126 protein-coding genes, 2 pseudogenes and 2 CRISPR repeat arrays (1 of these 130 running past the window's edge) are annotated in these 115,343 nt (G+C 31.3%); of the genes and pseudogenes, 15 read left to right on the top strand and 113 right to left on the bottom strand.

The window, feature by feature from the left end:
* The 38 genes from EDD60_RS01760 to EDD60_RS01580 form a co-directional block, all read right to left on the bottom strand.
* A protein-coding gene (locus EDD60_RS01760) for a phage tail protein (protein ID WP_132226171.1) crosses the window boundary here: on the bottom strand, window positions 1-933 show its 5' portion. The gene continues 759 nt to the left of window position 1, outside the view; 933 of the gene's 1,692 nt are visible here — the first part of the coding sequence; its start codon is at window positions 931-933; its stop codon lies beyond the left edge, outside the window.
* A complete protein-coding gene (locus tag EDD60_RS01755; protein WP_132226170.1) occupies window positions 930-1,580 on the bottom strand; it encodes a hypothetical protein in 651 nt (216 codons plus the stop codon). The genes EDD60_RS01760 and EDD60_RS01755 overlap by 4 nt, the downstream gene beginning before the upstream one ends.
* On the bottom strand, window positions 1,577-4,762 hold the full coding sequence (locus EDD60_RS01750; protein ID WP_132226169.1) for a phage tail tape measure protein: 3,186 nt from the start codon (window positions 4,760-4,762) through the stop codon (window positions 1,577-1,579). The genes EDD60_RS01755 and EDD60_RS01750 overlap by 4 nt, the downstream gene beginning before the upstream one ends.
* 104 nt (window positions 4,763-4,866) lie before the next feature.
* Window positions 4,867-5,505: a hypothetical protein gene (locus tag EDD60_RS01745; RefSeq protein WP_132226168.1), complete on the bottom strand. Its 639-nt coding sequence runs from the start codon at window positions 5,503-5,505 to the stop codon at window positions 4,867-4,869.
* Between the two features lie 242 nt (window positions 5,506-5,747).
* Window positions 5,748-6,122 carry a hypothetical protein gene (locus EDD60_RS01740; RefSeq protein WP_132226167.1) on the bottom strand — a complete coding sequence of 125 codons (375 nt, stop codon included), beginning with the start codon at window positions 6,120-6,122 and terminating at the stop codon, window positions 5,748-5,750.
* The gene (locus tag EDD60_RS01735; protein WP_132226166.1) at window positions 6,115-6,729 is read right to left on the bottom strand and encodes a major tail protein; all 615 of its coding nucleotides are present in this window, start codon (window positions 6,727-6,729) and stop codon (window positions 6,115-6,117) included. The genes EDD60_RS01740 and EDD60_RS01735 overlap by 8 nt, the downstream gene beginning before the upstream one ends.
* A gap of 5 nt (window positions 6,730-6,734) precedes the next feature.
* Window positions 6,735-7,052, bottom strand: coding sequence for a hypothetical protein (locus EDD60_RS01730; protein WP_132226165.1), 318 nt, complete (start codon window positions 7,050-7,052; stop codon window positions 6,735-6,737).
* Entirely contained in the window at window positions 7,052-7,429 is a 378-nt protein-coding gene (locus EDD60_RS01725; RefSeq protein WP_207905274.1) for an HK97 gp10 family phage protein, read from the bottom strand. Before EDD60_RS01725 ends, EDD60_RS01730 begins: the two co-directional genes overlap by 1 nt.
* Window positions 7,419-7,760, bottom strand: a complete 342-nt coding sequence (locus EDD60_RS01720; protein ID WP_132226163.1) for a phage head closure protein — start codon at window positions 7,758-7,760, stop codon at window positions 7,419-7,421. The genes EDD60_RS01725 and EDD60_RS01720 overlap by 11 nt, the downstream gene beginning before the upstream one ends.
* Window positions 7,760-8,032: a head-tail connector protein gene (locus EDD60_RS01715; protein ID WP_132226190.1), complete on the bottom strand. Its 273-nt coding sequence runs from the start codon at window positions 8,030-8,032 to the stop codon at window positions 7,760-7,762. Before EDD60_RS01715 ends, EDD60_RS01720 begins: the two co-directional genes overlap by 1 nt.
* A 63-nt stretch (window positions 8,033-8,095) precedes the next feature.
* A complete protein-coding gene (locus EDD60_RS01710; protein WP_132226162.1) occupies window positions 8,096-9,268 on the bottom strand; it encodes a phage major capsid protein in 1,173 nt (390 codons plus the stop codon).
* 14 nt (window positions 9,269-9,282) lie between these two features.
* Window positions 9,283-10,074, bottom strand: coding sequence for a head maturation protease, ClpP-related (locus EDD60_RS01705; RefSeq protein ID WP_207905273.1), 792 nt, complete (start codon window positions 10,072-10,074; stop codon window positions 9,283-9,285).
* Window positions 9,992-11,335, bottom strand: coding sequence for a phage portal protein (locus EDD60_RS01700; protein WP_132226160.1), 1,344 nt, complete (start codon window positions 11,333-11,335; stop codon window positions 9,992-9,994). Before EDD60_RS01700 ends, EDD60_RS01705 begins: the two co-directional genes overlap by 83 nt.
* Before the next feature lie 32 nt (window positions 11,336-11,367).
* The gene (locus tag EDD60_RS01695; RefSeq protein WP_243646603.1) at window positions 11,368-13,002 is read right to left on the bottom strand and encodes a terminase large subunit; all 1,635 of its coding nucleotides are present in this window, start codon (window positions 13,000-13,002) and stop codon (window positions 11,368-11,370) included.
* A 78-nt stretch (window positions 13,003-13,080) separates the two neighbouring features.
* Window positions 13,081-13,323, bottom strand: coding sequence for a DUF7678 domain-containing protein (locus EDD60_RS01690; protein WP_132226159.1), 243 nt, complete (start codon window positions 13,321-13,323; stop codon window positions 13,081-13,083).
* Window positions 13,324-13,326: 3 nt separating this feature from the next.
* On the bottom strand, window positions 13,327-13,704 hold the full coding sequence (locus EDD60_RS01685; protein ID WP_132226158.1) for a DUF7698 family protein: 378 nt from the start codon (window positions 13,702-13,704) through the stop codon (window positions 13,327-13,329).
* 99 nt (window positions 13,705-13,803) lie between these two features.
* Window positions 13,804-13,980, bottom strand: coding sequence for a DUF5049 domain-containing protein (locus EDD60_RS01680; RefSeq protein WP_132226157.1), 177 nt, complete (start codon window positions 13,978-13,980; stop codon window positions 13,804-13,806).
* Window positions 13,981-13,984: 4 nt separating this feature from the next.
* Window positions 13,985-14,209: a DUF4314 domain-containing protein gene (locus EDD60_RS01675; protein WP_132226156.1), complete on the bottom strand. Its 225-nt coding sequence runs from the start codon at window positions 14,207-14,209 to the stop codon at window positions 13,985-13,987.
* A complete protein-coding gene (locus tag EDD60_RS01670) occupies window positions 14,193-14,882 on the bottom strand; it encodes a virulence protein (protein ID WP_132226155.1) in 690 nt (229 codons plus the stop codon). The genes EDD60_RS01675 and EDD60_RS01670 overlap by 17 nt, the downstream gene beginning before the upstream one ends.
* A complete protein-coding gene (locus EDD60_RS01665) occupies window positions 14,872-15,099 on the bottom strand; it encodes a hypothetical protein (protein ID WP_132226154.1) in 228 nt (75 codons plus the stop codon). The genes EDD60_RS01670 and EDD60_RS01665 overlap by 11 nt, the downstream gene beginning before the upstream one ends.
* A 101-nt stretch (window positions 15,100-15,200) precedes the next feature.
* Window positions 15,201-16,784, bottom strand: coding sequence for a DNA cytosine methyltransferase (locus EDD60_RS01660; RefSeq protein ID WP_132226153.1), 1,584 nt, complete (start codon window positions 16,782-16,784; stop codon window positions 15,201-15,203).
* Window positions 16,777-18,054 carry a site-specific DNA-methyltransferase gene (locus EDD60_RS01655; protein WP_132226152.1) on the bottom strand — a complete coding sequence of 426 codons (1,278 nt, stop codon included), beginning with the start codon at window positions 18,052-18,054 and terminating at the stop codon, window positions 16,777-16,779. The genes EDD60_RS01660 and EDD60_RS01655 overlap by 8 nt, the downstream gene beginning before the upstream one ends.
* An 11-nt stretch (window positions 18,055-18,065) precedes the next feature.
* A complete protein-coding gene (locus EDD60_RS01650; RefSeq protein WP_132226151.1) occupies window positions 18,066-18,848 on the bottom strand; it encodes an S-adenosylmethionine synthetase N-terminal domain-containing protein in 783 nt (260 codons plus the stop codon).
* Between the two features lie 2 nt (window positions 18,849-18,850).
* A complete protein-coding gene (locus tag EDD60_RS01645) occupies window positions 18,851-19,402 on the bottom strand; it encodes a P27 family phage terminase small subunit (protein ID WP_132226150.1) in 552 nt (183 codons plus the stop codon).
* A 103-nt stretch (window positions 19,403-19,505) separates the two neighbouring features.
* Window positions 19,506-19,898 carry an HNH endonuclease gene (locus EDD60_RS01640; RefSeq protein WP_132226149.1) on the bottom strand — a complete coding sequence of 131 codons (393 nt, stop codon included), beginning with the start codon at window positions 19,896-19,898 and terminating at the stop codon, window positions 19,506-19,508.
* A 132-nt stretch (window positions 19,899-20,030) separates the two neighbouring features.
* Window positions 20,031-20,444, bottom strand: a complete 414-nt coding sequence (locus tag EDD60_RS01635; protein WP_207905271.1) for an RNA polymerase sigma factor — start codon at window positions 20,442-20,444, stop codon at window positions 20,031-20,033.
* Between the two features lie 56 nt (window positions 20,445-20,500).
* Entirely contained in the window at window positions 20,501-21,859 is a 1,359-nt protein-coding gene (locus EDD60_RS01630; protein WP_132226148.1) for a DEAD/DEAH box helicase, read from the bottom strand.
* Window positions 21,840-22,121 (bottom strand): VRR-NUC domain-containing protein, encoded by a 282-nt coding sequence (locus EDD60_RS01625; protein WP_132226147.1) that lies wholly within the window; start codon window positions 22,119-22,121, stop codon window positions 21,840-21,842. The genes EDD60_RS01630 and EDD60_RS01625 overlap by 20 nt, the downstream gene beginning before the upstream one ends.
* Before the next feature lie 129 nt (window positions 22,122-22,250).
* The gene (locus tag EDD60_RS01620) at window positions 22,251-24,491 is read right to left on the bottom strand and encodes a phage/plasmid primase, P4 family (RefSeq protein ID WP_132226146.1); all 2,241 of its coding nucleotides are present in this window, start codon (window positions 24,489-24,491) and stop codon (window positions 22,251-22,253) included.
* A complete protein-coding gene (locus EDD60_RS01615) occupies window positions 24,491-24,835 on the bottom strand; it encodes a DUF7768 domain-containing protein (protein ID WP_132226145.1) in 345 nt (114 codons plus the stop codon). Before EDD60_RS01615 ends, EDD60_RS01620 begins: the two co-directional genes overlap by 1 nt.
* Window positions 24,828-25,637 (bottom strand): phage antirepressor, encoded by an 810-nt coding sequence (locus EDD60_RS01610; protein ID WP_132226144.1) that lies wholly within the window; start codon window positions 25,635-25,637, stop codon window positions 24,828-24,830. The genes EDD60_RS01615 and EDD60_RS01610 overlap by 8 nt, the downstream gene beginning before the upstream one ends.
* A gap of 91 nt (window positions 25,638-25,728) precedes the next feature.
* Entirely contained in the window at window positions 25,729-27,711 is a 1,983-nt protein-coding gene (locus EDD60_RS01605; protein ID WP_132226143.1) for a DNA polymerase, read from the bottom strand.
* A gap of 58 nt (window positions 27,712-27,769) precedes the next feature.
* Entirely contained in the window at window positions 27,770-27,931 is a 162-nt protein-coding gene (locus EDD60_RS16025; RefSeq protein WP_165973115.1) for a hypothetical protein, read from the bottom strand.
* Window positions 27,932-27,952: 21 nt separating this feature from the next.
* Window positions 27,953-28,516: a DUF2815 family protein gene (locus tag EDD60_RS01600; protein WP_132226142.1), complete on the bottom strand. Its 564-nt coding sequence runs from the start codon at window positions 28,514-28,516 to the stop codon at window positions 27,953-27,955.
* Window positions 28,517-28,531: 15 nt separating this feature from the next.
* Window positions 28,532-29,662: a DUF2800 domain-containing protein gene (locus EDD60_RS01595; RefSeq protein ID WP_132226141.1), complete on the bottom strand. Its 1,131-nt coding sequence runs from the start codon at window positions 29,660-29,662 to the stop codon at window positions 28,532-28,534.
* A complete protein-coding gene (locus EDD60_RS01590) occupies window positions 29,663-29,953 on the bottom strand; it encodes a hypothetical protein (RefSeq protein WP_132226140.1) in 291 nt (96 codons plus the stop codon).
* Entirely contained in the window at window positions 29,953-30,156 is a 204-nt protein-coding gene (locus EDD60_RS01585) for a hypothetical protein (protein WP_132226139.1), read from the bottom strand. Before EDD60_RS01585 ends, EDD60_RS01590 begins: the two co-directional genes overlap by 1 nt.
* Before the next feature lie 86 nt (window positions 30,157-30,242).
* Complete coding sequence (locus tag EDD60_RS01580) at window positions 30,243-30,860, bottom strand: sigma factor-like helix-turn-helix DNA-binding protein (RefSeq protein WP_132226138.1); 618 nt, start codon at window positions 30,858-30,860, stop codon at window positions 30,243-30,245.
* Between the two features lie 437 nt (window positions 30,861-31,297).
* Between EDD60_RS01580 and EDD60_RS01575 the strand changes: the two genes are divergently transcribed.
* On the top strand, window positions 31,298-32,485 hold the full coding sequence (locus tag EDD60_RS01575) for a CGNR zinc finger domain-containing protein (RefSeq protein ID WP_132226137.1): 1,188 nt from the start codon (window positions 31,298-31,300) through the stop codon (window positions 32,483-32,485).
* Window positions 32,486-32,686: 201 nt separating this feature from the next.
* Here EDD60_RS01575 and EDD60_RS01570 read toward each other — a convergent pair whose 3' ends face one another.
* The 14 genes from EDD60_RS01570 to EDD60_RS01515 all read right to left on the bottom strand — a co-directional run bounded on the left by EDD60_RS01570 (window position 32,687) and on the right by EDD60_RS01515 (window position 45,905).
* Entirely contained in the window at window positions 32,687-33,934 is a 1,248-nt protein-coding gene (locus EDD60_RS01570) for an IS256 family transposase (protein ID WP_132226136.1), read from the bottom strand.
* 96 nt (window positions 33,935-34,030) lie between these two features.
* On the bottom strand, window positions 34,031-35,305 hold the full coding sequence (locus tag EDD60_RS01565; RefSeq protein WP_132226135.1) for an LlaJI family restriction endonuclease: 1,275 nt from the start codon (window positions 35,303-35,305) through the stop codon (window positions 34,031-34,033).
* Between the two features lie 20 nt (window positions 35,306-35,325).
* Window positions 35,326-37,695: an McrB family protein gene (locus EDD60_RS16160; RefSeq protein ID WP_207905270.1), complete on the bottom strand. Its 2,370-nt coding sequence runs from the start codon at window positions 37,693-37,695 to the stop codon at window positions 35,326-35,328.
* Window positions 37,685-38,854 (bottom strand): DNA cytosine methyltransferase, encoded by a 1,170-nt coding sequence (locus tag EDD60_RS01555; protein ID WP_132226134.1) that lies wholly within the window; start codon window positions 38,852-38,854, stop codon window positions 37,685-37,687. The genes EDD60_RS16160 and EDD60_RS01555 overlap by 11 nt, the downstream gene beginning before the upstream one ends.
* The gene (locus EDD60_RS01550) at window positions 38,835-40,001 is read right to left on the bottom strand and encodes a DNA cytosine methyltransferase (RefSeq protein WP_132226133.1); all 1,167 of its coding nucleotides are present in this window, start codon (window positions 39,999-40,001) and stop codon (window positions 38,835-38,837) included. The genes EDD60_RS01555 and EDD60_RS01550 overlap by 20 nt, the downstream gene beginning before the upstream one ends.
* A gap of 9 nt (window positions 40,002-40,010) precedes the next feature.
* A complete protein-coding gene (locus EDD60_RS01545; protein WP_132226132.1) occupies window positions 40,011-40,226 on the bottom strand; it encodes a helix-turn-helix domain-containing protein in 216 nt (71 codons plus the stop codon).
* Window positions 40,227-40,519: 293 nt separating this feature from the next.
* On the bottom strand, window positions 40,520-41,179 hold the full coding sequence (locus EDD60_RS01540) for a type I restriction-modification system subunit M N-terminal domain-containing protein (protein WP_132226131.1): 660 nt from the start codon (window positions 41,177-41,179) through the stop codon (window positions 40,520-40,522).
* A gap of 257 nt (window positions 41,180-41,436) precedes the next feature.
* On the bottom strand, window positions 41,437-41,568 hold the full coding sequence (locus tag EDD60_RS16270; RefSeq protein WP_243646602.1) for a DUF262 domain-containing protein: 132 nt from the start codon (window positions 41,566-41,568) through the stop codon (window positions 41,437-41,439).
* Window positions 41,569-41,610: 42 nt separating this feature from the next.
* Entirely contained in the window at window positions 41,611-41,829 is a 219-nt protein-coding gene (locus EDD60_RS01535) for a helix-turn-helix domain-containing protein (RefSeq protein WP_066451245.1), read from the bottom strand.
* A gap of 321 nt (window positions 41,830-42,150) precedes the next feature.
* The gene (locus tag EDD60_RS01530) at window positions 42,151-42,762 is read right to left on the bottom strand and encodes a hypothetical protein (protein WP_165973114.1); all 612 of its coding nucleotides are present in this window, start codon (window positions 42,760-42,762) and stop codon (window positions 42,151-42,153) included.
* A gap of 715 nt (window positions 42,763-43,477) precedes the next feature.
* Window positions 43,478-43,738, bottom strand: a complete 261-nt coding sequence (locus EDD60_RS01525; RefSeq protein WP_066451256.1) for a hypothetical protein — start codon at window positions 43,736-43,738, stop codon at window positions 43,478-43,480.
* A gap of 219 nt (window positions 43,739-43,957) precedes the next feature.
* Window positions 43,958-44,128, bottom strand: coding sequence for a hypothetical protein (locus EDD60_RS16020; protein WP_165973113.1), 171 nt, complete (start codon window positions 44,126-44,128; stop codon window positions 43,958-43,960).
* A 54-nt stretch (window positions 44,129-44,182) separates the two neighbouring features.
* Window positions 44,183-45,169, bottom strand: a complete 987-nt coding sequence (locus EDD60_RS01520) for an NADH:flavin oxidoreductase (RefSeq protein WP_066451259.1) — start codon at window positions 45,167-45,169, stop codon at window positions 44,183-44,185.
* A 13-nt stretch (window positions 45,170-45,182) separates the two neighbouring features.
* Window positions 45,183-45,905 carry a sulfite exporter TauE/SafE family protein gene (locus EDD60_RS01515; protein ID WP_066451260.1) on the bottom strand — a complete coding sequence of 241 codons (723 nt, stop codon included), beginning with the start codon at window positions 45,903-45,905 and terminating at the stop codon, window positions 45,183-45,185.
* Window positions 45,906-46,026: 121 nt separating this feature from the next.
* On the opposite strand from EDD60_RS01515, the gene EDD60_RS01510 reads away from it, so the two are divergent.
* Entirely contained in the window at window positions 46,027-46,365 is a 339-nt protein-coding gene (locus tag EDD60_RS01510; protein WP_066451262.1) for a winged helix-turn-helix transcriptional regulator, read from the top strand.
* A 172-nt stretch (window positions 46,366-46,537) separates the two neighbouring features.
* Here the strand turns inward: EDD60_RS01510 and EDD60_RS01505 are convergent, their stop codons facing one another.
* From EDD60_RS01505 to EDD60_RS01470, 8 genes are all read right to left on the bottom strand, one after another.
* Window positions 46,538-46,888: a TnpV protein gene (locus EDD60_RS01505; protein ID WP_066451265.1), complete on the bottom strand. Its 351-nt coding sequence runs from the start codon at window positions 46,886-46,888 to the stop codon at window positions 46,538-46,540.
* On the bottom strand, window positions 46,875-48,167 hold the full coding sequence (locus tag EDD60_RS01500; protein ID WP_066451269.1) for a relaxase/mobilization nuclease domain-containing protein: 1,293 nt from the start codon (window positions 48,165-48,167) through the stop codon (window positions 46,875-46,877). Before EDD60_RS01500 ends, EDD60_RS01505 begins: the two co-directional genes overlap by 14 nt.
* Entirely contained in the window at window positions 48,167-48,487 is a 321-nt protein-coding gene (locus EDD60_RS01495; protein WP_066451272.1) for a plasmid mobilization protein, read from the bottom strand. Before EDD60_RS01495 ends, EDD60_RS01500 begins: the two co-directional genes overlap by 1 nt.
* Window positions 48,488-48,687: 200 nt before the next feature.
* Window positions 48,688-50,151, bottom strand: a complete 1,464-nt coding sequence (locus tag EDD60_RS01490) for a DNA primase family protein (protein WP_066451273.1) — start codon at window positions 50,149-50,151, stop codon at window positions 48,688-48,690.
* A 12-nt stretch (window positions 50,152-50,163) separates the two neighbouring features.
* Window positions 50,164-50,898 carry a bifunctional DNA primase/polymerase gene (locus tag EDD60_RS16015; protein WP_082787484.1) on the bottom strand — a complete coding sequence of 245 codons (735 nt, stop codon included), beginning with the start codon at window positions 50,896-50,898 and terminating at the stop codon, window positions 50,164-50,166.
* Window positions 50,895-51,254: a plasmid mobilization protein gene (locus tag EDD60_RS01480; RefSeq protein ID WP_066451285.1), complete on the bottom strand. Its 360-nt coding sequence runs from the start codon at window positions 51,252-51,254 to the stop codon at window positions 50,895-50,897. Before EDD60_RS01480 ends, EDD60_RS16015 begins: the two co-directional genes overlap by 4 nt.
* The gene (locus EDD60_RS01475; protein WP_066451288.1) at window positions 51,238-52,332 is read right to left on the bottom strand and encodes a tyrosine-type recombinase/integrase; all 1,095 of its coding nucleotides are present in this window, start codon (window positions 52,330-52,332) and stop codon (window positions 51,238-51,240) included. Before EDD60_RS01475 ends, EDD60_RS01480 begins: the two co-directional genes overlap by 17 nt.
* 1 nt (window position 52,333) lies before the next feature.
* Window positions 52,334-52,519: a transcriptional regulator gene (locus EDD60_RS01470; protein ID WP_066451291.1), complete on the bottom strand. Its 186-nt coding sequence runs from the start codon at window positions 52,517-52,519 to the stop codon at window positions 52,334-52,336.
* A 189-nt stretch (window positions 52,520-52,708) separates the two neighbouring features.
* Here EDD60_RS01470 and EDD60_RS01465 point away from each other — a divergent pair, with 189 nt between their 5' ends.
* Window positions 52,709-53,212 (top strand): helix-turn-helix domain-containing protein, encoded by a 504-nt coding sequence (locus EDD60_RS01465; protein ID WP_066451294.1) that lies wholly within the window; start codon window positions 52,709-52,711, stop codon window positions 53,210-53,212.
* Between the two features lie 190 nt (window positions 53,213-53,402).
* Here the strand turns inward: EDD60_RS01465 and guaA (EDD60_RS01460) are convergent, their stop codons facing one another.
* The 3 genes from guaA (EDD60_RS01460) to EDD60_RS01450 form a co-directional block, all read right to left on the bottom strand.
* Window positions 53,403-54,704, bottom strand: coding sequence for a glutamine-hydrolyzing GMP synthase (gene guaA, locus EDD60_RS01460; protein WP_066451297.1), 1,302 nt, complete (start codon window positions 54,702-54,704; stop codon window positions 53,403-53,405).
* An 11-nt stretch (window positions 54,705-54,715) separates the two neighbouring features.
* Window positions 54,716-55,906, bottom strand: a complete 1,191-nt coding sequence (locus EDD60_RS01455; RefSeq protein WP_066451299.1) for a coenzyme F420-0:L-glutamate ligase — start codon at window positions 55,904-55,906, stop codon at window positions 54,716-54,718.
* Between the two features lie 166 nt (window positions 55,907-56,072).
* Window positions 56,073-57,053 carry a diaminopimelate dehydrogenase gene (locus EDD60_RS01450; protein WP_066451301.1) on the bottom strand — a complete coding sequence of 327 codons (981 nt, stop codon included), beginning with the start codon at window positions 57,051-57,053 and terminating at the stop codon, window positions 56,073-56,075.
* A 167-nt stretch (window positions 57,054-57,220) separates the two neighbouring features.
* Between EDD60_RS01450 and EDD60_RS01445 the strand changes: the two genes are divergently transcribed.
* A complete protein-coding gene (locus tag EDD60_RS01445) occupies window positions 57,221-57,523 on the top strand; it encodes a hypothetical protein (protein ID WP_066451305.1) in 303 nt (100 codons plus the stop codon).
* A 32-nt stretch (window positions 57,524-57,555) separates the two neighbouring features.
* Here the strand turns inward: EDD60_RS01445 and EDD60_RS01440 are convergent, their stop codons facing one another.
* The 14 genes from EDD60_RS01440 to EDD60_RS01375 form a co-directional block, all read right to left on the bottom strand.
* Entirely contained in the window at window positions 57,556-58,251 is a 696-nt protein-coding gene (locus EDD60_RS01440; protein ID WP_066451311.1) for an ABC transporter permease, read from the bottom strand.
* Entirely contained in the window at window positions 58,252-59,097 is an 846-nt protein-coding gene (locus EDD60_RS01435) for an ABC transporter ATP-binding protein (protein WP_066451313.1), read from the bottom strand. It abuts the gene before it with no gap.
* Window position 59,098: 1 nt separating this feature from the next.
* Window positions 59,099-59,569, bottom strand: coding sequence for a hypothetical protein (locus tag EDD60_RS01430; protein WP_066451316.1), 471 nt, complete (start codon window positions 59,567-59,569; stop codon window positions 59,099-59,101).
* 1 nt (window position 59,570) lies between these two features.
* On the bottom strand, window positions 59,571-59,993 hold the full coding sequence (locus EDD60_RS01425) for a LytTR family DNA-binding domain-containing protein (protein ID WP_066451319.1): 423 nt from the start codon (window positions 59,991-59,993) through the stop codon (window positions 59,571-59,573).
* 126 nt (window positions 59,994-60,119) lie between these two features.
* Window positions 60,120-64,309: direct repeats of the CRISPR family, unit length 33 nt; unit sequence ATTTACATTCCAATTTCTGGTTAGATTATATAT.
* A 167-nt stretch (window positions 64,310-64,476) separates the two neighbouring features.
* A complete protein-coding gene (gene cas2 / locus EDD60_RS01420) occupies window positions 64,477-64,755 on the bottom strand; it encodes a CRISPR-associated endonuclease Cas2 (protein ID WP_066451322.1) in 279 nt (92 codons plus the stop codon).
* 1 nt (window position 64,756) lies between these two features.
* Entirely contained in the window at window positions 64,757-65,749 is a 993-nt protein-coding gene (gene cas1b / locus EDD60_RS01415) for a type I-B CRISPR-associated endonuclease Cas1b (protein ID WP_132226129.1), read from the bottom strand.
* A gap of 3 nt (window positions 65,750-65,752) precedes the next feature.
* Window positions 65,753-66,238: a CRISPR-associated protein Cas4 gene (locus EDD60_RS01410; RefSeq protein ID WP_066451323.1), complete on the bottom strand. Its 486-nt coding sequence runs from the start codon at window positions 66,236-66,238 to the stop codon at window positions 65,753-65,755.
* Window positions 66,239-66,252: 14 nt separating this feature from the next.
* Entirely contained in the window at window positions 66,253-68,421 is a 2,169-nt protein-coding gene (locus tag EDD60_RS01405) for a CRISPR-associated helicase/endonuclease Cas3 (protein WP_066451325.1), read from the bottom strand.
* A gap of 43 nt (window positions 68,422-68,464) precedes the next feature.
* Window positions 68,465-69,181, bottom strand: coding sequence for a CRISPR-associated protein Cas5 (gene cas5, locus EDD60_RS01400; RefSeq protein ID WP_066451328.1), 717 nt, complete (start codon window positions 69,179-69,181; stop codon window positions 68,465-68,467).
* Window positions 69,174-70,043, bottom strand: coding sequence for a type I-B CRISPR-associated protein Cas7/Cst2/DevR (gene cas7i / locus EDD60_RS01395; RefSeq protein ID WP_066451330.1), 870 nt, complete (start codon window positions 70,041-70,043; stop codon window positions 69,174-69,176). The genes cas5 and cas7i overlap by 8 nt, the downstream gene beginning before the upstream one ends.
* Window positions 70,036-71,727 carry a Cas8a1 family CRISPR/Cas system-associated protein gene (locus EDD60_RS01390; RefSeq protein ID WP_132226128.1) on the bottom strand — a complete coding sequence of 564 codons (1,692 nt, stop codon included), beginning with the start codon at window positions 71,725-71,727 and terminating at the stop codon, window positions 70,036-70,038. Before EDD60_RS01390 ends, cas7i begins: the two co-directional genes overlap by 8 nt.
* A 15-nt stretch (window positions 71,728-71,742) precedes the next feature.
* Complete coding sequence (locus tag EDD60_RS01385; RefSeq protein ID WP_066451342.1) at window positions 71,743-72,459, bottom strand: CRISPR-associated endoribonuclease Cas6; 717 nt, start codon at window positions 72,457-72,459, stop codon at window positions 71,743-71,745.
* A gap of 311 nt (window positions 72,460-72,770) precedes the next feature.
* Window positions 72,771-73,634: a PIN domain-containing protein gene (locus EDD60_RS01380; RefSeq protein ID WP_066451343.1), complete on the bottom strand. Its 864-nt coding sequence runs from the start codon at window positions 73,632-73,634 to the stop codon at window positions 72,771-72,773.
* Window positions 73,624-73,938, bottom strand: coding sequence for an HIRAN domain-containing protein (locus EDD60_RS01375; protein WP_066451344.1), 315 nt, complete (start codon window positions 73,936-73,938; stop codon window positions 73,624-73,626). Before EDD60_RS01375 ends, EDD60_RS01380 begins: the two co-directional genes overlap by 11 nt.
* A 116-nt stretch (window positions 73,939-74,054) precedes the next feature.
* Here EDD60_RS01375 and EDD60_RS01370 point away from each other — a divergent pair, with 116 nt between their 5' ends.
* Together EDD60_RS01370 and EDD60_RS01365 are read left to right on the top strand one after the other, a co-directional pair.
* A complete protein-coding gene (locus EDD60_RS01370; RefSeq protein ID WP_066451345.1) occupies window positions 74,055-75,062 on the top strand; it encodes a WYL domain-containing transcriptional regulator in 1,008 nt (335 codons plus the stop codon).
* The gene (locus tag EDD60_RS01365; RefSeq protein WP_066451346.1) at window positions 75,049-75,465 is read left to right on the top strand and encodes a hypothetical protein; all 417 of its coding nucleotides are present in this window, start codon (window positions 75,049-75,051) and stop codon (window positions 75,463-75,465) included. Before EDD60_RS01370 ends, EDD60_RS01365 begins: the two co-directional genes overlap by 14 nt.
* Here the strand turns inward: EDD60_RS01365 and EDD60_RS01360 are convergent.
* The 8 genes from EDD60_RS01360 to EDD60_RS01325 form a co-directional block, all read right to left on the bottom strand.
* The gene (locus tag EDD60_RS01360; RefSeq protein WP_066451351.1) at window positions 75,447-75,737 is read right to left on the bottom strand and encodes a cell division protein SepF; all 291 of its coding nucleotides are present in this window, start codon (window positions 75,735-75,737) and stop codon (window positions 75,447-75,449) included. The two genes, EDD60_RS01365 and EDD60_RS01360, sit on opposite strands and share 19 nt — an antisense overlap.
* 249 nt (window positions 75,738-75,986) lie before the next feature.
* Window positions 75,987-77,697: direct repeats of the CRISPR family, unit length 31 nt; unit sequence ATTCATAATCTAACCATATTGGAATGTAAAT.
* Between the two features lie 127 nt (window positions 77,698-77,824).
* Entirely contained in the window at window positions 77,825-78,775 is a 951-nt protein-coding gene (gene tig, locus EDD60_RS01355) for a trigger factor (protein WP_066451353.1), read from the bottom strand.
* A gap of 478 nt (window positions 78,776-79,253) precedes the next feature.
* Window positions 79,254-79,679, bottom strand: a complete 426-nt coding sequence (locus EDD60_RS01350) for a UPF0158 family protein (RefSeq protein WP_165973112.1) — start codon at window positions 79,677-79,679, stop codon at window positions 79,254-79,256.
* A gap of 135 nt (window positions 79,680-79,814) precedes the next feature.
* Window positions 79,815-80,237 carry an integrase core domain-containing protein gene (locus EDD60_RS01345; protein ID WP_132226127.1) on the bottom strand — a complete coding sequence of 141 codons (423 nt, stop codon included), beginning with the start codon at window positions 80,235-80,237 and terminating at the stop codon, window positions 79,815-79,817.
* 14 nt (window positions 80,238-80,251) lie between these two features.
* The gene (locus tag EDD60_RS01340; protein ID WP_066451358.1) at window positions 80,252-80,983 is read right to left on the bottom strand and encodes an IS1595 family transposase; all 732 of its coding nucleotides are present in this window, start codon (window positions 80,981-80,983) and stop codon (window positions 80,252-80,254) included.
* Between the two features lie 63 nt (window positions 80,984-81,046).
* A complete protein-coding gene (locus EDD60_RS01335; RefSeq protein WP_066451361.1) occupies window positions 81,047-81,274 on the bottom strand; it encodes a hypothetical protein in 228 nt (75 codons plus the stop codon).
* 116 nt (window positions 81,275-81,390) lie between these two features.
* Window positions 81,391-81,813, bottom strand: a complete 423-nt coding sequence (locus EDD60_RS01330; protein WP_102135726.1) for an IS3 family transposase — start codon at window positions 81,811-81,813, stop codon at window positions 81,391-81,393.
* A 68-nt stretch (window positions 81,814-81,881) separates the two neighbouring features.
* Complete coding sequence (locus tag EDD60_RS01325; protein ID WP_066451369.1) at window positions 81,882-82,172, bottom strand: transposase; 291 nt, start codon at window positions 82,170-82,172, stop codon at window positions 81,882-81,884.
* A 115-nt stretch (window positions 82,173-82,287) separates the two neighbouring features.
* Between EDD60_RS01325 and EDD60_RS01320 the strand changes: the two are divergent.
* The 5 genes and pseudogenes from EDD60_RS01320 to EDD60_RS01310 form a co-directional block, all read left to right on the top strand.
* A pseudogene (locus EDD60_RS01320) lies at window positions 82,288-82,389 on the top strand (helix-turn-helix domain-containing protein); the annotation flags it as partial.
* Between the two features lie 447 nt (window positions 82,390-82,836).
* Window positions 82,837-83,031 (top strand): DUF3173 domain-containing protein, encoded by a 195-nt coding sequence (locus EDD60_RS01315; protein WP_066451372.1) that lies wholly within the window; start codon window positions 82,837-82,839, stop codon window positions 83,029-83,031.
* A gap of 37 nt (window positions 83,032-83,068) precedes the next feature.
* Window positions 83,069-83,224 carry an Arm DNA-binding domain-containing protein gene (locus EDD60_RS16790; protein ID WP_449560091.1) on the top strand — a complete coding sequence of 52 codons (156 nt, stop codon included), beginning with the start codon at window positions 83,069-83,071 and terminating at the stop codon, window positions 83,222-83,224.
* A gap of 35 nt (window positions 83,225-83,259) precedes the next feature.
* Window positions 83,260-83,397, top strand: coding sequence for a tyrosine-type recombinase/integrase (locus EDD60_RS16785; RefSeq protein WP_449560090.1), 138 nt, complete (start codon window positions 83,260-83,262; stop codon window positions 83,395-83,397).
* A pseudogene (locus EDD60_RS01310) lies at window positions 83,379-84,250 on the top strand (site-specific integrase). Before EDD60_RS16785 ends, EDD60_RS01310 begins: the two are co-directional and overlap by 19 nt.
* A 483-nt stretch (window positions 84,251-84,733) precedes the next feature.
* Here EDD60_RS01310 and EDD60_RS01305 read toward each other — a convergent pair.
* The 16 genes from EDD60_RS01305 to EDD60_RS01230 form a co-directional block, all read right to left on the bottom strand.
* Window positions 84,734-85,549: an SMODS domain-containing nucleotidyltransferase gene (locus tag EDD60_RS01305; protein ID WP_066451375.1), complete on the bottom strand. Its 816-nt coding sequence runs from the start codon at window positions 85,547-85,549 to the stop codon at window positions 84,734-84,736.
* Window positions 85,542-86,087, bottom strand: a complete 546-nt coding sequence (locus EDD60_RS01300; RefSeq protein WP_066451377.1) for an SLATT domain-containing protein — start codon at window positions 86,085-86,087, stop codon at window positions 85,542-85,544. Before EDD60_RS01300 ends, EDD60_RS01305 begins: the two co-directional genes overlap by 8 nt.
* A 112-nt stretch (window positions 86,088-86,199) precedes the next feature.
* Entirely contained in the window at window positions 86,200-86,634 is a 435-nt protein-coding gene (locus tag EDD60_RS01295; protein WP_066451380.1) for a very short patch repair endonuclease, read from the bottom strand.
* Between the two features lie 143 nt (window positions 86,635-86,777).
* Window positions 86,778-87,527, bottom strand: a complete 750-nt coding sequence (locus tag EDD60_RS01290; protein ID WP_066451383.1) for a DUF6339 family protein — start codon at window positions 87,525-87,527, stop codon at window positions 86,778-86,780.
* Window positions 87,528-87,532: 5 nt separating this feature from the next.
* Window positions 87,533-88,390: a hypothetical protein gene (locus tag EDD60_RS01285; RefSeq protein ID WP_066451387.1), complete on the bottom strand. Its 858-nt coding sequence runs from the start codon at window positions 88,388-88,390 to the stop codon at window positions 87,533-87,535.
* Window positions 88,374-90,290: a hypothetical protein gene (locus EDD60_RS01280; RefSeq protein ID WP_132226125.1), complete on the bottom strand. Its 1,917-nt coding sequence runs from the start codon at window positions 90,288-90,290 to the stop codon at window positions 88,374-88,376. Before EDD60_RS01280 ends, EDD60_RS01285 begins: the two co-directional genes overlap by 17 nt.
* A 12-nt stretch (window positions 90,291-90,302) precedes the next feature.
* Window positions 90,303-90,527, bottom strand: a complete 225-nt coding sequence (locus EDD60_RS01275; protein WP_066451392.1) for a hypothetical protein — start codon at window positions 90,525-90,527, stop codon at window positions 90,303-90,305.
* Window positions 90,528-90,748: 221 nt separating this feature from the next.
* Window positions 90,749-91,312: an HNH endonuclease gene (locus tag EDD60_RS01270; RefSeq protein WP_102135727.1), complete on the bottom strand. Its 564-nt coding sequence runs from the start codon at window positions 91,310-91,312 to the stop codon at window positions 90,749-90,751.
* A 9-nt stretch (window positions 91,313-91,321) separates the two neighbouring features.
* Window positions 91,322-91,783: a hypothetical protein gene (locus tag EDD60_RS01265; RefSeq protein WP_066451394.1), complete on the bottom strand. Its 462-nt coding sequence runs from the start codon at window positions 91,781-91,783 to the stop codon at window positions 91,322-91,324.
* Window positions 91,784-91,811: 28 nt separating this feature from the next.
* Window positions 91,812-93,362 (bottom strand): MutH/Sau3AI family endonuclease, encoded by a 1,551-nt coding sequence (locus tag EDD60_RS01260; RefSeq protein WP_066451399.1) that lies wholly within the window; start codon window positions 93,360-93,362, stop codon window positions 91,812-91,814.
* 28 nt (window positions 93,363-93,390) lie between these two features.
* On the bottom strand, window positions 93,391-94,608 hold the full coding sequence (dcm, locus tag EDD60_RS01255; protein WP_066451403.1) for a DNA (cytosine-5-)-methyltransferase: 1,218 nt from the start codon (window positions 94,606-94,608) through the stop codon (window positions 93,391-93,393).
* 119 nt (window positions 94,609-94,727) lie between these two features.
* Window positions 94,728-94,931, bottom strand: a complete 204-nt coding sequence (locus tag EDD60_RS01250) for a helix-turn-helix domain-containing protein (RefSeq protein WP_066451500.1) — start codon at window positions 94,929-94,931, stop codon at window positions 94,728-94,730.
* A gap of 129 nt (window positions 94,932-95,060) precedes the next feature.
* The gene (locus tag EDD60_RS01245) at window positions 95,061-95,411 is read right to left on the bottom strand and encodes a hypothetical protein (RefSeq protein WP_066451406.1); all 351 of its coding nucleotides are present in this window, start codon (window positions 95,409-95,411) and stop codon (window positions 95,061-95,063) included.
* A gap of 52 nt (window positions 95,412-95,463) precedes the next feature.
* Entirely contained in the window at window positions 95,464-95,583 is a 120-nt protein-coding gene (locus tag EDD60_RS01240) for a TnpV protein (protein WP_082787490.1), read from the bottom strand.
* A gap of 400 nt (window positions 95,584-95,983) precedes the next feature.
* On the bottom strand, window positions 95,984-97,528 hold the full coding sequence (gene guaA / locus EDD60_RS01235) for a glutamine-hydrolyzing GMP synthase (protein ID WP_066451444.1): 1,545 nt from the start codon (window positions 97,526-97,528) through the stop codon (window positions 95,984-95,986).
* 12 nt (window positions 97,529-97,540) lie between these two features.
* Window positions 97,541-98,818 (bottom strand): adenylosuccinate synthase, encoded by a 1,278-nt coding sequence (locus tag EDD60_RS01230; protein WP_066451451.1) that lies wholly within the window; start codon window positions 98,816-98,818, stop codon window positions 97,541-97,543.
* A 135-nt stretch (window positions 98,819-98,953) separates the two neighbouring features.
* On the opposite strand from EDD60_RS01230, the gene EDD60_RS01225 reads away from it, so the two are divergent.
* The gene (locus EDD60_RS01225) at window positions 98,954-99,823 is read left to right on the top strand and encodes a LysR family transcriptional regulator (protein ID WP_066451454.1); all 870 of its coding nucleotides are present in this window, start codon (window positions 98,954-98,956) and stop codon (window positions 99,821-99,823) included.
* Window positions 99,824-100,204: 381 nt separating this feature from the next.
* Here EDD60_RS01225 and EDD60_RS01220 read toward each other — a convergent pair whose 3' ends face one another.
* The 7 genes from EDD60_RS01220 to EDD60_RS01190 all read right to left on the bottom strand — a co-directional run bounded on the left by EDD60_RS01220 (window position 100,205) and on the right by EDD60_RS01190 (window position 105,253).
* Window positions 100,205-100,411 carry a hypothetical protein gene (locus EDD60_RS01220; protein WP_066451456.1) on the bottom strand — a complete coding sequence of 69 codons (207 nt, stop codon included), beginning with the start codon at window positions 100,409-100,411 and terminating at the stop codon, window positions 100,205-100,207.
* Between the two features lie 78 nt (window positions 100,412-100,489).
* On the bottom strand, window positions 100,490-101,563 hold the full coding sequence (locus EDD60_RS01215) for a molybdopterin-binding protein (RefSeq protein WP_066451458.1): 1,074 nt from the start codon (window positions 101,561-101,563) through the stop codon (window positions 100,490-100,492).
* Between the two features lie 75 nt (window positions 101,564-101,638).
* The gene (locus EDD60_RS01210) at window positions 101,639-102,478 is read right to left on the bottom strand and encodes a DUF368 domain-containing protein (protein ID WP_132226124.1); all 840 of its coding nucleotides are present in this window, start codon (window positions 102,476-102,478) and stop codon (window positions 101,639-101,641) included.
* A gap of 66 nt (window positions 102,479-102,544) precedes the next feature.
* On the bottom strand, window positions 102,545-102,976 hold the full coding sequence (locus EDD60_RS01205) for an MG284/MPN403 family protein (protein ID WP_066451463.1): 432 nt from the start codon (window positions 102,974-102,976) through the stop codon (window positions 102,545-102,547).
* Window positions 102,977-103,027: 51 nt separating this feature from the next.
* Window positions 103,028-103,765 carry a tyrosine-protein phosphatase gene (locus EDD60_RS01200; RefSeq protein WP_066451466.1) on the bottom strand — a complete coding sequence of 246 codons (738 nt, stop codon included), beginning with the start codon at window positions 103,763-103,765 and terminating at the stop codon, window positions 103,028-103,030.
* A gap of 10 nt (window positions 103,766-103,775) precedes the next feature.
* The gene (locus EDD60_RS01195; RefSeq protein WP_066451469.1) at window positions 103,776-104,417 is read right to left on the bottom strand and encodes a TIGR04100 family radical SAM protein; all 642 of its coding nucleotides are present in this window, start codon (window positions 104,415-104,417) and stop codon (window positions 103,776-103,778) included.
* Window positions 104,414-105,253 carry a pyridoxamine kinase gene (locus EDD60_RS01190; RefSeq protein WP_066451472.1) on the bottom strand — a complete coding sequence of 280 codons (840 nt, stop codon included), beginning with the start codon at window positions 105,251-105,253 and terminating at the stop codon, window positions 104,414-104,416. The genes EDD60_RS01195 and EDD60_RS01190 overlap by 4 nt, the downstream gene beginning before the upstream one ends.
* Before the next feature lie 85 nt (window positions 105,254-105,338).
* On the opposite strand from EDD60_RS01190, the gene EDD60_RS01185 reads away from it, so the two are divergent.
* Window positions 105,339-105,959, top strand: a complete 621-nt coding sequence (locus EDD60_RS01185; RefSeq protein WP_066451473.1) for a pentapeptide repeat-containing protein — start codon at window positions 105,339-105,341, stop codon at window positions 105,957-105,959.
* A 53-nt stretch (window positions 105,960-106,012) separates the two neighbouring features.
* Here EDD60_RS01185 and proS read toward each other — a convergent pair whose 3' ends face one another.
* The 4 genes from proS to EDD60_RS01165 all read right to left on the bottom strand — a co-directional run bounded on the left by proS (window position 106,013) and on the right by EDD60_RS01165 (window position 112,151).
* A complete protein-coding gene (proS, locus tag EDD60_RS01180) occupies window positions 106,013-107,452 on the bottom strand; it encodes a proline--tRNA ligase (protein WP_132226123.1) in 1,440 nt (479 codons plus the stop codon).
* Between the two features lie 95 nt (window positions 107,453-107,547).
* Complete coding sequence (locus tag EDD60_RS01175; protein WP_066451476.1) at window positions 107,548-110,622, bottom strand: AAA family ATPase; 3,075 nt, start codon at window positions 110,620-110,622, stop codon at window positions 107,548-107,550.
* On the bottom strand, window positions 110,609-111,736 hold the full coding sequence (locus EDD60_RS01170; RefSeq protein ID WP_066451478.1) for an exonuclease SbcCD subunit D: 1,128 nt from the start codon (window positions 111,734-111,736) through the stop codon (window positions 110,609-110,611). The genes EDD60_RS01175 and EDD60_RS01170 overlap by 14 nt, the downstream gene beginning before the upstream one ends.
* 19 nt (window positions 111,737-111,755) lie before the next feature.
* Complete coding sequence (locus tag EDD60_RS01165; protein WP_066451480.1) at window positions 111,756-112,151, bottom strand: GNAT family N-acetyltransferase; 396 nt, start codon at window positions 112,149-112,151, stop codon at window positions 111,756-111,758.
* Window positions 112,152-112,403: 252 nt separating this feature from the next.
* On the opposite strand from EDD60_RS01165, the gene EDD60_RS01160 reads away from it, so the two are divergent.
* Window positions 112,404-113,729, top strand: coding sequence for a hemolysin family protein (locus tag EDD60_RS01160; protein ID WP_066451483.1), 1,326 nt, complete (start codon window positions 112,404-112,406; stop codon window positions 113,727-113,729).
* Between the two features lie 19 nt (window positions 113,730-113,748).
* Here EDD60_RS01160 and EDD60_RS01155 read toward each other — a convergent pair whose 3' ends face one another.
* Window positions 113,749-114,180 carry a hypothetical protein gene (locus EDD60_RS01155; protein ID WP_066451487.1) on the bottom strand — a complete coding sequence of 144 codons (432 nt, stop codon included), beginning with the start codon at window positions 114,178-114,180 and terminating at the stop codon, window positions 113,749-113,751.
* A gap of 181 nt (window positions 114,181-114,361) precedes the next feature.
* Here EDD60_RS01155 and EDD60_RS01150 point away from each other — a divergent pair, with 181 nt between their 5' ends.
* Window positions 114,362-115,072 carry a LytR/AlgR family response regulator transcription factor gene (locus EDD60_RS01150; protein ID WP_132226122.1) on the top strand — a complete coding sequence of 237 codons (711 nt, stop codon included), beginning with the start codon at window positions 114,362-114,364 and terminating at the stop codon, window positions 115,070-115,072.
* Window positions 115,073-115,343 lie beyond the last annotated feature (271 nt).

Genomic DNA, 115,343 nt, shown 5'->3' with positions numbered 1-115,343 from the left:
AATATTGGCTCCCGTTTCTGATTCGTCCACAATAGTTAGCTTAATGCTAGTAATTCCTTGAATTAAATTAGAAAGTCTAGTCCTAGCTTTACTTAAAAGATTACCTGGAACTGTTACATTCTCCCAAACTTCCGATGCCCAAATCCATCCGATTTCATTTACTGTATCTTCGTCATAGATATAGTTCTTACCTTCGTTGACTCCTGTAATATCAACTCTCTCATTCGATTCAGTTTCTACTCCTTCTTCATCAATGATTTTCTTTCTTGCACCAAGTGGAATCAAAGCACTGACTCGTTGCATATGATCTCTTGTTATTTCCACATCAAGCAGATTTTTTCCATATTCTACTTTTTGTAATGACTTTGTTTTAAAATCATCAAGGTAATCTAAAAATTTACCATTTTCGGTATAACGAACTTTTAGATATCCACCATGAGTATCAATCAGTTTCTTTTTAATGGCATCTAGAGTTACTGAGAACTCAGAATTTGAATAAGAAATATAATCGTTATTATCTTCTACAGTTACTGTTCCAACAGTAAATTTCTTTTTATCTTCTACATTTTTGTTATGAGCAGAAATAAAATATTCTAGTAATCCTTTGAGTGTTCCCTTGTATTCAAAAGGTGGTTGAACAGTGTCATTCAAATAAGAAAGAGTACCCTCACATACCCAAGTATGTGAATTATGAAAATCACTGCCATCATCAAGTGCTCGCCCTTCAAAAATAGTTTCACTTCCGTATTTACAAGTAATAACCGATGACATAGGTTTTACCAAATTTAAATAAGGATGATTAAATGGTGCTGATAATGTGAATGAGTCGATATTTTCTGCATCTTCTTTTATCTGTGCCTCCAAAATAGCAAGTTTGGATAAATTAGGATGATAAAAGATATTTCCATCGACATATACTTTAAAATCACTCATAGACAGCCCTCCCTGTATGAGAAACTAACTGTTCCTGTGGTTTCAATAGAAATGGAGTTGCTTCCATAATGTAGTTCAAATTCCGGAATCACCCAAGTGCCAGAACTTAATGTTTTATGAAAGCTATCTTCTCCAACCTTCCATTTCAATACTGTTTCTGATGTAGTGATGATAGTTGGAACTACCGGCATAAAATCATTTTTAAGATTTATCGTTCCATTCCCTGTTTGTATTACTTCAGTAGGTTCTGCATGATATCGGTAGCTATCACCATCCATACATTCAATTACAAGCTGTCCTTTAGAAATTAATGGTTCATACGATGAATTAAGGTTCAACGTCCCAATGCAGTAAAGATTCGGCTCTTCACTGGTTTTAATGCGACAGAGTTTACCATTATATTTATTAGCCATTAATAACACTTCGCTATCAAAGTTTTTTCTAGTTCCTAGCATAGATAAAATAATAGTAAAAGCTCTCGGTTCAAACGATACAGAACCAAGAGCTTCATTAAATCTAATTGGAGAATTTCTACCAGGTACGATGACAGTTTCTGTTTGTGCTTTTGGAATGGGAAATTCTATTTTTTCTCTTATCCAACCCATACTAATTACAGATATATCATTAATATAAATATCCGGTATCATAATGAAAGCCTCCTTGTGAGTTTTTGTTTATTACCAAGTCCCTCATCAAGAGCAGGAAGTAAATGACCAACCAAAGTTCCATCTTCAAGATAGATTCCTTTACTACTGTTATCTGCAATAATTGATAGATACTTTTCCATCACGCCTGTATTAAGGTGACTTGAAATCATAGACTCTAACTGTTTATAGAAACCAGAAAGAGGAAGAATTGCCTCTGCACCGGCTTCTCCTCCTGCCATAAGGGAAGAACCGTTCATTCCAAAGATTGTAGGACGAGTCATAATACCACCTTCCTTGTACCAATCAATCGATAGCTTTGGAACTGATGGTGGCATAATAGATAGCTTTCCTGAAACTTTGAAATGTGGCAATTTAATATGCGGAAGAGATATTTTCATACTGCTGAAGAACCCTTTGATTTTATCTACGATTCCTTTAATCGTATCTCTTGCTTTTTCAATTGGAGTAACTATTGCCGTTTTTATCCCATTCCATACTGATGTTGCAGTACTTTTAATGCTATTAAATACTCTCGACATCATTGACTTCACAGAATTAAATACAGTTGTTACTGTTGTTTTTACAGCATTAATCGGTGTAATGATAGCTGTCTTGATTCCATTCCAAACGGTAGTAGCAAAAGTCTGTATTGCAGTAAAAGCGGTAGTAATTACGGATTTAATCGAATCAAGAACGGTAGTAACAACAATTTTTATCGATTCCCAAATAGTAGTGAATACCATTTTTATGCTATTTAAAACTGTAGTTATCGTGTTAGATACTGCATCAATAGCTGTGGTTACTTTGGATTTGATTGTATCCCACACAGAGATGACGATTTCTTTACAATTCTCCCAAATGAACCGAAATGGCAATGTGATGATATCAAATGCTCCTTGAAGGATTGAACCAATAAACATAATGGCAGTTTGTACAGTATTTTTTATTCCTTCCCAAAGATTTACAAAAAAAGTAGAGATGCCTGTCCAAATGCCAACAAAGAAATCCTTAATCCCAATCCATATTTCATTCCAAGACGTACCGAACCAACCTAGAACGACATCAGCAATACCTCGAATTGTATTCATACAAATTGTAAAAGTATTCTTGATAAATTCCCAAACGGAACTAAATATTCCTTTTACTCCTTCCCAAAGCTGTGACCAATTGCCTGTGAAAATACCAATAAATACATCTAAGATGCTTGTAATAATTCCAAGAGTTTCTTCTAGCGCATTGGCAATCTGAGAGAAAACACCCTCAAACACAGGCGCAAGAAACTCACATAAACCATTCCAAATTGCAGATACAACTTCTTTGAAGTTTTCAAAATCAAACCCTAAAGCATTTAATCTATCAGTAATACCTTGAGCAAAACCAGTAAAGATTTCTTTTATTCGATTCCAGATAGCGATAATGTTATCTCTAAATTCTTCATTCGTTTTCCAAAGATGAATAAATGCAGCGATCAATGTTCCTATCACCGCCACCACAGCAATCATAGGAGCAGATATTCCACCAATAGCTGTTCCTACTTTTGCCATTACACCAGATACACCTCCGGCATTTGCTACAAGTTCACTGATTTTAAGTCCAAGCTTACTAAACGTCTGTATACTTACGCCGATTTTTGAAATCACACTTCCAAGTATCAAAAGAAGTGGACCAAGAGCAGCAACGAATAGTCCTATCTTTACTATCACTTGTCTTGTTCCATCATCAAGGTTATTTAGCCAATCTACAAAGCCTTGAATTTTAGAAACGATGCTTTTTATCATTGGCATAAGTGCTTCACCGATTGAGATTGCAAATCCCTCAACTGCCGACTTTAAAATAGTAAGTTGACCATGAAGGTTATCAAGCTGGGTGTCTGCCATCTTCTGTGCAACACCACCACTTTCTTCTATCTTCTTTTGAAGGCTGCTCCAAGTATCTCCGGTATTTCCAAGCAGTGCATTTACAGATGCAAGGTCTGTTTTATTGAAAATCTGACTGATGATATTTGATTTTTCAGCAGCCGTCATTCCATCCATACTCTTATTTAAATCACCTAAAATATCATTTAGGCTACGCATATTACCTTGACTATCATAAACCTCCACACCAAGAGATTTCATTAGGGAAGTTGCTTTATCCGTTGGATTTTGAAGCGATAAGATAACGTTACGAAGATGAGTACCACCCTCAGCACCTTTAATACCATTGTTAGCTAAAATTCCAAGTGCAGTATTTAATTCTGCAGTGCCGCCTTTTACTGTTTTAGCAGTTGCACCAATAGTAAGGATCCCTTCTCCTAACTGTCCGACAGATGTATTAGTAGTAGATGCAGTTTTAGCCATCTGGTCTACCATCTTATCTGCATCAGATACTTCCATTCCAAGAGCTGACATTGCGTCAGTGACCATATCAGATGCACTAGCTAAATCAATATTACCGGCTGCTGCCAAATTTAAAACAGTAGGAAGCGTATCAACCATCTGTTGAGTGTCATATCCGGCAAGTGCTAAGTAGTTTAAAGCCTCTGCGCATTCGCTTGCAGAATAAGCTGTTTTAGCACCCATTGTTTTAGCAAGATCATTTAATGTGTCCATCGTATTGACAGATTGCCCATTAACTTCAGACATGGAATCTTTGGTAATACCCATTGTTGCTTGAACTTGGCTCATTGAAGATTCAAAGTCAGCAGCTGTTTTTACAGATGCCACACCCATAGTGGTTACTGCAGCAGAAGCAACAGATGCTTTTTTACCAACATTGGTTATGCTGTTTCCTGCATTTTCAAACTTAGTACCCACATCACCGATTTTAGTCAGTGTTTGATTTGTCTTTGAAGCTTGTGATTCTAGCTTTTTAAGTTCTGCCTCAGTTTCAATGATTTCTCTTTGCAGTGCATCGTATTGCGACTGACTGATTTCTCCTTTTTGAAGTTGCTCATTTGCTTGTTGGGCTGCAACTTTCAAAGTAGCTAGTTTTTCTTTTGTATCACCAATTGCCTGAGTTAATAACTTTTGTTTTTGAGTAAGTAAGTTTGTGTTTGTAGGGTCTAGCTTTAAAAGTTTTTCTACATCCCTAAGGGCAGACTGTGTGTTTTTAATCTGACCATTTACACCCTTTAAAGCTGTTTGAAGTTTAGTGGTATCGCCACCGATTTCAACAGTGATACCTTTGATTCTGTTTGCCATTGGCTGATACCTCCTTAAAAAATTGCATAAAAAAAGCCCGGTATAACCGAGCATAGAAAAAGCCCCAACCTTTTCAAATTGATGCTAAAAAATATATCTAATTTTTATTTGTTTTTGTTGAAATCTTCTATTTTCTTTTTAACTGTTTGATAGTAAGAATCTGTCCATTTTTTAGAATAGTTATCCTTATGTTCCTCAATTATAGAACCATCATTCTTTTCTAAATCGAGCACATCATAATTATCAGTGACAAATATCCCTTTAATATCAAGCCAATCTATAATTTTACTGAAATCCTTATTAAATGAATTAATCCATAAATTTGTATTTGGTAATTCATAGGTTGACTCCATTTTACATTTTTCATCATTGCAATACAGTTTTAAATCGAAAAGAAAATAGTCTATTCTGTCTCCAAAAGTTGAATACCTAGATGTATTGATTCCACCTTTTTCTTTTGGAAAAAACATAATTGGCGTTTGTCTGCTAATAATATATTCATCAATGAAATTATCATTAAAACCTACGTGTTCATAAATTCTGTTTTTTGATATTAATGCATCCACAGTACAAATTATATGATCAACTTCTTTAAATCCACTAGAATCTAGCGCATACCCATCAGGATCCTTATAATACTCTTTAAATATTTTCCAACCTTTATCAGTGTACCCATATTTGGTGGTTACTGTATCAAATAAATCTAAATTAAATTGATATATATCATGGTAAGTTAACAACATTAATGAACCTCCTAAATTTTGTTTGTCTTTATTTCTTATAACAACAATTGTAATTAAAATTTTCAGAAAAGTCATTAGTAATTAAAACTTATCAAAATCCTCTTGCGTAGCTAAATTTTCATACTTAACAGAGTCATTAGCTTTCTCTGTCCAAATATCCATAACCATGCCAATGGTTAAATAATCTAAATCATGAATAGATAAGCCTATCTCTAAACTTCGCAAGAGGAATAGTGGGGTTGTCATTTCCCTGCTACTTTTTTTAAGTTTTTTTTAGAGTCAATATCTGTTATAAGATTTGTACCCCAAAGAGCAAGAATCTCCGGTAATACCTCATAAATTGAGAACATATCAAACTGGTCTAACCATTCATCAATATCTGCAGGAATTGTATGGTCAGCATGATATGCCATGATGTAAGCCACATTTTCAAAAATCTCTAAATCATCAATCGCAAATTCTTCGCCCTCTGCCTGTGCTCCCTCATATGACTTTTCAAGTTTTGCCAAATCCTTAAAAATATCACGTTTGAACTTAGCACGATAAAGACGAGGAATTGTAGCAGATGAGCGAAATACTACTTCCTTACCACCAACATTAATTGTTTTCTTAAGCACCCTTAACACCTCCTGCTACTTTCCTACTTAACGCTTGAACGACTTCTTGAGCTTGAGGAATATATACTGATTTATACCACTCAGCGTAAGTAGATTCGCTTGTAGAATCACCTGTTCTACTCTTAACAAGGCCATCTTCTCTTGGATCTGCCGTAAGTGATAGTGTTTCCGTTCCCGGCTCAATCGTATCTTCCTTTGTTTCAGATTCAATAGATGGACGAGATGCAGTGCAGTTATATAAGACATGACGAATACATCTAACATCTCCATCAAACTCAAATAGCAGTGCGAATTTTTCCATTTCCGCTACTGTAGCATTTTCAACTAGTACACCATTCTTATCAAGTTCCTCTTTTAAAATCTCAGTTCTAAACCATTCAGGAATAAGTGCCATTTCAAGATCACCACTGTATCCATTGTTTGATACACTTCTAAAATAAACAATTCCATCTGCATAAAACGGAGAAGTATCCCCTTCAGCATCTAAACTGATACTAACAGCACCCGGAATTGCTTTTGGTGTTTCATAAGTATATGTTCCATCCTCTGCTTTTGTAAGTTTTGCAGCGTGGACATTTTTAAGGTTATATTTAATTTTATTACCCATAAATTTTAAGCCTCCATTTCAAATGAATATAGGACTTCAAATAACTTTTCACTATCAATCCATGTTTCAAGTTTCTCGTAGTAAATACCAAACCTATCAAGCACAGATTCCACTTTCCTTTCTACCGACAAGTCCTTAAAATCGGTATAAAGTTCAATATTGATTTCATTTACTTTTAAATATGCTATTCCGTCAGCAGCAAAGTTATCTGTACCCAGTGTTAAATAGCATATAAAAGGTGGAGATGGACTTTCTCCCTCTGCAAAGTGATCATAAGCAAAAGGAATGTCTATCTCTTTTAAGATTTTTATAACTTCTTCCATCATCTACCTCCGAGTGCTTTATCTATTTCTTTTTCAAAAACCTCAATTGCTGACTCCTCTGCTTTCGCAATATGTGGTCTTGCAGACACTCTTCCACCACCTCGTTTAGCATGCCCATGCTCCAAAAGATGTGCAAGCTGATACCTATTCTTTGAATGAACTGTTACTTCTAGAGAGTTTGATGTTTCTTTAGTTTTCTTAACAGTCCATGACTTTGCATACTTACCAGTATCCTTAGGAGCTGATTCAGAGATATCTTTTCTTACTGAGTTACCAGCTTTTCTGACTGCTTTCTTTACATCATCAGTTGCTAAATCTGCATATTCTTTTAAGCCATCCATAATTTCTTTGGCTAGGTTATCAATCTTAGTCGCCATCATTTCTCACTTTCTTGCATTTAAATTTCAGAGATTTCTTTTTAAAGTTCATGTGGTCAATGGATATGATGTTGTATGCCTCATTATCAAAAATGATTCTATTTTTAGTAGTTTCCATGTTTGATAGGATGTTACAGTATCGAGTGGTGAAAGAAATATCAGAATCTTCTACAAGAACTCCTGCAGAAAACTTCTCAGAACCACCCTCGCCATTAACAGTTGCATAGCAAGAATAAATATCAGTCCAAGCATTTCTGTGATTGCCGATATCATCAACTACTACTTCATTTTTCTGAAAAGTGATACGAACATTAAGTAATGCAATATCCATCAAAACTCACTCCTTCGTATTCCTTCAAGCAGGCTTCGAAGTGACAATGTTAGTGCATGATGGTCAGCATATTCTCTATGTTCATACAAGTAAGCAACTGCATACATCACCGCAATCTTAGAAGATGGAATATCAGACAGTTTATCTACAGATAATCTTGCTATATCCGCACAGAGGTTTTCTCCTGTAGTAATAAATTCTTCGATTAATAAGTCATCATCATTAAAATCAACTCTTAGATAACCTTTCATTTCTTCTAAATCAACTATCACTATCATCACCTCATTTCAATAAATGTAGGCAGTGCCATCACATAACAACACTGCCTTAAATTATTATTCAGATTTCAACTTCAAAATCTTAACTGCTTCTGGAAGTACAAGCTTTCCATCGACTCTTTCTTTTGCTACATAACCAATCATACCGTTACCAGCGAACAACTCTCTAAGTTCTGCGAATGAGCGAGAACCACGATCACCGATGTTGTAGTAACTGTAATCACCAAAAGCAATCGCATTTTCAGGTGCAAAAGAAGAAGTATGAACTGCATAACCAAGCACCCTGTCTGGTTCTCCTTCTTTATATGATGGCTGCCAAATATATGCCCCGTTGTTATCCTTTAACTTTCTAAGTGAAGCAAGAGTAGCATCGTTCATGATGAAAGACGCATTTTTACGATAAGGTCTCTTAAGTCCATATACCAAATCAATCAAATCATCTGACTTAATTGCTGCAGTTAATGTACTAACAACTTGACCACCGCCGGTTTCTGCGAAAATACCTGTAGGCTTTCCTGTACCATCGCCGTTTAAGAATGCATCTTCCTCGGCATTTGCAAGCGCCTTACCAAACTGCGTGATAATATAATTTTCAAGACCGAATGCATTATCATAAAGTAGCTCCTCAGTTACTTTAATTGCAACATGAAGCTTATACGCATCAAGATAAATCTGGTCGAAAGTCGCATCCCCAAAAGTAAGTGCCCCGCCTTCCTCAATCCATGCAGCCGCTGGTTTTGTAGCTGCAATATTAATCTTATGCAAACCAGAAGTAGTGATGGTTGTAGCAAGACCACGCATGATGTTTTCTCCTTCAAGCACATCAATCAAACGCTTATCGTACTCTTCAGGTACTAAATAACCGCCATCGCCATCTACACCTTCTTGCAAGATATTGCTTACATTACGGAAGTTAGAACGCATAGCAGAAAGCATTGCATTTTTATATTCTTTTGACTTCACACCTGTCATTTTCTTATCGTCCATTTCAGGCACATAAGGTTTTCCTGTAATTGGAGAATTCATAGGTTTACTAAGTTCATGCTCTCTATCTAATGCACGTTGCTGACGTTCGATAGACATCGTCAAATCTTCAATTTCTTTTTCCATTTTGTTATAGGTCATTGTATCTTCTTCAGATAAAACACCTTCTTTTTCATGGGTTTCAACAAAGTTCTTTGCTGTTTCCCATACCTTTGCTCTTTTCTCAATAAGTTCTTTAATAGTCATGATTTTTTTCCTCCTTAAATAAATCGTTTCATGAAATTTAAACGTTCTTTGAGTTCACTAGCAGAAGTTCCTTTTACTTCAAGAACTTTGATTTCTGCTTGTTTTGTTACATCTTCTTTTGACACCCCATAGTGTTTTTCTAATTTGTTTTGGAGTGTATTACTGATAGCAGTGCGTGAAAAAAGCATTGAATCTGTCATATTGTTTAGACCTTCAATGCTTTCTTTTTCTTGTTCAGTTTTTGTAATCATGTCATCAGCAAATCCAAGTTCAATGGCCATGTTTGCATTCATCCAAGTTTCTGCATCCATCAAATGACTTAACTTTGACCTAGATAAACCCGTTTTAATAACATAGGCATTGATAATTGATTCTTTAACTTCATCTAACATTGCCATCGCTTTTTGCATTTCAGCGTGATCACCAAATGCAAATGTAGCAGGATTGTGAATCATCATCATGGATACTGGTGACATAAGCACTTTATTCCCTGCCATCGCAACGACTGACGCTGCACTAGCTGCAATACCATCAATTTTTACTGTTACATTTCCTTTATAATCAGTAAGCATATTGTAGATTTGAGCAGCGGCTACACAATCTCCACCAGGTGAATTAATCCAAACGGTGATATCTCCACTTCCGGAATTTAACTCTTCCTTGAAAAGTTTGGGAGTAACATCATCATCGAACCATGACTCTTCAGCTATCGTGCCGTAAAGTTCAAGAATTCTCTCTGTTACTTCTTCGTTTTCTTGGTTTTGAATCTTTCGATTCTTGAAGTTCCAAAATTTCTTGTTCTTCATTTTCTTCCTCCTCTTCATTTAATGTTTTAGGATTATTTGCAAATATGCCGGCATCTTGAAGCTTCGTCATGTTGCCATTAATGAGATACAAATCACCGCCAAGTTTTGCTGGGATTCTATCGAGATTTTCTAGTTCTCTTATATCATTTGCTGACATCCATCCATTCTGTCTTGCTGTGGCATATCCATTCATACGGCTTTGATAATCACCGCGAAGTAATCCATCTACATTAAACTTTATAAAGTATTCTTTCTTCTCGTTGTTGTTTAGTAAAGAACGACACATATTTTGTTCCCATCTTGAAACCCAAGGGTCAAGCGTGTATTTAACAAACTCAAGAGATTGTTGCTCAATATTAGAAAAGCTCGACTTTTCAAGGTCACCGACCATATGAGGCGGGACTCTGAAAATTCGAGCAATCTCATCTATTTGAAATTTTCTTGTTTCTAAAAACTGTGCCTCATTTGGAGAAATAGAAATCGGTGTATACTTCATTCCTTCTTCAAGCACAGCAACCTTATGGGAGTTTGAACTTCCTCCAAAAGTCTGCGACCAACTATCTCTTACTTTCGATGGGTCTTTTAAAGTCCCCGGATGTTCAAGAACACCGGAGGGTGCTGCACCATTTGCATAGAACTTAGATCCATACTCTTCTGCAGCAATGGCAAGACCAATCGCATTTTTAGCCATTGCAATCGGAGAATAACCTACTAATCCATCAAATCCAAGTCCTGGAATATGCATTACTTCATCAGGTGATAGCTTAACTGATGAACCTTTATTTGTTGGCGCATCATCTTGACTTACCATATACTCATAATATAAAGCGCCATGTTCATCTCTATCGACTTTCATTCGATTTGGCATTAAGGGGTAGAGTGCAATAATCTCACCCTTACCATTTCTGATAATTTGAGCATAAGCATTGCCCCACAAAAGCAAGTGTGTCATGAGTGTTTCTCGAAACACAAAGCTTGTCATTTCCGGGTTTGGTTCATCATGAATAATTTTATATAAATTATGGTTGATTGCTTTCTCCTTTCCTCCACCATCGTTATATCTATAAAGATGAAGAGGTAGTCCCGCGATTGCCTCTGAAAGAATCCTTACACACGCATAAACTGCAGTCATCTGCATAGCACTTCTTTCATTTACATTTTTCCCAGCGGTACTCGCTCCCATAAAAAACGAGTATGCACTACCACTAGTTCTGTTCTTAGGTGCATCTCTAGTTTTAAATAATCCAGAAAATATATTCATATAATTCCTCCATAAAAATTAGAAACTTGTAGTTAAAACACAAGTAACCCTCTTGTATCATAAACTGATTCAGATATTTCATTTCCACAGCGAATGGCTCTATCAAGTGCCATAATGGTTGCAATTGCACCATCAATTTTCTCTGTGGATTTTTCTTTATCGGCTTTAATGTTCCCTGCCGGATCTGTTCGAATATAAATGTTATCCATATTCCATCGAAGAACAGGATGACCATCATGAGCAACTTTTCTCTCAAGGACTAGTTTCATTAATTCTTTAGTAGGTGGGGACATATCTTTAAACCCTTGTCCGAATGGAACAACAGTAAATCCCATACCTTCTAGGTTTTGAACCATCTGAACAGCACCCCATCTATCGAATGCAATCTCACGAATGTTGTATTTATCTCCTAGCTCTTCAATAAACTTTTCAATGAAGCCATAATGTACAACATTTCCTTCCGTTGTTTGCAGATAACCTTTTTTCTCCCATAAATCATAAGGAACATGGTCTTTTCTAACACGGAGTTCTAGGGTATCTTCCGGAACCCAAAAATATGGAAGAACGATATATTTATCATCTTCGTCAGTTGGAGGGAAAACTAAAACAAAAGCAGTAATATCTGTTGTCGATGATAAGTCGAGTCCACCATAACAAACACGCCCAAGTAAATCATCATCTCTGATTTCTTCCTTGCACATATCCCATTTTTCCATTGGCATCCAGCGAATCGACTGTTTTACCCATTGATTAAGTCTTAACTGCCTGAAAGAATTCTCTTCTCCTGGATTCTGTTTTGCACTGTCACAAGCTGCCTTTACTTTTTCCATTGCTACTGTAATACCAAGTGATGGATTTGCTTTCTCCCATACTTTGGGATCTGTCCAATCCTCGGATTCGTCAGCACCATAAATTACCGAATAAAATGTAGGGTCTATTTTTCTTCCTGCTGCGATATCAAGTGCTTTTTGATGTATCTCATAACAGATAGAATTGGTATCATTTCCGGCTGTTGTAATAAGAAAATAAAGTGGCTGCATTCTTGCATCACCACTTCCTTGAGTCATTACATCATATAGTTTTCGATTCGGCTGAGTATGAAGTTCATCAAAGATAACCCCATGAGTATTAAAGCCGTGCTTGTTTGCTACATCTGCAGAAAGCACTTGATAAGAACTGTTGGTTGGCTTATATATAATCTTCTTCTGTGATTCGAGAATTTTTACTCTCTTCATCAGTGCGGGAGAAAATTTCACCATATCAACTGCTACATCAAATACAATTTTTGCCTGATTTCTGTCTGCTGCACATCCGTATACTTCCGCACGTTCCTCTCCATCACCACAGAGAAGAAGCAGTGCCACGGCAGCTGCAAGTTCTGATTTTCCTTGTTTCTTAGGAATCTCAATATATGCTGTATTAAACTGGCGATATCCATTTGGTTTTAGGACACCAAATAAATCCCTTATAATTTGTTCTTGCCAATCTATAAGTTCAAATTTCTTTCCTGCCCATGTTCCTTTTGTATGACAAAGTTGCTCAATAAAACTGACGGCAAAATCTGCCATGTCTTTACTGTAGTAAGAAGTATCTGCCATAAACTTTGTCGGTACATATTTCTTTAGTTTTCGAATAATAATCACCTCCAAGGCAAAATAAAAAGCCACCTACAAGTGACCACCATTTCCATATACGAGATACAGAGCCTTATGGCTCCATACTCTGCAATTACTATTGATTTTGTCTCAATTGTATTCTTTCAATAAAATCGCAAGTGCGTATTCTGCTTCTTCACAAGTTGGTTTGATATTCCAACCCCTATCGTAATTGGCAATTTCTTCTCCATCCATTCGAAGAGTTAACTTTGAAATCTTGCCTCCATCAATTCCATAATCTTCGCTAGATTCTTCATAATGTTTCACCCAATATCTAACGCTTTTGTATTTTCCATTTTCAGTTGGAATTCCAATCGTTCCTTCGCTCCACATTGTTTATGCCTCCTTTACTATCATCTTGATTGCCGGAATCTTCTTGTATTTTCCAGTACTCCAATCTGTGTATCTTGCATTAACTTTTGTAAGTCCGTTCATTGTGATGCCGTACTTTTCAAATTCTGCTAGGGTTTCAATCAATCCAGAAAATGTTGAGCTGATTGTAAATTCATTAATTTCTTCTGCTCTTAAGGTTTCTGCAATTGCTGGGATATCTCTTTCCCAAATCACATCGTTGAAATCGATAAGTTCGTTTCCAACTTCCATGCAATCTCTGTAAGCTCTGAATGTTGTGTGGTTAATTCCAAGCTCATCAAATGTTTTTCCTTTATTTTCAGGGTTTGCCATTGCTTCTTCAAATCTTCTAATTTCCTTCATTTCGTTCACCTGTGCCTTTCTTTTGTTACACTATATATCACTCTAAAAGCACATAATAGCAAGTCATATATCGAGAAAAAATGTGTTTTTTGATAACTTTTAGTCATCTCCATAAAGGATAAAATGCACATATTCTTCTTTATTTTCCTCGATGAAGTTTACTACTTCATAGAAGTCATTTTCATACGCAAGTCTTTGAACCATGTAAATATCAAACATATTCGTAAGACCTGTATCTCTTATGTGAAGTATCTGCTCCTTTATCTTTTGATCCATAGTTCTAACCCTCAATCTTTCTACAGGAGTCTTCACCATAAACAACATTCAAACCACATCCGTTATCCCAGGTAACCATAATGCTTGCCGTATCATCAACACCAATAACTGTACCTTTTGTTCCAATCGGTGGTGCTTGGATGTCATCCATCTTGGTAAGTTCAACCCTCGTTCCTATTGGATACTGTTTTCTTACCATCTCAACAATTTCTTTACTTGGAAATCTCATCTGTATTGCCCTCCTTTTTTGCACCATCTTTAAATGCTGAAGAACCACTTAAGTTTTTAAGTAAAACTTTTCTGTCTGCTTTATATTCATCTCCAATGAATCCTAATCGCAAAAGGAAACATCTAAATGCATACTTTTCATTGGTTACTGCTTTTTCTGTAGCATTGATGCGTTTTTGTTTCATCGTCATTTTACATAATGCTTCGATGAATTTAGTATAAGATATTGCCTCATCTGGATTGATTTCTTCAAACCAAGGAAATCTCACCTCATATGCACCTATTTCATATTCAAGATGTTCACATCCCAAGGCTTTCTGAATTAAATCTCTCTTTGCATCAAGTAAGGAATCTAATTTATCAATGCTCACTTCATGCTTTGGAATAGCAACCGTAAGCTCCACGTTTTCGCTGTGTGGGTCTTTTTCTATTTCTACGATTTCTTCATTGGACTCTGGAATAAAGCCTCTTTTTGCAAGTTCCTCAAGCAAGTTTTCAACTTCTTCACTATCTGCACTGTCTTCAAATTCTAAATTACCTTCTTTTGTAATAGTAAAATAATCAATTTCGTAAGCACAAGTTGGCATATATTTATATACTGCTTTAACATCTGTAATGTTTGAAATCTCTTTGACTAATGCTTTACGATCCACTGCGTGATAATTAACAATCATGATTTTGTCCTCCCTTTGTTTTTAACAATTCTTTGAGTGTTTTGTTTACCTCGGTAGTACCAAGTGCGATGGTTTCACAATACCCCTTTGAAAGAACAACTTTGTCATTTCCATTTACTGCAAGGGTATAAATATGCTCTCCATACTTTTCATTTACTTTGTACCAAAGTTCTAAGGTTCTTTTTGTGATTGCATCTAAACCTTTCTTTGCTACCATCCTTATGACACCTCCTTTTCTTGGTACTACATATATCACTCTAAAGGGAGTAAATAGCAAGTTAATTCACATAATAATGTGTACGAAATAAAAGGGAAAACTCACTCTTCTAATTGTGTAGCCCATACGATTCCGGATAAGACAAATACTACATTTGGAAGTGCCACACCATTTCCCCACATCTTGTATTCTGCTGAATCACTGTGAGGATTTTTTAGCCATTTCATAATTTGATTATCTGATTTTGGTTTTGTACTTTTACCAATTACTAATCGGTGTGTTTCAAATGCTTCTCTCCAAAAACTAATCTCTTCATCAGTAGGGTTTTCTGTTTCAAGTTCACTGCACCACCAATCAGGGAAGCCTTGCAGTCTTGCACATTCTGTTGGAGTCAACCTTCTAACGATATATTGAGGTTCATTTACTATCGGAGGATCTTTATAATCAGTAGCTACCAATGTGTTCGCTTTTTCTTCTTCAGCCAAAGTGAAAAAAGATGCCTTGCTTGAACTATACACAGGATGAGCAACACCACTAGCACCGGCTGCCACAATGGTAGGTTCAACTTCTTCTTCAACTTGGAAACTGAACTTTGCATTATATCCTTGATTCATAGCAGGTCTGCCAACTCCATAAGAAACGACTGCAACACCACCTTGATTCCTATCAGGAGTAGTTCCTCCTGTATCAAGAGTTCGAGATACATCAGTTTCATATACATTAGCACGAGCATTTTTTGTCCCTTCCGAAGTTAATCTCACATCAAAACTTTTCACATTCGAAACAACAAAAGGTTGATTGTTTCCACCTGTACCATAAGTTGAAAGCACAGTAGGTGCTATTTCTTCTAATTCTTTGAATCTGGTATCTTGACCATGATTTTCAAACATTACTCCATTTCTGCCTGTTGACATACCACAGTTCACACCTAATGTAGATGTAACTTTATCAATTGAGCCGTTATAACCATCTATGCTGATGATTGTATTTTCAGTGCTTTCTCCAAAAGTGGTGGCAGAGTTTTTCCACGAAGAAATGCTCTTTTTAGAATACCCAGACAAGCCTTCTGACTCAAATAATATTTTTCCGGAACTGAAACCTCCAAAATCTGCGACAAGGTAGATACGTCTTCTTCTCTGGGGAACTCCCCAAAATTGAGCATCAAACACTCGCCAAGCGACTGAGAAATCATCTCCCATGATTTTTCCTGCATTGTTCCACTTTGTAGGTTTAGGCACTGACAATGATTCATCTTTGATTTTGCAGATTTCTTCGAGAACTGCTTTGAAGTCATCTCCTTTGTTGGAACTGAATGCTCCTGGCACGTTTTCCCAAACGATAAATCTTGGATATTTCCCATTTGTTTTACACCTCATTTCTTTAATGATTCGTATTGCCTCATAGAAAAGGCTAGAGCGAGAACCAGAAAGGCCATCTCTTTTTCCTGCAATACTCATATCCTGGCAGGGACTACCAAATGTGATAATATCAACCGGCTCTATTTCTCCTCCATTCATTTTAGAAATGTCACCATAGTGTTTTACAAACGGCATTCTTTTCGTTGTTACTCTAATAGGAAAAGGCTCAATTTCCGATGCCCACAATGTGGTAATACCGGAAATCAAGCCTCCTAATGGAAATCCACCTGAACCATCAAATAGACTTCCTAGTGTTAATTTATTCATTTTTCTCATCACCATCCTCAACTTCTTTTACTAAAGCAGAGTATGGAATTTTCTCACCATTTCTAATAACAAAGACATCATCACTATTGCCTGTATCTTCTACATATCTTCTAAGGATTACTGATGCATATTTTTCATCAAGTTCCATCGTATAGCAAATACGATTTGTCTTTTCACAGGTCATTAAAGTAGAACCGCTACCACCGAATGTATCAATAACGATTGCATTTTCCTGACTAGAATTTCCTATCGGATAAGCAAGCAAATCTAATGGCTTAGAAGTTGGATGATTTTGATTTTTCTTTGGCTTATCAAAATTCCATATTGTAGTTTGACTTCTTCCTGCATTCTTGCTCCAGTAGTGTTTTCCATTTTGAAGGAAACCATAAAGGACCGGCTCATGCTGCCACTGATAATCAGAACGTCCTAAGACAAGTGAGTTTTTTACCCAAATGCAACATCCGGACAAATGAAATCCGGCATCAATGAATGCTTTTCTAAAATTAAGTCCTTCAGTATCTGCATGGAACACATATGCAGCACCACCTTTTTCCAAATGGTTTGCCATATTTTTAAATGCAGAAAGCAAAAATTCATAAAACTTATCACTTTTCATTTTGTCATTTTTAATCGAAAGACCATCTGAACTTTCAAATGCTACATTGTATGGTGGATCGGTTAAAACAAGATTTGCTTTCTTTCCATCCATTAGAGTAGATACATCTTCTTCGCTTGTAGCATCACCACACATAAGTCTGTGTCTTCCAACAGTCCAAACATCTCCTCGTTTGACAAATGCTGCTTTTTCCAATGCCTCAGATAAATCATAATCATCATCCTCCACATCAGTAGTATCATCATTTCCAAATAACTCAGCTAAGTCATTTTCATCAAATCCGGTTAAGGCAATATTAAAATCCTCACCTTGTAAAGATTCAATCTCAATACGAAGTAATTCTTCATCCCAACCTGCATCCATCGCCATTCGGTTATCTGCCAAGATGTATGCTTTCTTTTGTGCTTCAGTTAAATAATCAACAAACACACATGGTACTTCTTTGATTCCTTCCTCTTTTGCAGCGATGATTCTTCCATGACCTGCAATAACATTTAATTCTCTATCAATGATAACCGGATTGATAAAACCAAACTCACGAAGAGAAGAACGAAGTTTCATTACTTGTTCGGCAGAGTGGGTTCTTGCATTATTGACATAAGGAATAAGCTTTGAAACTTCGACAAGTTTCATTTCTGTTGTTGTTTTACCCATATAGCCACCTCCTAAAAAAGACCCCATTCTGCAAATTTCTCAAACCCTCCAACAGAGTGAATATACTCTCTTGCGATTTCAACGATTTCACTATACGGTTTTCCATCAATCGTATCATCACCAATTGCACAAACAAGATTCACAGTTTTTCCTGTTTCTTGTGCTTTTAAGAATGCATATATATTTACAGATACATCTGCTTTTGATAAATCCTTACCATGAAGTCCTCCTCCAGTAAGTGAATCTCCCATATCAGAACCAAGTTTTCTGTTAGTTGCACCTGTATCAACATCAGTTCCACCAGTCCAATCACCAAGAGGATTGATTTGAGCATTTGGATATGTAGATTTTAAATCTGTAGTTTTTGCATTACTTTGACAAATAATAAGTCTATCGCCATTAAGAATGTACTTTCCATCATATGGATATGCATCGTAGATTTCATTTGCAATAACGGATAGCATTTTTTGTTCAGTTGTTAAAGGTACACCTTTGAAGATTCCGTTATCTCCACACTTGATTTTCTCTTCTTGATTCTTAGCAAGATGTGTATCTTGAGGAACAATCACTATATCGGGAGTAACATTCCCAGCAATACGAGTGATTACATCTTCAATATCTTTTTCATCAAGAACAGCTGATGTTTCAATAATCGCATGGCACATACCATGTCCGATTAACACTTCAACTGCAATCTTTGGATTATCTTCTTTTGCATAAGCTAAATCGACAATTGCTCCTGCAATTCTATCTGCGATTTTATCTGGATGTTTTGGATTTACTTTTTCAATCATATTTATCTTCCTTCCCTTGCTCTTAATAAGCGTTCCATCAAATCATTTTGTGGTGCAGCATCATCATAATCGGTGCTGCAGTTTTCTTTTACAATCTGAAATATTTCATTCCATAACCTTACAGCTTGGTTCATATAATTAATGCCAATGTTAATAAATGGAGATGGTATAGGTTTGCCTGTTGTTGGATGCTTGGAAAGAAAACCAAGTTTATTAGTCATTTCTTCGCATTGGATCCACCTAGCAGAACACATCGCATATCTCTCTAATAACTGAGGAGATACTTTTGATGCACATCCTATCTTTTTAAGCCACTGCCACGTTTCTTCATAAATATCTGATGCTTGAAGTTCTTCTCCGTCTCTTTGTTTTGCAGACAAGAAATCATGTGGCTTTGGCATCTCCACGCCTTCAATATCTGGTATATCTAAAATTTCTAATTTTCTACCTCCGGGATTTCCACTGTTCGCTTTATCTTTTACAGCCGATTTCTTGCGACCTGCACCCGGTCTTGCACCACCACGGCCGCCTATATTATTTGATTTTGTAGGCACGTCTCGTCATCCTCCTTTAATTACCCTTTTGAATACGCTTTTTTTACACAGAAGACCCCACGCCGTTCCACGGTGATCTCATTTGTAGAGATTTTGACCACCCCTAGGGTTTCTCATCATACTTATAAACTCGATGTTTTTTGCCATTTTGATAATCTCCACGCTCTCCATGAATTTTTGCATGACATGATTTACAAAGAGAAATGAGATTACTTCTATCATGTGTTCCACCTTCAGCAAGTGGTAACTTATGATGAACCTCATCAACTGGAACTAGAATTCCATTTTTAAAACACAGTTCACAAAATGGATGTTCCTTGACATAGCTATCACGGATCCGTTTCCATGCTCTGCCATATCTACGGCGTACAGCTTTGTCTCTGCCATACTTCTCGTAGGAATGATTCATTTGTCTTTCATGTTCCTTACAGTATCTTCCATCTGTTAGATTTGGACATCCTGGATAACTGCATGGTTTCTTTGGTTTCTTTGGCAATCTCGCACCTCCTTTTGGGCATAAGAAAAGCCCTTGAAGGATCATTCCAACAAAGGCTCTGCTCTTTATATACTTTTCTACAATACCATTTTACATCATTTCAATATGAACGGGGAGTGGCCTGGGGGTGATCTAGGGGTGTCCTCTTTCAAAACTATCCAATGCACGTCTATGCAGTTTCTTTGTCCAACGCAGTGAGTAATGCATACGAACTGATATTTCTGGCATTGATAGAAACTCCAAATACCTATATCTTAAAATCATCTGTTCCATAGGATCTTCCACAACATCAATCGCATTATCAACTTCAGTTTTCATCTCCTCCAGCATTCTATAATCTTCTGCAATCTCTCGCTCTAAATCATCTATCTTTTCTAAATAGCGAACAAAGGGTGCTTTTGTATTTCGATTGCTTGAAAAATGCTCCTCGAATCCCGGTGACGATGGACTGCATGACAATTCTCTATAAAATCCAAGCTTTATCTTCTTATCATTGATTTTGTTATTCAGAATAAATGGTCTGTTTAAAAATTCTCTTGCTGTCATAAGCCTAACCTCCGAAGATTTAAATATCCCTCGGATTGACTCTGATTGTCTTTGATTTACAATTCTGCTTTTACTGCATCGATCAGTGCCGATTGTGTTCTGTCTTTATCTGCCAGTGCTTTTATGATTTTCTCATCGACCGTACCTTGAGTCAGAATATGCATCACGGTTACTGTTTTGCTGCTCTGTCCCTGTCTGTAAAGTCTTGCAACTGTCTGCTGATAAAGTTCCAGACTCCAAGTAATCCCAAACCATACAAGTGTGGAACCACCGCTTTGAAGATTCAGTCCATGTCCTGCTGATGCCGGATGAATCAGCGCTACAGGAAGTTCTCCCTTGTTCCATTTTTTCATACTGGCATCTGTATCAAGCCTCTCAAACGAAATCTTCTTTTCTGTAAGCCTTTCTTCGATTCGCATAAGGTCATGCTTAAACCAATATGCTATAAGAATTGGCTTTCCATTTGCCGCTTCGATAATATCCTCCAAAGCATCCAGCTTTCTGTCATGAATAGAAAGTATGCTCTCATCATCTGCATAAACTGCTCCGTTTGCCATCTGTGACAGTTTCCCGGAAAGGGATGCTGCATTTGCCGCTGTGATTTCTCCTTCCGGAAGTGCAAGAACAAGCTCTGCTTTCATATCTTCATACTTCTTCTTTTCCTTGTCGGACAGATGCACCATATACTTTGTGTTAACCAGTTCCGGCATTTTTAAATGGTCTGCTGCCTTCATGGAAATCGTGATATCCGATATTCTTTCATAGATGGCATCCTCTGCTCCAGGAAGCGGCTTATAGCTATATACGATAGGACCATTCACCTTATCCGGTTTGAAATAAGTATTTCGGTACTGACCGATGAATCTTCCAAGCCTTGCACCCATATCCAGAATCTTAAATTCTGCAAACAGATCTATAAGACCATTGCTGGTTGGCGTTCCAGTAAGTCCCACGATTCTTTTTACTTTTGGTCTGACTTTCATCAACGCTTTAAATCTTTTAGCTTGATGATTCTTAAAGGAACTCAGTTCATCGATTACCACCATGTCATACTCAAAGGATTGTCCACTCTTTTCTATCAGCCACTGCAGATTTTCACGGTTGATCATTGTGATATCCGCTTTTTGTCCCAATGCTGCAATTCTTTCTTTTTCTGTTCCAACTGCAATCGCAAAGGTAAGATTAGAAAGATGATCCCACTTTTCAATTTCATCCGACCATGTTGTCCTTGCTACTCGAAGAGGTGCGACTACTAAGATGCGATGAACATCAAAGTAATCAAACAGCAGATTGTTAAGTGCAGTCAGCGTGATGCTTGTTTTTCCAAGTCCCATATCAAGTAGTAATGCTGCTATTGAATTTTTTTCGATAAAGTTGGTTGCATATTTCTGATAACTATGTGGCTCGTATTTCATCAATAATACCTCCAATTTGCTCTATCCCATCAATAACATAAACTCGAAAGCCAAGCCCCATCAATAATTTATGCCTTGCTACTTGCAAAGGTCTCGGTTTTTTATTTGGTGCTTTCAGTTCCACAAAAGCAAACTTGCCTTTTGGTAGAAGAACAATTCTATCCGGCATTCCTGAAAAACCAGGAGATACGAATTTAGGACAAATACCACCATGCTTTTTTACAGTATCAACAAGTTTTTGTTCTATTTCTTTTTCTCGCATAAATACCTCCAAAATCTATAATGGTGGAGGTCGATGAAGTCGTTTCTAAAACTTTATATAGAGTGATTTTTTACTAAAAATTCTGCCCTAAAGGGGTTTTATATAATAGACCTCCACGACCTCCACCTCTTAATCTAAAAAGTCCGATTTCAAACGAATTCCAAGCACAAAATTGCATCCTTTCGTTTTCTTTCTTTTAAATCCTGCATTTTCAATTCCTGTATAAAAATCAGTGGTACTTCTTGTATACTCTCCGGTTCTTGCACAATAAGAACGATACTCTTGATAGAACTCTCCCGATTTTTGCTGATAAGAATCATCTACTTCGCAGCACTCCTCAATAAAACTAGAAAGCCAGTCATTGTTTTCACGATATTTATTGATGGCATCCTCAACAACCTTAGGATTTTTAATTGTGAAATTATTTTTGATAGCCTTTTGTGCTCCATCAATAATCCACGAAAGAACTGCACCTCCTGCGTTTTCATAAAGATAATCAGCATAATTTTTCTTATCTCCACTACCAGTAATTTTTGCATTAAAAGGAATGACAATAAGTCTACGCCAAGTACCATCATCATTTGCACCTACCTTTGGAAGATGATTTGTATATAAAACTAGCGTGTGAGTTGGCACATATTTAAATGGATCCTTATATTTCTTTTCAGCAGAAACTTCATCTGTAGAACACAGCTGTTTAACAATAGATGTATTAAGACGCATTCCTTCTTCAAGTTCTGCTGCCACAACTAATCGTTTACCTTTAAGCTCTGCCATTTCCGGTCTGACGTTTCGTTTACAACCAACAGTCAATGCATCAGCAGAAATAGCACCGCTGTATGTTCCAAGAACTCGTGCGATGGTATTCCAAAACGTACTTTTACCATTGCTGCCTTCACCATAAGCAATTACAAGTGCCTCAACATAAACCTTTCCAATAGCAGAAAGACCTACGATTTGTTGTACATAATCAATAAGTTCCTTATCTTTACAGAAGAAATTTTCTAAAGCATCAAGCCATAAATTCATACCTAAATCATTTGGAGAAATTGCTGTCACTTTCGTGATAAAATCTTCCGCTTGATGTTCTTTACTACTTCCATTTCTTAAATCATAAGTACCATCAGGAGTATTTAGCAGAAACTCCTGAACATCAAAATCTGTAATTTCCTTAAATAGCATGGGCTTAGCGGCTTGCAATGCAGAAGTTACGTATTTCATATCTCTTCTTTTCATAACGAACGCATTATATTTCGATGCCATCATAAATTCCTTGAATGCTTTTTCACTATTTTCATCAATTGCTTTTTCAAGAGTTTTTCCTCCTGCCATAATGATTTCCTTATCTATACCAGCATCAAGAAGTGATTTCTTAGCTTTTTCTACCGCTGCCAATGACTCGTTTAATTGTTTATCCAAAAACTCCTCGCAAGCACCAACAGCAAGTTGCTTTGATTCAGACCAATGCGTACCATCATATCTTAAATAATCAGTCGAGTCTGTATAAGCAAGTTCGCCTTTATATTCACGAGCGAGTACCTTAGCTTGTCCAATATCTGAATAATCATCTGGTTTTAAGCTGTATCCTTTTTCAAAATCTTCTGGAGCAATATATCCTTCTTGTGCTTGCACCTTTTTACCAAATTTAATTGCACTGCTCCAAATCAAAGAGAGTTCATTGTCTTCTAAAGGTGGATTACATAGTTTAGCTTTTTCAAGATAGATTTCATGTGCTTTATCCGTATTCCCATACCTTTTAATCAAGCGTCCAGCAATATGGCTCATAGTGCTGTTACGAGAACCCTCGCCGATACTTTGAGTAACATTATCAAACTCTTCAAAATCCAACTCATCTAAAAAATCCACAATCGACCTAGTTCCTTCATGCCAAATGATATCTGTTGATGTATGGCCAAAAATAAACCTTGCGGCATCAAGTGCATTATCATCAAAGAAAGTCATCGATTCCTGTAATCTCTCTTTGATACCTGCACATTCTTCGGCTACAGTAATTGGCTCATGCGGAAAATAGATATGATGTCTTGGTCTTGCTGATTTGCTTCCTTTGTCCTTACCATCGTTTCTACTTGGAACTACGATATAACTGACATTAGGAAATAAATCTTCATACATTTCTGGATAAATCCAATCTTTAGAATTATCACTATGGTCGTTATCACAATCCATAACCTCTATATCAGAGGAAATGAAATCATCAACACTTCGATGGCAATTCTTAAACTCAGCACATACATGATCTCTAGCAATTGCAGCAAGCATATCGTCCTTATTACTGATTTCAGATTTATTAGGATAAAGAGAATTCGCTGGATTACCGACACAATTTGCTGTATAAATAGTAAATTTCATTATGCTTGCTCCTCCTTTTCTTCAGAAAAATATCTGATTTTCATTTTTCTTCTTTTGGCAATATCAATTTCTCTTTGCATTCCATCAGAGAATTCTTTGCCAAACACCCAAAGCACTCTACATTTTCCCAATAGCACATAGTTAATCGTATGAACGGCTAAGTATCTCTCATTGGGATCATCGTCATTCATAAACTGTGGGTATAAAAGGTGGGGAGCAATAGGAATTGTCATATTTTCAATTGCAAATCGACAGTACTTACGAGCATTTTCTACATTTGTTTTTATATCCCCACGATACTTACTACAGATGTAAACAAGCGGTCTATATTCCTTATTAGTCATTCTCCTGCACCTCTTTTTCTATCATCGGTAAGATGCCATCTTTTTTAAGCAAGTCGTAGATAAACAAACGTCCTTTTTGTGTCCAATAGGTATGTGGTTTGGAATGAGTGCTTCCGTCTGAACCTCCATAAGTATGTGTTTTCGTTGATGTAAGTCCCATTTCTGCATACTCTTTGTACAAAAGCCAAATTTTCTTACCTTGTTTAAACTGAATCCCTTTTTCGTGAAGATATTGATTCATATAATTGGCAGTCCAACCATAGTCTTTAGCAATTACAGAAATAGCAACTAAATCCTTACAGTTCAAAACTACATCGTAGTAACTAGCCTTAGGTTTCATTTCTACAATTTGCTGATTCTGAATAGCAATTGTTTCTTGAAGCAGCCTTGCATTTTCTCTTTCTTCTTTTAGCTGAGTAAGAGCAGCAATAAGCATATCGGGATTATTAAGTAATTCGTCTACTGCATAAGTTCCGTATTTACGAATACTAGGCAATACTTCCGATGTTACCCATCTCTTAAACTTTTTTGCACTTGGCATCTTGCTTGAAAGAATTAAACTGTAAAGACCACTTTCGTTTATAACCGTCAATCCTCTATTTGGAATTTCTAAGGTCGCGTTTTCCGACCTTTGGATTACAGTTCTGTCTTCCTCATCTACATGAGTCGCAATTGCATCTTTGGTATTGCTGTAACCAAGAATCTCTGCTACGTCCTTTCCTACAAAATATGGCTCTCCATTTATTGTTAGTGCGCGGATAGAACCAAACTCCGCATTTGTAAATTTTCGCAATTCGTTCATTAGAATTACCTCCTGTTATTTTTTCGAGGACTATTCCTCTAAATAACAGGCAAAGAAAAATGGCAGGATTTTACCCCTGCCAGTCATTTATTTAATCTTTTTTATAAAATTCTGTTTCATATCCATCTGCACGAAGTAAAATACCGGAAATCCAAGGTGGGGTTCTTCCCATTTGCTTACAAATATCATCAAGCGAAACATCTTTACTGCATTCAATAATCAATTCATCATGAACATGACCTACGATAAAACAATGAGATAAAGTTCTGATGGCATACATTAATATATCTCTGCTAATTGCTTGTACGATATTCTCTACAAACTTCGGTCCATAACTTTCGATTCTTTCCCATTTCTTAGTTCCACCTACACCTTCATAAGTGACAGATTCACTCCCAAACTGATTTACTCCCATCTTGGGTTTTACATAGGAAAGTCTTCTGCCACTTGGAAGTTCAATAAAAAGTATTCCACTTTTATAGAAAAAACTGATATCTCCAATTTTAGATGGTGTTCTTTCAATAACTGCTTTTTTTACCGCACGATCAACATCCCACCAAAATTTAATGATATTAGGATTTGCCTCTCTCCACATATTCACAAGAGGTTGCAATTCTTCTTCGTTAAGTCCCATATCAAGGGCTCCCATAGCTTTTAAAGCTCCAACAGAACCTCCATAGCCAAGTGCTAATTCTGCGATTTTCCCTTTTTGTCTTAAATGAGCATTTTGACCATGCTTTTCTACCGTAACGCCAAACATCTGACTTGCCGATGCGCAGTAGATGTCACCACCATTTGCAAAAACCTCAGCTCTCCATTTTTCTCCTGCTAGATGAGATAACACTCTAGCTTCAATTGCAGAAAAATCAGATACTATAAATTTCATATCTTTTCTTGGTACGAAGGCGGTGCGAATAAGCTGCGATAAAGTATCCGGTATATCATCGTAAAGCATATTCATAGCATCATAATTTCCATCCTTTACAAGCCCTCGTGCCTCTGCTAAATCTGACATGTGATTTTGAGGAAGATTCTGTAATTGAATAAGTCTGCCTGCCCATCTCCCACTTCGATTGGCTCCATAAAACATGAACATTCCTCTTGCTCTTCCATCTCTGCATACAGCATTTTCCATTGCCCTATATTTCTTAACTGAGGATTTTGAAAGCTTCTGTCTTAACTCAAGTACAGTTTTAAGTGGTTCTTTCACTGTTTTTAATACTGCTACCACTTCCTTTTTGCCAAGACTATCCATCTCTAATCCGTTATTTGAAAGCCACTCTTTCATTTGCATAACTGAGTTAGGATTTTCAAGACCTGTTAACTCTTGCATTTTATGTGACAGTACTGCTTTAGACTTTTCATCAAAAGCAATAGCATTCTTTACCATATCTAAATCAAGAGCAATTCCTCTATCATTGATTTCCTGATCAAGATGATATTCTTCCCAAATGAAATCCGGTACTGGGAACTTAGAAAGTTTTTCTTGTATAGCCATTTCTACCTCAACATCTCTTTTGTTATATTTCTTAAATAACTCCCACTTTGCTTTATCGTGAATTGGTAGATTTCTGGTTCTTCCACCATTCACTTTCGTAGCTTTACATGGAACACAAAAATATCGGATGAGCTCCTTCCCTTCTGTCATCTTTTGTTCTGATAATCCTAATACTGCACCTGCTCCTGCAAGTGATAAAGGAAGTCCCATATACGCTGACCAAACCATAGAACATTTCCATGATATAGGGTCAAGATAATCACCAACTGTATCTTCTAAAATACTGTATGATGTAAATTCATTTTCATAAAATCTTCGTAAATATTCGGATAAACAGATTCTTTCAAAATTAGCATTAAAAGCCCATTTTGTAATATCTTCATCAGTTAATGCTTTAATAATTTCTAGAGGGATTTCTTCTCCTTGAGCCAAATCAACCACAGTTACTTCACTTCCATCAACCGAATATGCAAATAATAAAATTTCAAAGTTATCTGACTCCACATACTTATAGACACCGCATTTCTGCAAATCAACATCTGAGTATGTTTCCAAATCCAAATTTAGTCTTTTCATTTCTTGCCACCTTCCTAAAAAGTAAGACGGTAAGATTTCTCCTACCGCCAAACCTACATTATTTCAAACTTTTCATACGTTCTTCATGATACTCAAGTTCTCTTTTTTCTCGTCTTCTATCAAAGATAAAACCTTGAACGTTATCAATTAACAAAACAATACTTAAACTCGTCCATGCTAATATACATACAAATAAAATGATTGTCTCTAAAAATTCCATATTTTTCACCTAAACCCTTTCTTAAGATAAGAAATCATCATCTACGTCTGTCGCAAAGTCATCCTCAGCACGTGATTTACCACCAAGTGGCTCTCCGTCTTTAATCTTCTGAAGATTGTTAAGGCCACAAGCAATTCCTTTATTTCCATTTGAATTGAATGCATAAAGACTGATTGATGCACGTCCATAAACGCCACTATATACTTCACTGCGGTCAATGATTATATTTCTATCGGCATCTACAATTCCAGGTGCTGATGGAGAGTTGGCATTGATGAAATAACTATTTGCATATGCTTCATCGTCTGGCCTTTCAAGGTCTCCGTCACGAAGTGGTGTCTTGATTGCAGAAAGTGCAGGAACACTTCTACCATTGCCTTTAAGTTTTGATTGACCTTCTTCATAAGCTGCCTTAATTGCAGCATTGATTTTATCCACTGTTGTCTTATCTGATTTTGGAATGATAAGACTGACACTATACTTTGGAGCACCACCATTGATACTTTTTGGCTCCCAGACATTTGCATAGCTCCATCTTGTGTTAGGCCCTGTAATTACTTTCATTGGGTTATTAAATTTTGACATATTCTTTTCCTCCTATTAGTCATTAAAATCTTCTTTTGCTGTTTTGATTTCCGGACGTTTATCACTTTCTGGAACAAGTGTTGGTTTGCCTTCTGGCTTGTAAACCAAATCACCTAATAATTCATTAAATTGCTTCTTACCAAGAAGTGCAGTCATAGCTGTTATTCCTAACAATTTCTTTTCATATGGATTTTGTCCATTACTAATAACAGTTTCTGCTACTTTTTCTTCATCGGTATACTTGCGAACACTGCGACCTTCAACTACTTTAAATCCGTCATAATGAACACCACTCATTGCTTGCTGAAGTGCATACTCTTTAACATCAGTTGCCCATGATACAAGTTCATCTACTTTTGAAAGAACAATTGAAATCTCAGCATCTTCTAATGTTACAGGCATTTCAAAATCATACTTTGCAAGTCCCATGTTTTGTTCCATGCGTTTTCTACAAGTTGCTTTGACCTTGCAAAATCTACAATGATCTCCTGCCATAAATTCACCTTCGCCATCAAAGGCTAATTTTGCTCTTGGTGCAAGAACTGTTTCTGCCCAAGTATAGAGTCCATCTTTTTCCATAACGAATGTACTGATGTTTTCTCTTCTTGGTTGAAAGATAGTCATTGAAACATTATCAATATCATAAATTCCATCGTACAAATTCAATGCACCTAATGCGTAACACATCATTTGAGGGTTATGGTCAGCTAATACTTCTACACCTTGACCATGCTTATAATCAATTACATGAAGAGTTCCATCTCCAATGATTACACAGTCGCCAGTTCCAAATCCGTTAGGAACATAATTTGAAAAATCAAGTTTTTCTTCGATAAGAATAACTGGGTCTTTACAAGTTTTCTGTGTTTCTTGATTTACAGATAAGCAAAAGTTTTTGTATTCTTCTGCACATCGTTCCATTTCTTCGTCATAGAAACTAAGGTTCTCTGTAGGGTCAGTGCTTTCCATACCAATTGCAATCTTTAATTTGTATTCGCAAAGAGCATGGGCATCAGTACCTTGCTTTGCATATTCACTATTTGTTTCACAATTTACTTTTTCTGCCTCTGCATTAAGTTTTGCTGATGGCGGACAGTTAATCCAGCGGTGACTAGATGATGCAGACAATAATGCGTGTGCTGCCATTTACATCACCTCCACTTTTTGCAATAGTTCTTCATACTTTGATGGATCCACATCTGAAAGTTTTTCTACACCAAATTCGGTAAGAATTGCTTTAATTTCAGCTGTATGACCTTCTCTTGATTTAGCAGCAAGAACTCCTCGCACTTCTTCAAATGTAAAAACCTTCTTTGGTGTTTGTTTTTCTTCATCTGAAGAAAATAGCTGTGAAAGACTATCTGCTATACCAATAAGCATTTCGCCACATTGCTTTAACTGTTTAACCTGTACTGCTAACTCGCTTGATTTACTCATTAAGCATTTCCTCCTTCCTTTAGTTCTTTGACATTAACGGACTCAACCGTCTGTCCTGGAGCAAGCAAATACACTTGTGTAAAGTCACCAAACAAGAATCGTGCAATTCTTGATGGCAAACGCATATCTGCTGCTTTTAGGACATTGGCTTTCTTTCCGTTGGGGTCTGAAACATTGATTGTGATTTTGTGTTTCATTGCCATTTTCCTTACCTCGCTTTCTGTAAGGTGTTGCCCCTTACAAGTAACAGGCAAAGAAAATGGCTCAAATTTTACCCCTTAAGGAGGTTTTATTTAAAAAAGTTTTTTTCGATGTAATTTAATGCGTTGTTATAATGCTTTGAAACATTCTTGACACTGATTTTCATTTCCTTTGAAATCTGAGTGAAGTTCATTTCTTCATACAATACCTTTTTAATTACTTTCTTTTGCTTGTCCGTAAGTTCTTCAATAAGTTCACGCACTCTTTCTGTATCTTCACTATCCTCATAATTTGGGTTAACCGCTAATTGGTATAAAAGACGGCTCTTATCAAAATCGGTATCTAATTCATCACTACCAAAATCATATTCAAGTGATAGGTTGTAATTTTTAGGGAATCTTTCTTCTACCTTATAAGCAACTTCATATTCTGATGGAGCCTCTCCTCTTCTAGCAGTTTCTTCTTCGATAAACTTTCTAGTCCATTCCTTGATTTCAGTTTTTTCTTCTGGAGTTCGCTCTGGTTTTGAGTTTTTATTGTTGTAATAAACCTCACTGTCATCTAATGCATGAAGTGTTTTGATGTAAGCCTCAGTTACCCCGTTTTCTCCAGGACGAAGAACGATTTTTTCTTCTCTACCATCAATTCCAGTAAATGTGTAAGTGTAAGTATCTCTTTTCTTTGAGCTTGTCTTGTAAATTTTCATATTTTGTCCTCGCTTTTCTGTTGATTTGGTTAACTCGAACGAGGACAAAAAATGAGCCGATACTTTGATGTACCGACTCTTATGGCCATTTTTTACGCATGACGAAATTAGGGTACATCAATTTTCACCTTTCACTGATTTAGTGAATGGCTCAATATTTGTATCCTCGCGCCGTATTACGTAATTAGGCTTGAGTTATTTTTATTTTTTGAGTAGTTAACTAACTCTACGGATAGTATAAGCTTTAGCAAAATGTAAGTAAATTTCTTACATAATCACTTACATTTTTCTGTTTTATAATATATATAAGCATTGCATCACCATAATGTAAGTGTTAAAATATATTTATCAATAACATTTCACTTACTTTCATTTGATAAATAAGCAATAAAAAAAGCTCTCTTTAAAATAGAGAACAAATTTTAGAGGAGAATATTATGACAAATAATGAAAATTTTTTTAATTTAAGTAATGATTACTTTTCTTTTATTGGACAAAAATGCCTTTTTGAAATACAAAAAAATAGTGATAGCAATACAAACTCAAAAAATGTCCTTACTATTTCATGTAGCGATGGTGAGAAAAATTACTTTTCTTTTAGTGGAAATAATGGTTTATGTTTAACTACTAAATGTGGTTCTATTACTCATGACAATATTCTTGGTAAATTTTTATCACTTCCTTCTAACAATGCAAAAGCACTATTGAAATTTTTTGAAGAGTATGGCTATTTCTTCAGATTACCAACTAATGAATCAAATATTATTGATTTTAATCAGCTGATTCAAATAACCTATCATATTAAAGCTGCATTACTTCTCATGAATGAATTACAAAATACCTCAATTAATTATGAAATTATTTTACAGTTAACTTTGTACTTGCTACTCTCTCCACAAATAAAAATGAAAATATCCGATAACCAGAACTATACTGGATACCGTGATTCTGTTTTTGACACAATAGATTCCGTAATCGTAGAAAATTCTAGTAAATGTATCACTATAGATGATGAAGATTACTATGTTATTCTAGATAGTATATATGAGAAGAACTATAATTTACGTGTAGATGAATATGAGGATATTTCAACTGGGGAAACCTTTATGTATTCTTATCCAGGAATTAATGACTCACAATACAGAAAGATTACTATTGCATACAAAAACTGTCATAACGTGTCTAAGATTCAAAGATTAATAATCGATTTTTTATTTCATTTTATGCATAGTAATGGTGTTATTAAAAATGTAACATTCGACTCTGGAATTGAATTCTATAAAAGTGATTCAAATTACACTCTTGATGACAATATGAAAAAAGGATTATTACTTATCGGCAAATATGTTCTATCAAAAGAAATAAATCAGCATGTTTCAAAGATGAGGCCAATATACAATCCAAACACTCTTGAGCCAACATGGAAAGCTCCTAATCTATTAACGGCATTATATTTTTCACTTTTTTATATGAAACCAAAATCAGAAATATATAGAAAGTGTGCTAATCCTTCTTGTACAAACTTCTTTCTTGTTAAAACATCAAATAGTAGAAAGAAATACTGTTGCGATGACTGTAGAAATGCAAGTAATGTAAGAAGTTATAGAATGAGACAAAAAAAATAACCAAGACAAGTGGTTAAATCCACTTATCTTGGTTGAGACTGTGAAGTTTTTTCTGTAAATTAACCTTCTGTGGTTTAGTATTAACTGATATGGAACTTTTTAAATTGTTCCTTGCTATCCATAATATAAAATATTAAAGTTAGCACGTCAATGACTCCATCGCTTTTGATGGAGTCTTTTGATAGCTATTTTAGAGCAAATCTAAAAGGTATCGGGCATTCTATCAGGATACATAATAGAAAACTCTCCATACACTTTACCCCAACCTCTAAGCCCTTGAGACCATTTCTTAGTTGCCTGAATTGTTGATAGATATAGTGACTTTAACAAAGCTTTATCGCTTGGAAATACACTTCTTTGACGATTTAATTTCTTGTATGTACTATTTAGACTTTCTATAGCATTTGTTGTATATATTATTTTTCTTACATCCATAGAAAATTTAAAAATTGGAGATATTACATCCCAGTTTTCTTCCCAACGTTTCATTGCTCCTGGATATTTATCATCCCATTTTGCTCTTACTTCTAACAGATTTTCATGTCCTAATGACTCGGTTGGTGATAGATATATTGATTTTAAATCAGTAGCAAAAGCTTTCTTATCCTTGTAAGATACATGTTTTAGAGTATTTCTGACCATATGAACAATACATCTTTGGTACTCGGCTTTTGGAAATGCAGTAGAAATAGCTTCTTTTATTCCAATAAGTCCATCTGCACATATTATCATTACATCCTGAACTCCTCTGTTCTTAAGTTCGTTTAAGACTCCTAGCCAGTATTTACTGCTCTCATTTTCACCTATCTGAAGACTGATAACGTCTTTCATACCATTACAGTCAATACCTAATATTACATATGCTGCAAGTTTTCTAATTAGATTATCTTGTCTTACGGAAAAATGGACTGCATCTATGAACAATACCGGATATACACTATCTAAAGGTCTCTTTTGCCAATCTTCAATATCCTGAAGAATCTTATCTGTAACGTTTGAAATGAATCCTTCGCTACATTCAAAACCATAGATTTCTTCTATTTGCTCAGAAATTTGTCTTGTTGTTAATCCTCTAGAGTACATTGATATTATCTTTTGATCAATTTCAGAGATGTCCTTTTGACGCTTTTTAACAATCTGTGGTTCAAATGTACCATCTCTGTCTTGTGGAACTGCAAGTTCAAATTCTCCATATGAGCTGCGAACTTTCTTCGGTTTTGTACCGTTACGATAATTCTCATTGCTACTACGCTCATATTTGTCGTAACCTAGATGTTCATCCATTTCTGCTTCCATCATGGATTTTATGGTTCCACCAAGTAGATCTTTAAGAGCTTCTTGAATATCATCAGCTGTCTCAATATCGTATTCATCAATTAGAGCTGCAATGATATTTCTTTTGTTTTCATTTAATGGTTTTACTTTGTAAACTTCTTTTTTCTTAGCCATTTTAAAAGCCTCCTATGATAATTTGATTTTACCACAGAAGGCTCATATTCTTTACTAATTTACAGACTTTTTTTCACAGTCTCTCTTGGTTTTTGTTTAATCTTCGTTAGGTAACATCCCATTATTCTTAGCTAATGCCTCATCTATAGCTTGAGCAAGTTTTCTTATCTTACTCTTATGAGATCCTGTATAATTGTTCATTAGAAATCTAATGTCAATTACTATTCCTTGGACGTGTTCATACAATTTGGAGTTATTTTTCCATTCTCCCGTTGCTTCTCCTATATTAAGAAAATAATCATTTGTAACATTGAATGGATTTTCACCTTTATTAAATGGCATTAAAAATGCATTGTAAATTGGTAAATCTCCATATTTATCCTTTAATTCACGACAATTATCTATATATTCTCCGTATGTAATTTGCTTATTAATTGATGATGACTCTGGAAGATGCTGTGGATTTCCAGTGACTCCATATCGATAATATTTAGCATCAAGAACATAGATTTTATCGTTGCACATCATAATACTATCCGGTTCAAGTGCATGATTATTCTTATTAGCATTAAATTTAAGATTCCATTTCGTTCTAGGAAAGAATTCTTCTTTACCTCTAATTCCGAAAACTTCATCTATGAGTTTTTCCCACACATATTCAAATCTATCAGTTCCAAAATAATACTGCTTATTATCATCTTCGGAATCTAAATATTCTAGCATTTGAATCATCGCTTGAAACAATCGTTTATCTTTATCATTATGAGTGATTGCTAATTTCTTCTTTAATGCATATAAAAATCGTTCTTTCTCTAATGTAATGTGCGGGTCTTTTATAGGTAATGGACTAAATAGCCATCCCAAGGTACTAAAGGCCTCATACACACAATACTTATGAATTTGAGTAATTAAATTCTTATCATTTGGACTAGAACCTTTTACTGTATATCTATCAAAAAATGGTGAACCATCTTCTTGAAAAAACTTTACATTTTTTCTTAAAGATGTCGGAAAATCAATTTTTCCACGATCAGAAGTTTTCCTTACTTGTTCTCTTTCTTTGTAATAATCATTTTGTTCTAGAAAATAACGAATTATATTCATATAGGCATTTATCGGAAAGTTTACTGATTGTGGAGCAGCAAATTGTTCCATCGCTAATAACTTATCTGTTGAATCATTAAATGTAGCTATTACATCTATAAGTTTTAAAATATCTTCTCTTATATCTTCTTCATTATCCGGCAAACGATAACCCATTGGGAAGAAAACCATAGCATTGTTTGTATCGGCTTTTACTCCAACAAATCGATCACCATCTCCATTTTCGTTAATATGGCATCTGACCTTTAAATTCAAACCTAAGTCCATTAGTTTTCCTCCTTTCGTGTCTACTCATTATCTTCATCAGAAACGGAATTATTTTCTTCAACACCCTCAAGAATTAGTTTTCTTAGATTTTCATGAAATACATCAAATCTAGCATCTTCACTTGAAGAGTTAAACACATCAATTATTTTTTCTAAACTTTTATATTTACGTGTATCAAAAGTATCAGGATGAGAAAACTTAAATGCATCATCCCATAAATACTTTATTACTTTTTCTGCAAAACGAGCATTTTTATGTTCTGCTTCTATTTTTTGTTTTTCTGAAGAGTTATCTTGTGTTTTTATATGAAGTAAATCATCTGCAGAAACAAAGTATGCGCCTAAACGTTTATCTTCTGAAGAAGTTACATTGTTTCGTCTTAAAATTTCGTCGTTAATTGCCTCACAGAATTGTTTCCAAGAAACATTAGTATCAAGGATTTTTTTATTGGCATATTTATGATTAGAAAAAGTATTCTTTATCATTCTCATTATCCATCTACGTTGGAAAGCAGTATCCAATGTGAACACATTCTGATCGGATGTATTCATTGTCCCAAGGATAGAAAGATTAGATGGTATACGAACTTTAGTATCCACATCTCCATAAACTTCTAGAGCAATATTTTCATTGGTTATTCCATATTCGCTTGTTCCTTTTTTGTATCCATCCTTATCTTCATCCATCCTATCTAATAACTGGAAAATTTCTCCAAAAATCGCAGGTGCATTGCCTCTATTAATTTCTTCAATTACAAGGTAATAAGATTTTTCTGGGTCTTCATAGGCTTTCTTTAGAATCTTTGTGAATGGTCCAGGTTTAAACTCATATCTCACCTTTTCCTTACCTTCATCATCTCTCTTTACCACCGGAAGAATCTGTCCAACAAAATCGGAATACATATAATCTGGATGGAACACTAAACGTTCCATACACTCCTCATCATCACAGTATTCATGTTGAATAGTCCAACTTTTTCCAGAACCAGGCACTCCATATAAAAGGATATTTTCACCTGTTGTAACTCTTAATGATTCATCCATATTGCTATCATCTGTTACTGCACTCTTTTCTGTATCCACTAAACATCTACGAAATTTATAATCGAATTGTGTATTTGAATTTTCTTCATTCATAATAATTGTCCCCACTATCTGTAAATTTGAAGGCAATAATATCTTATCCTTAGGTAAAATATTTCTCGCTCTATTACTTTTTGTTGTTAGCCATTTGTAAAACTTTTCATCATATAGTGGTTCAGCAGACCACCCATGAAAAAGATTTTTCACTTCATCAATTCTTTTCAACAAAGATGTATATCTTGAAATCGTATTAAAGAAGAGGGATTCTGTAATATTGGTCACAACTAGATATATATTCTTCTTTTCATTTTTATATGCTTCCAATACAGCCTTCTCGAAAGCTCCAGGCATAAATTCAGAACTATCTTTTTTTGTACAAAAGCCTTCTATTCCTAAATTGAAGTCATATTTTATAATTTGAGAATTGTCACTAACCCTGCCTAAAACCGATCCTTCAATCCAATTTTCAATTAAATTCTTATCTCCATGAGTATATGCAAAAAGTTTTATAGGCTCATAAACAGCACTAATAATTTTAATTTGCTCTTTTTGAACATCACTTAATGAACTGCTTAACTGATAATAAATTTTACCGTTATCTTTATTCCTTTCGCTCACAAGGAGAGATATATTGTTATCAGTAAAAATATTAATAATTTTGCAATCATGTACAATATTTGTGATACCCCATTCATCAATGATATCTTCATAATCATAGATGTATTTAGAGCGGTTATCTTTGACTTTATTAATGGCCTCTTCAAATGAGTCAAACTCACCACGATTTAATCCAAACATTACATAACAAATTTCTTCCGCTGTAGCATTTCCTAATTCTTGTATAGTCTTAAAAACTACTTTTGGTGGTTCAACATCAGTATTAGATTGCTCGGCACCACTGTTATTTTTTCCAAAAGAATCAAAGATTACACTATCAAAAATTAAATCAATAAAATCTTTTTTATGTTTTAAAGAGATGTAAAATCTTTCTGAAGGAGCAACACCATCGCCAGCATCAGAAATATAATCAACCAAGATTCTACCTCTATGAGTTAGAACCAAGTAGTTTAATTCTTTCTCGTCAAGAATTATATCCACAAAACCAAAATATCTTGGTAGTTTGCTTTTGTTATATGCTGTTCTATTTTCTTTATTATTTTGAAAAGCTGAAACGCCTACAAATTTAGCCATTTCATTAACAAAATCATGTCGAGATATTTTCCCACCTTTTTCATAAATAATAATAATTGTATAAAGAAAATAGCTTAAATTCATACTTGATTTATCAATTGTCAATTTACCTATCATATTTACCTCCAACAATAAGAGATTCAATTGCTTTTTTAATAAGTAATGGTGGTATCCCTTCACCAATAACTTTTCTAATCAGTATATCATCTGCCCATTCTGGAATATTCCAATCAAGTGGCAAAGATGATAAAATTAGTAATTCATAGATGGTTAGGGCTCGTGCATCAGAATAAAACCTCTGATTTTCATCATCACAATCATTGATGATTCTTCCTGGATGTACAGTCGAAAACGCTGAAATTACACCACTATTCTGCATAATGGTCGTTGCCGGCTTATCCCAGTCCATTCTCATATAAGTTCTTGGTGCGCCTTTTACTCTTCGTCCTTTTGTCATTGGATAGAAAATTTTGTTTTTAAAAGCAGACATTCCGCTTGGGGTATGAATCATCCATTCAACTTGTTTCCAACTATGAACTGGAGGATAATGCCATTTAGATACTTTCAACCCTTCAATACGCTTAAATTCATAATCCGGGAATCTCCATCTCTCATTAACATCTCGTAGGCACGGATCTAATGACGGTAAATCTCCTATAGCTTCTTTAAGTGTTATAATATGATTGTTTTTTTTAGGAAATTCCCAAGTAACACTCTCATCTTTTCGTACAAGCAAATATATATATCTTTGTCTCGATTGGGGAACTCCATAATCCATTGCATTAACTATACGCTGTTTATTAAAACTGTAATATTCACCAAGTTCATTTTCTATATACTCTGGTATAAATACATACTTATCTTTGTACAGTATTTGCGTATGCTGCTGCATTGTTACATTTTCAATAATGACGAATCTAGGCTTCAATAATTTAATGGCTTCAACCGCATAATAGACTAAAAAATTTCGTGGATCTTTTGGATCTTTTCTTCCAGCACATGACATTCCCTGACAAGGAGGAGTAGCAATTACCATTTCAATCTGTGATTCTTTCGCTTTTTGAATAACTTTATTAAATATATCTTCTTCAGTAATATCTCCTTGAATCACATTAACATTTGGATAAAGATGCTTATAAAAATTACAGCGAACTTCTAAAAGTTCATTAGCAACAACAACATCAACTCCTAACTCATCTAAATATGTTTCAGCAATACCTACATTTGCAAATAAAGAAAGTGCTTTAACTCTATTTTTAAATTTTATTGTTTTCATCTATCATACGCTCCAATTCTACAAGTGCATATTCCAAAAGTCTTGGAGGTACACCTTCACCTAGTATTTCTCTAATTACGTTACTGCTTGCTGTTTCAGGTATATTCCAATCATCAGGTAAAGAAGAAACTCTCATTAATTCAAATATTGATAAAACTCTTGCATCTGACCAGATTCTTTCTTCTTCTAAATCAGAGTCCACCAAGGCTCGCCCAGGATGACCATTTTCTTGCGAACCTATGCGACTAGTATATTTAGTAACTGTATACGCTGGTTTATCCCACCATTGTCTTTTATAAGTATTTTTATACCCTTTTGATTTAGTTCCATCTGAAAGCTTTGGATAATATTTTTCGTTATTCCATGCCGAACAACCTTCTGGTGTATGCATCATTGCTATTACATGTCTATATTTGTGTTTTGGTGGATAATGCCATTTGGAAATTTTAAGTCCATTTTCTTTTTTTTGATAAAAATCTGGAAACAATTTAATTCTCTCTTCTTCTGTTATATCAGTAACATCTGGATCTAATGAAGGCAAATCTCCAATCGCATCACGCATAGTAGTAATATCATTAGATGGCTTGGGAAATTCCCATCTAATATGAGTATCTCTTCGAGACAACAAATAAACACAACGTTCTCTTGATTGAGCAACATTGTAATACATAGAATTAACTACTTTATTACAATTAAACGAATATAATTCACTCAATTCATTATTCAAATATGAATCTATCAGTAACCACTCACCATTAATTTCAATTTTTGTTTGTAAAATTTCTGGCACATTTTCAATTATTACGAATAACGGTTTTATTTCTTTTATTGCTTCTACAACATTGATAATCAATCTGTTTCTAGGGTCATCTTTTAATTTTTTGCCAGCTGTACTCATACCTTGACAGGGTGGTGTTGCTATTAAAAAATCACATTTTTCTTTTTTTGCAGCATCCATAATCTTTTTAAAAATTTTTTTATCGGTTATATCGCCCTCAATCATGTTTACAGTGGGGTAAAGATGTTTATATATTTTTACTCTCTCAGGCAAAATCTCTGCAGCAACTTTAACTTTTACTCCATGTTTTTCAAAATAAGTTTCTGCAACCCCCGCACTAGAGAACAATGACAATGCATTTAATTCCATTTTATCATCCTATCCTTTTATCGTTTTTATTCCTTCTAATTCTAGTAAATCAGTAATATCACATTTAAAAAGAGTGCACAGTTTCTCTACAGTGTCAAAATCAATTCTTGTTGCTTTGTCATGATACAATTGTGCCACAGTACTTCTTGATAAACCTGTTTTATTGTGGACATCTTGTATTGAATATCTTGATTGCCCCATTAAAGTAGATAGTCGACATCGCATGTTTTTCCCTCCTGATTACATCAAATACAATATTAAAACATTATATATATTACTACTTTTCCACTTCAAAGTCAATGGGATATCATTCATTTTGACTTGCTTTTAGTTAGTTGTATTTGTTTTGTCGCGGTTATATAGAATGAAAATTTATACCCTCGAACGATACCCTCAAATCAATCGTTCAAAGGTTGTGCATGGGCAAACTAGCCATCTTTCAATCACAACATATTACAGGGCAAAAAAAATAAGAGCCTCTCTTGCTCTTCCTATAAATTCCTATATTTTAAGCCATTCTAGGCGTATTTCATTCCATTTCTTTGTATCAATCTCGTAGTCTTTCTCTCTAAGAACTGTTTGTTTCCAGGAGTGGGTTGTAAAACTTCAATCATATATTGAACTACAGTCGCAGGAGTATAATATTCACCTCCATCCTTCCCTGATGCGAAATTACCTAAGAAGTATTCATAAATTTTCCCAAACAAATCAATACTGATATCTTCTGGAATATCTTTAAATACACGAATGACATTAGATAATAATTCAGGTTCTTCTTCAGGTACTAATTGTCCATATACATCTTTTGGCAACACACCAATCATAGTTTCATTTTCTCTTTCAATAGCAATCATTGCATTCTTTACTAACGTTGCTTTATTTGCATCATCTGGTGCTTTATTTATATCATCAAAATATGCTTCTTCCGGTAAGAAAAAACCACATTTTTCAATAGCAATTTCTTTTAATGTACGTTCCATGCGTGTACCAACATATTTGCTAAATTCTGTTTCAATTTCATCTTTAAATTGTTTATAACGAATATCAGCATAACGTAAAAATATTAACCCTAAAATTGGTTCTCCATAACTTGTAGCTGACATATGTGCACCTGCACGTAATAAATCAGCAGAATGCCATAACTGTTCTTCTAAGTGTTTTAATTCTATATCTGTCATATTCAATTCTCCTTAACTAATCAATATTACTTTTTAATTTTTCAAATGCTTCCTTAATTTTTAAAGCCATTAATTTTCTTCTTTCTATTAGGAAAACTTCATAATCCATGTTTTCCCATCCATGTGGTGGCTTTGCCTTTCATGACCGCAAATAAAGAAGTTAAATGTTGCTAACCATCAATGATAACTTCTTTTGGAGATTCGTAACTATGCAAACCTGTTCCAATTGTCTTTTTATTTTCTAACGTAGGACATTCTCATAACATTAAATACCCAATTGGCCCCCTCATCATTGAATCCAATAAATCTCTACCTTTTGCATCTTTCCAAACAAATAGTCTTCGATATTCTGGAAGTCCTAATTGACCAGTATCTATTTTTTCAATCATCTGATTTACAATTAATGATGTATTACTAAGTATCTGGTTCCATTAATTATCCCTAAAATCTTCCTTAATAATTTCTACAACATCTTCAATGTTACAATTTAATCCTCTACATATTTTAACTAATACCTCCATTGATACAAATTCATTCTTTGAAAGTTTAGCTAAAGTGTTTTGTCCAATTCCAACTTGTTTAGCAAATTCTGTTTTCTTTAATCCTTTATCAATTAATAATTTAAATAAACGATTGTAACAAACATCCATAAGTTTTACCTACTTTCTCTAGTTGTCATTTATAATTATAAACCTTTTTTGTGTATAAGAGTAGAATAACTTTGCATAAATAAACATTATTTTACAATACACAAAAAAAGATTTCTAATGATTTCAAAGAATTAGATTCATATGTAATTTCCAAAGAAATATATGATTTAGCAAAGGAAAAAACAAGAGATTATTATGTATTATCTATAACAAAAAAATTCCCCGACATGGATTACGAGGAACTTGTTAGAAAAAGATATGATTATGTACAAAAATTAATGGAAGAAAAAAATCGTCAGTAACTCAACAGCATGACGATTTTTACTTTAATATAAATTTTTCAATTTCACTTTCTAATTCATTCAATCTATTGAATATCTCTTTTTTTGTTGTTAAATAATCTAAATTAAAGGCTTTGTTGGTTAACCCTTTAAGAATATCATTACCTATAATTTCCTTTTCTTTTATAAAATTACCTAAACCATAATGAGCTAAACAATTACGGAAATCTCTATTTTTAAAAGTGGTATCTATTGTAAAGTTTGTATTGTTGTATGCATTAAATTCATTAATGAAATCACAAAGATAATAATACAATAAATAAGCAAATTTTAATTTTTGAGGTATTTCATCAATAAAATAATTTTCAATAAACACTGTTACATAATTGATGCTGCATATAATTGAAAACAAAATAAATCCTTGTTTATTTTTTCTTTTAATGGACATTTTAAAAAAATGATAATCTTTAAAATGAACTTTAATATTATTATTATACATATAAGTAGGAAAAGATGTACAATTATAATATGATGCAATTTCACCAGCTATAACACTAAAATCTCTTATTTTAATACTAACATTATCATTTCCTAACAAACGCATAGGATTGTACATATTGCATAATATAGTATTCCCACAAAACTTATTCATACATAAATCACTCCCTACATTTTTATATCCAATGACTTTTTCCAATGTACTTCTATTGTTGTAAAAGTAAGAATCACTTTCATCAAAGCTATCCATTAATAACTTTTCGTAATCTTCACATGATGTTTCAAATATCTTATAGTTTTTTCTTAAATATGCATAATAGTTTTTTTATTTTTTGATAATTTAGGACAATTCAAGCCCATTTTACATCCCCACTGTGAAGCCCCGTCTGTAAATATCCCAATATACGGTTGACACATCATAATATAATTACTACTTATATTTTTAGTATTCTGATTAATGTCAACAATTGTATAAAAGAATCTTGCATCCTCCTGAATTAATTCATATGCTGCTTGCTAAACTTTATTAAACTTTCTCATCCTCACAACTCCATTTATACTCATTCATTATTATCTTTTTTTGTACTCAATTTGTACTCAAAACAACCACAAATGCTTAAAAAGTGCCTTAAACAAAGCACTTTTTCAATCATTTTCTTATTCCCATTCGACCAATCAATCATTTCACTAACTTGTTTAGGTTAGTAAAATATAGGAAAATAGTTCAATTTCTCTCGCATTTCTACCAAGTCTATTCTCTTGACATATTTATAGTATCAAAATAGTATCAGCAATGCAAGATTTTTAGTATCATTCAACTATTCTCTTTTATTTATCTACCTAATAAACTGTAATTTTCTATTTTCATGTTAAAAATTTGTATGAATACAAAAAGAAATAATAATTTCAACTATTGCAATCGCTCTAATAAAAACTTTACACCTACTTTTATCGTACTTGTTTTCAAGTGAATTGGAATATACAGGCCAAATTAATAACACAGTCCCAAGTAACGATAAAATAAAACTATGCACGACAGAACTTTTTAGTGTAAACATATTTATCAAACCCAATACTATTACTGCGACAAAGTATCCTGACAATACTTTCCCAAATGTTAATTTTTTCATTTTCTACCTCTTAGAAATATTAATTTAATAAATTACTCTTTATTACCTTTAACAGTGCTTATAGTTAAAAAAGCATTTCCAATCATCAAAAGACCTAATAACATGTTTGTATTAACTCCGTCTTTGTTTGTATACCCTATATAAACACCAGCAAGTAATGTAATTGTTGCCAGTAAAAAGGCAGTATTTTTTTCATCTTGTATCACCTCTTGTTTTAATTTATGAATACTTGTTTAATGTCTTTTTACTAAAATATCCAATTCCTAATCCAGCAATTAAAGACAATCCCCATTTGATCATTGAATCTAAATTGCTGTCAAAAATTAAAAATCCTAAACCAATACAGATAAATACTATAAATAATACCACTATTTTTTTATTCTTACACATATGCAATATTCCCCTTTTCAAATTTTTTTATATCATTTGCTAAAAAACTGGAATTTATTCATACTGTCCAATTTGTTCATTTAATAATTGTATAAAATGAACATCTTTAACAAATGGTCTAGCAAATCCAAAAAACTGAACATGACTATTTCGATATATAGATAATATATCTTTCATTTCTCTTAACCCTCCAGTTAAAATAATAGGAGTATCAATCATATCAGCTAATTTCATTGCAACATCTTTATAATATGCTCTTTCATTCAATTTATGAAAATTCCATTTATTTCCTGATATTTCTATCGCATCAATTCCTTGATAGCTTAATAGTTTAGCCATTTCAATGAAATCATCATTTGTTAAACCGTTATCTTCTTCATCAGATGAATTTATCTTTATCCAAATTGGAAAATCTCCCAATTCCTTTCTCATTGCATGATAAATTTCTAAAACAAGTCTAATTCTGTTCTCAACACTACCACCATAATTATCAGTTCTATGATTGAATAATGGTGAAATAAATTGAGCTAATAGATAACCATGTGCACAATGTATTTGAACGCCATCAAAGCCAGAAGCTTTCACACGTTTCCCTGCTTCAACAAATAGTTTAATTACATTATTAATATCTTCTTGTGTCATTTCTTTTGGAGTTATCTTTGATGTTGGATGTTCAATTGCAGAAGGTCCTAATACTTTTGCTGTATCTTTATAACCTTGACTATTTGAGCTTCCATGTACAATTTGCATAATAATCTTCGAACCATATCGATGAACAGTTTCAGTGATTTTCTGATAATCTTCAATAAGTTCATCTTTATAAATTCCTAATTGATTTTTATTCGGTTGTTCATAATCACTTATATAAGAATAACTCGTTATAATTGTTCCCACATCTGCTTTTGCGAAAGATTCATATAAATCTTTGATTTTTTCTGTAGGTCTTCCATCTTCTGTAGCTTTTCCTTCAAATGTAGCTGATCTAATGAAATGATTTTTGACTTTCATATTTCCTATATATGTTTCTTTAAATAATTCCATTGTATTTTCCTCCTTATATTGTAGATATAAATGTAATAAGTCCTGAAATTGCAATTAATCCGTATGTTAATTTTTTCAATAACTCATCATCGATTTTATCTACTACTTTATTACCTAATTTTAAGCCAATATATACAGCAATAACTCCTAATATAGAATAAGGTAATAATTCAATTGTAAAGATATTCCAATATATTCTTAATCCTAAATTATAACAACATACAATTAATAAAAATGCCGACATTGTTCCTAAATATTCTTCTTTACTTTTCGTAAGTGATAAGAAGAATAATACCATTAATGGCCCACCAATGCTGAATAAACCATCACATACACCAGATATAAACCCACATATAAACATAGTAATATAATTAGCTTTTATGCTTACCTTATGACTAAACAATACAAAGTATACAGCTAAAAATATGAGAAATAAGCCTAAGATTAATTTTAAGAATCGAACATCTAACCCAGTAGAAATATATATAGCTAAAGTAGCTCCTCCTATAAAAAACAATCCGGGCAAAGGAATATATTGCTTTTGTACAAAATTTCTATACCGATATGTAAGTAATGCACATAAAAATATACTTATAAAATTACATATCGCAGAAGCCTGTAAAACACTAAAAAAATATGGCAAAATACTCATAATAACAATACCTGCACCAAATCCAGAAACACTTTGAATAAATCCAGCCAATATTGTTATTGCAAAAATAGTAAAGTTAATCATCTCATCATCCTTTTCTACATAATATTGTTTACTTCTAAGTACAATCAAATTATAATTGAAGTAGTAATATTTGTGAAGTACGCACTTTATTAATAGCGACTATCAGAAAGGAAAGTGTCTTATGGAAGATGTTTGTAAAACAGTCAATATTATACCTTTTGATTATGCAATTAGTGTAATTGGTGGAAAATGGAAAATGCATATTCTTTTTTGGCTATGGAAAAAGCCTGTAATGCGTTATAGTGAAATCAAAAAAGCATTAGGAGCAGTAACGCATAAAATCTTATCTGACAAGCTTAAAGAATTGGAAAATGATGGATTAATCAATAGAGTTGAATATCCCCAAATTCCTCCAAAAGTTGAATATAGTTTATCTGAAAAAGGAAAAGCTTTAATGCCAATTCTCCATGAAATATGTAAATGGGGACATGAAAATATTCCAAATGATTACAAAAAATAATAATTTCTTCATCCATAACAATCAATTTAGAAATTTAATGATATTCAAATAAAACATTAAATACAAATTTGTAGGGGAGATTACCTCCCCTGTGAAACTAATTATGCACTTATTTAGTAACAAAGTCATTACTTATTGGTCATAGAAAAAGAACTCTTGCGAGTTCTCATTTTTAAATACAAATAAGTTCATTCATAATGACTTCTTTCACAGCATTATCAATGTTGTTCATTAGTTGAACCCATTTCATTTGATTTTCCATTTTCAATTCTTCTGTAACATTCCATTTAGCTTTATATTCTTCAACAAGTCTATCATACATTTCATTAGCTTCTTTTTCTACTTGTTCAAGATAAGTTGACAATTCATTATTAGCCATCAACGAAACCAAATGTCCTTGATGATTTTCTTTTAAATATTTTACTTTCATTCTTGCAAAATATGAGTTTACTTTTACATCTTCAGGTCCTTTTAAATTTGGAAATAAATAACCATTAACTTCTTTGTATTCAATATCTTTCATGTTGTTTTGTTCTCCTATCTTTCTCAATTTCATTTAAGAATTTATTCATTTCTAATGATCTGCTTTCAATCATCTGACATAAGGCAATCTCTTTTTGTAATCGTCTTATATCAGGAGTTAATGCTTTTGCTTTATCTTTTAGAATATTTTTAGCATCCTCATCTTTACACCTGCGAATCTGATTGCGATAACCCTGCCTTTGTTTAATCGTATTATTTAATTCGGTTTCTGTTTTATTGACATAAGCTTGTAGTTCATCAATTGATTTAATATCATTCCTGCAGATAAGAATTGTTTGATTTGATATCTCATCAATATGCCTGATTGCTTCCTGAAGTTCTTCACTATACTTAGGTTTAATTCGATTATCCTTTGGAATAATACCTAATACATATTGATAATGAAGAAACAATCGTTGCAGTTTTCCAAGTTCTCCCTTATGCATTTTTTCAAAATATGGTTTGATTTGAAAACATTTCTTGCTATAGATTGTTTGATTTTCTTCTTTATTTAAATCTAAAATCCTTTCCATCAATCTTTCATTTGTATAACTTTTTCCTAATGATTTTAATCGAATAAACTTGTTATGACATGGATGTTTTACTGATATATTCTTATCAGTAATATTGATTTCATATCCTGCAAGTTTTAATTCATTTAGAAATTGTTTTTCAGTAAAGCTGACACTAATCGCAAAATCAATTGATTCTCTAACCATTTCTTTTAATGTCTTTTCATGGAAATATTGTGCTCTTGACTTGCCACCTCTTTGTGGATTTTCAATAACAGAGAGATTATATTTTCTACAAATCTCATCCGAAATATTTCTCATGTTATGAATGTCTTTGTTTGTATTGCAGTAACGTTTTCCATCAACAAATGATGTTGCATTGATTAGAAAGTGATTATGAATATGCTCAGTATTTAAGTGTGTTCCAACAACAACTTCAAAGCGATCACCCCATAATTTCTTGGCATATTCTACACCAACTTTATGTGCAAGCTCTGCATCAACTTCTCCTGCTTCAAATGACTGATAAGCATGAAATGCTAGAATCTGTTTATCATCATTGAACTGTTTCTTGGTATTGACCATTGAAAAGTAAGGGTCATGATAAGAACAATTGATACAAGAAACATATTCCTTTGCGAGAGTTTTACGTTCATTTGTTGCATAGTCAACCACACTTTCTAATGCTATTGTTTTTTCAATATTGGATACATAATCAACCATATGGTCTAATCTTGTTCTGACTGCCCATATACGTGTTGTTGCCATTACTTCGTTGGTAACCTCACTTGTCTATCAAGACTTACAATCATGTCATCAAGATGATTGATGACTGTTCTGACATCATTTTCCAGCACTGGCTGATTATATAATTGCTTGACCAACTGATTAAGATTGACTCCAATATGATTGAACTCATTGATGAGTTTATGATATTCGAGTGGTGGATTTTCTTTTGGAACAATACCACTGATTAGTGAACGAATATAACGTTCACGACTGTATCCTGACTTGATGACTTTGTCATTTAGCAATGACAATTCATCATCATTTAATCTAATTTTAATTTCATTATTTCTACTTGCCATCAGCTTCAGCTCCTTTCTCGTGGGTTTTATGGCTACCCTAACTTGTGTATTTCATCCCCGAAATACGTTGCTTGCTAATACAATGAGACATGATTTTAGTTATTTTTAAGACATCATTATTTCGTAATTAAATATCAAGATATACCAGGTGTACTGGTATATGCGTATACCGATATACCTGGTATATTTATAAATTTATTTTAGATTGGTTCATATCCTCTTAAATGTACTTTCTTGATTTTTTCATCATCTAATTTAACATTTTTTGTTGTATCAATATATCTATAGACACCACTAGAAACAGTTGAGAACTGTTTTGAAAAATTAGATATATCTTGTGGAACGACATAATTATTTTTACACCAAGACACATAAAGAGAATAAATATCTCGTGTTAATGTTCGTTCCCTTAATGGCTCCATATCCTTAAAGAAAGAATACACTGGAGAAGACATATCATAGAAGAAGTCTTTCATATCTAAATCATCTTCAATGTCTGGAAACCTATCTAAGACACATAACTTTTTATAACCCTCATAGCACCAGTTAAAGATACCTGATAGATTTGTAATGAGTTCTTTTTCTAGGTTACGATTGACTTTCTTTTGATGTGCTCCTTTAGGTTCATCAACATATTGGTTTACAAACTTCACGTAAGATAATCGTCTTACAAAACCATAATTGATTTCTTTTGAATAAGGTATTTCATTTAATGCAAATATCAATTTAGCTCTCGGTTTAAATTTACAAAAATCTTTATTTTTATAACAGGCAGAAACAGTTTCACCAACAACTGCTTTCTTAAAATTGGCTTCTCCACCATTTGTATTTGCCTTCGATTCTGTACTAATATTTAAAAGCGTATCAGTGAGTTCTATTAATTGAAATTTATCTCCTAGCCCATCTAACTGAACATAAGATACATTATTTTTGTTAAACACCTGTTCAATAACATTTAAGAAAACACTCTTGCCATTAGCACCCTCACCATATAACATAAAACTCTTTTGAAGGTGGCAATCACTCATTAAAACATAACCACACATCATCTGCAGTCTTTCATAACGTTCTACATTATCATCACAAATATCCATAACGAATTTATGCCATTCCGTATACTTTGCTTTTGGGTCATAATCATACTCCATGATGATTGAACATAAATCATCTGCAGAGTGTTTATGAGTTTGACCAGTTGTTAAATCTAGAGTGCAGTTTAGAAAATTAAAGGCTGGCAATAAGTTAAATTGAAGTTCTTCATAACAGTCTGCTTTTAATTGTTTCAATACTGAACTTGTCTTACTTCCGATCTTCCATTTTCCCATTTGCTTTCCAATAATTTTCATCATGTAATTATCATTTTGTTTCTTCCATACCTTGCCATTATAGATATAAAGACCAAGTCCCTCTAAATACATAATTTTATATTTCTTTAGTATTTCTTCAATAATCATATATTCACTAGGTGCACGTGATATTTGTTTAACAATTGAATCAATCCATGATTTACCTAAATGATCCATTGATAATAACTTACTTTTAACTTCTTCACGTTCCTCATGTTCAAGATTTCTTGATGCTATTAATAAATAATCTTTTAATTCATTCTTATTTTCTAGTTGTGTCAATTTCTTTTCAATCTGTTTTAATAAATCAACTGCCATTTACACACCCCTTTACCTGCTCATCAATTGTTTGCCTTTTTCGTATCTCAAAACACTATCAACAATCTGATTAACTTCGTTCATGCTTAAATTTGGGCAACACTTCATTTCATTCTCTTTATGAAGACAAACTCGAATAGATTCATCATTTAGTCCTTTATGCTGCATAAAACATCCTATCCTAAACAAATAATCATTTCTTCTGCCTTCTTGAATGACTTCATCTTTATGAAATGTCTTTGTTGTTGCTTTATATCTACCTTCTAAGAATTGATACACTGCCTCATTGGCTTGTGATATCGGTTGGTCTCTAGTTACTAAATACTTTGTGCCATCAATAACACTCTCTGCACCAACAACATATCCACCCTCTCCACGAATATCAATGCCTTCATATATCCCAACTCTACAGGCAATTGGTCTATCTACATGAAAATATAAATGCCATCCATTATTAGGAGTATGAATAATTCTAGTTCTAGGAAAATCCTTTAGGAAATTCTCAATTGTCTTATAACCATTTACACCATTTTTATTATCAACATCAATAACAACCAATCCATCTCCAGTTCTAACACCGACATTATAGTCGGTGCTAGAAAACCATTGATAGATCTGATTGATATCAGTTGTAGCTTCTTCTTTCCAAGATTTACATACTTGACCACTTTTAGAATTGACTTTTAGTGGAAATACTTTAAAATTATCTTTAGCATAGTTTAAAGCAGAATTTAATTGTGGATTCATTGGCGTGGCTCCATATCTGTTTTGAATTGTGCTCTTTTTTTATGTTTCATTGCGATAACTAATTTTAATACGTATTCCAATACTTCTAACTCATCAAGTTCTAGTTCTTGTAAATCTTTGGTTTCTTTCATTGTTTCAGTAAAATGGTTAAGTTCGTTTTTCAAGGAACGATAGACATATGGATTACCCTCAACAACAATTTCTTCATTAACCAAATGAGCAATCAAGTAATCTTGTTTTGACATTCCGCTAAGTGCTACTTTACGATTTAAGACATCATTTTCTTCAGGTGATAATCTAAAGCCATAAGTCTTACTTCTAAATCTGCCTTGGTCATCATTACTCTTTTGTGTCATTGTTTTCGCCCTCTCTTTCAAAATCTAACTTACATGCAATTTCTTTATCTTTAGTTGGAAATAAATGAGCATAACGATAAGTAATATCAATACTTTCATGTCCAACTCTATCAGCGATTGCAACTGCACTAAATCCCATTTCAATTAATAATGAGACATGAGAATGTCTTAGTGAGTGGATTTTAATTCTTTTCACGTTTGTTTCCTTACATCCACGTTTCATTTCATAATGCATACCTGATTTTGTGATGTTGAAGATACGTTCATCTCTTTTAATCCCATATAAGCGATGAATATAATCTTTCATTTCATCTACCAAGAAATTAGGCATTTGTACTGTACGATTACTCTTTTCAGTCTTAGGATCAGTAATTACGTCCTTACCTTTAAGTCTTTGTAATGACTTATTAATGCGAACTGTACCTTTCGTAAAGTTAAAATCTGCAGGTGTTAATGCTAACATCTCTCCTAGTCTTAATCCACACCAATAAAGCATTTCAAACGCTTGATAAACGCCATCTTTCTTTAACATTGACTCTGAGAACTTTAAATATTCCTCTTTTGTCCAAAATTCCATTTCCTTTGTTTTCTCCTTCCCCATATTTCCAACCGTTCTTGCAGGATTTTCTCGTAGGTTATAATACTTCACTGCATGATTGAAAATAGCACTTAATTGATTATGAACTGTTTTCATATAACATGGTGAGAACGGATTACCATCATCATCACGTCTTGCAAGTAGTTCATTTTGCCAAGCAATAATATGAGATGGTTTAATTTCATTCATCTTTCTTAATTTAAAGAATGGAAGAATTTTATCATTGATGATATATACTTTTGTCATCATTGTGTTTTCTTTAATTCGATTTGATAAATCGTTAAGATAGATTTCAATGAATTCATCAAACTTCATATCCAAATCTCTTTCATTAACCAATTTAAACTTTGAAATAAACTCCTCAGCTTCTCTTTTGGTTTTAAAACCTCTTTTCATTTTCTTCTTTTTTTCGCCTTGAGCGTTTTCATAATAAAATGAAACAAACCAACTTCCTCTTACTTCATCTTTGTAAACTGGCATACTAAGCCTCCTTTCCTAATCCATAGATTCTTTCTTGAAAATACTGTCTGCTAACTCTTCCTCGGATGGTAACAAATCCCTTAGCACTTAGTTCTTCATTTAATTGTTTGATTAACTTATATGCATAAGCTTTTGACATACCAGTAACACTGACAATCTCATGTGCATCCATAAATGAATTATCCATATCTCTCGCCTCCTCTCTCTAACCTATTTGGGTTAGGTCTACATAAAGAATATAACAACACTTTACTATTGTCAAGGATAAATTAACCTTTTTGAGTTAGTGTTCTGTATTTTACTAACCTAATTAGTATAAGTTTATGTTTACGTATTGTAACAACTTTGATATAATGGGGATAAGGAGTTGATAATAATGTCACTAGGTTCAAACTTAAAACAAATACGTTTATTTAGAAATAAGACACTTAAAGAACTAGGTCAAGGTCTTGGTTTCCCTTTCAGTTCTGCAGATGTCCGTATCGCTCAATATGAGTCAAACAAGAAGAAACCAAAGAAAGATGTCATAGAAAGCCTTGCATATGGATTAGATGTATCAGAAATGGCTATTGATATTCCTGATATCGAATCTGTATATGGTGCTATGTACACTTTATTTCAATTAGAACGTTCCCACGCACTTATCATTGATGAAGATGATGGAGAACCGATTATTCGTCTTAATAGAGATGAATTCTTTAAACATAAAGCACTTTATGAATCTTTGTGTGATTGGCTACAAGAATCTAAGAACTTCAAGGATGGCGTTATTACCAAAGAACAATACGAAGAATGGAAATATAATTATCCAAAATATTCTTCTAATCTTTATAACAATAGAGACAGAGAAGAATGGTTACATAAACATACTAAAGATTAACTTATACATATTGCAGGACTTTGTTCCTGCTTTTTTCATATCACAACCTTTCTTTTTTATTCTAAAAAACCACTTTATTTTTCGTCTAAAGAATAGTAGAGAGTATTTTCCTTAGTATCATATCAGTATCACGGGGTATGAGAGCATAAAAAAAAGCCCGTAAATACGGGCTAAATTGCGTTTTTCTCTCTTATTCCCATTCAATAGTCGCGCATGGCTTTGGTGATAAGTCATAACATACACGATTGACATTATCAACTTCAGCTAAAATACGATCAGTAATCTTTGTTAAGATAGCCCAATCAATTTGTTCAATAGTTGCACTCATTGCATCAACAGTATTCACTGCACGAATGATAACTGGATAATCAAAACTACGAGCATTATTTTTAACACCAACTGATTTGAAATCAGGTACAATTGTGAAATATTGCCAAACTTTTTTATCTAAACCAGCTTTTGCAAATTCTTCACGTAGAATAGCATCTGATTCTCTAACAGCTTCTAAACGTTCTTTTGTAATTGCTCCCAAGCAACGTACACCAAGTCCTGGACCTGGGAATGGTTGTCTATAAACCATTTCATATGGTAAACCAAGTTCAACACCACAAGCACGAACTTCATCTTTAAATAATTGATATAATGGTTCTACCAATTCAAATTGTAAATCATCTGGTAATCCACCAACATTATGATGAGATTTAACCATTTTTGCAGTCTTAGTTCCTGATTCAATAATATCAGGATAGATTGTTCCTTGAGCTAAGAATTCAATACCATCAAGTTTTCTTGCTTCTTCTTCAAAAACACGAATAAATTCAGAACCAATAATCTTACGTTTTTGTTCTGGATCATCAACACCTGCTAATTTATTTAAGAAACGTTCACTTGCATCTACATATACTAAATTAGCATGTAATTGATTTTTGAAAACTTCAACAACATTTTCAGATTCACCTTTACGCATTAATCCATGATTCACATGAACACAAGTTAATTGATTACCAATTGCTTTAATTAATAAAGCAGCTACAACTGATGAATCAACTCCACCAGATAAAGCTAATAAAACTTTTTTATCTCCAACTTGTTTTCTAATGATTTCCACTTGATCATTAATAAAGTTTTTCATATTCCAATTCTTTTGAGCATGACAATCATTAAAAACAAAGTCAGATAAAATATCTTTTAATTCTTCTTCATTAGCTGGATAAGTTCTATTATCAACTTGAGCTAACTTATGTTCAAAAGAAATAATTGGATAACCAGCATTATAGATTTCACTAGCAATATCAATTTCTTTACCATCAATGATATTGTTAGGACCACCACTTAAAACAATCCCTTTGACATTAGGTAATTGTTTTAATTCCTCTACAGTAATATCATGAGCTTTAATTTCACTATAAACACCTAAATCTCTAATACAACGAGCAATATTTGTATTATGATGACTCCCTAAATCTAAAATTACGATCATATCTTGTTTCATTCTTCTTCTCCTTAATCTGTGAAATTATCAAAATATCCTTGAACCAATACAATAGGTGTTCCTTTATCTCCAGAACCACTTGTTAAATCACATAAAGATCCAATCAAGTCAGTCAATTGACGAGGAGTTGTTCCTTGAGATGCCATATTTCCTACTAAATTATCATCTTTTTCTTTAATGCTTTTCGCAATGGCATCTCTTAATTCCTTACCACTTAAATCTTTAAAATCATTATCAGCTAAATATTTTAATTTCAACTCATTTGGAGTCCCAACAAGTCCACTTGTAAAAGCTGGAGAAACAACTGGATCAGCTAATTCCCAAATCTTCCCTTGAGGATCTTTAAAAGCTCCATCTCCATAAACCATAACTTCTACATGTTTATCAGTTAATTCTAAGATTTCTTTTTGAATATTTTCTACTAAATCTTGGCATTCTCTTGGGAATAATTTAATCATATCTTCTGTTGATTTATTTGATCCTAATAAACCATATTTTGCATTATATCCACTTCCATTTACTGGTGCTGTTAAGATATCATCTAAGCCGCAAACAACTTTTGCGCCAGCAGCTTTTAATAAACGTTTTGTTCTGGCACGTGTATGAATATCACATGTTAAAACACAATCTGTATATTTTAAGATTTCTTGAGCATGATTTCCAAAAATAATTTCAACTTCAGCTCCAGCTTCAGTAATAATATCTGAATAATATTGAACATAGTCAACACCTGTAAATTCATGTTTATTACCACCAAATAATTCACGATATTTTTCTAATGTTAAAATATCACTATATGGATTGATTCCTGCTTCATCTAATTGATCATATGTTAATAAAGCATTTCCAACTTCATCACTTGGATAACTTAACATTAAAACAACTTTCTTTGCTCCCATTGCAATTCCTTTTAAACAGATTGCAAAACGGTTACGTGACATAATTGGGAAAATAACCCCGATTGTTTCCCCACCTAATTTAGCTTTCACATCATCAGCAATATCTTGAATGGAAGCATAATTTCCTTGTGCTCTTGCAACGATAGATTCAGTAATTGAAATAACATCTCTATCTCTTAACATGAACCCTTCACTATATGCTGCTTCTGTTACACTATCAACAACGATTTTTGCTAAATCATCACCTTCTCTAATGATTGGGCAACGAATACCTCTTGAAATAGTTCCTACTTTTCTATCCATAATATCTACCTTCCTGACTTTCATATTCATAATACAGTGCTATTATAATATAATTTCTAGCCTTACGACAAGTTTTTTCGTCATATCTCCTTGCTTTTTTCACAATTTCATCTATTTTTATTTTTTCATAGCCGGTTCCGACAAAAAACTCGCAGCTAAGCGAGTTTTATAATAACTTCTTACGTAATTCTTCTCCTGATTCCACATGTAAATATGCTGGTGGAATATCGAAAACAGTTTTACATCCACATTGTCCATCTTGAGCTAAACGGTATGCTGCTCTTGCATAAGCAACCAAAACACTTGATGTGAATTCTGGATTTGAATCTAAAGTTAATTTATATTCAATCACATGTTTATTTTCTTGATTGAAACCTGTCACACCACTTCTTAAAACGACTCCACCATGAGGAATTCCTTGATGATCTCTCATTAATTCTTCTTCACTAATGAAATGAACTGTTGTATCATAATCGGCAAAGTAATTTGGCATTGTTTTGATTTCTTCTTCAATTCTTTTTAAATCTGCACCTTCTTTTGCAACAACAAAACATTCACGTGTATGTTTTTGTCTTGTTGATAAAGTTGGATTTTCTCCTTTACGAACACTTTCTAATGCAGCTTCAACAGGAATTGTATATTGTCTTGCATCTTTAACTCCTGCAATTCTTCTAATCGCATCTGAATGTCCTTGACTTACACCTTTCCCCCAGAAAGTATAATCTTGACCATTTGGTAAAATAGCTTGTCCATATAAACGATTTAATGAAAATAAACCTGGATCCCATCCCACTGAAATAATACTAATGTGTTTTCCTTTTTCACTTGAAGCATTCACATTACTAAAATGTTCAGGAATCTTTGCATGTGTATCAAAACTATCAACAACATTAAAATATTGTGCGAGTTCAACAGTTTGTGTTGGTAAATCATTTGCACTTCCACCACATAAAACCAATACATCAATTTGTCCTTGCATTTCATAAAGTTTATCCATTTCATATACAGGAACATTTGTATGAGTTTTCACTGTTTCAGGTTTTCTTCTCGTAAAAACCCCTGCTAATTCCATATCTGGACTATTTGTGACAGCACATTCTACGCCACGTCCAAGATTTCCATAACCAACAATTCCAATTTTAATCATTCTTTATCACTCCTTACATGAATACACGCCTATTTTAGCATTATTTGGCAATCACGTACACAAAAAAATTATTAGATTAAAGAAAAATTTATATTTTTTCTCATGAAAGAGAATTTTATTTTCTTATTGACTATGTTACAATGTTAAAAATGAAAGAGGTGTTTTGAATGTTTGCAAGATTACATGTTATTGTTTCTAGTGAAGATGATAAAGAAATTCAAATGATTAAAGACTTATTATTAGATATCAATCCAAATTTTTCAATTTCTCCAAGTCGTGAATATGATGGATTAAAAGATCATAGTGAATTTTATATCACTTGTGATATTACAAAAGAAGAAGTCCAACCTTTACTTGATCAGCTCAATAATGATTGGGATGGAGAAATGGATGATTGTATTTGTTATGGTTTTAATACAAAGATGTTTCATGAACTTGTTTATTATTTAGGTTTTACTTTATTTGATTAAACGAATTGCTCAATAAACAATTCGTTTTTATTTTACAGTTTTCTTTTTTGAAAAACATAGATATAGATTCCAAGTAATACCATCATATTTAAAAATATAATAACAAAAGGTTGTAATGAAAATGAAGTGATTGGACTATGCGTTAAAAGTTCATTAATTTGTTGTGTATAAATGAAGCCTCCATAATGACGAATATTTTCGTTAAACATAGAAAGCATAGGTACAAATGAACAAATAAGCATAGCCGGTACAGATAAAGAGTTAGATGCAATTTGATCTTTAGCAACAATACCAATCACACTGCCTAAAAAAATAGATGTCAACATACCCAAACTACAAATGCCTACAAAGGTTATTAGTTCTATTCCACGATAGCCTCCTACCATTGCCATCACAAATAAACCAATGAGACAACCTACCATGACAAACAAACTCACTCCTAAAATGTATTCAGTCGGTTTGACATTAGACATCATTAACATTTTCAAGCTTCCTTTTTCCTTTTCTTCTCCCATAATATTAGAAATCATGATAATCGGTGTCATCCCTACATACATTGTTGCAAAGAGAATCACAAAATATTGACTAGGAATTTCTGATACTTGAATGGAGGATGTCATCACAATACTAATTGCTGGAAACATTATAAGTTGAATAAGAATACTAATATTTTTTAAGGTATCTTTATATTGTTTTATAAATATTGCTTTTATAACATGATAACTCATTTAAATCAACTCCCTTCCTGTGAGTGAAATAAAGACACTGCCTAAAGTTGGTTCAGAAGAATGAATAGACAAAATATTTTCAGTCTGCATTTCCTCAAAAAGAACTTTTGCGTTTTCTTTGTTATTTTGAATTGTATATTGATGATGATCTTTAGTTGTAATTGTAACTGTGTTAAGTTGATTATAACGTGAACATATGGCAACTGGTGTATCACATTCAATAATATGTCCTTCATTTAACAAAGCTACCCGATCACATAATGATGATGCTTCTTCCATATTGTGAGTAGTAAGGAAAATAGCTGTTCCTTGTTTCTTGAGTTCTAATAAAAGTTCATGAATTTTTAAAGTTGTCGCTGGATCCAATCCAGATGTTGGTTCATCTAAAAAAAGGACTTGAGGATGATGCATAATTGCTCGTGCAATAATTAATCTTTGTTTCATACCTTTCGATAATTCATTGACTGTCTTTTTTCTATCATCAAAAAGTTGAACATATTTCAATGCTTCTTCAATTTTACTTTTCTCTAATTGATAAAGTGAAGCATAGAGTTGAAGGTTATCCATACAACTTAATCTTTCATATAATCCAAGTTGGTCTAGCACTAAACCTAGCTGTGTATAATCTTTTCTTGATAGTTCTAACGAATTCTTTCCTAATACAAAAGTCTTTCCATTATTAGGTTTTATTTGTCCTATAATAATATTGATAAGCGTTGTTTTTCCTGCCCCAGAAGGCCCTAACAATCCAAAAATCTCTCCCTTTTGAATTTCAAAAGATATATTATTTAAAACTTCTTTTTGCAAAAATGATTGAGAAATCCCTCTCACTTCAATAGCATTCATTTTATTGCCTTCTTTCTTTATATTTTTCTAATAACTGTTCATATTCTTGATCTTTTTTATGCGTAAAATATAAACTTAACAACATTGATATACCAAAACATAAACCAAATGAGATGAAAAATCCAAGCCATGCATGAATATCATAAAATGGAAACCAATCAAATAGACTCACAAAAATGACAATAATGATAATGATGAAAAAAATACGTATAATGATTTGATAAATGAGTCTTATTTTTTTTAAAGTATTTGATAAATCAAAGATAGTATTAATAATTCCTATAATGATACTTAATCCTATTAATTGAAATAAACTTGTAAAAGGAATTCCTTGAGGAGTACATAATGTAGATATTGTGGACATATCTTTTCCGATAAAACTTCCTATAATTGTAAGTAGCATTGTAGAAACAATAAATGGCAGTGCTGATTTTTTGATAATATTAATCATAATTTCTATTAATTGTTCCATTCTATTCTCCTCCTAATCTTTTCTTAAATTCTTTAGCATAAGTTCTTGATACAAGAACTTGATCTTGATTGTCTAAATAGACGATAATTCTTGAGCCAATATCTGCTTTTAAACTTTTGATATATTTCATGTTTAATATCGTTGATTTATTGACACGGATAAATTGTTGATCTAATTGTTCTTCTATTTGATAGAGCCATAATGGTGATTCATAGCATTCTTCTTTTGTATAGATGAATGTTTTTTTATCGATTAATTCTATATAATAGATAGATTCTATTTGTATAAAATATTTTTTATCTCTTTTATAGCCAATAATTTTTGTATTCATTGTATTGATTAATGTTAAGACTTTTTCTTTTTCTTCATATGTTTCAAATTCTATTTGTAAAATTAACAGATCTTCATTATCTTTTATTCTCATCTTTTATCTCACTCCCTACTTGCATTATAAACATATATAATGGATTAATCTATAAAAGAAAACCCAGTTACTTAAATAAGTAACTGAGTTACATCGTGTTTACAATTTCAAAAGACAGTTAAACAAATTCTCATTTTAATTTCTAGTTAGATTATATACGCAAGATGTATATTTCGATTTAATCCCATATGATACTAATTTACATTCCAATTTCTGGTTAAATTATATACCTTACATTAACATGATATGAATTTGTAATATATTCAATTTACATTCCAATTTCTGGTTAGGTTATATACTGATAGAAACACGTTAGTAACATAAACCCTTGAAAAATTTACATTCCAATTTCTGGTTAGATTATATACGCTTTCAGCGTCCTTGACGTTCCGCATGATAACGAAATTTACATTCCAATTTCTGGTTAGATTATATACCTTTTTCTTTATGCTGTAATATTACAGTTTTTGAAAGATTTACATTCCAATTTCTGGTTAGATTATATACTCATTTTCATTCAGTTTAATATCTTGAATGTTAGAATTTACATTCCAATTTTTGGTTAGATTATATACATCATACGACCATTGATGAGTTGCGATAACGGTTGGATTTACATTCCAATTTCTGGTTAGATTATATACTATTAGCATTTGTAAACTGTTTACCATATCCATCAAATTTACATTCCAATTTCTGGTTAGATTATATACCTATTGAACATTTGAGTAATAGCCAAATTGATGATAATTTACATTCCAATTTCTGGTTAGATTATATACTGGTGGATTAGATATCATTAAATCAGTATCTTTTGGATTTACATTCCAATTTCTGGTTAGATTATATACTGGAAATAATTTGCTATTTGTTTTAATGTTTTACCATCATTTACATTCCAATTTCTGGTTAGATTATATACCTGTTCCTGATTATGATTATTCTGTTACTTTTCTTGAATTTACATTCCAATTTCTGGTTAGATTATATACCATTTAGACGTGATAATTCCTTTCTCTATGTGCAAAATTTACATTCCAATTTCTGGTTAGATTATATACATACAAGTTGTGCCTTTGTTTTTGAAAAACTTTCTACATTTACATTCCAATTTCTGGTTAGATTATATACCAAATCCTCCAGGGTAGAGGATCACGCCTATACCATATTTACATTCCAATTTCTGGTTAGATTATATACCTGGTCATTTTGTCTCATCTTTTGCTCAAGATTATGATTTACATTCCAATTTCTGGTTAGATTATATACGGCATTTTTGAATTAATATATTCATTTACGCTAATATATTTACATTCCAATTTCTGGTTAGATTATATATCGTTTTATAGTTGATTGCTCACCGATTTAAAAGAAATTTACATTCCAATTTCTAGTTAGATTATATATTAAATCGTTTACAGCCTCCCAACTCGAATCACACACATTTACATTCCAATTTCTGGTTAGATTATATATTAATGAGTGATGCTATAACAGTAACAACTGGAATAAATTTACATTCCAATTTCTGGTTAGATTATATATTTTTAAATGTTTGAATGAGAACATCAATTTCCATCTATTTACATTCCAATTTCTGGTTAGATTATATATTTTCATCATTCCAACGCTCACCATTTAGCCATGTTGTATTTACATTCCAATTTCTGGTTAGATTATATATGGTGTAAAGCCGCAGGAGTAAGAGCAATTAAGACAAATTTACATTCCAATTTCTGGTTAGATTATATATCTAGATGTTCAATGTTTATTTTAGATTTAATCTCGTATTTACATTCCAATTTCTGGTTAGATTATATATAAATGAGTCTATGCTTCTGTCTCCAATTAACAACTTTATTTACATTCCAATTTCTGGTTAGATTATATATAAGAGATAACATGCTGATGAATAGTGATTTTAAGAGATTTACATTCCAATTTCTGGTTAGATTATATATTTTGGATGGTGTTTCTTTGTATTTTGAGGAAATTCCTGATTTACATTCCAATTTCTGGTTAGATTATATATCGAAAATGAAAATGGCTATAGAGTTGTGCCAACATTATTTACATTCCAATTTCTGGTTAGATTATATATCTCATCACCCATCGGATCATTAACGAGGTCATCTTCATTTACATTCCAATTTCTGGTTAGATTATATATGCAAGGTGTTTTAGACAATAGAAGCACTTGGAATTCATTTACATTCCAATTTCTGGTTAGATTATATATGAAAACATTTAATGGTGAAGGTTCAGAAAAAGAATACATTTACATTCCAATTTCTGGTTAGATTATATATTTCAATTCCTTTCGTTAATGTCAAAAGAATACTATCATTTACATTCCAATTTCTGGTTAGATTATATATCTCATTGTATTTTACTGTTTCTATTGTCAATCAAGAATTTACATTCCAATTTCTGGTTAGATTATATATTAATGATGATTTTTCTAAATTTAATAATTCTGAATAATTTACATTCCAATTTCTGGTTAGATTATATATGAAGATTAAAAGAGAAATATTATTGCTGTTGTTAGCATTTACATTCCAATTTCTGGTTAGATTATATATTTTGTACTATGAATATAATCATCAATTAGTTCATAATTTACATTCCAATTTCTGGTTAGATTATATATCGAAGCGTCTGTCTTTTAAGCGCTCGGGGAGGAGTATTTACATTCCAATTTCTGGTTAGATTATATATCGAAAAATACGAGTATGGGAATACATGTCTTGCTTTCATTTACATTCCAATTTCTGGTTAGATTATATATGAGAATAAGAGACTTAAATCTAATAACTATCGTGAGAATTTACATTCCAATTTCTGGTTAGATTATATATTATAATCAATTTTTATTACCTCCCCCATTACTTTCTATATTTACATTCCAATTTCTGGTTAGATTATATATCGCACCCCTTTTCTGCGCTAGTGCTCTACTATTTGTAATTTACATTCCAATTTCTGGTTAGATTATATATTTAAACATTATTAACAGTTAAATAGCAAGTATTCATAATTTACATTCCAATTTCTGGTTAGATTATATATTGAAATTGTTCCTTCGACTTCTGATAAGGCTGAAGAATTTACATTCCAATTTCTGGTTAGATTATATATTGATGGTAAGATAGATATTCAAGAAGGTAATGCAGTAATTTACATTCCAATTTCTGGTTAGATTATATATTTTATATTATGGCTAAATTATTTGTTATTTGCGGACAATTTACATTCCAATTTCTGGTTAGATTATATATAACAAGTTCTATATTATTATCTTTATAGACAAAACTATTTACATTCCAATTTCTGGTTAGATTATATATTGTCTTAGTATATCTGACGTTCCTGGTATCTCTGTGATTTACATTCCAATTTCTGGTTAGATTATATATGCATTAATCAGATTGCGCACCGTATTAGAACGATTCTTTACATTCCAATTTCTGGTTAGATTATATATTTGCGATTTTCTTTTGTGTGTCATTCTTTTATTTATTCTTTACATTCCAATTTCTGGTTAGATTATATATCTAACCTCGAAATTATAATAACTTATAAACGATACGTTTACATTCCAATTTCTGGTTAGATTATATATGTAAAGACTCTTGGTGGTCGTTTGACGCGTCTTAAAGTTTACATTCCAATTTCTGGTTAGATTATATATTTTAGGTCAATTAGGAATAAAAATATTACATTTGGGTTTACATTCCAATTTCTGGTTAGATTATATATATGTTGGTATAACTATAAGAATGTTACGCGTCTTTTGTTTACATTCCAATTTCTGGTTAGATTATATATTGAACTTGTTGAGCATAGTGGTGGTGGTTTTAATGAGTTTACATTCCAATTTCTGGTTAGATTATATATCTTTCCTAAGGCTGTTAGGCAGGCTCTTACATTAAATGTTTACATTCCAATTTCTGGTTAGATTATATATTTTTGTTTAACTTTGATGGTGTAAAGAGTTATGAGCGTTTACATTCCAATTTCTGGTTAGATTATATATTGTTAAGACTCTTGCTAGTCGCTATACTCGCATTAAAGTTTACATTCCAATTTCTGGTTAGATTATATATCCATGACTTGGCTTGCTACTGAGTTTCGTAAGAAATAGTTTACATTCCAATTTCTGGTTAGATTATATATTTATGATTGGTGTTAGTTTAATTCCTCGAATTGTAGTTTACATTCCAATTTCTGGTTAGATTATATATTTTGTTTATTGGAACGATTATTGTTGGTTCTATTATGTTTACATTCCAATTTCTGGTTAGATTATATATCCGTTAAATATCAAAATTATTGATAAGAAACAATTACATTATAACATTCTATTCCAACAGTATCCATATTTTAATGATAAAAACAAAATATATTTTTTATTTATAGAAATATATCCTGTCGAACTCCAATATTTTTTACATAATGGAGTTCGACTATTTTTAATTTCTTACAAAAACTGATCATCTTCGTCTTGCTTTCTAGTTATAAACTCCTTTTTCATCCATACATTGCTTCTTCCGGAAAATACTAAACATGAATCAACATCTTTTTCTAAATATTTTTTTAATTCAAAAGTTAATGCAGCATATTGTGCTCTATCCAATTCACCCTCAAATACTGAATTTTGTATATGTCTTAAGTATTTTTTACACGTTTTAAATACAAATCTCTGCCTTTTAGAATAATTACCCTCTTGCTTAATATCATATACTACTATTAGATACATATTACCACCATATTTTAAATCCTTCATAATTTTTTTCATTTATTATATGTTTAATTAATTTATATAATTCTAATCTGATAAGATGTTTATAAGATACATCTCTATTTAAATCTTTATGTTTGATTGTTCTAGACAAAGTCTCTTCTAAAGCTTTCATCACTTTTTTTATTGATGATTCTTTCATCCTATAATATCCTCCATCATCAGTATAGAAATCATTTTCTGTAATCATATTTTTATTCAATAAAGAAAATATTGTTCTATCAACTATTAATGGTTTAAATACCTCTGAAACATCTAAACATAATGAAAACCTTTTGTCAGACGGTTCGTGCAAATAGCTAATTGTAGGATTTAATTGAGTTTTATATATTTCAGACAATGTTTTTGTATAAATAATTGAATTCATAAAAGAAATAAGTGTATTAATTAAATTATCTGGCGGTCTTTTTACACGTTTCTCAAATTCTATTTTCTGATTGATGATGATAGGCCATGCACTATAATATAACTTTCTTATATTCCCTTCAACGCCCATTAACTGTTTAATGTCATATGTTAAATATATTTGTTTTCTTAATTCTTCAATCTCATCTATATAGCTAGTTAAATCTTTTTCTCGATTATTATAATATTTTAAATTTCTTAATATATTATAACTTGCTGCTTCAATAAATTGTTGTGCTATAAACATACGTTCTTCATAATTTTGATATTTCTCTACTTGGTTAATTAATAATTTTCCTGAAACTAATGTTTCTTTTGGATAATATGAACCTATATAAAAATCATAATAATTATAAAAATGAATACTAATTTTCTTTTGAGATAGAAATGATAGCAAAGTGGTATTGATAGTTAAAGTTGCAAAAACATATATATCATAAACTCTTTCAATTGGAATATACTTTTTACCTTCAGAATTTATTAAAATAAGTGAATCGTCTTTTCTATGTAGTTCACCACTTGTAAAAATATAATATGACTGTTGCATTTGTCAAATATAGCACAATTCAAAATATGCGCATTTTTTACAGATTTTTTTATTAATAATCTCTGGTGGACTTTGTTGACTACATATTTCACTTATTCTATTTAATTGTCTTTCGATATTCTTTACATCATCATCCTCAAAATTAATTTTTTCTTTAACATTTTCTTTTGGTATAAGTAATTCTCCACTTGCTTTTATTCCTTTTTTCTTTAACAAATATAAATAATACTTCAATTGATGAATAGCCATTTGTTTTTGTGAAGAACTTTTCTTAACTTCACATATAACATTCTGTCGTACTATATCAATACAAACCAAATCATCTAGATACAAATGTTTTTTATCTCTTTTATAACTTTCTTCATCAATAATCTTCCCCATACTTACATATTCACTTTCTTGTTCCATAACTATATCTTTTGAATAAAGCCACAACTTTCTATCACATAAATAACTATATGAATACATTGTCCCAGATATTTCTTTCAAGATTATCATACCTCCTAAACAAACTGTTCATCATCTTGTTTTTTATCAATAATCAGACCTTGTCCTTGTAAAAGAAATTCATCAAAATCATATAAACAATGTGTTAAATATATCTGTGCTCCTTCAACAAAACTTTGATGATCTATATATTCATATTTATAAATTGGTTTATACAAATTATAGTTTATACAATATTCATCCAAAGCAAATACTAACTTATTCTTATTCTTTCCTTCTTTTAATTCATCTACTATTTGCATAATCTCATCTAAATGTTTATTTAAAATAATATCAGGTATCAATTTAACACTATGAATATCTCTAAATTTATCATTTGCATCTTTAGAATCATATTCCATAGGACGAGTTCCCTTCAAATTTTCGAGTTTTTTTCTATATCTATTATAATAATTAAGTTCCTTAATTCCTTTAATATCATAAACTTCATCAATACATTTTAATTTTTCTTCTTCTAAGAATATCTGATGATTATACTTCCTTATGGCTTGCAGAGATTCTTTAAATATTTCAGGATCATATACACCTCCAATTCCATCTCGTTTAGTATAAATATAAATATTTGTTTCATGACTATCGTTTCTTCTATTTCTATATATTCTTCCCATACGTTGAATAAGACTATCTACTGAAGACATATATGTATATAACACATCAAAATCAATATCTAAACTTGCTTCCACAATTTGTGTTGAGATACAAATTCCATTTTCATTACCATTTGAAAAATTGATAACTTTTCTTTCAATAAGTTCTCTATCTTTCTTTAAAAAACGAGAATGAAGAAGATAAACATTGGTTTTATTATCCTGAAACATCTGATATATTTCTTGAGCTTTTGCAACTGTATTACAGATAATAAGAACCTTTTTATGTTTTGATACTTCTTTAATTTTTTCTACATCTTCTTTTAAATCTTTATCAATTATTTCTATTTTATGTCTATCTGGTATGTCATGTTGAAATGATTGAAATTGAACATGACATTCTTTTAAATCTTCTAGTACAAATTTTGGTAAGGTTGCTGTGATAATAGCAAATTTACCTCCAATCTTATGAATTAATTGAAGTCCATAAATAATTGTCGCTAGTAACTCAGGAGAATATGATTGTAATTCATCAACAATAACTTTACTATAACGCATTGTTGCTAAAATATGTTCAGTTCCTAATGTTTTATATGCAAATTTAAAAATCTGATCAATTGTACAAACTGTTAAAGGATAAGATAAATTCTTAGCAATTTGATAGTTTATCAATTTATCATGTTCAGCTTGTTCAATTTCATCTAAGTATATATTTTTTTCATCTTCATAAAAACGAAAACAATCACTATGCAATATAGCAACATTACTTAAGTAAAATTCTTTAATTCGTTCAAAGATACTATTCGCTGATACTTTCATAGGTAGTGTAAAAAAACCTTTTTCATCATTTAACCATAGCAAAGCCCCTTCAGTCTTTCCGCCTCCAGTACTAGCAATTAAAGCAACATTATCATTACGGTGTTCTTTCATAAACTGTTGAAGAGGTTTTAACGAATGAAAACGCTCTACTATTTTATTATTGATTGATTCCTCACCTTTTACTTCTATTGGAATTTCCTCATCAATGCTTGCACTAGCACACCAATCACATTTATTAAGAATACCTTTTACAATCACATATTGATACCAGAAATCATTATCCATAAAAGGTTTCTTGTAATGATTATAAATTTCTTGTAAGTTCTCTAATTCTAATTCAATTTCTTTTCCATAATATTGATTTATATTTTTTTGGAAATAATTTTTAGCAAATTTCTCGATTTTTTCATTTTCTTGATCATTCCGTTTATGATGATAAAAAATAGCATTTAAAACTATTTCAAAACATTCTTTATTATTTAGTATTTTTATCATATTTTCATAATTTAACAATAAAATACTTAGATAACCATGAGGTATTTCTTCATTATTTTTATTTATTTTTCCTTGTAATTTTTCTTGAAAAATTTGATTAATTTTGCCTATATCATGGTAATGACATGCTATTTTAATCATTTTAATTTCATCATTACTAAAATATAATCTCATTGTTTCCAATAAATCATCATATTTCTTTTCTACCATTTGAGTATGTTCATCCAATGTCATAAGTGGATGAGATTTTGCATAAAAAGTCATCTTATCTTCTCCTTTAAAAAGGGTTTGGCTATATAGCCAAACCCTAAGCTAAAAATACTGTATATTCGTCTTGATCACAAACAATAGGTTTAGTTATTTTTCTTATTCGATGTTTTTTATAAATTAACTTTACTTTGATTTTATCTTTCCAAATTCTCTTCCCATTCTTTTTAATTATATATTTTTTTGGCAAAAAATATTGTGTAGTATTTGCATCAAAGAACTCAATATTATTCATAAAACTTATAGGGACGTATTGTTCCAACTTAATAGTAGCTTTATTAACTTCTTGTAGCTCTACAATTTCTATTTGTTCAATATTTAACAAATCTTCATGTCTTCCTAAAGACAAATAATACTTTGGATATTTTAATCCATGATAAATAATTTCAAATTCATCTTCTTTAGGGATAATATGAATGACCAGTTCTAATTGTGAAATCAATTCAGTATGAGCGATACCCTTTGTGATCCCGTATTTTTGATTTTCATATTCAAACCATATATTGTGTCTTCCATCTTCATATTTTGTATTTTGATTAAAAGCATAACGTGTATATAAATCAGAAACATGTGATCCTATCTTTCCTTGAATACTAATTTGCATATCATGATATTCATGAAAATCACACGCCTTATGAATCATCCCTATAACTGTTGAATAAGGTGGTAAAGGATATGTCTCTTTAATAAGCAATGATGTTGGTTTTTTAAAATTCACCAACTCCTGTTTACATTTAATTCGTATAGCTTTATTCATAATATTCTTTCATATCAGAAATTATAGATTCAAAAGTTTCTCCTACACCATTTGCTTTTAATTCTGATTCAAGTATGTCTTCATTAGAAAAAACACCTTTAACCAAACCAACTTTCACATAATTCGCATCTTCACCCATCATTGTGATAATACTTTTGAGAGAATCAACATTTAAAATACCATCATTCATAATCAATGCATTAGAGAAGAAAGGATTTTTTCGATTGAATACACCTCCCACCACAAATAATGGTGATAAATTTTCTCTTCTTCCTTTTATATCCCTGTATAAAAACATAATCGTTCTTAAAAGTTGTTCCACTCTTGAAGCTTTCTCTTCATTTGGTAGAGAAATCATTTCATCTTCGCCAACACGATCTAAATCAATAGTTACTGTATAAGCATACAATGATTTATGAATTTCACTTTGAGCAATAGCATTATCAAACCCATTACGTTTAGCCAATCCCATATTTGTTAAAAAATCCAAATCAGAATTAAAACTTTCTAAAGAGGTTGCATTACTAAGTCTCACAACTGCTGAACGTGTTGAAGCACCTCCTGCTGCATCATCCTTTTTAGAAACTGTCTTCATATATCCAAATAAATCCACTTCTGGATATTTTTCAATTGATGCATCAGCCGCAAATTGTACTACCCCTGACTCATTAGACACAGGTGTATTGTCCCAACCTAATTGTTGAATAATATTATATCTCAAGGCTTGTCTTGAAATATATGTATATTGGTTCTTATCTCCTCTTGAGTATTTCTTTAAAACTGTTAAATTTCCTATTCCTTCACCAAAATTTGCACTTTCTGCTGCAAAAATCATTGAAATTGTTAATCCATTTCTATTCATCTGCTATATCCTCCTGTTCTTTTTTTGAATCATAGAATGCACCTTTTAAACCAAGTAAAAATGCATATGCAATTTCTTCTCCATTTTCATTAGATATAATAGAAGAAACCGTTTGAGGGATTGGAGCCCCTAATGTAGTATATAAACGTATAATAATATCTAAAAACCTTTTCTTATTATTTACACGTAATGCATTTGTTAATTGGTAGACTGTTCCTCTAAAACTTTCATCAACATTATCTCCTTTTTTGAGTTGAGATAGTTTATTTCTTAAATCATTACCATCTCTTGTTGCAAAATATACGTAGTTCATATTCTTACCTCCATTCGTTAAATACTGAATTTCTAAAACTTTTCTAGCATAAACAATCAAATAATAATCATTAGAATTTTCTAGATTTCGCTTAATTAATAAATCAATCAAATCATAAAAGTTCCTTTTGCTTAAAAATCTTATTAAAACTTCTTTAAATAAACTCAAATATTCATCCTTCATCTTAATAACATTAACAGTTGCAAAATATTCTAAATTTTTTTTGATTCTTTTATGATTTAAAGTCTTAATTAAATATCCATCTAAAATATCAAATTCATATCTTATTTCACCATTATCTAGTGTTTTCCTTGTAATAACCTGAATATTACGATTAATATTATCTTTTGTTGAATATAGAATAGCATTTTCAATATATTGATAAATCTTATAATATTTTCCCTCTAGTTTAGAGTTTTCTTTAACTTCATCTTCATTATTCTTTCCACCATACGAATTTGAATTACATAATTTTTGAATACTACTATTATCATTAAAGAATAGAAAATCATTATGATATTTGATAAATCCTAATGGTGTTAAAGCATATAAAAATGTACATATTGGACATAAATTCATATCAACATTGAAGTTATATAATGCTGATCTTTTTCTCACAAGATCATCAGCAAAATCATTCATAAATGATATAGAAACACCTGTCTTGTTATTAATTGGATTACCACAATCAACACATTGGTCTTTCATTTTACTTTTATCTAATTTTAAATATTCTTTCAAAGGAGCAACAAAATCATTTTCAAAACATTCTTTCATATCCTTTTTAGCATTATTTCTAAGTAAAAAACTTCTATTCCAAAATTTATTTATATACTTATAAATGATATTTTTAAAACACAGTGTTTCATTTACTAATGGACTACTTAAAAACATTTGAAGTTGTTTTAATTGATTAAGTAACTCATTATCAATTGGTTGATTTTTAAATGACTTATTTATAACATCATAATAAATTTGAATATCTTCTACTTTGCCTTTAATAGTATCTATTCCTGTTTTAAAACTAGCAGAAGCAAGTTTTTCAGAAATAAAAACAATATCTTCTTTAACAACTTTTTCAAAGCTTGGATCACTTATTTTATCTTTATTATTAAGCATGTTCTTAATTTTTTGATTAATTCTATAAATAGTTGTATCTTTTTCAAAACGTTCAATCATACAGTTAAAATATAATTGAGTCAAATCAGCATTTAGTAAATAGTCCTTCTTAATGATCAATTTGTTTCCTTCAACGAAATACTCCTGTCCTTCTATTGCTGCATCATCACTTTTTAATAAAGTCATCATTCCAACAATACCACTATTTTTCAAATAATCATTCGTTAAAATTGTTATGTAATCATCTTGCATAAACTCGCCTCCTTTCTAACCTATAATCTTAAATTTTCCTGCACCAATTGACCTGCGACTTCCTATTCCAGTCTGTAATAAAACAGATATAAATAATGGATCAGCAGTTATTTTAAAGAAACCCAATGAAGCATTTGCTTTATGCTTGTACAAATTCATCACTGTCTTTTTTGCTTTTAAAGGAACAATATGAATTTTTGGATTGTTAAAACCTAATGAAATTAACATTTGTTCAGTGACTAAATTAAGAACTTCTTCGAATTTATCATCATTCAAAGTTAAATATTCTTCCAAACCATCATGGATATATCTAACAACTAAAGGACTTTCCATTTTAATAATAACATCTTTTTCATCTGGCATTTTCAATGGCAATAAAGATATTCTTTTTAATTCCATCGAATTTCTATTCATCGAATATTTTTGATTTGATTTTTTTTGTTTTAAAAAAGCATTGTATAACTCTAACAGTTCTGAAAAATTATAATCAGTTAATTCAACCGAAAAAGAATTATTGGCTAGAAAAATAAATCCGTTTTGAAATTTTAAAGAATGCATTTTTGTACAAAAAGTATATGATTTTATTATTCGATGGTCATCTTCATACAATTTCTTGTATAAATCTTCATTGTACATTTCCAATGAATGTTTCATATAACTAACAAATACTCTATTAATATCATCAGGAATAACATTGTTTTCTAAAATAAAATCTAATTTCATATTATACATTAGTTTTTCCTCCTTTCTTCACTTTAAGTATAGCGCTTACATTTTGTCTTATCATAGCGCTTACATTTTGTCTTATCAATATTATTATAAATAATGTATAAGGTGTATATTAATTATAAATAACATATAAGGATAATATTTTATTTGATTAAATAAGTTGTACAATTATATTCTCTTTTGTGATATAATAATAAAAGGGATCTTCCATTTTGGAATGTAAATTATACTTTATTTATAATTTCTTCATAATCTTACCGAATATCGGAATTAATGTTGATACTTTCACTTTTAAATTGAAAGTATCTTTTATTTTAATTAATAAACGATTGGAATAATTGTTCTCCTTCTTTAATACCAAAGTGATTTATTAAACATTCTTGTAATGGTTTGTTTTTTAAATACGCTTCTTCAATATAAGGATGGATATTCAATTTCTTCGCTTTTCTTAGCAATTCATTGGAATAATATTTTTCATATTTCTGTTTTGTTTCTTGAACAAGTGTGTTGAAATCATATTTTGCCTCTTGTAGTGTTTGATATCTTTTTTTAACATTTCCTGAATAATATAATGAAAAGCACTGATCATAAATATCATATTCAATAAATATCTTAATATTTGAAATAGATTCAGTGAATTGGTCAAAAATAAATATTTTCTTTTGCTTTTTTGTTAAAACCCTTTTCAAGCCAAACATTGAGTGATGTTGTGAAATAAGTTTTAATGTTTTTTCATCTAATTGAGAAAGTATTTTTGCAACATGAGTATCTATATGAAAATAACAAGCAACTGGTAAAGCATATCTTTCTATTTGCCTATTATATTCACTTTTGATAAATTCAATTGCAACATCATAACCTTTATCTTTAGAAATAATAACTATTTTTTGCTTCTTTGAGATATGTTTAATAATTTGTGCTAATTTAGAAACTATGCAAAAATCCATAGCATTCTTAGAAGAATGCTTTTTTATCAAATGACATATATCTACTATTTCTACCTGATTTTGAAAATCACTTATATTCTGTTTTAACTTTTCGATAACAAAAGAATCACTAACAAACAAGTATATATATGTATGCTTAGGTAATTTCAATGGTATTTGATAACCTACATTTTCACAATCTATAAGTAAAATCTCTTTAAATTTTCGCATTTTCATTCTTTCAATAATCATGAAAATCTTCTCCATCTTTTTGTATAACCAAAACAGCAGCATCCTTAAATATAACAAGAATTCTTGCTTTAGCTTCATTGCCTATTTTATCATATAGTCTACCTGCAGAATATGTTCCTTTCGCTACAGTGAATGTACTATTAGCAATATATCCAACTTGCATCGTATCATTTACATATACAGCAATTGCCTCTTTATCATATTTATTTGTTGGTTCCTTTTTTAAAATTACATCTTGATTTGCTTCTAATTCTTTACAATCAATAAAATGCGATATTCCTGTCATTGTTACCATTATTTGCATATTATTCACCTCTTCAATGTGATTATAAACTATAATGTAAATTTATATATGCTAATATAAGCATATATTATTGACTTTAATGCAGTAATCTCTTAGTATGAAATCAGGTGATATAAATGAAAAGAAATAAAGATAGTAATTCTTATATAAAATTCATTGCTGTAATAGATATAATCATAAAAAACAGTGATGAAAAACACAGCATGACAGTTAAAGATATTCAAGATAAATTATATGAACTCCAATATGATTTTCATATAGATTATCGTCTCATCAAAAAATATGTTCAATATTATAATGAATATTATGAAGATACTATTATCGAATCATATAGAGAAGGTAGAAATGATTATTATTATTTTGTTAATCCTTCTTTAGATACAATGGAAGCAAAAGCAATTGTTGATCTTGTATATAGTTCTAACTTTTTCACACTAAAAACTAAAGAAAATTATAAAAAGAGAATTCAAAATATGTTTAGCATTCATTATCAAGCATATTTTAATAAAAAGTTGAATTTACATGTTGTCAAAAATGAAAATGATCAAGTATTTTACAAAGAATTAGAAGTCATTGCACAAGCTATTCAGCAAAAGAAAAAAATTCGTTTTTCCTATCAAAAACCTTCTCTTAAAGTTAACTACTCTTCAAAAAGAGTTGAATTAGCCCCAATAGATACTTGCTTTTCAAATAATGAATATTATTTATTATGTCAAGGAGCAAGAAATTCAAATGATTGTTTGTTATACAGATTAGATTATATTAGAGATGTCGAAATTATTGAAGATTCTTTCTTTTTCTTTGACGAATATAATCTTCAATGTTTCCATGAAAAGCTTAAAAATATTACATATATGTATAGTGCAGGAGAATTAGAAACAATAGAACTTGATTTTCATGAATCGATTTATCCAAATATCATTGATAAATTTGGAAAAGATATTCATCCTTATCAAGTCAATGAAAATATATATAGAGTACAAGTTAAACATATAATTAATAATACATTTTATTCGTGGATTATTGGATTTGGTGGAATAATACAAATATCTGGTAACGCAGAACAGATTAATAGATTTAAAAAATACTTACTGGATAATTTTATAGAAAATGACAATCAATAATATAATTGAAGATATAAAAAAATTAGAAATAAAAATGAAAAGTAATAAGGAATTTCTTCAAGAAAATCCTTTTGCTTTTCATACATTTATTGAATTATTGTATTATTTTATAAATAATAAATATCCTAATAAGAAAGATTCATATATTTATAAAAAAGCACATATTAATGCCAAATTATTTTCAAAGCTAAGAAATCCACAATATCATCCTTCCAAAAAAACTATTATTGCTTTAGGTCTAGCTTTAGAGCTAAGTATCGACGAATTTGAGCTTCTTCTAAATAGTGCTGGTTATTCTTTAGCATTAAATAATCAGTTTGATATCGTAATTATTTACTGTATTCAAAATAAAATTTATAATTTATTTCTAGTAAATGAGATTCTTTATGAAATAGATTTATAACATATATTCTTTGGTACAAACAAATGTATATTTTTAGTTAAAATCACATGTTCTACATCTAATACAAAAGAAATTCCATCAATAAAATCTAATGTTCTTATTAAGTGTTTTTCTTCTATATTACATATTACGATATCGTTTTGTTTAATATCTTCGCCTACCTTTTCTAAAATATTATAATCATTGATTTCGTATTTTTTTACAGTAACTAAATATTTTTCATCTTCATCAAATTCTTCATTATCAAGTAACCATTTTTTTAATTTATCCATTTTTATTCTTCCTTTCAATAATACATTATACTTGTTAAAAGAAAAAAATGTTCTCTTCTAAAGCGAATTAAAACGTATATCTATAAACATATCTGTCGATTTCAATTATGTAAAAATCATCAGAGATTGACACAACTCATTTACAAAATTTATAAAATTAATTTTATATAAATACAAAAGGCGTAGATTATACAACTATCTTATGCTATAATTTAATTGTTATTAAGAGCAATTACTTTGATTTCACGGATTCATAATCTAACCATATTGGAATGTAAATTTCTTTTGAAACTCCGGCAAGATAAGATACTTAATATTCATAATCTAACCATATTGGAATGTAAATAAAGAAAACATTTAGATCAACACTCCTTTCTTTATAAATTCATAATCTAACCATATTGGAATGTAAATAATTGAAATCAGTACAAGTAATACTAATGCACTAAATTCATAATCTAACCATATTGGAATGTAAATAGCGAAATGAACACCACTCCAAAAAACAACAGAACCATTCATAATCTAACCATATTGGAATGTAAATAAAAGATGGTTCTATTGAATTGAAAATTTATGATAGATTCATAATCTAACCATATTGGAATGTAAATTTGGATGGTTCTAATTTTTCTTTTATTACATCCTACAATTCATAATCTAACCATATTGGAATGTAAATTTTTCTTTACAAGTAGAAATAACATAATTAGCAGTATCATTCATAATCTAACCATATTGGAATGTAAATTTACCATGCCTATTTAATGTAAGAGCCTGTCTAACAATTCATAATCTAACCATATTGGAATGTAAATGAAAAAGGCTCTTTTATATCAGGAATATGAATAACAATTCATAATCTAACCATATTGGAATGTAAATCAGGGTAGCGGAAAGACTTTATCTGCTGTTAATTATGATTCATAATCTAACCATATTGGAATGTAAATTTGAGAGAGCAGTTTTCTGTTGTTTGCAAGTGTAATATTCATAATCTAACCATATTGGAATGTAAATATAGAAACCGCCAGCATTAGAAGAACTATTCCAGCATTCATAATCTAACCATATTGGAATGTAAATTGGTTTTGTTTTATATGTTTTTATTGCAAGAAAATGATTCATAATCTAACCATATTGGAATGTAAATCCATTACTTTCAATTGGACTAGTTCCACGCAAAAGATTCATAATCTAACCATATTGGAATGTAAATTTGATTAGGAGTCATCGCTCCTCTATCAACCATTGCATTCATAATCTAACCATATTGGAATGTAAATTGCAAATTAAGAAACAAGAAATTGCGAATTGATGGTATTCATAATCTAACCATATTGGAATGTAAATATGTTTGACATGTATGATACGGATATATTTTATGAATTCATAATCTAACCATATTGGATTGTAAATGTAATTGCATTGTATGTGTCCATGTAATTCATTTTCTATTCATAATCTAACCATATTGGAATGTAAATTGCAAAAGAACCAATTAAACCAGGCATTTCATCAGAAATTCATAATCTAACCATATTGGAATGTAAATTACGATAAAGTTGTGTGCGACATAAATGGCATGTTCATTCATAATCTAACCATATTGGAATGTAAATTCATGATGAAATCTAGACTTCCACGCTAATTCTTTAATTCATAATCTAACCATATTGGAATGTAAATTTATCACAAAGAACTCTAAACCAATCATAACGGTTTTATTCATAATCTAACCATATTGGAATGTAAATGCTAATAATAGCAAGTACTAATTTTAATTACAAGTAATTCATAATCTAACCATATTGGAATGTAAATGGTTCAGGGACATCGTTTAGTGCTAAAGCAGAAGCAACATTCATAATCTAACCGTATTGGAATGCAAATTAATCATACTGAATAATCCCTTAACAACTCCACCAAATTCATAATCTAATCATATTGGAATGCAAATAACCATATACCATCCTTATTAGATTCTCCAGCAATCGATATGTAGTCTAAGCTAATTTAAAAAAAGAAAAAAGATATAACTATACTTTACCTCTAAAGTAATTATATCTTTTAATTTTGAAATTTAATTATCCATTAATTTGAGCACTTTGAATAACCAATTGACTTGCTTTTACACGATTATAATCATGTCTTAATGCTTCTTTATTAATTTGTTCTAAAACTTGCTCAACTGTCATTTGATTTTGATTAGCAATAGCTTCAATTTGTTGATCAAGTTCTTCATCAGATGTTGTTAAGTTTTCAACTTTCACAATTTCATCAATAATAGCTTCAAATTTTGCTTGTTGTTTTGCAGCAGGTTCTAATTGTTGACGTAACATATCTTCATTAGCACCTGTCATTTGTAAATATTGTTCCAAAGTCATACCTTGTCTAGCTAATTCATTACGAAGATGATTCATATGTTCATTCATTGCTTTTTCTACATCTTCATCACCAACTTCAACATCACTATCATCTAATAATTTTTCAAAAATAGCATTTTCAACACTTGTTCTATATGTTTGATCATGTTGAGATTGAATATAAGCTTCCATTTGTTTATGTAAATCTTCAACAGTTTGCATGTTTGGTAAATTTAATGAAGCAACAAACTCGTCATTTAATTCTGACTCTTGCTTATTTTCAATTTTATGTAATTTAACTTTAAAAACAACATCAGCTCCAGCTAAATCTTGCATTCCATAATCTTCAGGGAAAGTTAAATTTAAATCTCTTGTTTCACCTTTCTTCATTCCAATCATTTGATCTTCAAATCCTGGAATAAACTGACCTGATCCAATTTCTAATTGATGTCCTTCTGCTTTACCACCATCAAAAGCAACACCATCTTTGAATCCTTCAAAATCAATTGTTGTGATATCACCATGTGCAACTTCTCCATCTTTTTCTACTAATGTTGGATTTTGCGCAACTAAAGCTTGAACTTGTTGTTCAACTTCTTCTTTTGTAGCTATATGTTTTTCTACATTGACTTCAATACCTTTGTATTGTCCTAATTTGTTTACTTTACTCATTATTCGTTTCCTTTCAATTTAACATAGGCATATTGTAACATGGATACATTATAATAAGCAATAAATGTTTAAAATATTTAATAAGACTTAAATCATATATTATTAGTAATCGCATGTAATTTCACTCAACCTTTTATTGTTTCTTTTGGTTGCAATACATCATATGTTGCTGTTTAACCTAGATAAAATATAGCAGTTATTAATACTAATTTTTAAATTTATATGATATAAACAACATTTTTTAATGTTTTGTCAAGTATTTCAACAATTATTATGAAATCATAAAAATCAAAATTATACTTAGAAATAGCCTACTTATTCATGTAATTGTAAACAATTATTAATATATTGATAATATCATTTTTAGTAATATTTCCAATTAGTCTTTAATATATTTTTACTATAAACCTCATATATAAATTCCTTCCTTACTGATTGTGCTATACTTCATTCCATATATCTTCCTCTTCTCTATTTTTCATTCTACATATATGATATTGTTTTCTCTGCACCATTTGATAGCTATTTTTCTGTATTGTTGATTTAAATACAAAAACCAGTCTTCAAGAACACCAAAGCGTGCCGCTAAATCTTTAAAACGACGAAAAGCACCTTTTCCATGAATCGTGTTCCATAATTGATCTCTTATATCTTTATTTTTTAGATTAAGAATAAAATCTTGCATAATTTGATATTCATGAACATCATATGAAGATGGCAATGCAATATATTGATCCCAATTTTCATCTATTTCATCAATTAAGTCTTGATCAATAAGTTCTTCAAAAAGCGAAATAATTTTTTGTGTTTTCTTGTTATAATAACTTGTTACATGATTAGAGGAATTTTCAATTGCAAAAATAATATCAATTAATTGAACTGATAAAGATCTTTCTATTTTCATTTCTTCTAACATTGCATAGCGCTTTGGATATAATAATTCTAATTGATGATAAATATCTTCTGCCTTATCAAAATCATATCTTGCAATACTTTTGGTACTATGTCAAGATTTCGGACAACTAAAATGTAAGAAATTTTAATTTAATTTGTTCGAATTGAAGTTTTTTTCATATTTGTTTGGTGATTGGTAATTGCAGTGTGAATGAATTCTTACTGTGTTATAAAACCCTTCTATATATTCAAACACCTTCTGATATGCTTCTTCATAATCATTGATTTTCTTCCTGTTTAGCCATTCCCTTTTAATTAATGCATGAAATGATTCTATACATGCGTTATCCCAGGGATTCCCTTTTTTTGAATAACTGCTGATCATTCCAACTGTCATATCATAATATTTTTTCGATGTGAATTGTACACCTCTATCACTATGAATCACTATTGGATTATCTGCCTTTCTCCTTGCTTTTGCTTCTTCAAGACATTTCAACACTTCATCTACCTCCATTGTTCTTGTTAGTTTCCAGGCTATTATTTTTCTTGAATAATAAATCCTCAAAGAAATGTTTCTAGTTAAACGTAAGAAAAAGTCTCGTCAAAATCACTGCCTCTATAAGGCATAGCTGTAGTCATGATTTTTAAAACTATATCTCTATATGATTTTCTTTGATAATATCTGGGATATCTTTGTATTAATTCATATAATGATAAATATCCTTGAAGAAAAGATACACTTACTCCTCTTAAATGTCCTATATACATTTTAATATTTCCATGCAATGAATTTACTCTATCTAGCGTATAGCCTTTATATGATGATTTACCTGAAGGTATCTTTATCCAATCATATCCCAATGTCTTTTGTACCTTGTGATATGATCTTAAGCTATCACTTATGACCAAATTCGATTTATCGATATATCCATTGAATGTATCTATTAATGACTTGCTTGTAGCTCTTCCTCGATTGATGACCTTGATGATTGTTTTTCCTTTTTCATCAATTGCACACGCTACACTAATTTTATCTTCTGAGATTCCTCTCTTTTTAGGCTTTTCAACATCAATTTCCTTAAGTTTACCTTTTGTATGATAGCCAAAAAGGGTTTCGTCCATTTCGACTTCACCCTCCAGCTTATCGTGTTCTAACATTTTAAAAATCAAATACATTGTCTTGTGTCTCCATGCAAGAACTGTATTTTCACAGATTCCAACTTTATCCATAGTTGTTTTGATGGTTTCACCATGAAAAAGACATTCAAAGAAGATTAGCCATTGTTGCTTAGAAGATTTACTATAATACATCAATGTATTTCTTTTCAAAGTGAAAGTTGTTCTTTTGCAGTCATGATTATGACATTTGTAGCGTTAATCACCAAATTGGTCAAAACCAGCCTTTGTGATGTGTTTACATCCACAATCAGGACAAACAATATGTTGTGATTGAATATCATGAATTTCTTTTTTGAAGAATTTATCAAATTCCTGTTCAAGATAGAAATCATGAAACTGAGAATAAAGTTCATCAAGAGATGATAAATCTAATTTCTTAAAATCATCGATAAATTGTTGAAATAGTTCGTCATTGTTAGTCATTGAAGGTACCTCTCTTTCATTAGATACTTATATTATATCTGATAAAAAGAGTTGATGTTTTCAATAACATTGAATAAAAACCGTTATTTAGGTTTTAAAAACATTTCTTTGAGGATTTATTTTCTTGAATATAAATCCATTATACTCGTCAGATACACAAATCCATCTTCCTGTATCCATATATATGTGATATCTGTACACCACGCTGAATTTGGTCTTTCAGGATTGAAATTACGTTTTAGGATGTTTCTTAGCTTAGGTGAGAAATCGCAGTCTTTAGTGGTCATTGTATAAGGCTTGATATAATGTGCTTTTATACCGATTTCTCGCATAATATTCCCTACATATTTTTCACTGACTTTAATCCCTGACTGAATTAATTTTGCAGTTATTTTTGGGGCACCATATATCTCATGTGATTCCTCATGAATTGATTTTATTTTTTCGCTAAGTTCTTGTTTTCTTTTTTTCTGGTTGGAAGGTTTTCTGTTAACGTAATCATAATAACCTGATTTGCTTAATTCTAGTTTTTCAAGCATACTGGAAATGGAAGCTGTTTTATCATCCTGTTTTTTGATTTTTACCTGATAATACAGATCCTGCTTGATTATTTTCCCAGTATGCCAATAGCCTTTTTTAGGACATCGAGTGCATCCTGAGTATCTTTAAGTTCTTTTTTTAATCGAGCAATTTCCTTAGCCTCATCACTTGAGAAATTACCTGAACCTCTTGAAACAATAGTTCCATTATTTTTATCAGCATCTTTCATCCATTTATGAATAGTACTGTCAGCAATGCCAAAACGCTTGGCAATTGATACTTTAGATTCATCTGGGTGATCAAGGACATATTGAACAACTCCCTGTTTAAATTCATCAGTAAATGTTGGTTTAGTCATAATTAAATACCTCTTGCTTTCTAATGATAATAATTAATGACATTATACCACATGATGCTTTAATTCTTCCATTTAACTAGTACGGTTTCTATTCTAGCATCAACCTTTCTATGATGAACACGGAAATATGTATATCGTGGTTGATATGGAACTGAAAGGTAGAATAAGAGCTGCATTGATTAAGGCAATTTTAGATTTTGAAGTCAAAGTGAAATAAATGGTATTCGGGAGTGTCCTACCACCTCATTTCAGATTCCCCAATTATAGCTCTTTGAAAATTGAATAAGGTAATCAAATACTTTAGATATGTGCCGAGCCTGCGGACAAATACGCCTTGACCTTACACCTGTAAGTGAGCGATACCTATTTGTGTTCCGCAAGCGACCTCTGGAACGGTCGTGAGCCATGACGCTACATATCCTACAATGATACTCCTATATAGCCTTAGCTTGAGCGTTTGAAGCGTCGCACGCAAAGGATATAGCTGCACCGTGTATGCAGGGGTGGAACTCCCGTGAGCCTCTGGACTGTTTGATTACCCATAATTTATAATATCAACGATTTGCAAGAAATGCGAATTTAATAGGGCATATTTGCTTAAAACTTGTTGTAATAATAGACAGATATTGAGGTTTCATTTATCTAGCCTATGGAAAGGAGGATTATGGTTACTGTAACAAAAAAAGACTTAATAGCACTAGGCTATGGAACTTCTTTTGCAGCAGACATCATAAGAGAAGCCAAAAAACTTATGATTGCTAAAGGACATACTTATTATCAGTCATGTAAACTGGATAGAGTTCCTAAAGAAGCCGTAGAAGAATTATTAGGGATATCACTTACTGAAAAACAAGATTGATTTGTACTTCTTGCATTTCTATGTAAGGAGTGAAATTATGGCAAAAGACCCTATTAAAAAAGTAAATAACGGAACATATTATTTTAGAGCAAATTTAGGTTATGATCCGATTACAGGTAAACAAATACAAAAATACCGTAGCAGTTTCAAAACAAAAAAAGAAGCAAAGAAGAATATTCAAAGCTTTTTTTGACCTCGGTAGATGAATTAACAGATTAGAAAAGTAAAGTGACTTTCCAACAATTTATTGAAGAAACCTATCTTCCTTGGTATAAAACACAAGTCAAGGAAAGCACATACATAAATCGCTGTTCTACCATAAAAAACATTTTAAGTATTTTTATAAAATGGCTACAGATGAGATAGAGCCTATCAATGTTCAAAACTGGCAACTGAAAATAACAAAAGAATTCAGTCCCAACTACATTCGCATAGTACAAGGTATGCTCTCTATTGCATTTGATAGAGCGATTGTTCTCGGTTTAGCAAAAAAGAACCCCTCACGAATGATAGGAAATATCAAGAGTAAAAAGACTAAGGTTGACTTTTGGACGTTGGAAGAATTTCAAAAAGTAATTTCTTTGCTTTATAAAGGTGATTACTACGAACACTACCTATTTATGTCATTTTGGCTATTATTTATGACAGGTATGCGTATTGGTGAAGCCGCTGCTCTGCAATGGAGTGATATAGACTTTGAAACAGGAATGTTAAGTATTACAAAAACTCTGTATTACAAAACCATGACTGATTACAAATTTGTTGAGCCTAAAACACAGGCAAGCATCCGCACCCTATACATTGATGCTGATACTATCAATGAACTAAAAGTATGGAAAGAAGTGCAACAAAAAATCCTCCCAAAATGCAAACTGATTTTAAGTTATAATGGTACGCCTACCAGTAAAACCACCCTACCTAGAGCATTGGAAAACTTGCGAAATTAGCTGGTGTCCATCGTATTAAAATTCATGCGTTACGCCATTCCCATGCTTCGCTGCTTATCAGTATGGGAGAAAACCCGTTGCTACTCAAGGAACGTCTGGGACATGAAAAGATACAGACCACGCTGGGAACATATGGACATTTATATCCCAACACTAATCTTGAAGTTGCTAATAAATTGACTAGCATTTTGCAATATAAACCAGCTTCACAAAGCATTGCAAATTATACCAGCAATCAGCACACTGCCATCTACCACAGAGAAGTCAAATAAAAAATGCAATAAGTAATATGCAATAAAAACAGAAAAAAGCTGTAAAACCCTATGGTTAAGGACTTTACAGCATGGCTTCAACTATTCAAACTCCGAAATGAAACGATTATAGTTAACATATTTGTTAACGTTTCATGTCAAATATTGTTATTTTGTCTATTTATTACTTCTCTTATAAAAGTTTTATAATATGTTGGTAGCGAAAAGGTATCGTCAAATATTAAATTTTAATACATTTTTCAATTTATTTTTGTCTAATGCATACAAATTATCTCAATGGTTAATATTTAAGTTTTAATACCTATTAAAAGTATAATCAGATTTTATAAAATATTCTGAATTTTATAATATACTCAAAATATGTTAGAATTTAGAAAGCAAAATTAGAAATTGAATAAAATCAATTGTTAGTAACAATCTTTAAACGAACTTTTAAAAAGAATGACCACACTAGAGTATTAATTTCTCTGGTGTGATCGTTTTTTATTTAGTCATATAATCAAGTACTTTTTTCAAACATTCAATACTCGTATCAGTAGAAACTAAGTCATTGCTACCTGGAGCATTTATAGGAAGCCCCCAAAAAAGGTGGCTATTAAAATAATCAATCAAGACCTGCTCATATGAACCTATTGTTGCAGAAGAAGTACTTCCCGGTTCAGACCATCGCCATCCTCCAATAGCATTATAAACAAAACTATCAATCACAATTCCCGATAAATGGTAACTGCTAAAATGGTCATCTCTTATTCTACGAATATGTTTACAAGTATCATATAACAAACCATTACTACTCTTATTTTTGCTTGCCATAGCATCTTGTTCAGCTTTAGGATTTGTAGATTTCCAATTTCCACCCATATTTGTATCAGGATATTTATATGTTCCTGTCCAATTACCGAACCAATCAAACACCTTAAATGCGGGTAATATCTCAAACTTCATTCCATCTGAAAAGTTAATTTTTACTACTTGTCCATCAGCTCGTACATCACTTCTCGGATATACATTTAATATTGCATTCTTAACACTTTGCAACAATCTTGATTGACCATTACCTTTCATCGCATCGTAACGATAGTATTCTGATTCTGGGAGACACACTAAAATATCTAAATCACTTGTATCTATTGCTGTACCCCTTCCATAAGATCCAACATATAAACTGTTAGCAGTGTCACTATAACTATTCCAAAATTCTTTATTGATTGCTTTTGTGACAGTATGGTATCTTTGCGAAATCTTACTTCTAATATCTAAAGCTATTATTTCTCCATGCTTACAAACTAAATTACTCATATTTTCCCTCCATTATCAGTTCATCAGGAAGAAATGCATTTATTTCATCTTCTGTAAAAGTATTATCTTTACTTACATTTAAAGCTTTTCTTGCCAACTTTACCGCCTTATCTGTAGTATTCGGAGCAGATTGATATATTTTATCTAATTCTTCAAGTGTTTTCTCGTATTGTATTAGTAAATCATCTGCAGAATCACATTCCATGTGTATTTTTAGAATGATTAAATATAATTGGTCTCGAATACATAACAGTTTATTTGCTGTAGTTTTATTACTTAAAGTCATCTGATGTAAATCAAACGATTTAAAATAAGCACTCACAAATATTGTAACAAATGATAAAATTGCAGATATTATTTTAATCCAAAATTGATTAGTAAATATTAATGATAATATTCCAACCGATGTCGTAGACGCAGCAATAATATTTAGTGTTTCTAAATATCTATATTGCTTTGTATAAATATCACATTGTTTTTCTTGAATCTTATGCGACCACACAACACTTGCATAACTTCGTCTTACTGATGTCTCCAATGTTTTATAATTATTTTTCGTAATGATTCACCACCTTATTATGTTTTTTAATTTTATAATCGATTATAGCTTTAGTGATTATTACAAAATACAAATCACTATCAATAATAAATTACTCTCTGCAACTAATCTCGTAGATAACATCTTCTACTTCATCTAAACAATAATTTAAATATTTTTTTACATCATTGCTCCAAAAGTGAAGAGGAATCCAATCCATTTGACGTAGTAAATTATCATTCTTTATATCGCGTTGAATATTTTCTTCTATCTTTTCTATCCAGTATGACTTATTATTTCTTAATTTTTCCTTATTTATATTAAAATCTTTACCATGCCAAAATTCACCATCAACAAAAATTGCAATTCTATATTTAACTAACACTATATCCGGTGTTCCCGGCAATTTTTTATAATTTAACCGATATCTATATCCCCTTTTCCATAATGCTTTCGCAAGAACAGATTCTACCTTACTTTTTTTAATACTCAATGCTTTCATACGTTTAGAAACTTCTTGTGTAGTATTTAACTTTTGATGCTTCATTTGTTTATATTATACGATTCGTAACAAATAGTTCTATTAAGGATATTTTAAGCATATGAAAATCATGTTTTATAATAATAAAGTTCAGTAAATCAGTTTTAATTCTTGGTAAAGCTTTTTTATAATAGAGGGAAAAATATATATCAAATTCGAATATTTCCATATACTTTATTTAATCTTTCATTAACAATACTCTGAACTTCTTCTCTTGTCATTGTATCCAGCAAAGTTATTCCACCTAAGCAATTCAAATATTTATTGGCTTCAACAAAATGATATCTTCCAATTTTTTCTCCTTTTTCTTTACGAGAACTTATGCAATCCATTACCCCTAATGCCAAAGATTTATTTGCCATAAAATTACTTGATGACAATAGCATTATATTTGAAGAAAAAGCACTTTCTGTGATTAAATCAATCGCCTTATAGTGATATGAATTCTTGTTGTCATATAGTAAGTAACCAGCCCACCATAATCTAGATAAACAATTTATAAAACAACTCCTTTTTGTACCACGAAGGAAAAGAAAGGAATTCAGTATCTCTCTTTCATCTCCAGATTTAAACGCCTCCGCTCTTCTATATTTTACATACTTCCAAAATTGACCAAACAACATTCCAGCCCATAATCGTTCATCCAATGCATTGGCAGGATTTAGATCATTCAATGCTTCGTAAAGTATTTCTATATTTTTCCTATCCGAAACATTAAAATCTTCATCATAATTCAATTCAAAATCTTTACATTGAATTTTAGATTCTTTAATCCATCCTTTTTCATTGAACTTTTTTAAAAACCATTCATTAGTTTCGTCAAAAAAATGATTTTCGTATATTGAATAATTCATTTTTAAATCATCAATTGCTGATTGATCCAAATATAATAATCTCACTAAAATCACATCCTTTCACTACAAGAATCCAATTCCTTAAAACTTCTGGAAATTGGATCTGCAAATATAGACTGACACACCATCAACAAAGTATCATTTTCTATAGTAATATCATCCAATTTTTGTTTATTGTTTTCTAAAATTGAATTAATGACTTGAAACCAATGCCTTGACTTGTAATCTTCATCATCTTTATTTGCATGCATTCTTTGTAAAACAATCATTAAAGCTGGAAGTAATACTAAGCTAAAAGCTGTTGATTTATATGTATTCTTACCTAGTCTAGCGTATAATTCATATACATCTTCAGATAGACCAACCATTATATAATTATCACTATCTGTATTTACAGTTAAACTTCCTTTTTTATCACTCGTTTTCATTATCTGTATTACTGAAGGTAACGATTCTAAATCTCTATCATCTTTATTGAGAATATAATTTTTTCCTGTACCAATCGCAATTATCTGATGTTTAAAAAGATTAAATGTTTCTCCTAAATAATCCGGATGAAAATCAACTGATTTAAAATTTTTTATATCTTGAGTTAAAACAATAAATGTTCTTATTTCTAATATTTTTGCTAGATTAACAGAACTTAATTTGAATTCTATCTCATTCTCAGTCGAACTAAATTTCATACGAAAACATGTAGATGGACATTCAACATGAACTAAATATTGTGCTTTTTCATTCTTTATTAATTCTTCAATTTCTTTATTCTCTAAATGAAATCTAATTTTCGCATATATTTCACTAAATTGTGTAGTCATCTCATACTCTGCATCAAATGAAGAATTTACATAATCGTCTCCATAATTATCAAGTATTGGATATGGTGATAATCTACTTTTTACACGCATAGTAATCCACCTCCATCATACAATATTTATCAAATTCAACTTGTATTTCAGTTTTTAAATTTTTTCCTTTTTCTAAACCAGATAAAAAAACCTTGTTACCTTTAATAGAAGTCACTTTCGCATTTCCATTTAATACTTTTGCATTAAGTATAGGTAATTCGAAATCACTTTGCTCTCCTGAAAGTGTAAACTCTAGTTTGGCTTCTGATGTATTAGAAGGAACAATAAAACTTAGATGATAAATTCCACTTTTCGCATTTGTACACATCAACCTTTTTTTTACTTGTATTTTCTTTAAATTTTTTTCATTTCCTTCTTTATTTTTCAAACCTCCTTGATTTCTTGGATTTACTCCAATAACCGGTCCAGGATGAGGAGGTGTTGGCTTTACCGGTCCAGGTTCTTCACCTTTACCACTTCCAGTTTCCCCTTCAGGATCAGAATCTACTTCTACCTTATCAATGCTTCTTGTTCTTTCTTTAGATGGTTCTATTACCTTACCTTCAAGACTTTTAATTCTTGTACTCATTTCATCTTTTTTCAAAGATTTTTCTTCTTCATCTGTTGATTTATCAGGAAGAAAATCACTCGCTCCCAAAGCATCCATTGAATTTGTAGTAACTTTACCGAATAAATCCTTTACAGTTTCTCTTAAATACTTGCGGAGTCCAAGTAATATATTATTATATTTCTTTTCTTCACCACGAACTCGTCCAGGTTCCCAAGCATCATGTGAAGGGACTTCCATCTTTTTAAATGATTCATTCATCTGATTACCTTCGATAATCAATACCCCAGTAAAATCTATACTACCACTTATCCTATTTTGCTCAAGAATTCTCATTCCTGCTCTTCTTGTAATCATAATTTTCCGATTTAGTCCCTCATCTTCTTTTAAATATAAAGTACATTCACCATCTTTAAATCCAAATTGTTTTCCATATTTTGCTGAATCAAGTTTGATTTTTTTTATCTTTGGATCATGTGATGTTAATAGATGATAATATTCTAATAAATCCTTGATTTCTTCACTTTCATATGGATTTAATTTATTCATATATTTTGATAATGTAGTTGAATCAATTATTTGATTTTGTATTCTTACCACAAGTTTTTTATTTACTAAAGAAACCAAAAAATCTAACAATACAGCTTTTGTAAAAGTATTTTCAAAATCATCTGTATCATGCATGCCCAAAATATAAATATCAGTACCACTATCAACTCTATTATAATTAATATCAAATTTTGTTAGCTCATTAATTGCTACAAATCTATTATCCTCTGAATAGTATCCTATACCTGTAGTCCAGTCACCAGGATTTTTATCCTCAAATGATACTAGTTTTGCAACGCCAAAATTTGACAACAAACCTCGCGCATCTTTAGATGAATAGAATACAGTTCTCAAATCAGAACATGCAAATGCAGCTGCTTTTCCAATTCCAAAACTACCTCCTGATCCCTGCCCTTTATTAGATGATCCACTTTCCTTAACCAATCTACTCCAACTAATTCCTTTTTCACATGTATCAGTTCCTTCGAGTCCTTTAGTTTTGTGATCACTAATCCTCAAAACTCTTATTTTAGGTTGAGATAAGATATTTTCTGCATTAAGAAAAAATTTATAAGCATCAGGTTCATTCTGATTACTTTTTTTACATTTGTTAATTGCTCTTTGAAGTTCATCTACATCTGGAATACTTTCTCTTAAAATATCAAACTGCACAAACTCTACCTCTACTGGATCCGTGCACCCATCTATTACTGCATCTAATGAATTTTGTATAATTTCTCTAACTAAAGATTTATTCATATTCGCAGTAAACGTTTCTATTCCAGCATCATTTATCCCTACTATTGTAGAATTTTGATTTGATAAAAATCTCCACTTTTTCATAATCACGCCCCCTTATAGTTCGAATTTTTTACTTCTGGCTTTTGTTTGATATTTTGATTTTGTTTCCTTTAACTCAGCTTCAATGGCAGAAAAAATCTTTTTTACATCTTCCTCATCGTACTCATAGTTCGATTTATTAGCACAATTGCCAAGAAGACGAATTTGATCAATTATTTTATTAGTTCTATTCTCTGCAACTCTTTTAAAACGTTCAATTTTCTCTTTTTCAGATGCCATACTTTTACCTCTCATTACAAATATAATAATATATTAAATATCTACAATTTATATATACATAATATATTTATATTTGTCAATATATTTAGACAATATTTTTCATATATTGTCTAAATATAAAAAAACGTTGCTTAGATGATTACCTAATTGTAATTATCTAAGCAACAGACATTTAATAAACTATTTGTAAACAACAAACACAATACATTCCTAAACTAAAATTAATTACTATTAACTAATTTGATTAAATCATTAATATCCATAACTTTATCACGCCTTCTATGCAACATTCTATGGCAATTGGAACATACACATATCAAATCTGATTTAGGATTTACTTCCATCTCTTCAGCATACTCGAATAAGGGGTTTATATGATGAACTTCAATAAACCCTTTTCCAACTTCTCCATATGTCTTTTCAAAATCAAAACCGCAAATTTCACATTTTGTACCATGTATTTCAATAGCCTTTTTTCTAAGTTTAGGATTTCTTTCATATTTTGTGGTATAAATCTTCTTTTTCTTCCCTTCAGCTATACTTTCAACAATTGACTCTTGTTGCCAGTTTTCTTCTCCACTAGCAATCAACTCATTTATGCATCCATTTCCAAAATTTAAAATTGTAGTTTCCCATGGCAAAGGGCAAAATTCACTTTCTAATGGTTTTATACCTTCAAGTAAATCATTAATCCACCTAAAATCTACTTCACATTGAATCAGTTTTAATCTTGCCTTAAAATTTTCAATAACTTTTCCATTATTATTTTCTTTTACAATGCTCAATCCATCAGATTATATACTCGGGATTACTAACCCAATATATTTAAAATCTCTATTAACACATTCTGCATCCCTCTCAAAAAGAAATAAAGGGAACTGATTATCAGGATTGTCTATATTATCAAATAAAAATTTTAAATTTCTATTTCCCTTATGTTTTGTTTCAAATAAATCTTCACTTTTTGCATTATCCCCATAATAAATAACTTCTTCTTTTTTATAATCAATATAATCTTCCCATGCGTTGTTATCATGTGTAATATTCAAAACAATATAAGCTGTATTTTTATATTTATTATTTTTTGGACGCATTCCTCCAGTATTACCAACCTTCATTAATTTTGATAATACTTCAGAACTATGATTACCTTTATTACCACCTTTATAAATCATTCCAGGAATCAATTTTAAGTTTGAATTTTTAAAATTCTCTTTGTGATTGCATATTTCTTCGAAAGAAACATATTTTTTCATTTAATTCTCCTTTGCAAACTTATTATTTCTAATCTAATTTATTGAGTTCTTTCACAATTGAAGTTCCTTTAATCCATACATACTGAGGCAACATTTTAATTCCATTGACGCATTCTGTTTTACAGGAAGAATCTTTTCCTGACCCCCTAAGAAAAACATCATTATCTTTGCTTTTAATAAAATTTGGCACAGAACTGATTTCACCATTCTTATTTATTATAACGGATCCATCTTTTCTTCTCTGCACAACATCAATTAAAGTTTTAGTCAGAATCTTAGTACGAGTATCCTCCCATACTTTTCTTACTTTTACATCAATAAATTTATCGCTAAACACAAGTCTCTTAAACCCAATAAATCTGTTATCACCTAACTTATGAGTAATATTAACAAACATTCCTGATGAATCCTCAATAACCTTAGGTTTAGGTTCTTCAAATATAATACATAAAAATTCATGATCTGCAAAATAAGTATATAAATCAGAATCTTCAAATTGATATTTTCTACATTCAAGATCATCACTCACTTCTAATCGTGTAACTTCATTAAAATCAATTTTAAACAATTTCATATCTTCAGTGCGGCCACCTTTAGCAGTGGTAACTACTGTTTTTCCTATTAAACCAAACTTCTCAAATAAACTAATTTGATTCAATTTTTCAGATTTTCCACCAAACATTGCAACTATTATTTGTTCAGTAACAGATTTATTCTCTTTATCTCGAATATGTGGTATTCCAAATTCTTGAGCTAACGATGAAATTGTTCTCCCTTTATATTTTGAAGTTAATTCTTGGCATTTTTTATCAATATCTGATATTGTTGTGTAATTACCAGGTATTTGCTCAAGGTTATAACCAAAATGATTTGCAATGATAGTTGTAACCAAAGGTTTTTTTAATCTGAACCTAGGTGGAAACTTCGGAGCTAAATTTATATAACTTAATACTTTTCTTAATTGCCCATGAACATTAATATATTCCTCTTTAACAGCTGCTTTCCATTCCCTATTTCTGATTCCTGGATAATGACTTGTAATCTCTGCGCATAGGTTTCGAACAGCTTCCCAATCATTTTTCAATACTTCTATATCATCTTCCGAAAATTTATGAAATTCATATCCAACAAGAGGAAAATTTTTGTATTCAAATGGTGTAACAGCATGGTCTGACGCATAATGATAATAAACAATCAGCATATTTTCTAACTTTTCCCAAAAGTGGGAAGAATAAAACTCTTGTTCTGAAATATCATAGACCCCAACTGCGGTAATTGACATCGGCTCTTTTGCAACATAATGTCTTTTTGGCTCTGTTTCAATCAGCATTCCTGTGGTTTTTAACTCAGTCTTTATTGATTCACTACCATCTATAATTATAAGATCCGCCTCTTGTTTAGTATCTGCGTCATAACCAAATATACATTGCTCTACAACCGCGCCTGCAATACCTTTTTGTAAATTAAAGTCTTGTACATGCTTAAACATTCCTTTATTATCAATATCCTCAAATTTCTTACCTTTATAATGTTCAAGCCGCTGTATAACATCCTTTTTTTCAAAAATATGATTAGGCACAATTATCACCATCCTTTATGATATAATACTATTTTTCATTTACTATAATACCATCTAAAACTTTTGCCATTCTTGTTATCATTGGTACTACTAAAGCATTCCCCATGCAAAAAAATCTCATCCTATTTGGCATTCCACTATTAGTCCAATCGTCATCGAAACCTTGTAAACGTTCTGCTTCGATTGGAGTCAATGTTCTCAATCCTCCTGTTCCAGGATCTGAAACAACATGCGTACTTCTATTCAAAGTAGATTCGCTTGTAAGCATGGTTCTACCTGGTTTATCCCATGAATCTGGAAAAGCAATAGGCCCCTCTGAAAAGACATACTCATGTCCAGTCTTTGATATACGATTTATTTTTTTCGCACCTTTCAAATATGTCCATTTGCTCATTTTTTCGTTTGTTATATAAAAACTTTCGTCAACATTAGACTGTAAGATATCTCCCAATAATATAGGTGTCTCCATTACTGGAACGACATTATTTGTATATATTTTTCCGTTTCTCATCAATCCAGCTGATTTAAAATCAAATGAAAATTTATCTGTCATTTCTAATAAATCATTCATCAAAGTTCCTTCAAAACAATTCTCTACTTGTTCAATCGGAAATGATTTCGCCATGAATCCATCTGAATTGATCAGTGATAATTCGTCCATTTCTTTTACTGAGTCAGCATAAACCGTATCATTTCTATATGCAAAAATAAATACTCTTCTTCTGCGTTGTGCCGCACCATATTCAGCGGCATTGATTACTCTCCACTCAGCAGAATATCCTAAGGCATTCAAACAACTTAAGATGATACCAAAATCTCTCCCACGTTGCTTTGCTGGAGATTTTAATAATCTATCAACATTTTCAAAAATACAAAATGCTGGTCTCTTTGCTTCGATGGTATCTCTAATTTGCCACCATAGAACTCCTTTTTTTCCTTCGATACCTTTTGAGCTAGATAACGATTGAGCTACTGAATAATCTTGGCAAGGAAATCCCCCAACCAAAAGGGTATGATCTGGAATAGCGTTTTTATCTACAGTAGAAATATCTTCACAAGTATGAAATTCTCCATTTATATCTGGTGAATCTCCAAAATGTTGCACATAGCACTGATTTGCCCATTGTGTTCTCGCCCCTGGTTCCCATTGTGAAAACCATGTAGTTTCCCATCCAGAATCGGCTCTTTCAAAACCTAATCTAAATCCTCCTACACCGGCAAATAATTCACATATTGTTTTGTTCATAAAGTCCTCCTAGTTTACACTTCTCACTTATTTTTTTGGAATCTAAGCTTTGCCTTGAACACTATCAAACGATAGATCATGATTCCACACCGAAATGAGCCTCAGCTCAAAAAAGAAAATCAATCAATAACTTCTATAATTTCATCCAAACTATTACAACCTAAAAACTTATAAATCTTTAATAAATTTTCCATCGAAATAGTCTCATTTTTTGATAATTTTGCTAAAGTCCCAGGAGAAATTCCCGCTTCTTTTGCAAATTCTGTCTTTTTCAAACCTTTATCAATTAATTTTTTGAATAAATTATTATAACTAACTTGCATATTGATTTTCCTTTCAACAATAAAAATTATATCAATTATCATCTTATAATTGAATAGTTTTTTCATATAATTGGATTTTTTATTTGTTAAATTGAAAAAGCCTCTTGAATAGAGGCTAACATTTATTCATCAACGTTGATACTGTTCGAGTTCAGCTACGTATGTTATTTCATTTAACACCATGCAACGAAGTTTTTTATTGATTTCACTAAATAACATAGATTTTTGTTTCTTATTTAGCTTTGAATAAGTTTCAACAATATCCTTATCATGAATCAATATCATTTGTGCCTGTACAATAAATAAATCTAATGACATCTTAGCTACGTTAGTGATATCTTCTTCCAATAGCCCTTCCTTGATTAGATAATTTAGATAGTCTTTCTTATTGTTTTCTAATATGAACTTTCTTTTTTCGATAAAGAAATCAATAAGATCATCCTTTAGATATTTTTCTTTAAATTCTTCATATAAAGTCATAATTATTTCTCCTTTTATCTTCTAATAAAAATCTTGCTGATATTATTTTGATTTACATAGCCATGATTACATTGATCAACATTTCTTCTACCATGACTCTTATATTATTCATTTCTTGAACCCATTTCATTTGATCTTGTTCTTTTAATTCTTCTGTTATATTTCTTGACATAGTACCACTTCTTCGCTACTACGACCTCTGCTGACTTCTCATGATTCGTTGTTACTAGGATTTCTCCATCATGAGACCTCCCGGGATAAGGTCATATCTCTTTCCTCCCATATATCCGCCACATTTACATATACTAGTTTTATTCCGCAACCTCTTATGACTTCGTGTTATTTAGCACACTCGTCCCCATTATACGCCTGATGTGATTCGTGTTCCTCGGACCAGGATTTTGCCTCCATATTCTTTCAGATTCCACCTCACGATAGACACCCTTGATATTGGCTAGTGGTTGGCAGTTGCGACATCACCCCCACAATGGACTTTCACCACCTAGATATATGCCATGCCCGGCATACTAAAAAAAAAGCCTTTATTTAAAGGCTTTTTTACATTCTATTTACTATTCAAATTCTATTGTCCCTGGTGGTTTAGACGTAATATCATAGAATACCCTATTCACACCACGAACCTCATTAATAATACGAGACATCACCTTATTTAAAACTTCATAAGGAATCTCTGCAGACTCAGCTGTCATAAAATCAATTGTATTCACTGCACGTAAAACAACTGCATAATCATAGGTTCTCTCATCACCCATAACACCAACAGAACGCATATTTGTAAGTGCTGCAAAATATTGTCCAATTGAGCGATCAAGTCCAGCCTTAGCAATTTCTTCTCTATAGATGAAATCAGCATCTTGAACAATCTTTACTTTTTCTTCAGTCACTTCACCAATAATACGAATACCAAGTCCTGGTCCTGGGAAAGGTTGTCTAAAGACTAAATATTCAGGAATACCTAATTCCAACCCAACCTTACGAACTTCATCCTTGAATAAATCTCTTAATGGTTCAATAATTTCTTTGAAATCAACACAATCAGGTAATCCACCCACATTATGATGTGACTTAATCACTGCAGATTCGCCACCCAAGCCACTTTCAACAACATCAGGATAAATTGTTCCTTGAACTAAGAAATCGACTGCACCAATCTTCTTTGCTTCTTCTTCAAAGACACGAATAAATTCTTCACCAATAATCTTTCTTTTGGCTTCTGGTTCTTCAACACCTTTTAACTTTTCATAATATCTTTGTTGCGCATTCACACGAATGAAATTCAAATCATAGTTACCCTCAGGTCCAAAAACAGCTTCAACTTCATCACCTTCGTTTTTACGAAGTAAACCATGATCAACAAAGACACAAGTCAATTGATTCCCAATCGCTTTAGAAAGAAGAACAGCGGCTACAGAGGAATCAACTCCCCCAGATAAAGCACATAAGACTTTTCCTGTCCCAACTTTTTCTCTAATTGCTTGAATTTGTTCTTCAACAAACGAATCCATACGCCAATCTCTAGAACACTTACAAACATTCAATACAAAGTTTGATAACATCTTTGTTCCTTCTTCAGTATGTAAGACTTCAGGATGGAATTGAATCGCATATAAGTTCTTTTCTACATTTTCACAAGCTGCCACAGGACAATCAGGTGTTGTTGCAGTAATCTTAAATCCTGGTGCTGTTTGAGAAATATAATCAAAATGACTCATCCAACAAATACTCTTTGTTGCAACATTTTTAAATAAAACAGAATCATTATCAACTGTTAATTCTGATTTTCCATATTCTCTTACACTTGCACGTTCGACTTTCCCACCTAATAAATGTTGCATCAATTGTGCCCCATAACATAATCCTAAAACAGGAATTCCTAATTCAAACAATTCTTTTGAATAAGTTGCACTATTTTCTTCATAACAACTACTAGGTCCACCAGTTAAAATAATTCCCTTAGGATTCATAGCTTTGATTTTTTCAATATCAATCTTATAAGAATAAATCTCACAATAAACATTGCATTCACGCACACGACGAGCAATCAACTGATTGTATTGCCCACCAAAGTCTAAAACAATGACTAATTCTCTTTTCACTCATTTCCCTCCTTAAAATTCAATATCTTTTAAAACAACCGTTTGACTACGATCAGGTCCTACTGAAAACATCACAACAGGACAATGAATTAATTCTTCAATACGACGAATATAATTTTGACAATTGACTGGCAATTCTTCAAAAGATTTCACATCTGTAATATCTTCTTGCCAACCAGGCATTTCTTCATAAACAGGTTCAACCTCTTCAATTCCTTTAACAGTTGATGGTAAACCATGAATAATCTCACCTTTATACTTATAAGCAGTACAGATTTTAATCGTATCAAGTCCACTCAAAACATCCAACAACATTAAAGCAATTCCTGTTAAACTTGATATTCTACGTGATTGATTAACCACCACAGCGTCAAACCACCCTGTTCTTCTTGGACGTTTTGTAACAGTTCCATATTCATGACCACGTTCACGAATAAAATCACCAATTTCATCATTTAATTCTGTTGGAAATGGTCCAGCGCCTACACGTGTTGTATATGACTTGATAATTCCAATGGCTTCTTTAATATATAAAGGTCCAATTCCTGCGCCTTCACACACACCATTTGCTCCTGGATGAGAACTTGTGACATAAGGATAAGTTCCATAATCAATATCAAGCATTGCGCCTTGAGCCCCTTCAAATAAAACCTTACGATTTTCTTGTAAATACTGATCAAGTAAAATTCCTGTATCACATACCAATGGCTTTATTATTTTAGCATATTCTTTATATTCTTCAAAGAGGCTTTCAACACTAAATTGTTCAGCTAATTCAGGATATTCCATAACTTTCATCGGGAAAACTTCTTTTAATCTTTCTAAAAACAAATCTTCATCAATAAATTCACCCATACGAATACCAATACGGCTATACTTATCAACATAAGTTGGACCAATCCCACGCTTTGTTGTTCCAATACTATGAGCACCTTTACGTTCTTCTTGGATGTTATCAATCGCAATATGATAAGGCAAAATCACATGACAACGATCACTGATACGAATCTTACTTGTATCAATTCCTGCATCATTTAAATATTTTACTTCTTCTAAAAATGCTTTAGGATTTACAACCATACCATTACCCATAATCACTTCATGTCCACTAAAAATTCCTGAAGGAATCAATTTCAAAGCAAACTTTTTCCCATCATAAACAATTGTATGTCCAGCGTTATTTCCCCCAGCATAACGTACCACAACATCGGCTTTTTGTGCTAAATAATCAGTGACTTTTCCTTTCCCTTCGTCACCCCACATACTTCCAACTACAACAACTCCTGCCATTTCTATCTTCCTTTCTATCATCACTATCTTACGATATTTGATTTCTTTTGTTGACCTTTCAACACCTGTATTATATGATATTTTTATCTATTAGTAAAATTAATAATTATAAAATATGATATAAGGAGAACTAATATGAATATTAAACTTGAACAATATAAAATTTTTAATGAAGCTGCTTCAACTTTATCCTTTTCTCTAGCCGCAAGAAATCTTTTTATTTCTCAATCAGCTGTTTCACAAGCCATCCATACTTTAGAAAAAGAGTTAAACACACAACTTTTTATTCGACAATCTAAAGGTGTTGTTTTAACCAAAGAAGGAGAAATGCTTTATACCAAAATCTCTCAAGCTCTTTCTTTAATCACAAGTGCTGAAAATCAAATCGGTCATTTACATGATTTAACCAAAGGGGAATTAACAATCGGTGCTGGAGATACCCTAAGTGAGAATTATATTATGCCCTATCTTGTTAAGTTCAATCAACTCTATCCTCAAGTTACAATTAAAATGGTTAACCGTACCAGTTTAGAAATCATTGATTTATTAAAAAATGGTCAAATTGAAATTGGTTTTGTAAACATGCCATTACATGATGAAGCGATAACCATTCAAGAATGTCTACAAGTCCATGATATTTTTGTTTCCAAAAATTCTGAAGAAAAAGTGTATTCTTTACAAGAACTTTCACATGAATCACTTATTCTATTAGAAAGGTCATCAAATTCAAGACAATATGTTGATTATCATTTTGCTAGTCAGGGACTTCTATTAACATCTTCAATTGAACTTGGTTCCCATGATTTGTTATTGGAGGCAGCGAAAAATAATCTTGGTAAAGCTTGTGTAATCAAAGAGTTCTCATTAGAAGAATTAAATAATCAAGATATTTATGAAATTAAGATCAATCCACCTATTCCTAAAAGAAGCATTGGTTATGCTCATCTTACTCGAAAAACATTAACCCCTGCTGCTTTAAAATTCATTGAATTGTTTCACATATAAGAAAAGAGCGATACCCCTATTTATCGCTCTTTTCTTATATGAATGATCGATAGCGCTGCTGTTCACTACCTCTGTTAGACTGCTGCCTCTAACAGTGATTACTCTTTTTGAGTAAAACTCATATGAATACTTTTATTTGCTGATTTGTATGTCGAGGAATATTATATTGACATACATGTGTTATCCCTTAGGACACTTCCTATTATATTGAAAGTTTCTATTTTCGCAAGAAAAAAGTTAAAATTTACCTGTTTTTATCAATGTTTTTTGTTATTTTTAAGGTTGTAAACTCTTACATTTTGAAAAGATAGGATTAGTTTTTAAAAATACCATATTTTTACAACATAAACGATAAAAAATGACGCCATCCAATGATGACGTCTATACAGCATAAACTTTACAATTTTCACAAAACATTTGTAAAGGATCTTGTTTTAAAGCTCTCATTAAATCAAACTGAGAATTTCCCTCATGTAGAGTCACAATAGTTCCTTGCTCATCTTTCTCTACATTAGCGATTAATGAATCAAGACTAGACAATAAATCCTTCACCAATTCATAGCGACAATTTTCAATCTTATATTTCATCCATATCCTCCGCTCTATATTAAATTTTACAGTGATATTATATACAGAAAATTGAAAATTACAATTTTTTTATGCATTTCACATTAAATTTTGACATTTTTCTTTCTTGAAGTTCTTTATATATCGATAAAGCTGAGCAATAAAGCGTGATTCAACCTTTGCATAAGAATATTCAGCTTTTACAAATGTTGGAACTTCAAATGTATAATCATTGAAATGAACAATAACAATCTCTCCTAAATCAACTTGTTTTGTCTCAATAACAATCTCAATTTCAGGATAATTTGATAAATATGGTTTTAAAAAGTCATCTTGTAAACGAAAATCATTTTTATAAACTATAGAAATAGGAACCATATTTTTTAACAAAGCCTCTTTTAAATCTTTTTCAAAAATAATATAAGAATGTATTCTTTCCTCAATCTGTTTCTTTGTTGATATCATTAATGTATCTGCTTCCTTTTGAGAAGATGCTTTTACTGCCAGTCTCACTCTTACGGTTTCTTCACCAGCATATAAAGCAATTGATACTTGTTTTTGCGCATTAATTAAATCACTTAAAACCTCAGCAAGTTTACTTTCACCAATAAACATCGTTAAATATTCATATGTATAAATTGTATCTTGTTTGTATTTTAAAAGATAAGGAACTAAAGAATGCTCCACAACATATTTTAATTCTTTAGGTGGCCCTGGTAAATTAATAATCATCTTTTCATCTTTACTCATGACACATCCATTTGCTGTTCCCATATCATTTTCTAAAATATATGCATCTTTTGGATAATAAGCTTGTTTAAAATTATTTTGTGGGATGTCTTTTACCCCAGTACAATAACGACATTTTAAATCAACTTTTTTAGCTTCTTCCTCATGATAAACCATCTCTAAGCCAAGATATTGTGCCGATAATTCTTTGGTTAAATCATCAGTCGTTGGTCCAAGTCCACCAGTTGTCATGACACAATCTGCCCCACGTTCAAAGGCTAACTTTAAACATTCATAAAGACGTTTAGGGTTATCACCAACAACACTTTGATAATATACATCAAAACCTAAATCACGACAAACTTTTTGCAAAAGTGTTGCATTGGTATTCACAATTTCTCCTAATAATAATTCTGTTCCGACATTAATAATTTCTACGTTCATAAAATACCTCCTATACCCTATCCTTATTATAGCCCAAAACAAATCAAACATTAACAAAAAAGCAGCCCTCGCTGCTTATTGTAATTTCCCTAATCCTAAAACAATGACACCACCAAAAATAAGCGCAAGTAATGAACTCACTACAACCATCACATCATAGCTTGCATCAAAAGGAATCAAAACAAGTGATGAAGCAATAATCAATCCAAGAATAAAACTTAAAAATCCAGCTTTATATCTTTTAATAAAGAAACCACAGACTTTTGCACTTAAAATAATTCCAAGAATAACGCCAATTCCAATAAAACATAATGGAATCAACACATCAAGTTGAAAAGATGTTACATTTGCTAAATAAGATTTAAATAAATAGTATTCACCAATAATCAATAAAACCATTGATCCACTAACACCAGGCATTAACATTGTTGCTCCTCCAATGATTCCAACAAGAATCATTTTCAAACATAATATTAATGTAACAGTTGGAAATGATGGATTTACTTCCACACTTCCTTCACCTGGATTTAAAAACTCTAAACCAAAAATAATGGCTAAACCACAAACTAATGGAAGGATTTTAATTTTTTCACCCTTCATTTCACCTTTTAAAAATAATGGAATACTAAAAGCAATTAACCCAATAAACCAATACATTGTTTGTGTTGGATAATGATTAAATAGAAATTCTAAAATCTTAGCAAAACCGATTAATCCAACGGCTGCTCCAATCAAAACTTGTAACAAAAATAATATATCTTCTTTACGGTGATCATTGTCTTTTTGGAAAACCCCAGAAATAGCTTCCATCATACGATTAAAGATTCCTAGGATAACCATCATTGTACCCCCACTAACACCAGGAATAACATTGGCAATTCCCACAGCAATTCCACCAATTAAATTCTTTATCATGAATAACATTCTCCTTTTATTGACTTAATTGGTATTATACATAATTTTGCTACGCTTGGCAATATCTCATAACATTAACTTGATTAAATCATTTTCACTAAAAAAAGTATACGCACACTCTATTATTTCATCTAAAGCACGATGTTTCAAACGATAATAAGTTGCTCGGGAAAAATAAGGCACCCACCATGATGAATCATAAAAATTTAAATATTCGTTTTCAATAAAACGATATGTTTCTTGAGAAAGATGGGTATGTATTTGATTGACAATTCCTACAAAATCTTCTAACTGTTGTTTTCTTTGAAGCTGATCAACAAATTGAGCATCTGCCTTTTGATAATGAGCATTGGATTCCTTCACTTTGAACACATCAACCTGTGGATAGTAATTATAATGCTGATTCAAATAAAGAATATCCAATTGTGCTCTTTGATATCGTTTGTAAATGCCTCGTACAATAAAATCTTTTTCTTTCAATGTAAATTTTTCTTTCATAAAAAATACCTCCTACTTATATATACGCGTGTAAGAGGCGATTTTTCTTTTTTAAATTGTAAAATTTTCAATTAATTGATCTATTTCATCAATTTTAAGCCCAATTTCAACTAAATACTCTTTTGCACTGCCATAATGCTCTCTTAAATAATCCAAAAGTTCCATCATATAACGTGGTGAAGATTTTAAATATTGTTTTGCTTCTTCATCTTTCATCATCTCAGATAAATTTTCATTAATCTCAATATTATTCTCATAAGATTCACTATAATCCTTAACAATATCATATTCATGACAACCAATTAAATCTAATAATAAAGCTGATGTTACACCTGTACGATCTTTACCAGCCGAACAATGGAACATAATTCCTTCATAAGGATACTTAACGAAAATATCAAATAACTCCTTAAATTTATCCTTCATACCTTCTAACATATAAATATAAACGCCACCCAAATCTTTATACATCTTGACTTCATCAGGAACGATTGTTGCTGTGGATGAATCAAAAAGATTCACTTCATAAAAATCAATATCCGGATCATCTTTAAAAGGATTTTTTTGACATTCTTTTTCAAAATCACTTCTTAAATCAATAACGACCTTTACGCCATAGGCTTTTAAATCCGCAATATCTTTTTTGGTTGCATATGTTGGAGCAGAAGCACGGATATACTTATGCGCTTTGCTGTACTTTCCACCTTGTGTTTCATAACCGCCTAAATCTCTTGTATTCACCATTTTTTCTAAAGAAATCTGACGTTCTTCTCTTGTCATATATAACATAATCTTCCTCCTATTCTTCAAATGGACGCACTCTTAATGTCACGTTTAAATCATCACAAATTTTTTGACATCTTTTTATTTTATCTTCCCCTATAATATCAACAACACTTAAAATAACATGGGGAACGTAGGCTTTACATTTTTTAGCAAAATCGAGCATTGCCTGAAATGATTCAATTCCAAAACGGCTTCTTGTCAATTCATAATATTCCTTTTCATCAGGAGCATTTAAACTAATGGAAACAATATCAATCCGACCTTTAAATTGAGGGGTTACATCCCGCTGATGAATTAAATTAGCTAAACCATTGGTATTGATACGAATTGGTAAATCTCGACGATATAACTTTAAAAGACCTGCAATTTGAATCACTTCATCCACTCTTTCTAATGGTTCACCAAACCCACAAAAAACAACCTCACTAAAATCATCTAAATCATATTTTTGAAATTCTTTCATAATTTCATCAACAGTCGGTTCTTCTTTTAACCAAAGTGTGTGTGATTCACTCATCACCTTTGTCTGACGTAAACAAAACGTACATGCACAAGGACAACGGTTTGTTAAATTCACATACACATGAGCATCTTCTAAAGAATCTAAACTTGCTAAATCTACAAACTGATTATCTTTCAATGTATATAAAATCATTTTCTATCTTCTCCTAACTCATATAAATATTGTTCAAATGCTAAACCATAATGACGTGGAACATTGGTTTCTTCACAATAGGCAATACACTTAGAAGCAAAAGATGTTGCTTTTTGAACACTTTCATAAAAACTATGTCCGTTTAAATAATGACCAGCAATAACTGCTGAAATAACATCTCCTGTCCCACATCGATCTTGACCGATTCGATCGACCATCACAATTTGATAATCCTCTCCTTGATTATAAATAAAATTTAAGATTTGCTTGTCATTAAATGGAATACCTGTTACAACGATATGACGAGGTCCTTGATGAGAAAGCAATGCACACATTGCATTTAACTCATCAAAACTTGGTAATTTTTCTGGATAAGGCTGATCAACTAAAGTCACGAGTTCAGTTAAATTCGGTGTCATTAAATCTGCGTATTGAACGAGCTCCTTCATTTTTGCACACATTTCAGGAGTATATGTTGAATACAATTTCCCATGATCACCCATGACTGGGTCAACCAAAACAAAAGAAGAAGCATTTTTAAACCTTTTTATAAAGTCAATCACAATATCAACCTGTTCTTTTGAGCCTAAAAATCCTGTTGCAATTGCATCAAATTCTATGTTTAAATCTTTGTATGTTTGAATATAATCAGACATTTTACTTGTATAATCATCAAAATAAAAAACTGGAAATTGAGTATGTGCAGAAAGAATCGCAGTAGGAATTGTAATTGCCTGTATTTTCATTGCCGAAATAATCGGTGCCATAACAGCAATAGCACACCTTCCAAATCCGGTTATGTCGTTAATTAATGCAATTCTTTTTTGTCTTTCCATATTGTCACCTCATTTTTATATATTCTATCATAAATATGGTTAAAAGAAAATTGATTTATGTTATGATAGTCAATGGGGTGATTTGATGCAAAAACCAAATTTAGACTATTTAGAAAAAACAACATTATCCAAAGACCTAGACCATGAGGAAATCAATAATGCCCATTATCAAATGGATGTCTTGTTTGATCAACATTGCCATGGTATTGAATTTAAACATTGTCTTTTTGAAAATGTTAGTATGCAAGATGTTCAATTTGAAGATAGTTATTTTATTGATGTTATTTTTAAAGATTGTGATTTTTCCAATATAAAATTGTTATCGAGTTTATTTCGTCGTGTTCAATTTATTAATTGTAAGCTTTTAGGCACTGATTTTTCTGAATCTTTGTTTGATCAAGTTTTATTGAAAGATTGTTTATGCAGATTTGCAAACTTTACCTTTATGAAAAATAAAGAAGTTCATTTTGAACATTGTGATTTATATCAAGCAAGTATTATTGAAACCAATTTAAAGAAAACAACATTTCATGAATGTAATCTTCAACAATGTGAAATTCAGCATGCCTCACTTTATCAGATTGATTTATCTAGCTGTGATTTGACAAATCTTATAACGACTGTAGAAGATATTCAGGGTGCAATTATTGATAGTTTCCAAGCTGCTTCACTGATTCATTTATTAAAAGTCAAAATCAAGCAGTGACTCCTTTTTTAAAGGAGTTTTTTTGTAAAAAAATATACGTCATATGACGTATATTAATAAGCTCTTGCAAAATAAACAATATGTTTTGCTTTTTTACCACAAATTGGACAAACTCCTTCAACTGTTGCTTCAGTATCAATACAACGAGAAGTAGCAGCAGTTTCTTCTTTAATCTTTACTTCACATGCTTCATCACCACACCATGGTAACTTCACATATCCACCTTTTGTATTTAAGATTTCTTTAAATTCTTCAAATGTCGTAGCATTTGTAATGTGATCATTTCTAAAAGCTAATGCTTTTTGATACATTTCTTCATGAATATCGTCTAATAATTGAGCAATTGTTTCAGGTAACTTTTCATCTAATGGTAAAGTGATTTTTTCACCATTGACTCTTTTTGCGACAACACATTGACCATTTTGTAAATCTCTTGGTCCAACTTCTAAACGAAGTGGAATTCCACGCATTTCTGCTTCTGAGAATTTCCATCCTGGTGATTTATCACTTGCATCAACTTTGACTCTGATACCACTCGCTTTTAATTGTTGTTCAATTTCATGAGCTTTATCTAGAATACCTTCTTTTTGTTGTTGGATTGGAATAATCATCACTTGTGTTGGTGCAACTCTAGGAGGCAATACTAAACCATTGTCATCACCATGAACCATAATAATTGCACCTAATAAACGAGTTGAGACACCCCATGATGTTTGATAAACATATTTTTGTTTATTATCCTTATCTAAGAATTGAATACCAAATGCTTTAGCAAAACCATCACCAAAATAATGTGAAGTTCCTGATTGTAAGGCTTTCCCATCATGCATTAAAGCTTCAATTGTATATGTTTCCTCAGCTCCAGCAAACTTTTCTCTTTCTGTTTTTCTTCCGGTAACCATTGGAATTGCTAATAAATCTTTAGCCGTATTTTCATAAATACCTAACATACGCATTGTTTCTTCTCTTGCTTCTTCTTTTGTTGCATGAATTGTATGACCTTCTTGCCATAAGAATTCTGAACCTCTTAAAAATGGTCTTGTCGTTTTTTCCCAACGAACTACACTACACCATTGATTGTATAATTTTGGTAAATCTCTATAAGAATTCACGATTTTTGCATAATGTTCACAAAATAATGTTTCAGAAGTTGGACGAATAATTAAATTTTCTTCCAAATTATCTAATCCACCTCTTGTAACAACAGCACATTCAGGTGCAAATCCTTCAACATGATCTGCTTCTTTTTGAAGTAATGATTCAGGGATTAACAGCGGCATATAAACATTTTCATGTCCTGTTTCTTTAAATTTCTTATCCATGTATGCTTGAATCATTTCCCATAAAGCATACCCATAAGGTCGATAAATAATAAATCCTTTGACACTTGAATAATCCATTAACTCTGCTTTTCTACAAACATCTGTATACCATTGAGCAAAGTCTTCATCTCTTGATGTAATTGCATCATTTTTGACTTTATTGTTCGCCATTATATATACCCCTTTTCTTCATATTTACCATATTATTATACAAGATTTATCATAAATTGCAATTATGAATATTGAATTTTAAACGACTTCACTAGCTATTCTTTTTCAATATGCAAAATACTTCCCTGTACACCTTTTTCAACCACAATTTGAGTTGAAATTCTTTCTTTCAACTCATCAACATGAGAAATAATTCCAATCACTTTATTATCATTTTTTAAATCTAATAAAACTGACAAGGCCTGGTCAATAGATTCACTATCCAATGTGCCAAATCCTTCATCAATAAATAAAGTATTCAATTCAATACCACCAGCATAACTTTGAATCATTGAAGATAATCCTAAAGCCAAAGATAATGCTGCCTTAAAAGATTCACCCCCAGATAAAGATTGAATATCACGCATAATACCAGTCTCATAATCCAAGACACTTAAATCTAGCCCCTGTTGTTTAGCCCCTTTAACCGCTTGTTTTCGATATAAAGCAAAACGTCCATTACTCATTTTCAATAATTCAATATTTGCATATTCTAAAATATGTTCAAAATAAGCTGATAGAACATAACGCTCAAAAGACATACGTTGTGGATTTTTCCCTGACGTTATATCAGATAAATCTTGATACATAGTATATTTTTCAAAGATATCTTGATTTTTGGTATAGTCTTTTTGTAATGCTTTAAGAATTTCTTGATTTTTTGTATATGTATGTAATTTCTGATTATAAGTCTGAAAATGACAATCTCGTTTTTCTTCCAATTCTTTTAAACGTACTTCTTCCTGACTTAAATCCACCATCTCTTGACCTTGCGTAAGTGTTTCTAAAGTTTTGAGACGTGTTAATAATGTTTTTTGTTCAACAAGATAATTTTGATAGATGTTTTCTTTTTCTGATTTTTGTTCTAACATCTGTTGATAATCATGAAATTCTTGTATGTCATTAAATGATGAAGAAATAAAATTGAGATATTGTTTTTCTAATTGTTGATAGTCAGTTTGTAATTGAATCGCTTGTTGAGCTAGAGTTTCTTTTTGTTGAGTAAAAACTGAAATATCTTTTTGACACTGATAATATTGTTCTTCAATATTATGGATATGTTGATTGAGTAATTCCAATTGATCTTGTTGAGATGTTAAAACTTTTTGATAATCTTGAGAATCAATCTGTTCATACTGTGATATTAATTCTTGTATTTGAGTTTGATAAATAGATGCTTGTTTTTCTTGGGAATATAATAATTCTTGGAATTGATCTAACTCTTGTTTTTGTTTATCACATACAATTTGATCTTGTTCTAGTGATTTTTGAATTCTTTTTAAATATGCTACTTCTGTATAATACTTCTGATATGTCTTTTCTTGATCTTCAACAATATGAATAATATCTGAAAGCAATCGAATAAAGACTTCTTTAGATAATTCTTCTTCAATATTTAACTGTTTTTTTAAAACATCAATCTTTGCCTTCATTTGGTGAATACGCTCATTTTGGCTCAAGACTTCTTGATAAGCATCTTCTTTGATAGCTTTTTTCTTTTCTACCTCTTGATTTAATTCTTCTAATTCATTAGATGTCAAAACCTTAAAAGTCAAGGTTGCTAGATGTGGATGGGATAATGATCCACAAACCGGACAAGGTTGATTATCTTCAAGAGTAGATGCCAAAATTCCTGCTTGTTGTCTTTTAAAGTTTTCATCTTCTTTTTGATAACGTAAAAAAACATCTTGATAAATAGCATCTTTTTTCTTATATTCATTTGATAATTCATAATGTTGATCTTGAAGTTTTGTAAAATCATCATAAAATTCACTTAGTTCATGAATAGAAACCCGTTTTTGATTGACTTCTTTAACCAATTGTTCTTTTTGTTGGAGTTCTAATTGTAAATTGGGAAGATGATTGACATTTTCTTGATCTCTTTCCATACGTTTGATAAATTTTTGATGTGTTGATAAGAGTTCATTATATTTTTGTTGGGTCTGTTGATAGGTACGATGAAGTTTTTGCGAACTTAACTTAAGCTTTTGATATTCTTTTTGTTTTAAAGAAGCTTGTTTGCTTTTTTCCATTTCAACCATTAAAGCATCTTTTTCTTGTTGAATTACAGAAAGATTTGTATATTTTTTTTGGATATCTTTAAAGAGAGTTGTACATTGTTGTAATTGTAAGGTAATGTTTTCACTTTGTTTTTGATTATTTTGTAATTGAAGTTGAGTCTGCTGATATTGATAAATAAGTGATTGATTTTTTTCAATAATATTTAGTTTATCAATATCTTTTTTGATTTGTTCCATCTTCGCTTGTTGATTTGATAATGTTTGATAAGCCTGTTGCACTTGATGATATTCTTGTAAATCTTGATTATGTTTTTGTTTTTGATAATAGGCTTGTGATAATTGTTCATATTGGTCTTTATGCTTTTGATATTGTTTTTGATATTCTTGTACCAATGCATAGAGTTTATCATTTTCCTGTATTGCATCATCAATATAACTAGGATGAAAGCCATCTTGATGAATTTGTTGAAATTCTTTAGAAAAATCAAGTAATTGAAAACGTGATAATAATTGTCCACTTGATAACTGATACTTTTCTTTATATTTACGTGTTTCTTCTTTTAAAATATTTTCAAAACTCACTAATGGGTCACTATGAAAAATATGTCTTAAGACACGTTCTCTTTCTTCACTATTAGCATAAATGAGTTTCGTAAATTCTCCTTGAGCAATCATGACAATTTGTTTAAATTGATGAACATCAACGCCTAATAGCTCATTGATCTTGTTATTGACTTCCTTTACACCTTCAATCATAACATCATCATATTGAAGATAAGCATTTGCCATCTTTGGTGTTTTATAACCTGGACGCATATATGTTGGTGAACGTTTGACAGTATAGATTTTTTGATGAAGTTCAAAAGTCATTTCAACATAGGTTTCTTCTTTTGCCTCAGCAAAATCACTACGAAAATAAGATTGATTACGATAAGTACCACTTGCAACACCATATAATGCAAATGTCATAGCATCAAATATTGTTGTTTTTCCTGCTCCTGTTGGACCACTGATAAGATAAAGACCATGATCAATCAGTTCATCGAAATGAATTGTTGTTAAATCTTTATAAGTCATAAAAGCATTCATGGTTAAACTAAGAATTCTCATGTTCTTCACCTACTTTTTCTAATAATTCTTTGACAACTTTAAATTGTTGTGGAGATAATTCTATGTTTTTCATTTCTTTATAAAATTGTTGAAATAATGTGGGAGTATCTGTCTGTTCGAGGGTTTGTATGGATTGAACTTGATGATTGGTCTGTTCTTTTAATAAGTAAGAATACGTTATTTGTAATAAGTTTGGATATAGGACTCTCAATTGATCGATTGCATGAGGAATTAACGTTTCATCTTTTAACTCAAATGCTAAGAAATCATTTTTTTGTTTGATAAAATGAGGATCCATTAATTCGACAAATGTTGCTGTGTATTTTTCTAATGTTTGATTAGGATGTAGTGTATGTAATGTTATTGACATATCATCAGTATCAACAATAACAATAGATTTATTTTGCTTCACTTCATCAAATGAATAACGCATTAAAGAGCCACTATAACGCATAGTTTCTCTTGTAACTGCCTGTGGAGCATGTAAATGACCTAAAGCTACATAATCAAAGTCTTGAAATAAAGATGCATCAACAATTTCACTTCCCCCAACACTGATTGGCATTTCAGATTCACTTGTTAAACTATTGTGCCCAACAAATTGGTGTGTAATTAAAATATTCTTATAATGAGAATCTAATTTTTGATGTGACATATAGGCTTTCAAAGCACTTTGATAATCATGAATTTGTTCATCATGATATAAAGCTTTAACTTGTGATGGTTTCACAAATGGCAATAAATAAAATCTGACATCTTCTTTTTCAACATAATTTAAATGTTGTGATAAATAAGTTTCTATATGCAATCCTCTTTTTGATAAGATAGAGCTTGCAAAATGAATACGATCACTACTATCATGATTACCACTAATCATTAAAACTTCAATATGATAATCAAGCAAGGCTTTGCTTAAAAATTCATCTAGTAAATTGACCGCTTCTTGACTAGGAATAAAACGATCATAAATATCTCCAGCAATCAATAGAATTCTAATATCCTCTTGATTCATGTATTCTAATAATTCAAAAAGCAATTCTCTTTGAATATCTAATAATGAATATTGATGAATAACTTTCCCTAAATGTAAATCGGCAATATGTACAAACTTCATGTGTTTCCTCCTTGTTCTATTATTTTTTGAAAATAAATATCATTTTTTCTGTATCTTCAGATGCAAAATCTTTTTTTAAATGTGCAGGTATTGTTTTTGTTTCAATATACTGACAGCCTAATCTTTGAATTGTTTTTAAAGACGCATAGTTATCAGGATTACATGTTATGAGAAGATGATCAAAATCAAGCATTTCTCTTAAAAGCAGACAAGCTTGATAAGCATAATGATGCCCTTGATATTCTTCATAAACACTATATCCAATATGTCCAGCAAAATAAACTTCCTCATCACGTCCTTCTCTTAAGACCAATCTTCCAACTTCAACATTATCTACAATCATGCAATAAATAGAATAGGGTTGAAATCCTTTAGGTAAATTTTCATGAACATATTCTTCTAATATCAATTCCATCTTCTCACATCTCCTACTTTCATATTTCTATTTTAGCATAATCAAATCCATATTGACAGTTTTAAAGAATATGATAAAATAGAGACATAAAAGGGAGTAGTTAGCATCTATTTAGATGTTATATAATCGTCACCACGCTTTTATAGCCGGTTTATATATGAAATAACGAGACTTTTATTACTTTTGTGATATGAGTCTTTTTTTGTATCACAAAAACGGTTAGAGGACACAAAAAAAGAGGAGTGTGATGATATGGACTCTATACCCTCGCAATTATTATTGCAAGTTATTTTAATTTTAGTGAATGCATTCTTTGCGGCTAGTGAGATTGCTGTTTTATCTCTCAATGTAACACAATTAGAAAAGCAAGCAGACAAAGGTGAAAAAACTGCACAACGTCTTTTACGTTTAACAAAAGAACCTTCGGGATTTTTATCTACGATTCAAATAGGCATTACTTTAGCCGGATTTTTAGGTAGTGCCTTTGCAGCAGATAACTTTTCTAAATATTTAACCAATTGGATTTATTATGATTTAGGATTAACTGCTTTATCAATCAATGTTTTAGATACGATTTCAGTTATTATTATTACTTTGATTTTGTCTTATTTTACCTTGGTTTTTGGTGAGCTGGTTCCTAAAAGAATTGCGATGCAAAAACCATATGAAGTTTCAAAACTTTCTTGTGGTGTTGTTCTTGGAGTAGCAAAGGTTGTGAAACCTATTGTTTCATTTCTTTCATTATCTACGAATGCAATTTTAAAATTACTTCATCTTAAAACTGAAGCGAATGAAGAATCCGTTACTGAGGAAGATATTTTAACAATGATTGAATTAGGTGAAAAACGTGGTATTTTAGATGAAGATGAAAGTGAATGGTTACAAAATATATTTGATTTTGATGATACTTGTATCCGTGAAATTATGACACATAGTGTTGATGTTATGACTTTATCAATAGAAGCAAATGATGATGAGATCATTCAAATCATCAAAGAAACTGGTTTATCAAGATATCCAGTTTATGAAAATGATGAAGATAACATTATTGGTATTTTACATGTAAGAGATTATCTGTTAAATTTACAAACAAAAGAAAAAACTCTTAAAGAGCTTTTAACTTCACCTTATTTTGTTCCTGAAACAATTAGTGCAGATGATTTATTTGCTGATATGCAAGATAAAAATGTTCATTTTTCAATTGCGATTGATGAATTTGGTAAAATGAGCGGAATCATTACATTAGAGGATCTTGTTGAAGAAATATTTGGGAATATTTATGATGAACATGATATGCATGAACAATCTCTTATTCAACAAATAAATAATTGTCAATGGAAAGTGAAAGGTCATATTCTTATAGATGATTTAGTAGAAGAACTGGGTATTAACATTTCATTTAATGATGATTATGATACTTTAGGTGGATTTTTATATAGTTATTTGCGTACTATCCCTCAAGATGGTACGACCAAAACACTTGTTGTTGATGAATGGAGTTTTCAAATCACCAAGATTCAAAACAAACGTATTCAAGAAGTTATTATTACTAAAAAAGAAAGCAAGTCCCTTCGATAGTGAGGGGGCTTGCTATTTTTTAGCGTAGATTATCTGCGCTAAATTTTAAGTTAACATCACATGTGTTGCTTGGTTCTAAGCTATGAGATCCTACTGCAGTGAAATATACAGTTCCTTTTGAACAACTATGTTCTTCAGATAATACTGTTTTTCCTTCAGGAATACCAATCATATTAGATCTAGCCGTTTTTCCACTTGTAATGATTTCAGCAAAATTTCCTAAAGCTGCATCTCCATGTGTTTTATGAAATGTAGCAAAATATCCAGTTGTTGCTTTCTTGCTTCCATAGTATGTATCAAAACTGTGATATCCCCACGCTGGAATATCTTTATGTGTCACAGTTTGATACTGTGTACCAGGCACATAAACATAGGCAGAGACGCTAGCAAGACTTCCACATAAAATCATTAAACTCATTCCTAAAGCAACCATTTTCTTCTTTGTTTTCATATCATTACACCCCCTTCCCAATATAAAAATAATTGAAAATTAAGCATTTTTGTGTCGAAAAGGTGAAAAGTGCATGCATTTGGGATAAAAATGCACACACAAATGGTAAAATTTGTTATACAATAGAGTTACTCGCGATTTCTATAATTACGAATAAAAATTAATATGGGAGGTTGATATTATGAAAATTGCGGTTTGTGACGATGAAGAATACTACGTCAACAACATTTTAGAAAGAATAAGAAATTTTGGAGTAGAGGATATCCAACCAAATAAATTTGATGGTTTTACTGATCCTGAAGAATTTATGGAAAGCTTTAAATTTGTAAGATATGATTTAGTTTATCTAGATATTGAATTTAAAGAAAAGAACGGTATCGAAATGGCATATCAAATTAAAGATATTATGCCTGAATGTATTATTGTTTTTGTAAGTGGATATAGTGATTATATTCCTGAATCCTATTGGGTTGGTGCTGCTCAATTTATTACTAAGCCAATCAAAGATAGTTTATTTGAAAAAGAATTAAGACGTTCTGTTGATAGATATACGCAATTAAATCGTTGTGTAGTCTTTAATACAAGTGGAGGAACAAAGTATATTAAAACAGATGATATTGTTTATATTGAAACAAGTTATGATACTTATAAACTGTTTACGCCTAGAACACAATATTTTGGTAATAGTAAATCAATAAAACAAACTAAAAAGGATTTATTGAATTATAATTTTTACCAACTTAATAGAAGTATTATCATTAACTTTAAGCATGTTGATACATTTACTTATGAAGATATCACAATGACAAATAAGCATGAATTACATATTACTAAGAAAAAGAGAAAAGATTTCAAGGTAAAATATCGTGAATTTATCAATAAGGAGCTTTAAGAATGGATTCGATTATTAATTTTATAATTAATTGTATTTTATCAGTCATAGACTTATATCTGATTAATTTTCTTATAATTAACATCAGTCATAAAAAAAATAAAGATGAAAAATATTTAAAAATAAATCCAATAAATTGCCTATGTCTAGTAATTCTAATATTTATAAATATTGTATCACCTGGTTTCTTTTATACAATTTTAATTACCTTTCTAATACTGATTGTCCAATTAAAAACATATCACTTAAATTTTAAAACGAATTTTAAAGC

This window comes from Longibaculum muris, assembly GCF_004343035.1.
GTDB classification, from domain to species: domain Bacteria; phylum Bacillota_I; class Bacilli_A; order Erysipelotrichales; family Coprobacillaceae; genus Longibaculum; species Longibaculum muris.
This window is presented reverse-complemented; position numbering and strand designations above follow the sequence as displayed.

Bases quoted from the DNA above. Each gene is read 5' to 3' on its own strand.
- EDD60_RS01755 (WP_132226170.1), bottom strand. From the start codon at position 1,580: ATGATACCGGATATTTATATTAATGATATATCTGTAATTAGTATGGGT.
- EDD60_RS01750 (WP_132226169.1), bottom strand. From the start codon at position 4,762: ATGGCAAACAGAATCAAAGGTATCACTGTTGAAATCGGTGGCGATACC.
- EDD60_RS01745 (WP_132226168.1), bottom strand. From the start codon at position 5,505: ATGTTGTTAACTTACCATGATATATATCAATTTAATTTAGATTTATTT.
- EDD60_RS01735 (WP_132226166.1), bottom strand. From the start codon at position 6,729: ATGGGTAATAAAATTAAATATAACCTTAAAAATGTCCACGCTGCAAAA.
- EDD60_RS01730 (WP_132226165.1), bottom strand. From the start codon at position 7,052: ATGGAAGAAGTTATAAAAATCTTAAAAGAGATAGACATTCCTTTTGCT.
- EDD60_RS01725 (WP_207905274.1), bottom strand. From the start codon at position 7,429: ATGGCGACTAAGATTGATAACCTAGCCAAAGAAATTATGGATGGCTTA.
- EDD60_RS01720 (WP_132226163.1), bottom strand. From the start codon at position 7,760: ATGGATATTGCATTACTTAATGTTCGTATCACTTTTCAGAAAAATGAA.
- EDD60_RS01710 (WP_132226162.1), bottom strand. From the start codon at position 9,268: ATGACTATTAAAGAACTTATTGAGAAAAGAGCAAAGGTATGGGAAACA.
- EDD60_RS01705 (WP_207905273.1), bottom strand. From the start codon at position 10,074: ATGAAGAACAAGAAATTTTGGAACTTCAAGAATCGAAAGATTCAAAAC.
- EDD60_RS01700 (WP_132226160.1), bottom strand. From the start codon at position 11,335: ATGAATATATTTTCTGGATTATTTAAAACTAGAGATGCACCTAAGAAC.
- EDD60_RS01690 (WP_132226159.1), bottom strand. From the start codon at position 13,323: ATGTGGAGCGAAGGAACGATTGGAATTCCAACTGAAAATGGAAAATAC.
- EDD60_RS01685 (WP_132226158.1), bottom strand. From the start codon at position 13,704: ATGAAGGAAATTAGAAGATTTGAAGAAGCAATGGCAAACCCTGAAAAT.
- EDD60_RS01680 (WP_132226157.1), bottom strand. From the start codon at position 13,980: ATGGATCAAAAGATAAAGGAGCAGATACTTCACATAAGAGATACAGGT.
- EDD60_RS01675 (WP_132226156.1), bottom strand. From the start codon at position 14,209: ATGAGATTTCCAAGTAAAGAAATTGTTGAGATGGTAAGAAAACAGTAT.
- EDD60_RS01670 (WP_132226155.1), bottom strand. From the start codon at position 14,882: ATGATTGTTAATTATCACGCAGTGGATCGTAAAGCATTAGTCAAAGAG.
- EDD60_RS01665 (WP_132226154.1), bottom strand. From the start codon at position 15,099: ATGGTAGCAAAGAAAGGTTTAGATGCAATCACAAAAAGAACCTTAGAA.
- EDD60_RS01660 (WP_132226153.1), bottom strand. From the start codon at position 16,784: ATGAATAAATTAACACTAGGAAGTCTATTTGATGGTTCAGGTGGATTT.
- EDD60_RS01655 (WP_132226152.1), bottom strand. From the start codon at position 18,054: ATGGGTAAAACAACAACAGAAATGAAACTTGTCGAAGTTTCAAAGCTT.
- EDD60_RS01650 (WP_132226151.1), bottom strand. From the start codon at position 18,848: ATGATTGAAAAAGTAAATCCAAAACATCCAGATAAAATCGCAGATAGA.
- EDD60_RS01635 (WP_207905271.1), bottom strand. From the start codon at position 20,444: ATGACAGCAAGAGAATTTTTAAACAGACCATTTATTCTGAATAACAAA.
- EDD60_RS01630 (WP_132226148.1), bottom strand. From the start codon at position 21,859: ATGAAATACGAGCCACATAGTTATCAGAAATATGCAACCAACTTTATC.
- EDD60_RS01625 (WP_132226147.1), bottom strand. From the start codon at position 22,121: ATGCGAGAAAAAGAAATAGAACAAAAACTTGTTGATACTGTAAAAAAG.
- EDD60_RS01620 (WP_132226146.1), bottom strand. From the start codon at position 24,491: ATGAAATTTACTATTTATACAGCAAATTGTGTCGGTAATCCAGCGAAT.
- EDD60_RS01615 (WP_132226145.1), bottom strand. From the start codon at position 24,835: ATGACTAATAAGGAATATAGACCGCTTGTTTACATCTGTAGTAAGTAT.
- EDD60_RS01610 (WP_132226144.1), bottom strand. From the start codon at position 25,637: ATGAACGAATTGCGAAAATTTACAAATGCGGAGTTTGGTTCTATCCGC.
- EDD60_RS01605 (WP_132226143.1), bottom strand. From the start codon at position 27,711: ATGAAAAGACTAAATTTGGATTTGGAAACATACTCAGATGTTGATTTG.
- EDD60_RS16025 (WP_165973115.1), bottom strand. From the start codon at position 27,931: ATGGAATTTTTAGAGACAATCATTTTATTTGTATGTATATTAGCATGG.
- EDD60_RS01600 (WP_132226142.1), bottom strand. From the start codon at position 28,516: ATGTCAAAATTTAATAACCCAATGAAAGTAATTACAGGGCCTAACACA.
- EDD60_RS01595 (WP_132226141.1), bottom strand. From the start codon at position 29,662: ATGGCAGCACACGCATTATTGTCTGCATCATCTAGTCACCGCTGGATT.
- EDD60_RS01590 (WP_132226140.1), bottom strand. From the start codon at position 29,953: ATGAGTAAATCAAGCGAGTTAGCAGTACAGGTTAAACAGTTAAAGCAA.
- EDD60_RS01585 (WP_132226139.1), bottom strand. From the start codon at position 30,156: ATGGCAATGAAACACAAAATCACAATCAATGTTTCAGACCCCAACGGA.
- EDD60_RS01580 (WP_132226138.1), bottom strand. From the start codon at position 30,860: ATGAAAATTTACAAGACAAGCTCAAAGAAAAGAGATACTTACACTTAC.
- EDD60_RS01575 (WP_132226137.1), top strand. From the start codon at position 31,298: ATGACAAATAATGAAAATTTTTTTAATTTAAGTAATGATTACTTTTCT.
- EDD60_RS01570 (WP_132226136.1), bottom strand. From the start codon at position 33,934: ATGGCTAAGAAAAAAGAAGTTTACAAAGTAAAACCATTAAATGAAAAC.
- EDD60_RS01565 (WP_132226135.1), bottom strand. From the start codon at position 35,305: ATGGACTTAGGTTTGAATTTAAAGGTCAGATGCCATATTAACGAAAAT.
- EDD60_RS16160 (WP_207905270.1), bottom strand. From the start codon at position 37,695: ATGATAGGTAAATTGACAATTGATAAATCAAGTATGAATTTAAGCTAT.
- EDD60_RS01555 (WP_132226134.1), bottom strand. From the start codon at position 38,854: ATGAAAACAATAAAATTTAAAAATAGAGTTAAAGCACTTTCTTTATTT.
- EDD60_RS01550 (WP_132226133.1), bottom strand. From the start codon at position 40,001: ATGGAATTAAATGCATTGTCATTGTTCTCTAGTGCGGGGGTTGCAGAA.
- EDD60_RS01545 (WP_132226132.1), bottom strand. From the start codon at position 40,226: ATGCGATGTCGACTATCTACTTTAATGGGGCAATCAAGATATTCAATA.
- EDD60_RS01540 (WP_132226131.1), bottom strand. From the start codon at position 41,179: ATGACAGATATAGAATTAAAACACTTAGAAGAACAGTTATGGCATTCT.
- EDD60_RS16270 (WP_243646602.1), bottom strand. From the start codon at position 41,568: ATGATTGAAAAAATAGATACTGGTCAATTAGGACTTCCAGAATATCGA.
- EDD60_RS01535 (WP_066451245.1), bottom strand. From the start codon at position 41,829: ATGGATGTTTGTTACAATCGTTTATTTAAATTATTAATTGATAAAGGA.
- EDD60_RS01530 (WP_165973114.1), bottom strand. From the start codon at position 42,762: ATGAATAAGTTTTGTGGGAATACTATATTATGCAATATGTACAATCCT.
- EDD60_RS01525 (WP_066451256.1), bottom strand. From the start codon at position 43,738: ATGAAAAAATTAACATTTGGGAAAGTATTGTCAGGATACTTTGTCGCA.
- EDD60_RS16020 (WP_165973113.1), bottom strand. From the start codon at position 44,128: ATGTGTAAGAATAAAAAAATAGTGGTATTATTTATAGTATTTATCTGT.
- EDD60_RS01520 (WP_066451259.1), bottom strand. From the start codon at position 45,169: ATGGAATTATTTAAAGAAACATATATAGGAAATATGAAAGTCAAAAAT.
- EDD60_RS01515 (WP_066451260.1), bottom strand. From the start codon at position 45,905: ATGATTAACTTTACTATTTTTGCAATAACAATATTGGCTGGATTTATT.
- EDD60_RS01510 (WP_066451262.1), top strand. From the start codon at position 46,027: ATGGAAGATGTTTGTAAAACAGTCAATATTATACCTTTTGATTATGCA.
- EDD60_RS01505 (WP_066451265.1), bottom strand. From the start codon at position 46,888: ATGAAAGATATTGAATACAAAGAAGTTAATGGTTATTTATTTCCAAAT.
- EDD60_RS01500 (WP_066451269.1), bottom strand. From the start codon at position 48,167: ATGGCAACAACACGTATATGGGCAGTCAGAACAAGATTAGACCATATG.
- EDD60_RS01495 (WP_066451272.1), bottom strand. From the start codon at position 48,487: ATGGCAAGTAGAAATAATGAAATTAAAATTAGATTAAATGATGATGAA.
- EDD60_RS01490 (WP_066451273.1), bottom strand. From the start codon at position 50,151: ATGGCAGTTGATTTATTAAAACAGATTGAAAAGAAATTGACACAACTA.
- EDD60_RS16015 (WP_082787484.1), bottom strand. From the start codon at position 50,898: ATGAATCCACAATTAAATTCTGCTTTAAACTATGCTAAAGATAATTTT.
- EDD60_RS01480 (WP_066451285.1), bottom strand. From the start codon at position 51,254: ATGACACAAAAGAGTAATGATGACCAAGGCAGATTTAGAAGTAAGACT.
- EDD60_RS01475 (WP_066451288.1), bottom strand. From the start codon at position 52,332: ATGCCAGTTTACAAAGATGAAGTAAGAGGAAGTTGGTTTGTTTCATTT.
- EDD60_RS01470 (WP_066451291.1), bottom strand. From the start codon at position 52,519: ATGGATAATTCATTTATGGATGCACATGAGATTGTCAGTGTTACTGGT.
- EDD60_RS01465 (WP_066451294.1), top strand. From the start codon at position 52,709: ATGTCACTAGGTTCAAACTTAAAACAAATACGTTTATTTAGAAATAAG.
- guaA (WP_066451297.1), bottom strand. From the start codon at position 54,704: ATGAAACAAGATATGATCGTAATTTTAGATTTAGGGAGTCATCATAAT.
- EDD60_RS01455 (WP_066451299.1), bottom strand. From the start codon at position 55,906: ATGGATAGAAAAGTAGGAACTATTTCAAGAGGTATTCGTTGCCCAATC.
- EDD60_RS01450 (WP_066451301.1), bottom strand. From the start codon at position 57,053: ATGATTAAAATTGGAATTGTTGGTTATGGAAATCTTGGACGTGGCGTA.
- EDD60_RS01445 (WP_066451305.1), top strand. From the start codon at position 57,221: ATGTTTGCAAGATTACATGTTATTGTTTCTAGTGAAGATGATAAAGAA.
- EDD60_RS01440 (WP_066451311.1), bottom strand. From the start codon at position 58,251: ATGAGTTATCATGTTATAAAAGCAATATTTATAAAACAATATAAAGAT.
- EDD60_RS01435 (WP_066451313.1), bottom strand. From the start codon at position 59,097: ATGAATGCTATTGAAGTGAGAGGGATTTCTCAATCATTTTTGCAAAAA.
- EDD60_RS01430 (WP_066451316.1), bottom strand. From the start codon at position 59,569: ATGGAACAATTAATAGAAATTATGATTAATATTATCAAAAAATCAGCA.
- EDD60_RS01425 (WP_066451319.1), bottom strand. From the start codon at position 59,993: ATGAGAATAAAAGATAATGAAGATCTGTTAATTTTACAAATAGAATTT.
- cas2 (WP_066451322.1), bottom strand. From the start codon at position 64,755: ATGTATCTAATAGTAGTATATGATATTAAGCAAGAGGGTAATTATTCT.
- cas1b (WP_132226129.1), bottom strand. From the start codon at position 65,749: ATGCAACAGTCATATTATATTTTTACAAGTGGTGAACTACATAGAAAA.
- EDD60_RS01405 (WP_066451325.1), bottom strand. From the start codon at position 68,421: ATGACTTTTTATGCAAAATCTCATCCACTTATGACATTGGATGAACAT.
- cas5 (WP_066451328.1), bottom strand. From the start codon at position 69,181: ATGAATAAAGCTATACGAATTAAATGTAAACAGGAGTTGGTGAATTTT.
- cas7i (WP_066451330.1), bottom strand. From the start codon at position 70,043: ATGAATAGAAATGGATTAACAATTTCAATGATTTTTGCAGCAGAAAGT.
- EDD60_RS01390 (WP_132226128.1), bottom strand. From the start codon at position 71,727: ATGCAAGATGATTACATAACAATTTTAACGAATGATTATTTGAAAAAT.
- EDD60_RS01385 (WP_066451342.1), bottom strand. From the start codon at position 72,459: ATGTATAATATGAAATTAGATTTTATTTTAGAAAACAATGTTATTCCT.
- EDD60_RS01380 (WP_066451343.1), bottom strand. From the start codon at position 73,634: ATGATTATTGAAAGAATGAAAATGCGAAAATTTAAAGAGATTTTACTT.
- EDD60_RS01375 (WP_066451344.1), bottom strand. From the start codon at position 73,938: ATGCAAATAATGGTAACAATGACAGGAATATCGCATTTTATTGATTGT.
- EDD60_RS01370 (WP_066451345.1), top strand. From the start codon at position 74,055: ATGAAAAGAAATAAAGATAGTAATTCTTATATAAAATTCATTGCTGTA.
- EDD60_RS01365 (WP_066451346.1), top strand. From the start codon at position 75,049: ATGACAATCAATAATATAATTGAAGATATAAAAAAATTAGAAATAAAA.
- EDD60_RS01360 (WP_066451351.1), bottom strand. From the start codon at position 75,737: ATGGATAAATTAAAAAAATGGTTACTTGATAATGAAGAATTTGATGAA.
- tig (WP_066451353.1), bottom strand. From the start codon at position 78,775: ATGAGTAAAGTAAACAAATTAGGACAATACAAAGGTATTGAAGTCAAT.
- EDD60_RS01350 (WP_165973112.1), bottom strand. From the start codon at position 79,679: ATGAAAATAGAAAGATCTTTATCAGTTCAATTAATTGATATTATTTTT.
- EDD60_RS01340 (WP_066451358.1), bottom strand. From the start codon at position 80,983: ATGTATTATAGTAAATCTTCTAAGCAACAATGGCTAATCTTCTTTGAA.
- EDD60_RS01335 (WP_066451361.1), bottom strand. From the start codon at position 81,274: ATGACTAACAATGACGAACTATTTCAACAATTTATCGATGATTTTAAG.
- EDD60_RS01330 (WP_102135726.1), bottom strand. From the start codon at position 81,813: ATGCTTGAAAAACTAGAATTAAGCAAATCAGGTTATTATGATTACGTT.
- EDD60_RS01325 (WP_066451369.1), bottom strand. From the start codon at position 82,172: ATGACTAAACCAACATTTACTGATGAATTTAAACAGGGAGTTGTTCAA.
- EDD60_RS01315 (WP_066451372.1), top strand. From the start codon at position 82,837: ATGGTTACTGTAACAAAAAAAGACTTAATAGCACTAGGCTATGGAACT.
- EDD60_RS16790 (WP_449560091.1), top strand. From the start codon at position 83,069: ATGGCAAAAGACCCTATTAAAAAAGTAAATAACGGAACATATTATTTT.
- EDD60_RS01305 (WP_066451375.1), bottom strand. From the start codon at position 85,549: ATGAGTAATTTAGTTTGTAAGCATGGAGAAATAATAGCTTTAGATATT.
- EDD60_RS01295 (WP_066451380.1), bottom strand. From the start codon at position 86,634: ATGAAGCATCAAAAGTTAAATACTACACAAGAAGTTTCTAAACGTATG.
- EDD60_RS01285 (WP_066451387.1), bottom strand. From the start codon at position 88,390: ATGCGTGTAAAAAGTAGATTATCACCATATCCAATACTTGATAATTAT.
- EDD60_RS01280 (WP_132226125.1), bottom strand. From the start codon at position 90,290: ATGAAAAAGTGGAGATTTTTATCAAATCAAAATTCTACAATAGTAGGG.
- EDD60_RS01275 (WP_066451392.1), bottom strand. From the start codon at position 90,527: ATGGCATCTGAAAAAGAGAAAATTGAACGTTTTAAAAGAGTTGCAGAG.
- EDD60_RS01265 (WP_066451394.1), bottom strand. From the start codon at position 91,783: ATGAAAAAATATGTTTCTTTCGAAGAAATATGCAATCACAAAGAGAAT.
- dcm (WP_066451403.1), bottom strand. From the start codon at position 94,608: ATGAACAAAACAATATGTGAATTATTTGCCGGTGTAGGAGGATTTAGA.
- EDD60_RS01250 (WP_066451500.1), bottom strand. From the start codon at position 94,931: ATGCAAGTTAGTTATAATAATTTATTCAAAAAATTAATTGATAAAGGT.
- EDD60_RS01245 (WP_066451406.1), bottom strand. From the start codon at position 95,411: ATGACTTTATATGAAGAATTTAAAGAAAAATATCTAAAGGATGATCTT.
- EDD60_RS01240 (WP_082787490.1), bottom strand. From the start codon at position 95,583: ATGTCAAGAAATATAACAGAAGAATTAAAAGAACAAGATCAAATGAAA.
- EDD60_RS01230 (WP_066451451.1), bottom strand. From the start codon at position 98,818: ATGGCAGGAGTTGTTGTAGTTGGAAGTATGTGGGGTGACGAAGGGAAA.
- EDD60_RS01225 (WP_066451454.1), top strand. From the start codon at position 98,954: ATGAATATTAAACTTGAACAATATAAAATTTTTAATGAAGCTGCTTCA.
- EDD60_RS01220 (WP_066451456.1), bottom strand. From the start codon at position 100,411: ATGAAATATAAGATTGAAAATTGTCGCTATGAATTGGTGAAGGATTTA.
- EDD60_RS01215 (WP_066451458.1), bottom strand. From the start codon at position 101,563: ATGAACGTAGAAATTATTAATGTCGGAACAGAATTATTATTAGGAGAA.
- EDD60_RS01210 (WP_132226124.1), bottom strand. From the start codon at position 102,478: ATGATAAAGAATTTAATTGGTGGAATTGCTGTGGGAATTGCCAATGTT.
- EDD60_RS01205 (WP_066451463.1), bottom strand. From the start codon at position 102,976: ATGAAAGAAAAATTTACATTGAAAGAAAAAGATTTTATTGTACGAGGC.
- EDD60_RS01200 (WP_066451466.1), bottom strand. From the start codon at position 103,765: ATGTTATATATGACAAGAGAAGAACGTCAGATTTCTTTAGAAAAAATG.
- EDD60_RS01195 (WP_066451469.1), bottom strand. From the start codon at position 104,417: ATGATTTTATATACATTGAAAGATAATCAGTTTGTAGATTTAGCAAGT.
- EDD60_RS01190 (WP_066451472.1), bottom strand. From the start codon at position 105,253: ATGGAAAGACAAAAAAGAATTGCATTAATTAACGACATAACCGGATTT.
- EDD60_RS01185 (WP_066451473.1), top strand. From the start codon at position 105,339: ATGCAAAAACCAAATTTAGACTATTTAGAAAAAACAACATTATCCAAA.
- proS (WP_132226123.1), bottom strand. From the start codon at position 107,452: ATGGCGAACAATAAAGTCAAAAATGATGCAATTACATCAAGAGATGAA.
- EDD60_RS01175 (WP_066451476.1), bottom strand. From the start codon at position 110,622: ATGAGAATTCTTAGTTTAACCATGAATGCTTTTATGACTTATAAAGAT.
- EDD60_RS01170 (WP_066451478.1), bottom strand. From the start codon at position 111,736: ATGAAGTTTGTACATATTGCCGATTTACATTTAGGGAAAGTTATTCAT.
- EDD60_RS01165 (WP_066451480.1), bottom strand. From the start codon at position 112,151: ATGGAATTGATATTAGAAGAATATGTTCATGAAAATTTACCTAAAGGA.
- EDD60_RS01160 (WP_066451483.1), top strand. From the start codon at position 112,404: ATGGACTCTATACCCTCGCAATTATTATTGCAAGTTATTTTAATTTTA.
- EDD60_RS01155 (WP_066451487.1), bottom strand. From the start codon at position 114,180: ATGAAAACAAAGAAGAAAATGGTTGCTTTAGGAATGAGTTTAATGATT.
- EDD60_RS01150 (WP_132226122.1), top strand. From the start codon at position 114,362: ATGAAAATTGCGGTTTGTGACGATGAAGAATACTACGTCAACAACATT.